This window comes from Methylobacterium sp. E-016, from assembly GCF_022829745.1.
Classification (GTDB): domain Bacteria; phylum Pseudomonadota; class Alphaproteobacteria; order Rhizobiales; family Beijerinckiaceae; genus Methylobacterium.
On sequence record NZ_JAKSYF010000079.1, the window covers coordinates 108,993 to 221,777 of the forward strand.

Below are 112,785 nucleotides of genomic sequence, written 5' to 3' on the forward strand. Positions count from 1 at the left end.
TCGGTGGTCACTGTCGAGTTCGACTGGGGCACCGACATCTACCGCAACCGCCAGCAGGTGGCCGAGCGCCTTGCGATGGCGCGGCCGCAGCTGCCGGCGGAGGTGAGCCCGACGATGGGGCCGATCTCCTCGATCATGGGGCAGATCGTCATGGTCGCGCTCACCGGCGACACGGTCGATCCGATGCGCCTGCGCGAGATCGCCGACTTCACGATCCGGCCGCGCCTGCTCTCGATTCCCGGCGTCGCGCAGGTGATCCCGATGGGCGGCGAGGTCCGCCAGTTCCGCGTCGCGCCGCAGCCCGCCGCGTTGCGGGCGCTCGGCGTCAAGCAGGCCCAGCTCGAGGCGGCCCTGGCGCAGTTCGGCACCAACACCGGCGGCGGCTTCACCGACCAGTACGCCCGCGAATACCTGATCCGGAACCTCGGCCGGACGATGGACCTCGACGACCTGCGCAACATGGTCGTCGCCACGGTCGACGGCCGGCCGGTCTTCCTGCGGCAGGTGGCGGAGGCGTCGTTCTCGGCGCGCGTGAAGCGGGGCGATGCCGGCTACATGGGCGCGCCGGCGGTGGTGATCTCGGTGGAGAAGCAGCCCGGCACCGACACCGTCGCGCTCACCGCGCGGATCGAGGCGGCGCTCGCCGAGATCACCGCCACCCTGCCGAAGGGCGTGCGCGCCGACCGGCTGATCTTCCGGCAGGCGAACTTCATCGAGACCTCGATCGGCAATGTCGAGCACGTGCTGGTGGAAGCGATCGCGGTGGTGGCGATCGTCCTGTTCGCGTTCCTGCTGAACCTGCGCACCACGGCGATCTCGCTCACCGCGATCCCGGTCTCGATCCTGGCGACGGCCATCGCCTTCCATCTCGCCGGCCTGTCGATCAACACGATGACCCTCGGGGGGCTCGCCATCGCCATCGGCGAGCTGGTCGACGACGCCGTGGTCGACGTCGAGAACATCTTCCGGCGCCTTCGCGAGAACCGCGCGGCGGGCGACCCGCGCTCGACCTTCGACGTGGTGGTCTCCGCCTCGCAGGAGGTGCGCTCGGGCATCGTCTACGCGACGATGGTGATCGTGCTGGTGTTCGTGCCGCTGTTCGCGCTCTCCGGCATCGAGGGCCGGCTGTTCGCGCCGCTGGGGCAGGCCTACATCGTCGCGATCCTGGCGAGCCTCGTGGTCTCGATCACCCTGACGCCGGTGATGGCCTACTACCTCCTGCCCGGCCTCAAGCGCCTCGACCAGCACGAGAGCGGGCTGATCCGCGGGCTCGAGCGTGCCCTGGCCGCGACCCTGCGCGTCGCCCTGCCCCGCGGGCGCCCGATCCTGCTCGCGGCCGGGCTCGCGGTCGCGGCCGCCGCCGTCGCGGCGACGTGGCTGCCGCGCGCCTTCCTGCCGCCGTTCAACGAGGGCTCGTTCACCGTCAACATGGCGTTCAACCCCGGCATCTCGCTGCCCGAGAGCAACCGGATGGGGCTGGTGGCCGAGCGCCTGCTCCTCGAGATCCCGGACGTGCGCTCGGTCGGCCGCCGCACCGGCCGGGCCGAGCTCGACGAGCATGCCGAGGGCGTCCACTCCTCCGACCTCGAGGTCGACCTGAAGCCCGGCGCCCGGCCCAAGGACGCCCTCGTCGCCGACATCCGCGCCCGCCTCGCCCTGCTGCCGGTCTCCGTCAACGTCGGCCAGCCGATCTCGCACCGGCTCGACCACATGCTCTCGGGGGTGCGCGCCGAGATCGCGCTGAAGATCTTCGGCGACGACCTCGATACGTTGCGGCGCCTCGCCGACGACCTGCGCCAGCGCCTGTCCGCGATCCCCGGCATCGCCGACCTGCAGGTCGAGAAGCAGGTGCTGATCCCGCAGCTCGAGGTCCGCGTCGACTATGCGCGGGCCGCCCTCTATGGGGTGCAGCCGGCGGCGCTCGTGGACCAGCTGAGCCGGCTCTCGAACGGCCAGGTGGTCTCGCGCGTGGTCGACGGCATCCGCCGCTTCGACGTGGTGATGCGGCTCTCCGACACCCAGCGCACCACCCAGGCGCTCGGCGACCTCCTGGTCGAGACGCCCTCCGGCTGGGTGCCGGCCCGCCAGATCGCCGACATCCGCGAGACCGACGGCCCGAACCAGATCCTTCGCGAGAACGCGCGCCGGCGCATCGTCGTCCAGGCCAACACCGCGCCCGGCGCCGACATGGGCCGGGTCGTCGCCGCCATCCGCCAGCAGGTGGATGCGACCCGGTGGCCGGCCGGGTACGCGACCAGCCTCGAAGGCGCGTTCCAGGCGCAGGGCGAGGCGGCGCGCACCATCGGCCTGCTCTCGCTCGTGTCGCTGGCGCTGGTCTTCACCCTGCTCTACGGCCGCTACCGCTCGGCCGTGCTGACGCTGATCATCCTCGGCAGCATCCCGCTGGCGCTGATCGGCTCGGTGGTCGCCCTGTGGCTCGCCGGGCAGCCGCTCTCGGTCGCCTCGATGATCGGCTTCATCACCCTGACCGGCATCGCGACGCGCAACGGCATCCTCAAGATCAGCCATTGGCTGAACCTCGCGATCCGCGAGGACCTGCCGTTCGGGCCGGACCTCGTGATTCGCGGCAGCCTGGAGCGGCTGACGCCGGTGCTGATGACCGCGCTCGCCGCCGGCATCGCGCTGGCGCCGCTGCTCGTCGGCGCCGACGCGCCCGGCAAGGAGATCCTGCACCCGGTCGCCGTGACGATCTTCGGCGGCCTGATCAGCGCGACGCTGCTCGACACGGTGCTGACGCCGATCCTGTTCCTCGGCTTCGGCCGCCGGCCGGTGGAGCGCCTGCGCGCCGCCCCCCGCGCGGAGGCACCGACCGGGGTTGCGACGGCCGATGCGTTTTGACGGTGCGTCACTTCCCTCCCCCCTCTGCGGGGGAGGGAAGACGCACCTAGTCCTGCTGAACCAATGTCGCCACCCCGTAAAACCCAGGAGCCGTCCATGCGCCCCGTCCTCGCCATCGCCCTCCTCCTCGCCCTCGCCGCCCCGGCCCGCGCCGCCGGCCCGAACGGCGGCGTCGTGGTGGTGGCGGACGGGCATCCGATCGAGCTCGTCGCGTCGGAGACCGCGCTGACGTTCTTCGTCACCGACGATGACGGCGGCCCGGCCGCGACCGCGGGGCTGACGGGCAAGGCCTTCGTCCAGACCGGGGCCGGGACCGAGACGGTGCCGCTCGCCGGCGCCGCGCCGAACCGCATGGTCGGCGCGCTCAAGGGGCCGCTGCCCGCCGGCGCCAAGGTGGTGTTCTCGGCGCGGATGCACGGGCACAGCCTGCAGGCCCGCTTCGCGCGATAGCCCGGCGCCCTTCCGGTCGCGGGCCCGATGCCGTAAGGCCCGCGGGACCATCCCGAGGGTCCCTGACCGCATGATACGCCTCGAAAAGATCGGCAAGCAGAACGGCCGGCAGATCGTCTTCATCGAGGCGTCCGCCGCCCTGCAGAAGGGCGAGAAGATCGGCCTCGTCGGCCCCAACGGCGCCGGCAAGACCACCCTGTTCCGGATGATCACCGGCGAGGAGGAGCCCGACGAGGGCCAGGTCGCCACCGATCGCGGCGTCACCATCGGCTACTTCAGCCAGGACGTCGGCGAGATGTCGGGCTGCAGCGTCGTCTCGGCGGTGATGGACGGCGCCGGCCCGGTCAGCGCCGTCGGCCTGGAGATGAAGGCGCTGGAGGCGGCGTTCTCCGATCCCGACCGGGCCGACGAGATGGACGCGCTGATCGCCCGCTACGGCGAGGTCCAGGCGCGCTTCGAGGAGCTCGACGGCTACGCGCTCGAAGGCCGGGCCTACGAGGTGCTGGCCGGCCTGAGCTTCTCCCAGGAGATGATGGACGGGGACGTCGGCAAGCTGTCCGGCGGCTGGAAGATGCGCGTGGCGCTTGCCCGCATCCTGCTGATGAACCCGGACGTGATGCTCCTCGACGAGCCCTCCAACCACCTCGACATCGAGAGCCTGATTTGGCTCGAATCCTTCCTCAAGGGGTTCGAGGGCGCGCTGCTGATGACCTCGCACGACCGCGAGTTCATGAACCGCATCGTCGGCAAGGTGATCGAGATCGACGGCGGCACGCTGACCACCTTCTCGGGCGACTACGCCTTCTACGAGCAGCAGCGCGCACTCAACGAGAGCCAGCAGCAGGCGCAGTTCGAGCGCCAGCAGGCGATGCTCGCCAAGGAGATCAAGTTCATCGAGCGCTTCAAGGCGCGGGCGAGCCACGCCGCCCAGGTGCAGAGCCGGGTGAAGAAGCTCGACAAGATCGAGCGCGTCGAGCCGCCGAAGCGGCGCCAATCGGTGGCGTTCGAGTTCCAGCCGGCGCCGCGCTCGGGCGACGACGTCGTGATGCTGAAGGGCGTGCACAAGCGCTACGGCAGCCGCACGATCTACCAAAACCTCGATTTCGGCATCCGCCGGCGCGAGCGCTGGTGCGTGATGGGGGTCAACGGCGCCGGCAAGTCGACGCTGCTGAAGCTCGTGACGGGCTCGGCCCAGCCCGACGACGGCACGGTGGCGGTCGGCGGCAGCGTCAAGCTCGGCTACTTCGCCCAGCACGCCATGGACCTGCTCGACGGCGACCTCACCGTGTTCCAGGACCTGGAGAGCACCTTCCCGCAGGCCGGCCAGGGCTCCCTGCGCGCGCTCGCCGGCTGCTTCGGGTTCTCGGGCGACGACGTCGAGAAGCGCTGCCGGGTGCTCTCGGGCGGCGAGAAGGCGCGGCTGGTGATGGCCAAGATGCTGTTCGACCCGCCGAACTTCCTGGTGCTCGACGAGCCGACCAACCACCTCGACATCGGCACCAAGGCGATGCTGATCGACGCGCTCTCCGCTTACGAGGGCACGATGCTGTTCGTGAGCCACGACCGCCACTTCCTGGCCGCGCTCTCGAACCGGGTGCTCGAGCTCACGCCCGACGGCATCCACCAGTACGGCGGCGGCTACACCGAGTACGTCGCCCGCACGGGCCAGGAGGCGCCCGGCCTGCGCAGCTGAGCACGGGACCGGAGCGCGGCACGAGCTGCGGCGCCTCGACCGCATCCGCGACGTCCCGCGCCGCCCTGGCGACGGCTGCAGGGTGGCGGCCATCGCCCCCGATCGCCGCATGCGCGAGTGCCGAACCGCGCCCCCGCCGGCCGGTCGAGCCGGCACGATTCCCGAGCGGGATCGCGCCCCTTCGGCATGCGAGGTCTGCGTGGGCGGCCGGGCCGAGCCCATCGGCCCGCCGGGTCGGCGAGCGGGACGGGCGCCCCCCGTGGCTGTGGCGCCGGTGCCACCGTCCCCCGAACCAACGCGACGACCGGCCATCACGCTTTGACGCGCGGCCGGGATCGGTTTACAGCGTTTCACTAGGGCTTAAGCAAGAACCGTGCCTATAGCGTAATAACGCGGGGCGCGGCCTGTTCACCGAAGAGGACCGAGGCCACGCGATGAGTTTGCTGCAACGGCTGGAAATGCGCCAGGGCCAGTCCCTGGTGATGACACCGCAGCTTCTGCAAGCGATCAAGCTTCTCCAACTCTCCCAGCTCGATCTCGCGGCCTACGTCGATGCCGAGCTGGAGCGCAACCCGCTCCTGGAGCGCGCCGAGGCCGAGCCGTCCGAGGGGCCGGCCGAGGGCGCGGAACCCGCCGCCGAGACCTTCGAGGGCGCCGCCGAGTGGACCGCCGCCGAGGTCGACCCGGGCCGCGGCGAGATCGACGGCGATTTCGACGCCCGCCTCGACAACGTCTACCCCGACGACGCGCCGAGCCCGATCCGCGAGGCGGCCACCGGCGACATGCTCTCGCTGACGCCCGCGCCCTACGGCAGCACCGGCGGCAGCTTCGATTCGGAGGCGCCGGACTTCGAGGCGACGCTCACCGTCGAGACCTCCCTGCGCGAGCATCTCGGCCGCCAGCTCGACCTCGCCACCCGCGACGCCACCGACCGGCTGATCGGCGGCTTCCTGATCGATGCGGTGGACGAGGCCGGATACCTGCGCGAATCGATCGACGCGGTGGCCGAGCGCCTCGGCGCCTCCCTCGACCGGGTGGCGGGCGTGCTCAAGCTCGTCCAGAGCTTCGATCCGGCCGGCATCGCCGCGCGCGACCTCGCCGAGTGCCTGGCTATCCAGCTGCGCGAGCAGAACCGGTTCGACCCGGCGATGCAGGCGCTGGTCTCCCGCCTCGACCTCGTGGCCAAGCGCGATTTCTCGGCGCTGCGGCGCCTGTGCGGTGTCGACGACGAGGACCTCGTCGAGATGCTGGCCGAGATCCGCCGGCTCGACCCCAAGCCCGGGCGGGCCTTCGGCTCCAGCGGCGTCGAGGTGCTGATCCCCGACGTGTTCGTGCGCGCGGCCCCCGACGGCTCCTGGCTGGTGGAGCTGAACGGCGAGGCGCTGCCGCGGGTGCTGGTCAACCAGAGCTACTACGCCCGCGTGGTCCGGGGTGCGAAGGCCGAGGGGGACAAGGCCTTCCTCTCCGAGGCCCTGCAGACCGCGAACTGGCTCACCCGGAGCCTGGAGCAGCGCGCGCGCACGATCCTCAAGGTCGCCACCGAGATCGTGCGCCAGCAGGACGGGTTCTTCGTCCACGGCGTCGCGCACCTGCGGCCGCTGAACCTGAAGACGGTCGCCGAGGCGATCGGGATGCACGAATCCACCGTCTCGCGCGTCACCTCCAACAAGGCGATCGGCACCAGCCGCGGCACCCTGGAGATGAAGTACTTCTTCACCGCCGCGATCCCGGGCGCGGCGGGCACCGCCGCGCATTCCTCGGAAGCCGTGCGCCACCGCATCAAGCAGCTCGTCGACGGCGAGACCTCGGACGACGTGCTCTCCGACGACGCCCTGGTGCAGAAGCTGCGCGGCGAGGGCGTCGACATCGCCCGCCGCACGGTGGCGAAGTACCGGGAATCGCTGCGGATCCCGTCCTCGATCGAGCGCCGGCGCGAGCGCTATGCGCAGGGCGGGATGCAGCCCGGGGCGATGATGGCGCGCTGAGAGCCCGCGAACCGGTCGCGTGCGCCGTCCGCGGCGGCCTATAGCCTGGATCCGAGGCTCGAACCGGGAACGGATCCGGACATGATTGGTTGTGCGCAAGCAAGTTCAGGAGACGTTGCATGCTCGCGAGCCCGGTTCACTACAATCCTGACGTCGAGACCGTGACCGTCGAGGAAGGGCGGACGATCGACAAGCTCAACGAGACCTTCGACACCATCCTCAAGACGGTGGCCGAGGATTCCGGGCACGCGGTGCGCTCCGTCCACGCCAAGGCGCACGGCATCCTCGAGGGCGTGCTCAGGATCGACGCGGACCTGCCGCCCGAGCTGGCGCAGGGTCTGTTCGCCACGCCCGGCGAGCACAAGGTCTACCTGCGGCTCTCGACGAACGCGGGCGACATCCTGCCCGACGCCGTCTCGCTGCCGCGCGGCCTCGCCCTGAAGGTGCTCGACGTCGCGGGCGAGCGGCTGCCCGACGCCGAGGGCACCACGCAGAACTTCATCTTCGTCAACGGCACGGTGTTCCAGGCGCCGAACGCCGACAAGTTCCTGGGCAGCCTGAAGCTGCTCGCCGGCACCACCGACCGGGCCGAGGGCCTGAAGGTCGCCGCCTCCACCGTGCTGCGCGGGGTCAACAAGGCGCTGCACGCGGTCGGCATCGACAGCCCGACCATCGGCGCGCTCGGCGGCGCACCGAACGTCGATCCGCTCGGCGAGACCTACTACAGCGTCACCCCGTTCCGGTACGGCGACCACATCGCGAAGTTCTCGGTCGCCCCCGTCGCCCCGGCGCTGACCGCGCTCACCGGCACCGAGATCGACGCCTCGGGGCGACCGAACGCGATCCGCGAGACGGTCCAGTCCGAGATGCGGGGCATCGAGGGCGTGTGGGAGTTCCGGGTCCAGCTCTGCCGCGACCTCGAACGCCAGCCGGTGGAGGATCCGACGGTGGAGTGGGACGAGGCGGAGGCGCCGTTCCAGCGGGTCGGCCTGATCACCGTCCGGCCGCAGGACAGCTGGGAGCCGGGCCGGGTGCAGGCGGTCGACGAGGGCATGCGCTTCAGCGTCTGGACCGGGCTCGCCGCGCACCGGCCGCTCGGCAACATCAACCGGGCGCGCAACGCGCCCTACAAGCACTCGGCCGCGTTCCGCGAGCGCTTCAACGGCTGCCCGATCCACGAGCCGGCCGGCGGCGACCGAGCGGGCGGGTGACGCGCCGGCAGTCGAGGCCGGTGCGCGCTCGGGCGCCGCGGCTTCGGGTTCGCCCCGGGGTCGCGGCCGTCGCCGGAGGGGCCGGTCCTCTCCGTTGACTTCCCCTGCGCCGGCTCCTTAACTCCGTCCCCCGCCGCGACGGCGGGTCGGCGTTCCGCCGAAGCCCGCGGGCCTCGATCCGCGGGCAAGAGACCAGGGTCAACCAAACCGGAGGATACATGGGGTCATTGCGCGTCACGGGCCACGGCCTGGACCTCGGCGAAGCCCTCAGGGGCCGGGTCGACGAGCGGATGGCGGCGACCCTGTCCAAGTATCTCGACGGGCACATGAACGACTCGAGCACCGGCCACGTCACGCTCCGGCGCGACGGCACCGCCTACCGCACCGACTGCGTGCTGCACCTCGTCTCCGGGCTCACCATCGAGGCGTCGTCCACCGCGCACGACGCCCGCGCCAGCTTCGAGCAGACCGCCGACCGGCTGGAGAAGCGCCTGCGCCGCTACAAGCACCGGCTCAAGGAGCATGCCCAAGGGCCGAACGGGGGCCCGAACGGCGCCGCGGTCGAGGCGGCCTATGCGGTCTTCGCCGCGCCGGAGGAGGACGAGGACGAGCCCGACGACGGCTCGAACCATCCGCCGATCGTGGCCGAGAGCACCAAGACACTCAAGCGCCACTCGGTGAGCGAGGCGGTCACCGCGCTGGATCTCACCGGCGCCCCGGTGATCGTCTTCGTCCATGCTGGCACCGGCCGCATCAACGTCGTATACCGGCGCAGCGACGGCGCGATCGGCTGGGTCGACCCGCCGAGCGCCGCGGCCTGAGCCGAGGGAGCCGGAACCGGCTCGTCGGCGCGGGGATTGATGTTTTCGGGGCTGGGCCGCGCGGACAACGCGGCGCGCCCCCTCTTCATGGGGGCGGGGCCCCCATGGCTTTCGATCGGACGGGCGGTCCTTCAATGCCGATGCTGGAATTCCTCGATCCGGATTCCGTGGTGCCCTCGCTCCGCGCCCGGGCCAAGAAGCAGGTGCTGCAGGACCTCGCCGCCCAGGCCGTCCGCCGCCTGCCGGCGCTCGACGCCCGCGACGTCTACGAGACCCTGCTCCAGCGCGAGCGCCTCGGCTCCACCGGCATCGGCGACGGCGTCGCGATCCCGCACGGCAAGCTGCCGGGGCTCGACCGGCTGTTCGGGCTCGTCGCCCGCCTCGACCGCCCGGTCGACTTCGAGTCCCTTGACGGCCGCCTGGTCGACTTCGCCTTCCTGCTGCTCGCCCCCGAGGGCGCGGGCGCCGACCACCTGAAGGCGCTCGCCCAGGTCGCGCGCATCCTGCGCGAGCCGGGAATCCTCGACCGGATCCGCGCGGCCCGCGACGGGCACGCCCTCTACGCGCTGCTCACCCACACCTCGGCCTCGCAGGCCGCATGAGCGGGCCTCGCATCCTGCGCCGGGCCGCGCTCGCGGCGTTCCTCGCCATGCCCGCGGCGGCCGCGGCGCAGCAGGGCGCGGCCGACGGCACCTGCGCCCGCGACGTGCTCGTCGCCCAATCGATGCAGCGGCAGGCGCTCGACCAGCTCGAGCAGGCCGACGGCGACGACGCCAAGGCCTGCCGGATCTGGCGCCGCCACGTGGACACCATGCGCCGCGTCGCCGGCGTCTACGGCCGCTGCCTCTCGGGCTCCGAGCGCGGCGCCCGGCTGACCCAGGTCCAGGACTCCGAGAAGGAATTCTCCGCCGCGATCAAGGCCCGCTGCCGCGGGTGATCGTGAAGGGGGGTGGAGGCCGGTTCCTATCGGCCCGGCCCCGTGCCGTCGTTTCGCTCCCGGCTCTCATCCCTGCAACCGAAGTCGCGACGCCTCTTCCCTCCCCCGTCCCCAAGTCGGGCCTGCCCGATTTGGGGACACAGGGTGCGGATCTCGGGCAAGCCCGAGATCCGTCGGGGGGAGGGAAGAGCGTGGCGTTTCGCGCGCGTCCTGGTCATCGCGCACGCTGCGGCAACCGCTGCGAAATATTTCCCAAGCAAGCCGTGCGTGATCGCAAAGCTCGTCGCCGTCGTTAGCCGCCGACACGATGTTCTCGCAAAATATAAAGTGGAACGCTTCGCGCCACGAAGGAATTGAAGGGGACCAACAGTAGAGGAAACCGCCTTGCAACGCTATCTGACCGCCATCGCGCTCGTCACCCTTCTCGGTACGGGCACCGTGTCCGCACAGACCACGACGACGGGCAACCCCGCTCCGGACGCCAAGTCCAGCGAGAAGTCCGGTGGCCAGGAAGCCGTCACGCGTCCGAACACCGACCGGCCCGACGCCGGCAAGCCCGCCACCGCCAACGCGGCCGCGCATGCCAAGCTGGAGGAAGGCGCCAACAGCTTCACGGAAGCCCAGACGCACAAGCGCCTCGAGGATGCCGGCTACAAGGACGTCCGCGGCCTGATGAAGGACGACAAGGGCATCTGGCGCGGCGACGCGATGCTGAACGGCAAGCCGGTCAAGGTCGGCGTCGACTTCAAGGGCAACGTCGCCGCGCAGTGATCGCCGTCCCCGGACGGCTGAGGCGCAGGCACGCAATTCCCACGACATCCAGGATTTGACCATGGCTCAGCAAACCATCACGGCGCTCTACGACGATTACGACGCGGCCAGCACCGCGGTGTCCCGCCTCGAGGCGGCCGGCATCTCGCACGGCGACATCAGCGTCGTCAGCAACAACGAGGGCGACCGGCATGCCGGCCGGCTCGGCACGGGCGACCATGCCGAGACCGCCCACAAGGCCGAGACGGGAGCCGGGACCGGCGCCTCGCTCGGCACGGTGGTCGGCGGCGCGACCGGCCTCCTCACCGGCCTCGGCCTGCTCGCCATCCCCGGCGTCGGGCCGGTCGTGGCGGCCGGCTGGCTGGTCGCGACCCTGACGGGCGCCGGCATCGGCGCGGCCGCGGGCGGCCTCGTCGGCGCGCTCACCGGCGCCGGGATCAGCGAGAACGACGCCCACACCTACAACGAGGGCATCCGCCGCGGCGGCACCCTGGTGACGGTGCGCACGGACGACGCCCACGCCACGACGGCGATGGACATCCTCGAGCAGCACGGCTCGGTCAACGTCGACGAGCGGTCGCAGAGCTGGCGGTCCGAGGGCTGGAGCGGCCCGGCGCTGACCGCGTCCGACCCGTCCGGCGCGACGGCGAGCCAGGGCGTTCCTTCGGGCGCGGCGGCCCGCCCCGGCGTGCGGACCTACCCCGCCAAGCCGCTCTGAGCGACGCTCAGCCTTCGATCGGCCCGTCGCCTCGGCGACGGTGCCCCCGATCAGCCCTGCGATGCCCCGGCACGCAGGGCTTTTTCATGAGGTGGGGCCGGCGAGCGGCGCGGCCGGCCTACTGCAGATCGCGCAGCAGCGGCTCGGCGACCATCCGCACCGGCGCCTTCACCGGCTTGCCGCGGCCGATCAGGATCGCGACGCGCGAGCTTTCCGGGTCGGTCTCGAAGCGGGTGCGGACCCAGGCGACCAGGAACTTCAGGTATTCGGACGCCAGCAGCTTGGTCGCCGAGGGGCTGTGCCACCAATCGGCGGCGTCGAAGCCTTCGGCGATCACCGGATGGGGCACGATCCGGTCGGCGCCCTGGAGCGCGTGGTCGAGCTCGATCAGGGTCCGCGGCATGTGGTAGTTCGAGGTCACCACCGCGACGGTGCTGAAGCGGTTGTGGCGCATCCAGCGCCGGGTCTCGATGGCGTTGCCGATGGTGTTGCGCGCGCGGTAGTCGAGGTCGACGCAGCAATCGATCCAGTGGCGCTGCGTCGGGTTGAGCCGGGCGATCTCGTCGCGGCTGGTGCGTTCGTTGACGCCGGTGATCAGCAGGCGCCGGCCGTAGCCGCCGGCCAGCAGGTCGATCGCGTCGCCGATGCGCTGGGCGCCGCCGGTCAGCGCGACGATCCCGTCGGCACGGCCCTGCGGCACCCGCTCGCTGCGGTCGAGCGCGGCGACGAAGGCGAGGAAGCCGGCGAGCAGCGCGACCGCGCCGAGGCCGGCGAGGCCGAGGATCGTCAGCGCCACCGGGCCGGCGGCCCGCGCGGCGGGCGCGGCCGCCGGCATCGCCCTCGGGCGGGCGTCCCAGGCCCAGCCCGTGAGCTCGGCGCCGGGGCCGGCCTGTCTCGGATCGAAGGCGCGCGCCATACGCGTGGTCATGCTCCGGGAGAATAGCGCCGATTGCGGCGGGGCGGAGGCGGCATTTGCGGACGCAAATCCTTTCCGCAGGGTTAACGCACGGCCAAGCACTTCCGATCACGGGGATTTTCGGAACCGTTCGTCTCCGATGCCCGGCGGGGCGCGGTGCCGGACCGGCCGGACGCGCGACTCAGGCCAGGAACCGCCGCACGGTCAGCCGGGAGATCACGGCGGTGACGAGCGAGGCGATGACGCCGATCGCCATCACGCTGGCATAGCCGCGCCAGCCGATGTGGAAGGCGCCGAACAAAGCCTCGACCTCGTCGCCCGCCGGCCCCGAGCGCCAGGTGCGGGCGAGCAGCCCGGCCAGCGCGAAGGCGGCGAGCGCCGCGGCCGAGCCGATGATCCCGCCGCGCAGCCCCAGCCCGAAGAAGCGGCGCTGGAAGGCGCGGGCGATGAAGTCGTCGTCGGCGCCGACGAAGTGGAGCACCTCCACCACCTCGCGGTTTCCGGCCATGGCGCCGCGGGTGGCGAACGCCACCGCGAGGCCCGTGGCGACCAGCACCAGCGCGACGATGCCGACGCCGATGCCGACGAAGGTGTTGGCCGCGGTCGAGAGCCGCTGCAGCCAGAGCGCGTGGTCGTCGAGGCTGGCGACCCCCGGCATCGCCTCGGCGAGGCCGGCGCGCAGGTGCTTGAGGTCGGGGGACTGGTCGCCGAGCTTCAGGGTGATCAGGCGCGGCACCGGCAGGTCGGAGAGGTCGAGGCCGCTGCCGAGCCAGGGCTCGAGCAGGCGCTCGGCCTCCGCCTTGGAGAACACCCGCGTCGCGGCGATGCCGGGCTCGGCCTTGGCGATGGCGTCGGCCCGGGCGATGTCGGCGTCGAGGTCGCGGCCGGGGGCCGGGCGTACCTGGATCGTCACCTCCTGCGCCACGGTGCCCTGCCACTGGCCGGCGCTCGACGCGACGATCTCGGCCGCGCCCGCGCACAGGCCCGCGAGGAAGGTGAGGATGGCGATGACGGCGGCGAGCGAGCGGCTCGCGGCCGAATCGGTCGGGACCAGGGGCGCGTTGCGCCGCAGGGTCGGGGGCAGCGCCGGATCGACCGCGGCCCTGTCCGGGGCCGTCCTGGCGGCCTGGCTGCGTTCGCGGGTCGTGTCCATCAGCCTTCGATCCGCAGGCGGCCGTCGCCGATCACCATCCGGCGGGCATCGACCGAGTCCATGATCCCGAAATCGTGGGTGGCGATGATCACCGAGGTGCCGAGCTTGTTCAGCTCGAGGAAGAGCCGCAGCAGGCGGCGCCCGAGGCTCGGGTCGACGTTGCCGGTCGGCTCGTCGGCGAGCAGCAGGTCGGGCCGGGCGATGAGCGCCCGGGCGATGGCCGCGCGCTGCTTCTCGCCGCCCGAGAGCAGCGGCGGCAGCACGTGCATGCGCTCGCCGAGGCCGACCCAGCGCAGCAGCTCAACGACCTCGGCCCGGTAGCTGGTCTCGGCCCGGCCCTGGACGCGCAGCGGCAGCGCCACGTTCTCGTAGGTCGTGAGGTGGTCGAGCAGGCGGAAATCCTGGAACACCACGCCCATGCGGCGGCGCAGGCCGGTGAGCGACGCGCTGGAGATGCCGCTGACCTCGTTGCCGAACACCGAGACCAGCCCGCGGGTCGGACGCACCGAGAGCAGGATCAGCCGCAGCAGCGTCGTCTTGCCGGCCCCCGACGGCCCGGTGAGGAACTGGAACGAGTGCGGCTGGATGCGGAAGCTCACGTCGGACAGCACCTCCGGCCCGAGGCCGTAGCGCATGCCGACGTTCTCGAACTGGACCACAGGCCCTTCCGCCCCGGAGAGCAGGCTTTTCGTCGTCGCCGTTTCGCGCAAGGGCCCGTTCGCTCCCGTTCCGTCCCGGTCCATGCCGTCCGCACCGGGATGACCGCCGCGCATGGCCATTTCAAGCCGGCTCCCGGCGGTTTCACCGGAGCTTAACCCTAACCGAAGACGATCGCCCAAGGGTTTTCGCCGCAGGTCCCGCCCGGCTGCCCCCGCCAACGAGCGTGCCGCGTATGCTGATCGTCTGCCCGACCTGCGCCAGCGAATATCGCATCGAGACCGCCCGCGTCGGCACCGAGGGGCGTTCGGTGCGCTGCGCCGCCTGCCGCGAGACCTGGTTCGTGTCGCCGGCCGAGGTGATCGCCGCCCACGAGGCCGAGCTGCAGGCCGCCAGCCCCGGCGCCGACGAGACGGTCTCCGAGGATGCCTGGGCCGAGGCCTCCGCCGCGGTGCGCAGCGCCGCGACGGCCGACACCATCGACAACGTCCCCGCACCGCCGCGAGGCACGCGGGCGAAGAAGGCCAAGCTCGGCTACAAGCCGCTCGGCCGGAACCAGGGCAAGGGCGGGATCGCCGGGCTGTCGCCGGCCCTGGCCGCCTGCCTCGTGGTTTTGGCCGCGATCCCGCTCGCCTGCCTCGCCCGCGTGCCGGTGGTGCAGGCGCTGCCGCAGGCGGCCGGGCTGTTCGCCCGCATCGGCCTGCCGGTGAACCTGCGCGGCCTCGAGATCCGGGACGTCGCCGCGGTCCGCACCCCGGCCTACGGCGAGAAGCCGGCCGAGCTCGCGGTCGAGGGCGACCTCGTCGGCATCGCCCGCGGCGGGGTGCTGGTGCCGCCGATCAGCGTCGTGATGCGCGACGCCGCCGCGGGCGTCGTGAGGACCTACACCATCGCCCCGCCGCGCAGCCGGCTGGCGCAGGGCGAGACCGCGCGATTCGCCGGCCGGTTTTCCGATCCGCCCGAGCAGGGCCGCGGCATCGAGGTCCGGTTCTCGGATGCGGGCAAGCCGGAGTCGGGCAGGCCGGAGACGGCTCGACCCGAGACGGCGAAAGCGGAGTAGGTCGCGGGCGACCGCGCCGCCGTCGATTTTCCGCCGGCGGGCCGTGGCCGGACGGCGCCGGAATAGGGTATGGAGGCGCATGACCACGCCCTCCCGACGCGTCCGCGTCCTCTTCGACGAAGCCACCATCGCCACGCGCAACGAGGCGTTGGCCCGCGAGATCAAGGCGGCCGCCCCGCAGAACCTGCTCGTGGTGGCGGTGCTGAAGGGCAGCTTCATGTTCGCCGCCGACCTGCTGCGGGCCCTGCACCGGGTCGGGCTGTCGCCGCAGGTCGAGTTCGTGCACCTGTCGAGCTACCGCACCGGCACGATCTCCTCCGGCCAGGTCGAGATCCTGCGCGACGTCCAGAGCGAGGTGCGCGGCCGCGACGTGCTGCTCGTCGACGACATCCTCGAATCCGGCCGCACGGTGGTCTTCGCCAAGGACCTGCTGATGGCCCGCGGCGCCTCGCGCGTCCTCACCGCGGTGCTGCTCGAGAAGCCGGGCAAGCGCGCGGTGCAGATCGACGCCGACTTCGTCGGCTTCACCTGCCCCGACGCCTTCGTCGTCGGCTACGGCATGGATGCGGCCCACGCCTTCCGCCAGCTCCCCTTCGTCGGCGTCGTCGACTACGACAGCCAAGATCCGGACCTGTTCGGCGGGGCCTGAACCGCGTTTCGGGACGCGGCATTTTCGCAACCCTCCGGCACTTCCAGGCTTTTCGTCCTCAAATGTCTTGACAGGACGGCCGATGTTTAGACGATCTCTAGACGTGTCCGGGCCGGACGGCCTTCCCTCGGTGGATCGAATACAGGCGACATGGCGCGCATCCTTCTGGTGGATGACGAAGAGACGGTCCGCGGCTTCCTCAAGCGAGGCCTCGAGATCGACGGCCATGCCGTGGTCACGGCGATCGACGGCAGCGACGGCCTCGACCGGCTGAACGAATCCGACGGCGCCTTCGACCTGATGCTCACCGACATCCGCATGCCGCTGATGGACGGCATCGCGCTGGCGCTCGCGGCCAAGCGCGACTTCCCCGACCTGACCATCCTGCTGATGACCGGCTTCGCCGACCAGCGCGAGCGCGCGCGCGGCCTCGACGCCATCGTCACCGACGTGCTGACGAAGCCGTTCTCGCTGGCGGACCTGCGCGCCACGGTGAGCCGGGCGCTCGCGGCCTGAGACGACGTTCGGTCGATCCACGAGCGATCGCACGCCTCTTCCCTCCCCCTTAAGCGGGGGAGGGGGCAGCCCCTCCTCACACCACCAGGTTCACGATCCGCCCGGGCACGACGATGACCTTGCGGGGCGTCCGGCCTTCGAGGGCGCGCCGGACCGCCTCGTCGGCGAGCACCAGGGCCTCGACGGCCGCCGCGTCGGCGTCGCGCGGGACGGTGACGTCGGCGCGCTTCTTGCCGTTGACCTGCACCGGGAGCGCGACCGTATCCTCGACCAGCAAAGCGGGGTCGAAGCCGGGCCACGGCGCCTGCGCGACCAGCCCGTCGCGGCCGAGCACCGCCCAGCAGCTCTCGGCCAGGTGCGGCATCATCGGCGCGATCAGCTGGACCAGGATGCCGGCGGCCTCGCGGCCGGCCGCCGCCGAGGCGCCGCCGCGGAACGCGTCCTCAAGGGCGTTGGCGAGGGTGTAGACGTGGGCGACGCAGCGGTTGAAGCGCAGGCGCTCGACATCCTCGCCGAAGGCGGCGAGCGCCTTGTGCGCGGCCTTGCGCAAGGCCGCGTCGCCGCCGCCCGATCCGGTGGCCGAGACGGCGGCGTTCACCAGCCGCCACACCCGCTGCACGAAGCGGGCGGCGCCCTGCACGCCCTCCTCCGTCCAGATCACGTCGCGCTCCGGCGGCGAATCCGAGAGCATGAACCAGCGCGCGGTGTCGGCGCCGAAGGAGGCGATGATGTCGTCGGGGTCGACGACGTTCTTCTTCGACTTCGACATCTTCTCGATCGGGCCGATCGCGATGGGCGCCGAGGTTTTCACGTGGAACCCGCGGCGCTCGCCGTCTTCGGTCGAGAACCGCACCTCCGCCGGCGGCACCCAGGCGCCGGCCGCGTCCTTGTAGGTCTCGTGGACGACCATGCCCTGGGTGAACAGGCCGGCGAACGGCTCCGAGACGCCGGACCAGCCGGTCGCCTGCATCGCCCGCATGAAGAAACGCGCGTAGAGCAGGTGCAGGATCGCGTGCTCGATGCCGCCGATATACTGGTCGACGGCGAGCCAGCGGTTCACCGCCGCCGGGTCGGTCGGCCGGTCGGCGAGCCACGGCGCGGTGAACCGGGCGTAGTACCAGGACGAGTCGACGAAGGTGTCCATCGTGTCGGTCTCGCGCCGCGCCGCAGCGCCGCAGGACGGGCACGGCACGGTGCGCCAGGCGTGGTCGCGCTCCAGCGGGTTGCCGGGCTGGTCGAACGAGACCTCCTCGGGCAGCCTCACCGGCAGGTCGGCGACCGGCACCGGCACGGGGCCGCAGGCCTCGCAGTGGATGATCGGGATCGGGCAGCCCCAGTAGCGCTGGCGCGACACGCCCCAGTCGCGCAGGCGGAACTGCACCTTGCGGGCCGCGACCGGGCGGCCGGAGAGGACCTCCGCCTCCAGGCGGTTCGCCACCGCCTCGAAGGCCTCGCCCGTCGTCATGCCGTCGAGGTAGCGCGAGTTGATCATCCGCCCGTCGCCGTCGAAGGCGGTGTCGGTGATGACGAAGCTGTCCTGATCCTGGTCCTCGGGGCAGACCACGGGGGTGTTGCCGAGGCCGTACTTGTTGGCGAAGTCGAGATCGCGCTGGTCGTGCGCCGGGCAGCCGAAGACGGCGCCGGTGCCGTACTCCATCAGCACGAAGTTCGCGACGTAGACCGGCAGCGTCCAGGACGGGTCGAGCGGATGGCGCACGGTGAGCCCGGTGTCGAAGCCGAGCTTCTCCGCCGTGTCGATCGCCGCCTGCGCCGTGCCCATGCGCCGGCATTCGTCGACGAAGGCCTGCAGCGCCGGGTTCGCGCCGGACAGGGCCGCCGCCACGGGATGGTCGGCGGCGATCGCCAGGAAGCGCGCGCCGAACAGGGTGTCGGGCCGGGTGGTGTAGACCTCGATCGCCTCGCCGACCCCCTCGACCGCCGTCGCGAGGGCGAACCGGACCTGCAACCCCTGCGAGCGCCCGATCCAGTTCCGCTGCATCAGCCGGACCTTCTCCGGCCAGCGCTCGAGACCGTCGAGCGCGTCGTAGAGATCCTGCGCGAAGTCGGTGATCTTGAAGAACCACTGCGTCAGCTCGCGCTGCTCGACCGGCGCACCCGAGCGCCAGCCGCGCCCGTCGATCACCTGCTCGTTGGCGAGCACGGTGTGGTCGACCGGGTCCCAGTTGACCTTGGCGGTGCGGCGCGTGACCAGCCCCTTGCCGAGGAAGTCGAGGAACATGCGCTGCTGGTGCTTGTAGTAGTCCGGATCGCAGGTCGCGATCTCGCGGCTCCAATCGAGCGACAGGCCCATGGATTGCAGCTGCCCGCGCATCGTCGCGATGTTGGCGTAGGTCCAGTCCCGCGGGTTGGTCTTCCGCTCGATCGCCGCGTTCTCGGCCGGCAGCCCGAAGGCGTCCCAGCCCATCGGGTGCAGCACCGCGAACCCCTTGGCCCGCTTGTAGCGCGCCACCACGTCGCCCATCGCGTAGTTGCGCACGTGGCCCATGTGGATGCGCCCCGACGGATAGGGGAACATCTCCAGCACGTAGTATTTCGGGCGGGCGTCGGCGTTGTCGGTCTCGAACAGCCGCGCCTGCGCCCAGGCCTCCTGCCAGCGCGGCTCGGAATCCTTGGCGTTGTAGCGCTCGAGGGTCTGGTGGCTGGGAGGATGGGTCATGGCGTCGTCGAAAACCGGGATCGGGCGGGGCGGACCGGGGAAGCGGCGGCGTTAGCACATTCGCGGCGGGCTCGGCCAACGGATCTGCCGGCGTGGCAATCGAGGCCGATCCATCGGCGCGTGATCCCTGTGGCGGATGCAAGCACAGATGGCTTTGCGCCGAGCGCGCGATCCCGGCATTGAGGTGCAGCATCGCCCTCACCCGCGCGGCGGCGTTGGACAGCGCCGCGGGCCCGCCCACCTTTCCCCGGCGATGGCCGGACGACCCGCCCAAAGGACTTCAATGACCGACACGCCGATCGATACGCCCCCGACCTCGGAGCCGCCGATCTCCGGCAAGCCGCCCGTCGGCGAGGCCGACGTCGCCGCAGGGCTCGCGGAGGTGCTGGCCGGGATCGCCCGGGCGAGCGAGGATTGCGCGCGGGATCCCGCCGGCATCCGCCTCATCGCCGTCTCGAAGACCGTGCCGGCCGAGGGCATCCTGCCGGCCCTCGAGGCCGGCCAGCGCCTGTTCGGCGAGAACTACGTGCAGGAATCGCGGGCCAAGTGGCCCGCGCTCAAGGACCGCTACCCGGACGTGGAGCTCCACCTCGTCGGGCCGCTGCAATCGAACAAGGCGCGCGAGGCGGTCGAGCTGTTCGACGTGATCCATTCGCTGGACCGGCTGTCCCTGGCCGCGGCGCTGGCCAAGGAGATCGCCCGCACGGGGCGCACGCCGAAGCTGCTGATCCAGGTCAACACCGGGGACGAGCCGCAGAAGGGCGGCGTCTCGCCCGACGCCCTCGACGTGCTGCTCGCCGAATGCGTCGGCACCCACGGGCTGGCGATCCAGGGGCTGATGTGCGTGCCGCCGGTGGAGGACCCGCCCTCGGCCCACTTCGCTTTGCTCGCCGCGCTCGCCCGGCGGCACAACCTGCCGATCCTCTCGATGGGCATGAGCGCCGATTACCCGGCCGCGATCCAGATGGGCGCGACCCATGTCCGGGTCGGCACGTCGATCTTCGGGGCGCGGACGCGGAAGGCCTGATCCGCGCCGGGCCGTGTCGTGGCCGGTAACGACGACGGAAGGTTGCCCGGGCGAGCCGGCGGACCCTGCGGTCGCAGGGCGAAATCCGCCGCCGTCACGGACCGCCCGGAGGCTCGCCCGGCGCGGCAAGGCCCGTGCGAAGCAGGGCGATGCCGGTGATGATCGCAAGGAAGGACGTGGTGGGGGAAGTAGGACTCGAACCTACGAAGCTTACGCAGCGGATTTACAGTCCGCCCCCTTTGCCGCTCGGGACATTCCCCCAAAGGACAGCCCATCGGGCCGCGCGGGGCCCTTATGGTGAGGGGGGGGCGGCGTGTCAACCGTGCCGCGCGGCCGGCGGCTCAGTGCCCGGCGGTGCTCGAGAAGCCGTTGATCACCACCACGCCGGCGACGATCAGGCCGAGGCCGATCAGGGCCGGGGCGTCGAGGCCCTGGCGGAACACCAGCCAACCGACGAGCGAGATCAGGACGATGCCGACGCCCGACCAGACCGCGTAGGCGACCCCCATTGGGATCGTCCGCAGGGTGAGCGCGAGGAAGAAGAACGCGACGCCGTAGCCCGCGACCGTGATCAGTAGCGGCACCGGCCGCGAGAACCCGGCGGAGGCCTTCAGCGCGCTGGTGCCGATCACCTCGGCGACGATGGCGATCGCCAGATAGATCCAGTTCACGGCCGCTGCACTCCCGGTTCGTCGGATCGGCGGCCCATTCAGCCGTCGTCGGCCCCGAGGACGAGGCGGAGCGACCGGGCGAGCTCGTCGCGGCGATAGGGCTTGTTGAGCACCGGCAGCTCGCCGCGGCCGATGACCTGGCCCTCGTCGAGGTCGGCGACGTAGCCCGAGGTGAGCAGGACCTTGAGGCCGGGGCGCAGGCGCTGCGCCTCGGCGGCGAGCTGCGAGCCGTTCATGCCGCCGGGCATCATCACGTCCGAGAACAGGATGTCGATGCGCTGGACGTCCTTGAGATGGGCCAGCGCCTCGGCCGCGTTGCGCGCGACGACGACCTTGTAGCGCAGCTCCTCCAGGCTCTCGACGGCCATGGTGAGGACCTGCTCGTCGTCCTCGACGAGCAGCACGGTCTCGCCCTCGCCGGCGCGGCGCAGCGGCAGCACGCCGCGCTCGCCCATGCCCGTCTCCTCGCCGGCGGGGTCGGCCGAGCGCGGGAAGCGCAGGCGGAAGGTGGTGCCGCGCCCGACCTCGGACTCGATCGCGACGAAGCCCTTGGCGCTGCGGGTGAAGCCGTAGACCTGGCTCAGGCCGAGGCCGGTGCCCTTGCCGACCTCCTTGGTGGTGAAGAACGGCTCGAACACCCGCGCCATCAGGTCCGGCGCGATGCCGCTGCCGGTGTCGGACACCGCGATCTCGACATAGGCGCCCGGCGGCACCCCCTTGTCGGCGACGGCCGCGGTGTCGAGCCGGACGTTGCGGCTGCGGACCTCGATCCGGGCGCTGCCGGTTCCCGCCTCCATCGCGTCGCGGGCGTTGACGACGAGGTTGAGGATCGCCGCCTCGAATTGGGCGGGGTCGACGCGGATCGGGTCGAGGGCGGGGTCGAGGTCGAAGGCGAGCTCGATCGCGGCGCCGGCGGCGCGCTCGGCCAGCGGCCGGAAGTCGATGAGCAGGCGGTTCGGGTTCAGCGTCTGCGGCCGCAGCATCTGCCGGCGCGAGAAGGCGAGGAGCTGCTGCGTCAGCTGCTCGCCGCGCCGGGCCGCCGTCATCGCGGCGTCGGCGAGGCGCTTGACCCGCTCGACGTTGTCGGGCTTGCGCAGGACCATGTCGAGGCCGCCGACGATGACCGTCAAGAGGTTGTTGAAGTCGTGTGCGACGCCGCCGGTGAGCTGGCCGATCGCCTCCATCTTCTGCGCCTGGCGCAGCGCCTCCTCGGTGTTGCGCTGGTCGGAGCGGTCGAGGACGATGCCGGCCATGCGGACCGGCGTGCCGTCGGCGCGGTATTCCGCCCGGCCCTTGGCCGCGATCCAGCGCACGGCCCCGTCGGGGCGCACGATCCGGTACTCGATGTCGAGCGTCCCCGCCCGCGCCGCCTGCGCGAAGGCCGCCGTCACCGCCTCCCGATCCTCCGGGTGGACGTGGGCGAGGAAGGTCTGCCGGCCCCAATGCGGGAGCGGCGCGTCGTAGCCGAAGATCGCGTCGTGGCGGGCCGACCGGCGGGCGGTGTCGGTGAGGAGGTCGAGGTCCCAGGTTCCCATGCCGGCGGAATCGAGGGCGAAGGCCAGGGTCTCGCGGGCGGCCTCGACCTCGCGGGTGCGCTCGGCGACCCGCCGCTCCAGGGTCTCGTTGGCGACGCGCAGGCGCTCCTGGTCCTGTTCCCGCTCGCGGATGTGCCCGCGCGCCTGGTACTGGCGCCGCCGCACCCGCAGCGCCGAGGCGACGGCGCTGATCAGGGTCTCGGCGTTGATCGGGCGCTCCAGCAGCACGACGTTGCCGAGGCGCTCCACCATGGCCGCGCCCCGCGCCGGGCGGCGCCCCGCCTGGCGCGTCGCCAGCATGATGAACGGGAAGTCCGACCAGGGCGGCTGGCGATCGATCCAGGCCGCGAGGGCGTCCGGGTCGACCTCGGCCAGCGCCTCCTCGGTGACGATCGCCGAGCCGGCCGAGGCCTCGAGGCCGGCGAGCCACGCGGCCCCGTCGGCGCTGACCGTGGCGGCGGTGCCGGACTTGGCCAGCAGCTGCTCCATCACCACCGCGTCGCGTCCGCGCGGCGCCAGGATGAGGACGCGGGTCTCGTCGGGGCCGGGCCGGCTCATTCCGCCGTGTCGCTGCGCAGCATCGCGACCTTGCCACCGTAGGCGGGCAGGCCCGAGAGCACGCCCTCGAAGTCGGTCAGCGTCTCCCCAACCTGGATCCCGTTGCGGGAGAGCCTCAGCTCGCGGATCGTGCGCTCGTGCGCGTTGACCCGGCTCTTGACCGCCGAGAGCGCGGTTCGGACCTCGCCCTTGGCCTCGAAGTAGCGGAACAGGAGGATGCCGTCGCTGAGATAGCTCAGGTCGATGTCGGAGCGGACCTCGCCGATGACGCCGTGCTGCCCGAGAACCAGCAGGGTCGTGACGCCCTTCTGGTTCAGGTAGGTCAGCAGCTCGTGCATCTGCAGGATCAGGAACTGCTCGCCCGGCATCGCGTGGATGTAGGCGTTGAGGCTGTCGACGACGACGCAGGACGCGCCGTCCCGCTCCACCGCCTCGCGGACGCGGCAGGCGAACTCGCCCGGCGCCAGCTCGGCCGGATCGATCTGCGCGATGCTGAGGTCGCCGTCGGCGATGTGCGGCTGCAGGTCCATCCCGAGGATGGCCGCGCGCGCCAGCAGGGTCGCCCGGCCCTCGTCGAACAGGAAGTAGGTGGCCTTCTCGCCCCGCTCCAGGGCCGCCAGCATGCAACGCACCGCGGTCGTGGTCTTGCCGGCCCCGGACGGCCCGAGCAGCAGCGTGTTGGTGCCGCGCACCAGCCCGCCGCCGAGCAGGAGGTCGAGGCCCGGCGCGCCGGTCGTGACGGTCACCGGCGCGAAGTCGGCGTGGTGCTCGGCGGCGATCAGGCTCGGGAACACCTCGATCCCGCCGGTCTCGAGGACGAAGTCGTGGTACCCGCCCCGCGCCTTCACGCCGCGCATCTTCAGGACGCGGAGGCGGCGCCGTCCCGCGCCGAACTCGCGCGGGGTGTGCTCCAGGAGCAGGACGCCGTGCGCGATGCTGTGGAGCTGCACGTCGGTGGTGCCGTCGTCGAGCAGGAACACCGTGCAGCCCCGCGCCGCGAAGAGCTGCTTCAGCGCCAGGATCTGGCGGCGGTAGCGCAGCGGGTTCTGGGCGAGCAGCCGCAATTCGGACAGGCTGTCGAACACCACGCGGTTCGGCTGCAGCGCGTCCACCCGCTCGATGACCTCGCGGACGGTCTCGCCGAGCTCCACCTCGGAGGGGTGCAGGATCGACTGCTCGCTCTCGGGGTCGAGGCCGAGCTCGTTGACGAGCTCGTAGAGCTCGACGCCGTCGAGCGACCAGCCATGCGACGCCGCCGAGGCCCGCAGCTCCTCGGCGCTCTCCGACAGGGTGACGTAGAGGCTCTTCTCGCCGTGCGCGACGCCGTCGAGCAGGAACTGCAGGGCGAGCGTGGTCTTGCCGGCGCCGGGCGTGCCCTCGAGCAGGTAGAGCCGCCCCTTGGTCAGGCCGCCGGACAGGACGTCGTCGAGCCCGGCGATCCCAGTCGACAGGGTGTCCCGGACGTAGGGTGCGACGCGCGGTGTCTGATCAGTCGTCATCGTCATCACGCAGGGTGGATCGGGCGCTCGGCCGGCGGCCCCTGAGGGAGTGCTTTGCCTCAGGAACGGCCCTGCCTCAACGCGGCAGCCGTCGATAGGTCCCGAGCCCCTCGGATGGCGGGCACCGCGGCGATCGTCCGGACCGGCGCCGGATCACGCCCGGCGTCGCGGCTGCACCTATGCCGCAGCACCATCGGGCGGCGCCGGACGTTGCCCGTGACCGGATCCCGACGATCTCCCGCAAGGCCCCCATGCTTCGACTGCTCATCGCGGACGGCAACACGCGCGACGACCGCGCCCAGCACGTCGCGGTCACCGGCCGCACCTCGGCCGAATCCTACGCCGACGTCGTCCACGCCTATCGCCCGGAGGCGCAATGCCGGCTGCTCAGCCCGGCCGACGCCGACGCCGCCCTGCCCGACGGCGCGGCGCTTACCGCCTACGACGGCGTGATCTTCACCGGCTCGCCCCTGAAGGTCGGCGAGCGCAGCCCGGCGGTGACGCGCCAGTGCGACCTGATGCGCGCGGCTCTGGAGGCCGGGCTGCCGGTGTTCGGCTCGTGCTGGGGGACGCAACTGGCCGCGGTCGTCGCCGGCGGCGACGTCGGCCCCAATCCGCGCGGGCCGGAATACGGCTTCGCCCGCCGCATCACGGCGACGGCGGAAGGCCGCGGCCACCCGCTGCTGTCGGGCCGGGGCGCGGCCTGGGACGCGCCGGCGATCCATTCGGACGCGGTGATCGCGCCGCCGCCGGGCGCGCGAGTGCTGGCCGGGAACGCGCTGCTCGAGGTGCAGGCGATCGAGATCCCGCACGGCGGCGGCCTGTTCTGGGGCACGCAGTACCACCCCGAGCTCGACTTCGACGAGCTCGCGGCGATGCTGCGGGTCAGCGCCGCGGACGTGGTCGAGGCCGGCCTCGCGCCCGATGCCGCCGCGGTCTCGGCCTATGCCGCGGAGATCGCCGCGCTCCACGCGGGCGGCGCGGCGGCCGGCCCGCTCGCCTGGCGGCACGGGCTCGGCGCCGACGTCCTGGAGCCGGACCAGAGACGCCGCGAGATCGGCAATTTCCTCGACCGGCTGGTCGAGACGGGTGCCGGCGCGCCTTAGGCCGCCTCGGCCATGGCGCCCGCGTCCGGCGACACCTCGTCGGTGTGCACGTCGAACTGCATCAGGTAGGCGGTGCCGAAGCTGGTGGTGAGCGCGCAGTCCGTCGCGTCGCGCCCGCGCGCCATGACGATGCGGGCGATGCGCGGCGTGTTGTGGCGGGCGTCGAACGTGTACCAGCGATCGCCGAGATAGACCTCGAACCAGGCCGAGAAATCCATCGGCGCCGGGTCCTTCGGCACGCCGATGTCGCCGAGATAGCCGGTGGCGTAGCGGGCCGGGATGTTCATGCAGCGGCACAGCGCGATCGCCAGGTGGGCGAAGTCGCGGCAGACGCCGACGCGCTGGACGTAGCCGTCATGGGCGGTGCGGGTGTTGTCGGCCAGCTGGTAGTCGAACCGCAGGTGGTTGTGGACGAAGTCGACGATCGCCTGCACGCGGGCCCAGCCCTCCGGCGTGGCGCCGAACAGCGACCAAGCGGTGGCAGAGAGCTTGTCGGTGTCGCAGTAGCGCGAGCCGAGGAGGAACGGCAGCACGTCGTCGGGCAGGTCCTGCACCTGGTGCTGGCGGGCCTGCGGCGCGAACGCGTCGGGCTCGCCGGAATCGCCGATGGTGAAGTCGGCCGACATGGTGATCCGGCCGCCCGGCGCGACGATGCGGGTGCAGACGTTGCCGAAGGCGTCGACGTGCTGCGTCGCCGGCACCGGCGGATCGAAGGCGATGACCTCGGGCGTGACGAGGTCGGCCCGGCGCTCCGGCCGCACGTTCAGCAGCAGGTTCATCGGGGTCGGGCCGAAGGTGTTGAAGGCGATGGTGAAACCGGTCTGGACGAGCATCGTAGATCCGTGGAAGCCGCGCGTGGTGTCGCAGGTAGGGTCGCAGGTAGCCGTTGAACACCGAGCCGATACGCGAGGTTCCGCAGATCAGGCGTGCTTCCGGCGCAGGTTCTGCCCAGATTAAAGGCAGTCTTCATCGCTCGAGCCGCCGACGTTGCTGCCGGTCGACAGACCTCGTCATCCGCAGACGAAGGTGTCGGCCCGGGCTCGAGCCTCGGCACGGGTCCGATCCGGCCGGCCCACGCGCCGAAGCTCCGGACGCCCGGGACGCGCGGTCGGCCCGATTTCCGTGCCGGCCCGCCGACTGGCTCTGATGATGCATCCGGGGCGGGGCATCGACCCATCGGCCCCTCGGGATGTCATGACCGTTCCTCCGCATTCCCCCAGGCCCGTCGGGGCGATCCTTCGCGGCGCCGGGGCCGACGCCCGCCCCGCGCCGGGCTGCGGGTCCAGCGCATGAGCGAGGCGATCGCCTGGGCGGAGCGCCGCCGCATCGCCGAGCAGGCGCGCGGCGAGCGGGCGTGGTCGCTGTGGGGGCCGTATCTCAGCGAGCGGCAATGGGGCACCGTGCGCGAGGATTACAGCCGCGACGGCAACGCGTGGCGCTCGCTCACCCACGAGGAGGCCCGCTCGCGCGCCTACCGCTGGGGCGAGGACGGGCTCGCGGGGATCTGCGACGAGCGCGGGCAGCTCTGCCTCGGGCTCGCCCTGTGGAACGGGCGCGACCGCATCCTGAAGGAACGCCTGTTCGGCCTGACCAACGAGGAGGGCAACCACGGCGAGGACGTCAAGGAGATCTACCACTACCTCGACGCGGTCCCGAGCCACGCCTACCTGAAGTTCCTCTACCGCTATCCGCAAGGGGCCTACCCCTACGAGGACCTCGTGCGCGAGGGGCTGCAGCGCAGCCGCGAGGTGCCGGAATACGAGATCGAGGAGACCGGCCTGTTCGAGGGGTCGCGCTTCTTCGACGTGACGGTGGAATACGCCAAGTCGGACGTCGACGACGTCCACGCCACGATCACCGCGACGAACCGCGGCGCGGACGCCGCCGACCTCCACCTCGTGCCGCAGCTCTGGTTCCGCAACACCTGGTCGTGGCGGAACGACGGTGCGTTGCCGCGGCCCCGGATCGCGCGCCATCCGGAGGGCGGCATCGCCTGCGAGCACCCGCGGCTCGGGCGCTACCGGCTGGCCTTCGAGGGCGAGCCCGAGGTGCTGTTCTGCGAGAACGACACCAACTTACGCCGGCACGCCGGCCAGCCGGAGGCCGAGGGCCCGTTCAAGGACGGGCTCCACGCCGCGATCGTCGAGGGCGACGCCGCGGCGGTCCGCCGCGACGCCGGGACCAAGCTCGGCCTGCACTACGCGCTTCGCCTCGCGCCCGGCGAGACCCGGCGGGTGCGCCTGCGGCTCTCCGCCGGGACGCGGACGCGCCCGATCGACGCCGACGACGCCGTGCGCGACCGCCGCATCGCCGAGGCGGACGCGTTCTACGACGACCTGCAGGACGGGATCGCGGATGCGGACGCGCGCGCGATCTTCCGGCAGGCCTCCGCCGGGTTGATCTGGTCGAAGCAGCTCTACGCCTACGACGTGCGGCGCTGGCTGCAGGGCGACCCGCTCCAGCCGGTGCCGCCGCGGGAGCGCGACGGCGGCCGCAACACGCAGTGGCGCCACTTCGCCGCCTCCGACGTGCTCTCGATGCCCGACAAGTGGGAATATCCGTGGTTCGCCGCCTGGGACCTCGCCTTCCACTGCCTGCCGCTGGCGCTGCTCGACCCGGACTTCGCCAAGAAGCAGCTCCTGCTGCTGACCCGCGAATGGTACATGCACCCCAACGGCCAGCTCCCGGCCTACGAGTGGGAGTTCTCCGACACCAACCCGCCGGTCCACGCCTGGGCGACCTACCGGGTGTTCGAGATCGACCGCGACCGGCGCGGCGGCCGCGGCGACCTCGCCTTCCTCGAAGGCGTCTTCCACAAGCTGCTGATCAACTTCACCTGGTGGGTGAACCGCAAGGATGCCGGCGGCCGCAACGTCTTCCAGGGCGGCTTCCTCGGGCTCGACAACGTCGGCGTGTTCGACCGCTCGCGCCCGCCGCCGGGCTTCGGCATGGTGCACCAGGCCGACGGCACCGCCTGGATGGCGATGTACGCGCTCAACATGATGCGCATCGCCCTCGAGCTCGCGCTCCACAACGACGTCTACGAGAGCACCGCCTCGAAGTTCTTCGAGCACTTCCTCCTCATCGCCGAGGCGATGACCGACATGGGCGGCGAGGGCTTCGGCCTCTGGGACGAGGAGGACGCGTTCTACTACGACGAGGTCGACATGCCCGGCGGCGGGATGCTGCCGCTGCGCGTGCGCTCGATGGTCGGGCTCGTGCCGCTGTTCGCGGTGGAGGTGATCGAGCCCTTCGTGCTCCAGCGCCTGCCGGACTTCGCCCGGCGCCTCAACTGGCTCCTGGAGAACCGCCCGCACCTCGCCTGCCTGGTCTCGCGCTGGGACGAGGGCGGCGTCGGCGACCGAAAGCTGCTTTCGCTGCTGCGCGGCCACCGGATGAAGGCGCTGCTGCGGCGCATGCTCGACGAGGCCGAGTTCCTCTCGCCCTTCGGCGTACGCTCGCTCTCCAAGGCGCACCGCGACCAGCCCTACGTGCTCAACGAGTTCGGCGCCTCCTTCACGGTGCGCTACGACCCGGCCGATTCGACCTCGAACATGTTCGGCGGCAACTCGAACTGGCGCGGGCCGGTGTGGATGCCGACGAACTACCTGATCATCGAGGCGCTGCGCCGCTTCCACTCCTATTACGGCACCGACTTCCTGGTGGAGTTCCCGACCGGCTCGGGCGCGATGTGCACGCTGGCCGCCATCGCCGACGCCCTGCAGGAGCGCCTGATCGGCCTGTTCGCCAAGGACGCGGAGGGCCGCCGCCCGGTCCACGGTGCGCGCGCGCCGATCCCGTCGGCCGAGGGCGCCGAGGAGGCGCTGCTGTTTCACGAGTTCTTCGACGGCGACACCGGCCGCGGTCTCGGCGCCTCGCACCAGACCGGCTGGACCGCGCTGATCGTCAACCTGCTGCACCACCGGGCGCAGCGCGGGGGTGCCTAGGGCATCGTCCAGCGGGGCGGGTCCCGGCGGGGCTTTCGCACGGTGCGCTCCGCCCGGGATCCCTGCGTGGACGCCCGCGATTGGCGGACGCGGCCGCGGGATGTCATCATGGGCGACGCGATCGGGACAGGTTCGCAGGCACGGGCTTCACGTTGACGGGATGACGGGTCAGGCTTCGAACCACCGCGCCGCGTGGCTTCCGCAGAACGGATTCGCCGCCCGCATCGCTTCCGCGCGCCAGCTTCAGAGCTTCAACGACCTGAGCAGCTTCGCGATCAACTTCGACGTGCTCCGCTCGGTCAAGCCCGACATCCAGATGATCGGCAGCAAGAGCAGCACCCTGTGCTTGTGGGAAACCCGTTCGTCCAGCGGCTTCATCAGCAAGCCCAGGGTCGATTCCGACATGATGACGGTCCGGTTCATCGCGAACGGGCACATCACCTACCGCAATCATGCGGGCAGGACGCGCGGCACGCCGAAACATGCGACCCTCGTCGGCTTCGAGGAGGTCGGCGAGATCCAGGCCTCGCAGGCCTTCAACGCGATCAACGGCACGATCACGTTCGAAGCGCTCGCGGCCGCCAACGCCGCGCTGACGGGCGGACAGCACGGCGTGCCGTCCTTCGAGCCGATCGCCGATGTCTCGACGCCGGGCATGATCGCCCTGTTCCACATGATGCAGCAGGTGCAGCGCCGCGGGCAGGCGTCGGATCGCGGCGGCGACATCGCGTTTCCGCTGATCCAGGAGATCCTCAGCTATCAGCTGCTGTCCGTCTGGCCGAAGCGCACGCGCGTGGCACCGGCCCCGGCGACGGACGCCTCCGCGTCGCGCTTCGGCATCGCTCTCGAGTTCATCGAGGCGAACCTCTCGCGGCCCATGACCCTGTCGCTCATCGCGACGGCGGCCGGGCTCAGCGTCCGCTCCCTCCAGAGCCAGTTCCGTCAACGGATGGGGCAGACGGCGATCGCGTTCATCACCGAGCGGCGGCTCGCGCGCACCCACAAGGACCTGACCTCCGCCTTCGATCCCGAGATCACGATCGCGGAGATCGCCCGGCGGTGGGGCTTCGTGCACATGAGCGACTTCGGGCAACGCTACAGGCGTGCCTATGGGCGCACGCCCTCCGAGGCACGGCGCGATGCCGGCCCGCGGGGCTGACCCCGCGTCCGCCTCACGGCGCCCACTGCCAGAACACCGAGCTTTTGAACGAGAACACCGTCTCGCCGCGCTGGTTGACGCCGACGTTGTCGGCGAAGGCGAGGCCCCAGCCGGGGCGGGAGGCGGAGGCGCGCTTGTCGGTGAGCATCGTGGCGTAGCGCACGGTGTCGCCGGCATAGACGGGCTTCAGCCAGCGCATGTCGCGGAAACCCGGCGACGGGCCGGTGGTCGGCGCCTGCCCGCGGGCGGCGGTGTGGGCGTGGTCGCGGGCGCGGGTCGCGAGCAGCCGCTTCATGTAGGCCGCGGCCGTGTGCCAGCCCGAGGCGCACAGCCCGCCGAAATGCGTCGCCTTGGCGGCCTCGGGATCGGTGTGGAACACCTGCGGGTCGTAGGCGCGGCCGAAGGCCAGGATCGCCTCGGCCGGGAAGGCGTAGGCGCCGAGATCGCGGGTCGCGCCGATCGCCGCGTCCTTCAGGAACGGCAGGATCTCGGCGTCGTCCGGCTCGACCACCGCGGGCGGGACGCCGGTCTCGACGATCCGCGGCGGCGCCGGCTCGGCCCCGCGCCGGGCGAGCATCACGGTGAAGGCCTGGGTCATCACCGCCTCGCCGCGGCCGTTCTCCAGGGTGAGCAGGCAGGCGGCGAAGCCCCGGTCGGGCTTCGAGGCCGAGGCGCGGGTCTCGTCGACGCGCAGGGTGGCGGAGAGCGTATCGCCCGGCAGCACCGGCTTCAGCCAGCGCAGCTCGGCGATGCCGGGCGATCCGAGCGAGGAGTGCCCGCCCATCGGCCCGGCCTGCAGCAGCCGCATGCCGAGGGAGGCCGTGTGCCAGCCCGACGCGATCAGCCGCCCGGCGAAGGTCGTCTCCGCGAGCCGCTCGTCGAGATGGAACGGCTGCGCATCGAACGCGCGGGCGAAGGCGACAATGTCGTCGCGGCTCACCGTCAGCGGCGCGCCGGTGCGGACCTGGCCGGCGGCGAAATCCTCGAAGTGGAGGCCGGACGTGTCGGGGCCGGGCATGGGCGCGCCTCAGTTGGCGAAGCGGAAATGCAGCACGTCGCCGTCCTGCACGAGGTACTCCTTGCCCTCGAGGCGGAGCTTGCCGGCGTCCCGCGCGCCGGACTCGCCCTTCAGCGCGGTGTAGTCGGAGAACGCGATGGTCTCGGCGCGGATGAAGCCCTTCTCGAAGTCGGTGTGGATCACGCCGGCCGCCGCGGGCGCGCGGGTGCCCTTGGTGATCGTCCAGGCGCGGGCCTCCTTCGGGCCGACGGTGAAGTAGGTGATCAGCCCGAGCAGGTCGTAGCCGGCGCGGATCACCCGGTTCAGGCCGGGCTCGGCCAGCCCCACCGCCTCGAGGTAGTCGCCCTGGTCGGCGGCCGGCATCACCGCGATCTCGCTCTCGATCTTGGCCGAGACCACCACCGCCTGGGCGCCCTCCGCCGCCGCGCGCTCCTGCACCGCCTTCGAATAGGCGTTGCCCTTGTCGGCGTCGCCCTCGTCGACGTTGCAGACGTAGAGCACGGGCTTGGCCGTCATCAGGCCGAGCTGCTGGAACAGGCGCTCCTCCTCGGGCTTGCGCGCGACCATGCGGGCGGGCTTGCCCTCGCGCAGGTACGGCAGGGCGCGGTTGACGAGGTCCAGGAATTCCTTGGCCTCCTTGTCGGCGCCGCGGGCCCGCTTCTCCAGGGCGAAGACGCGCTTCTCCAGGCTGTCGAGGTCGGCCAGCATCAGCTCGGTCTCGATCGTCTCGATGTCGGCGCCCGGGTCGACCTTGCCCTCGACATGGGTGACGTCGCCGTCGTCGAAGCAGCGCACCACGTGGGCGATCGCGTCGCATTCGCGGATGTTGGCGAGGAACTGGTTGCCGAGCCCTTCGCCCTTCGAGGCGCCGCGCACGAGGCCGGCGATGTCGACGAAGGTCAGCCGCGTCGGGATGATCTCCTTCGAGGCGGCGATCTTCGCCAGGTCGTCGAGCCGCGGGTCGGGCACCGCCACGTCGCCGACGTTGGGCTCGATGGTGCAGAACGGATAGTTGGCGGCCTGCGCCGCCGCCGTCTGCGTCAGCGCGTTGAAGAGGGTCGACTTGCCGACGTTCGGCAGGCCGACGATGCCGCATTTGAAGCCCATGATATTCCTCAAGAGTCCATCAGGATCGTCTCGGGTGAAACCCGGAACGGATTGATGATTGTCGTTCCCTCGACCTCGCGGCCGTGTTGATAATCCTCGGAGAGCAGGAACCGGCAACCCGATCGGATCGCCGCCCCGAGGATCACGCAGTCCCACCATTGAAAACCGGTCCGCTCGCGCAACGACCATGCATCGGCGATCAGATCGAGATCCGTCGCACCGGAGGACCAGCCTTCCAGCGCGAGCGTCGTACGGCGCGCCTCCTCCGGCGCGATTCGAAGCTTTCCCCGCAGGAGGACGGCGTGAATCTCACCGAGAACCTGCGGACCGACGACGATCGAACCTCGTTTCGCCAACGCCGCGAGCCAGCGCAAGGCTTCGGCCTGCTTCTCCGGAAATCGGTCGTCCCGGGCATACAGGAACACGTTCGTGTCGACGAACACGCGCGGGTCGACGATCGCGGATCCGGCAGAGAAGGCCGGATCACTCGTCACGATAGCGCTCGTTCCTCGGCGGCGCCTTCCCGTTCTCGTCCAGAACGTGGAGCGGCGGCCCGGCGAGGAACCGCTCCAAAGCCTCCGTCTGGGTCGTCGGATGCCCGATCCGACGTTCGACGGTCTCGCTGATGAACTTCGACAGGCTCTTGCCCTCCGTCGCGGCGGCGATCCGCGCGCGACGGAGCACCGCCTCGTCCATCGTCACGGTCACGTTCTTCATCGGACGGCCTCCAACGGCCTTCGATATCGTGTCCTCGTGTTTTCGTGTCAATTCTTGGCGGCCTTCTCGCCGGGCCGCTTCACGTCGGCCCAGCCGCGGCCGACCATGGCGAGGTGGACCTTATTCTGGAAGCTCTCGTTCTCGTTGGCCGCCAGCAGGGCCACCTCGTCGGCGATCGCCCGGCACAGGTCCTCGACCCACGGCTCCTCGGACTTCGCGAAGTCGTTGAGCACGTAGGCGTGCACCAGGGCCTTGTCGCCGGGATGGCCGATGCCGAGGCGCACCCGGCGATAGTCGTTGCCGCACTGGGCGGTGATCGAGCGCAGGCCGTTGTGCCCGGCATTCCCGCCGCCGAGCTTCACCCGGATCTTGGCCGCGGCCAGATCGAGCTCGTCGTGCAGGACGATCACGTCCGACAGCGCGATCTTGTAGAAGCGCTGCGCCTCCGAGACCGAGCGGCCGGACTCGTTCATGAAGGTCTGCGGCTTCAGCAGGATCGCGCGCTCGGCCCCGAACGACACCTCGGCCGCCTCCCCCTGGAAGCGGCGCCGGAACGGGCTCGCCCGGTGGACCCGGGCGATCTCGTCCACCGCGAGGAACCCGATGTTGTGACGGTTGCGGGCGTAGGCTTTGCCCGGATTGCCCAGGCCCACGATGAGCCGCATGACGACTGTCTCCGACCTTCCCGAAACGACGATGCCCCGGCCTCGCGGCCGGGGCATCGTCTCGAAGCCGCGCCGCCGCGGGGCGGCGGCGCGGGAGGATCGCGCCCGCGAAGGGCTCAGTCCTCCTTCTTCTCCTCGGTGGCCTCGGCCTCTTCGGCCTCGGCTTCGACCTTCTCGGCCTCGGCTTCCGCCGACTGCGCCTCGGCGATCGCGGCCTCCTCGGCCTCGACCTCGGCGCCGAGCACGGTCGGCGGCACGACGTTGGCGATCGGGTCGGCGGCCTCGCCGGTGTAGGTGACGCCGGCCGGCAGGGTGACGTCGGAGACGTGGATCACGTCGCCGATCTGGCGGCCGGTGAGGTCGATCTCGATCCCGTCGGGGATCTGGTCGGGGGCGACCTCGACGGCCAGGGTGTGCAGCGAGATGTTGAGCGTGCCGCCCTGCTGCTTGATGCCGGGGGCCGCGTCCTCGTTGTGGAAGTGCACCGGCACCTCGACGGTGACGGTCTGGCCGGCGACGACGCGCAGGAAGTCGACGTGCATCGGCACGCCGCTGACCGGGTCGAGCTGGAAGTCGCGCGGGATCGCGCGGGTCTTCTTGCCGCCGGCGTTGATCTCGAACAGCGTGGTCTTGAAGCCGCCGGCGTAGATCAGGGTGCGGGTGCGGATGAGGTCGATGGCGATCGACTGCGGCGGCTGGCCGCCACCGTACACGACGGCGGGAACCTGGCCCTGGCGACGAACGGCCCGGGCGGCCCCCTTGCCGACCCGGTCGCGTGCCACGGCCTCAAGCGTCTTGACTGCGCTCATGGCGTGATCCTTCGATTGATGAATGGTCGGGGAAACGACGAAGGCCGCCCGAGACGGACGGCCGAACCGAAACCCCACGCGCCCGTGCCTCCAAGGGTGTCTGGCGGGCGTGGAGCGCCTATAGCGGGGTTGGGCCCCGATGGCAACGCGGAGGGCGGATCGTCCGGCGGCTCACGGCCCGATCCGGAGCCCGGCCAGCACCCGCGCCCGCACGCCGTCCGGATCGGCGAAGGCCAGGCGCACCGGCAGCACCCGCACCCGCGCGGCGAAGGCTTCGGGCAGGCGGACGTGGTCCTTCTCGGTGGTGGCCAATTCCGCGCCGAGGCGGCCGGCCTCCGCTGCGAGCCGCGCGAGGTCGGCGTCGCGGTAGGGATGGTGGTCGGGGAAGCTGCGGGTCGCGGCGATCTCGGCGCCGGCCTCGCGCAGCGACGCGAAGACCTTCTCGGGACGGCCGATGCCGGCGAAGGCCAGCACGCGGCGGCCGGCGACCGCGGCGCCCTCGGGGACCAGCCGGGCGCGAAGGACCGGCAGGCCGCGCGCCAGGGCCTGCGCCGCCACCGCCTCGCCGGCCGCGCCTTCGCCCGCCCTGCCCTCGCCGATCAGCACGAGGCCGCCGACATGCGGCCATTGCCGCGCCAGCGGCGCGCGCAGCGGCCCGGCGGGGAAGGCCAGCCCGTTGCCGGTGCCGACGCCGGCATCGACGACGGCGAGCGCGAGGTCCTTCGCCAGGGTCGGGTTCTGCAGGCCATCGTCCATGACGACGACGTCGGCGCCCGCCGCTACGCAGAGGCGCGCGCCGGCGACGCGGTCGCGGGCGACGACGACCGGCGCGTGGCGGGCGAGCAGCAGCGGCTCGTCGCCGACGTCGCGCCAGCCGTGGCGGGCGGGATCGACGAGGACCGGCCCGGGCAGGCGCCCGCCGTAGCCGCGGCTGAGGAAGGCGGGCGTCCGTCCGAGGTCGCGCAGCAGCGCGGCCAGGGCGATCGCGCTCGGGGTCTTGCCGGCGCCCCCGAGGGTGAAGTTGCCGAGGCACAGGACCGGGCACTCCGCCCGCGCGCCGGGCCGGTCCATGCGGGCGGCGGTGTGGCGGCCGTAGGCGCGCCCGAGCGGCGCCAGCAGACGTGCGGCCGGATGGTCCGGGCCGTCCTGCCAGAAGCGCGGCGGGCGCATCAGCCGTGGTGGAAGGCGGCGAGCTTCATCTGGGCGATGAAGGGGTCGAGCACCGCCAGCGTCCGCTCCACCGCGCCCTCGAACGGCACCAGGGCGCGCTGCCCGGCCCGGGTCATCGCGTCGATGCGGTCGGGGGCGGCCATCAGGTCGGCCAGCGTCGCGGCGAGCTCGGCGGCGTCGGCGACCGCGGCGGCGCCCCCTCCGGCATCGAGGGCGCGGTAGACCTCGGTGAAGTTCTCCGTGTGCGGACCGTGCAGCACGGCGCTGCTCAGGCGCACCGGCTCGATCGGGTTCTGGCCGCCATGCGGCACCAGCGAGCCGCCGAGGAACACCAGCGGGCTCAGGCGGTAGAACAGCCCGAGCTCGCCGATCGTGTCGGCGACGTAGAGGTCGATCGACGGGTGCGGGCGCCCGCCCGCCGAGCGGCGCGCGCTGCGCAGGCCCTGCGCCGTGGCGCAGGCCGCCACCTCGCCGCCGCGATGGGGGTGGCGCGGGGCGACGATGGTCAGGAGCCGCGGGAACCGGCTCTTGAGCGCGGCATGGGCCTCGGCCGCCGCCGCGTCCTCGCCCGGATGGGTGCTCGCCGCGACCCAGACCGGGCGGTCGCCGATCATGTCGCCGAGATAGGCCACCTGCTGCGGATCGGCCGGCTGAACGGCGGCGTCGTACTTGAGGTTCCCCGCCACGCTCACCCGCGGCGCGCCGAGGCGCACGAAGCGCTCGGCGTCGTCCCGCGTCTGCGTCAGGCAGATCGCGATCCGCGCGAGCAGCGCCCGCGCCGTGCGCGGCGCGCGCGCCCAGCCCGCGTACGAGCGTTCCGACATCCGCCCGTTGACGAGCAGCAGCGGGATGGCGCGGGCATGCAGCGCCACCACCGTGTTCGGCCAGATCTCGGATTCGGCCACCAGGGCGAGGTCGGGCTGCCAATGGTCGAGGAAGCGCTCGACCCAGCGCGGCGCGTCGAGCGGCATGTACTGGTGCACGGCGCCGGCCGGCAGGCGCGCGCCGATCAGCTCGGCGGCGCTGCGGGTGCCGGTGGTGACCAGCACCGAGAAGCCGCGGGCAATCATGCCCTCGACCAGGCCGACCAGCGAGAGCGATTCGCCGACTGAGGCCCCGTGCATCCAGACCAGCGACCCGACCGGCCGCGCCCGACCGGGCAGGCCGCGGCGCTCGGGCAGCCGCGTCGGGTCCTCCTTGCCCTGCCGCGCCCGCCACGCCAGCAGGCCGGCGACCGCCGGCTCGCCGAGCCACAGGCCGCCGCGATAGGCCTTGAGGGCCAAGGTGAGGGGCGGCGCCCTCATGCCCGGATCCTCATGCCGGGCTCCTCATGCCGCCTCGGCGCGCGGCGCGGCGGCCCCGAGCCAGTTGTCCCCGACCCGGTCGAGGCGGCCGACGAGGGTGTAGGCGCGGTCGTGGACCCGGTTCATCTCGGCCTCGAGGCGGGCGCGCAGGGCCTCGAACGTCTCCGGGTCGGGATCGCGCGGCACGAAGACCGCCTCGCCGAACACCACCGCGCCACGGCCGAACGGGAGCCCGAGGCAGGCGCGGTCCCAGCTGCCGAAGCGGATGTGGCGGCTCGTCACCACCGCCACCGGCACGATCGGCCGGCCGGAGAAGCGCGCCAGGGTGAGGATGCCGGCATCGGCCCGGCGCGAGACCTTCGGAACGTCGGCCGAGAAGGCGACGATCTCGCCGTTCTTCAGGGCCCGGATCATCGCGCGCAGGCCCTCGGCGCCGCCCTTGGCCTTGGCGTCCTTGACCACGCGGCCGCGGGCGCCGGAGGCGCGGATCACCCGCACGCCCATCCGCTCCAGGGCGATGGTGTTGATGTTGCCGTCGGGATTCTTCGAGATGATCGTCGCGACCCGGTCCACCGGCCGCCCGGCGAACGACACCATGATGTGCTGGCCGTGCCACATCCCGGCGATGAACGGCGACATCCCGTCGAGCCAGGGATCGGCGCCGGCGGGCTCGACGGTGAAGCGGTTGGTGCGGCGCACGAGCGTGAGGTAGCCGGCCGCAATCCGTCCCAGGGCGCCCTGCACGGCCGGATGGCGGATGACGCGCTTGCCCAGGCTCATCGTGCCGAAGCCCGGCGCACCCGGCCCCGTGCAGACGGGCCGCGATCGCCGGGCGAGGCCGCGCAATGCTGCGGCGCGCGAACGGCGGGAACGGTCGGCATGGGATTCATGTCTCGCTTTCCGAGGCTCGGCCGGGCTTGCGCGGGGGCGCGACGGCCGGAGGGCGGCAAGGCGCCGACCGCGCCTGGCGACGGGTCGGGCAGTTCGGACGCGACAGCGGGACGGCACCGTCCTGCGCCGCCCGGTGGCTGTCTAGACCCGTGGCCTCGGCCCGCGCAACCGAGACCGGGCGTCCCGGGGCGGCCGATCGCTGCGCGGCGTGCCCGAAAACACCTCGAAACCGCGCGAAACGGGTTGTTTGGATCAATTCCAATGTGTAGCTTGGAATCGATCTAAGTAGGATATCGATCATGGACGCGACCCTCGTCGTCGACCCCCATACCCCGCAACCCCACGACGACGCCCACCGCGCCTTCGTGCTCGCCTACGTCCAGCCGGGGCTCGCCGGGCTGATCGACGGATCGGTCTCGACGCTGGCCCCGATCTTCGCCGCCGCCTTCGCCACGCACAGCAACGGCGCGACCTTCCTCGTCGGGCTCGCGGCCTCGCTCGGGGCCGGGATCAGCATGGGCTTCACCGAGGCGCTCTCGGACGACGGCCGCGTCACCGGGCGCGGGAGCCCGTGGATGCGCGGCCTGGTCTGCGGCGCGATGACGGCGCTCGGCGGGCTCGGCCACACCCTACCCTACGCGATCCCGAGCCACTGGCCGAACGCCTTCGCGCTCGCGACCGGCCTCGCGGTGCTGGTGGTGGCGATCGAGCTGCTCGCCATCGCCGCGATCCGCACCCGCTACATGGCGACCCCGTTCGGCCGCGCGGTGCTGCAGATCGTGCTCGGCGGCGCGCTGGTGCTGGCGGTGGGGGTGCTGATCGGCAGCGCCTGAGCGCGTGGCCCGATCCGACGGGGCGCCGGCCGCCGCCATTTCGTCGCAGGCGATCCGAATCGGGAAACTGGGCGGTTCGGCCGCGCGATACCGGGTCATGTGGTATCTCTACGGACTGACCGTCCTCGCCGGCCTCGCGAACGCGATCCAGCCCGGGCAGAACGCGACCCTCTCGAAGACCTTCGGCCTGCCGGTCACGGCGGCCGTGGTGATCCTCTTCGTCAGCACGGCCTTCATGCTGCTGGGCGGCCTGGCATTCGGCAAGCTCGCCGTGCCGAGCTGGGAGCAGGTCGCGGCGGTGCCCTGGTGGGGCTGGCTCGGCGGCTGCCTCAGCGTCCTGCTGATCCTGGCCCAGCTCTACGCCGCGCCCGCGATCGGCGCCGCGTCGTTCCTCGGCCTCATCGTGACGGTCGGCGTCGTCGCCTCGATCGTGCTCGACAACTACGGCTGGGTCGGGTTCGAGGTCCATCCGGCCAGCCTGTGGCGCGTGCTCGGGGCGGCCCTGATGATCGTCGGCGTCGGGATGGTCGCCTTCACATGAACCCTGATCGTCGCGCGGCATGAACCTCGATCGTCGCGCGGCGTGAGGCTCGGTCGGCGTGCGGCACGCGCCGGCTCGCTTGACGCGGCCGGCCTCAACCGCGATGCGGTCCCCCGTGTCCTTCCGCCTCGCCCACCTCACCGACCCGCATGTCGGCCCCCTGCCGCGGCCGCGCCTGCGCCAGCTCTTCGGCAAGCGCGCGACGGGCTACGCCAACTGGCGCCGCGGGCGCTCGCGCAGCCACGACATGGAGGTGCTCGGCGCGCTCGTCGCCGATCTGAGGCTGCAGGCGCCCGACCACGTCGCCTGCACCGGCGACCTGTGCAACATCGGCCTGCCGAGCGAGTGGGACACCGCGCGCATCTTCCTGGAAGCGCTCGGCACGCCCGAGGCGGTCAGCTTCGTGCCGGGAAACCACGACGCCTACGTGCGCGGCTCCCTCGAGGGCCTGCTCGCGGCCTGCGGTGCCTGGACCGCCGACGACGCCGGCGGCAGCGGCACGTTTCCCTATCTGCGCCGGCGCGGGCCGCTGGCTCTGGTCGGCCTGTCGAGCGCGATCCCGACGGTGCCGTTCGTCGCCACCGGCCGGCTCGGGCCGCGCCAGATCGCGGCGGCCGAATCGCTCCTGCGCACGCTGGCGACCGACCCGTCGCGGCCGGCGCGCGTCGTGATGATCCACCACCCGCCCCATCCCGGCGGCGCGAGCCCGGGACGCGACCTGCGCGATGCCGCGGCCTTCAGCGCGATGCTCGGCCGCGTCGGCGCCGACCTCGTCCTGCACGGGCACAACCACGTGGCGAGCGTCGCCCACGTGGCGGGGCCGGGCGGGCGGGCGATCCCGGTGGTCGGCGGTGCATCCGCCTCGGCGCGGCCCGGCGCGCAGGCCGGCGGGCACGGGTCGGAGGCCGCCCGGCGGGCAGCCTACATCCTGTACGCGTTCTCGGAGAGCGGGGGGCGCCACGTCGTCTCGGCGGCGCAGCGCGGGATCGGAGCGGGCGGAACCGTGATGGATCTCGGCCCGCTCGCGCTGGGCTGACGTTCGGCTCAGGCGGTGGCGGCGAGAAGCCCGGAACGCCGGCGGTCGCCGATGCTGGCCTCGTAGCGTTCGGCCTGGAGGCGCGTGAGGCCGGAGATCAGGGCGGTGGACCCACGATAGACCGTATAGGTGCCGTCCTGGGTAGGCTTGACGCGAATCGTCTCGGACATGGGGACCATCCTGTGCTGCGTTGACCGAATCGTTAGCCGTCGCTCTTCTTCCGCGGTGATTCTCCGATCCTGTAATGATGCCCGACGTTACCGCTTCGGCTTCCGCGCGCAAGGGCGGCGCGGCGCGGATACGTAAGTAATTTTGCATTCGATCGGCATGGAGCACGGGACGACGCGCGGCCGGCGCGCTTCGCACCGTGGCGGCACGCGGGAGGCACGAACGAAAAGCCCGCCGGCTTTCGCCGACGGGCCGGTGGCAGGGGCCACGTTCCCGGGTTCGAGGGTGCTGTCCGGCGTGCGTCCCGCGGCGCTCGGGGCCGCGGGGTCGGGCGCCTAAAACCCTCCCGAAAACCTCTATCCCTGTCGATGGACGCTCGGCGGATCGTCCTGGTCACCGGCACCGGTGTCGGCGGAATGGACGTGGGTGGGGCTTGCATGCATGGCAGACCTCCTCTTCGTCTCGCTCCGGCGACGGAGCCTCGCATCGGGGGGCCGCGTCGCCATGAGGAGAGGCTAGACCCGCCCGGCCCATGCTGGCAAGGGGCGTTTTCGAGGATTCGCCAGCCGGCTCGCCGGGCCCGGCTCAGGCCCGGGCGGGGCTCAGGCCCGGGCGGGGCTCCGCGCGGACGGGAGCCCGAGGATCGCGGCGCCGACCAGGCCGGAGAGCAGGGAGCCGGCGAGCACCCCGAGCTTCACCTCCGTCTCGTGGGCGGCATCGGAGAAGGCGAGCGCGCCGATGAACAGGCTCATGGTGAAGCCGATGCCGCACAGCACGGCGACGCCGTAGACCTGGACCCAGCTCGCCCCGCCGGGCCGGCGCGCGAGGCCGAGCGCCACCGCGAGGCGCAGGGCGGCGAACACGCCGGCCTGCTTGCCGAGGAACAGCCCGAACGCGACGCCCAGCGTCACCGGGTCGAGGAAGGCGGTGGGCGACAGGCCGCGCAGCGGCACCCCGGCATTGGCGAAGCCGAACAGCGGCACGATCCCGAAGGCGACGAAAGGCGTGATCGCGTGCTCCAGCCGGTGCAGCGGCGAGGTCGCGTCCTCCGGCCGGCCCGGGCTCACGCGGATCGGGATGGTCAGCGCCAGCAGCACGCCCGCCACCGTGGCGTGGACGCCCGAGCGCAGCACCAGCACCCAGAGCACGAGGCCGAGCAGCAGGTAGGGCGCGAGCGCGACGACGCCGGAGCGGTTCAGGCCGACGAGGAGCGCCAGCACCACGGCCGCCAGCCCGAGCATCGTCGGGTCGAGGCCGCCGGTATAGGCCAGCGCGATGATCAGCACGGCGCCGAGGTCGTCGACGATCGCCACCGCGCCGAGCAGGATCTTGAGCGAGACCGGCGCCCGCCGGCCGAGCAGCGCCAGCACGCCGAGCGCGAAGGCGATGTCGGTCGCCGCCGGGATCGCCCAGCCCCGCGCGGTCCCGGCGCCGGCATTGAAGGCGAGGTAGACCAGGGCCGGCACCACCATCCCGCCGAGCGCCGCGATGCCGGGCAGCGCCCGGTCGGGCCAGGTCCGCAACGCGCCGTCCAGCGCCTCGCGCTTGATCTCGAGGCCGACGAGCAGGAAGAACACCGCCATCAGGCCGTCGTTGATCCAGTGCTGGATGCTCAACGGGCCGAGCGGCGCGTGCAGCGCCTGGGCGTAGGTCCCGGCAAGCCCGGTATTGGCGACGACGAGGGCGCAGGCGGCGGCCGCCATCAGCACGAGGCCGCCGGCCGCCTCGCTCGCGAGCGCGGTGCGGATCGCGGAACGGGGGCGCGGCTTCGTCATGGCGCCGGGGGTGCCCGGGTTTGCGCCCACGGGCAAGCCCTGCCGGTGGCGGTCCGGGCTCGGGACGTCTATGCGGGCACCGATGACGCAAGGACGCGCGATGACCGCCACGACGACACCGGACCACCCGGCCCTGAACCGCAAGGCTGTCGGCGCCGTGGTCCTCGGCAACGCGCTCGAGTTCTACGACTTCACGCTCTACGCCTTCTTCGCCGTGCCGATCGGCGCGGCGTTCTTCCCGTCCGACAACGCCACCGACAGCCTGCTCGCCTCGCTCGCCCTGTTCGGCATCGGCTACGTGATGCGGCCGATCGGCGGCATCGTGATCGGCGCCTTCGCCGACCGGGCCGGCCGCAAGCCCGCCATGCTGATCACCATCGCGCTGATGGCGGTCGGCATGCTGATGCTGGCGCTGGCGCCGTCCTACGCGACGCTCGGCGGTTGGGCGCAGGTGATCGTCATCGTCGGGCGGCTGATCCAGGGGCTGGCGCTCGGCGGCGAGGTCGGCCCCTCCACCGCCTACCTGCTGGAGGCGGCGCCCCCGAGGCACCGCGGCTTCGTGGCGAGCTGGCAGATCGCGAGCCAGGGCTGCGCCGCCCTGTTCGCCGGCATCGTCGCGACGGGCCTCACCATCGTCCTCGGCGAGGCGGCGATGGCGGATTGGGGCTGGCGCGTCATGTTCCTGCTCGGCATCGGCGTCGTGCCGGTCGGCCTCGTGATCCGCAGCCACCTGCCCGAGACCGCGGGCGAGGGCGAGGATCCGGCGGCGGCCGCCTCCACCGGCGCGGTGGTGGTGCGGCTGCTGCGCGAGCACGGGCGCCTGCTGCTCCTGACCTTCGTCGTCATCGCCGCCTCGACCGTCTCGAACGCCATCGGCACCAACATGCCGGTCTACGCGCACGCCACCCTGGGGCTCACCGAGACGGTGTCGACGGCGGTGCCGATCGCCCTCGGCCTCGCCTCGGTGGTGTTCCCGCTGCTGGGCGGCTGGCTCGCCGACCGGTTCGGGCGGCGCCCGGTGCTGGTGTGGCCGCGGGCCGCGATCGTGGTGCTGGCGGTGCCGGCCTTCTGGTGGCTGGCGCAGGCGCCGACCGCGGCCTCGGTCTACGCGGTGACGTTCCTGATGTCGGCGCTGTCCTCGATCAACGCGGCGGCGATCATCGTCGCGATCCCTGAATCGCTGCCGCGGGCGGTGCGCAGCGCCGGGCTCTCGATCGTCTACGCCTTCTCGGTCTCGATCTTCGGCGGCAGCACGAACTACGTCGTCAACAAGCTGATCGCGATCACCGGCGACCGGCTGGCGCCGGCCTACTACCTCGTCGCGTTCAGCGTGCTCGGCACGATCGCCGCCTGGATGATGCACGAGACCCGCGGGCGCGACCTCGACGCCGACACCGAGGCGTGAGGCGCGCCGAACCGACGCCGCGCCGTCAGGGCCTGTCGTGAGATCGCATCGTCCACACGCGAGCCGGAATCCACCGCGCGCGACGAGGCTCTAATGCAGGTTCGAGCCGTCCTGCGCGGTGGCGGAGGCCCGGACGAGCTCGCGGCCGACCTCGTGCAGGGCGACCTCGACCGCGGCCAGCGCGCAGGTGCCGCCGCCCTGCATGATCAGCGCATGTGCGGTGATCAGGTGGTCGGCGACCAGCTCCAAGACCGAGCGCGGCTCGGAATCCGCAACCGGCGACGGCAGGGTGAAGCGGCCGAGCGACCCGGTCGCCGTGCTCTTGGGCGGCGGCGACGCGAGCCGGCTGATGGAGCCGAAGAAGCCGAGGAAGGTCCGCTCGGGCGGCCCGAAGGACGGCACCGCGCCGGCCACGACCCAGGTCGCCCGCCCGTCCGGCGACAGCAGGCGATAGCGCACGGTGAACTCGCTGCGGGCGACGCTCGCCTCGGCGACCACGGTCCGCACGACGGCGAGGTCGTCCGGATGGATGACCTTGCTCCATCCCTGTTGCGATACGTCTTCGATCTGCTGACCGGTCAGAACAGTCCATTCATCACTGAGATAGACCACCTTTCCGGCTGCATCCGTTACGAAGATCATGGCCCAACCTCGGCTATAGCCGAGCTATGGCGCAGGGTCCGGCCTCAGGCAATCGGGCATCGCGGCAAATCATCCGCCGGCCCCCGGCTTCGCGCCTTGCCTTAAAGTCCAATGGACAGCGCGCCCGCGATCCGAAGCGGGCTCAGGACGTGCGCCCGAGGGCCGCCCGGATCAGCGCGAGCCCGTCCGGGCTCGACCATTCGGCCGGCCCCTTCATCACGCCGATGGTGCAGCCGGCGGGGTCGACCAGCAGGGTCGTCGGCAGGCCGGGCGAGCCGGTGTCGCGCTGCACCGCCGGCAGCACGCGCCCGCCGGGATCGGCGTAGTAGGCCAGCCGCGCGATGCCGTTGTCCCGCATCCAGACCGGCGGCCTGTCGAGGTTGCGCGTGTCGAGGTTGATCGCGACCACCGCGAAATCCTTGCCGCCGAGCGCGGCCTCGAGCCGGTCGAGGGCCGGCATCTCGGCCTTGCACGGCGCGCACCACGTCGCCCACAGGTTCAGGAGGACGAGGCGGCCGCGGAAATCCGAGAGCCGCAGGTCGGCCTCCCCTCCCCCGTCCTTCCCTCCGTTGCCCGGCCCCTTGAACGCGATGTCGGGTGCCGGCCGGGCCTTCTCGGGCGCCTGCATCGCCGCGACGTCGCCGCGGGCGGCGGCGTCGACCCGGGCCACCGCGGCGGCCGAGCCGGCACAGGGCGCGGGGGCGTTGCCGGGCCCCGCACCGGTCCCGTATAGGGCGAGGCCGGCGGCCAAGGCGGTGACGAGGCCGGCGCCGATCGCGGCGCCCATCAATCGTCCAGGCATCATCGTTGCGTACCCCAGAGCATTTTCGAGCGCGGCGGATGCCGGCGCGCGTGAAGAGAATGCGACCACACGAGAGGCGGGCGCATTCCCCGTGATCGCGGGATCACGGGGAATGCTCGAGCGCGAGCGGAAGGATCGGGAAGACCATGAGCAACCGGATGTGGGGCGGACGCTTCGCGAGCGGCCCCGCCGAGATCATGGAGGAGATCAACGCCTCCATCGGATTCGACAAGCGCCTCGCCCCCCAGGACATCCGCGGCTCGCTGGCGCATGTCGCGATGCTGGGCGCCCAGGGCATCCTGCCGACCGACGATGTGGCAGCCATCGAGGGCGGCCTCAAGGCCGTGCAGGCGGAGATCGAGTCCGGCGGCTTCGTGTTCAAGCGCGAGCTCGAGGACATCCACATGTCGGTCGAGAGCCGGCTGACCGAGATCGTCGGCCCGGCCGCCGGGCGCCTGCACACCGCGCGCTCGCGCAACGACCAGGTCGCCACCGACATGAAGCTGTGGGTGCGCGACACCCTCGACAACCTCGACGCGCAGGCCGCCGGGCTGCAGCGGGCGCTGGCGGAGAAGGCGCTGGCCCATGCCGGCACGGTGATGCCGGGCTTCACCCACCTGCAATCGGCCCAGCCGGTCACCTTCGGGCACCATTGCCTCGCCTATGTCGAGATGCTGGCGCGCGACCGCGGCCGTTTCCGCGATGCGCGCGCCCGGCTCAACGAGTGCCCGCTGGGCGCGGCCGCGCTCGCCGGCACCTCGTTCCCGATCGACCGGCACGCCACGGCCGCGGCGCTGGGCTTCGACCGCCCGACGGCGAACTCGCTCGATTCCGTCGCCGACCGCGACTTCGCCCTCGAATCGCTCTCGGCCGCCTCGATCTGCGCGATCCACCTCTCGCGCTTCGCCGAGGAGCTGGTGGTGTGGACCTCGGCGCAGTTCGACTTCGTCAAGCTGTCGGACGGGTACACCACCGGCTCGTCGATCATGCCGCAGAAGCGCAACCCCGACGCGGCGGAGCTGGTGCGGGCCAAGAGCGGGCGCATCGTCGGCGCGCTGATGGGCCTGCTCACGGTGATGAAGGGCCTGCCGCTGGCCTATTCGAAGGACATGCAGGAGGACAAGGAGGGCACCTTCGACGCGCTGCAGGCGCTGTCGCTGTGCCTGGCCGCGATGACCGGCATGGTCCGCGACCTCGAGCCGAACGCGGAGGTCCTCGCGCGGGCCGCGGGCTCCGGCTACAGCACCGCGACCGACCTCGCCGACTGGCTGGTGCGCGAGCTCGGGCTGCCGTTCCGCCAGGCGCACCACGTCACCGGCCGCCTCGTCGGCATGGCCTCGGCCAAGGGCGTCGGGCTGGAGGCGCTGTCGCTGCCCGAGATGCAGGAGGCGGAGCCGCAGATCACGCAGGCGGTCTACGCGGTGCTGGGCGTCGCGAACTCGGTGGCGAGCCGGGTCAGCTTCGGCGGCACCGCCCCGGCCAACGTCCGCGCGCAGGCCGAGGGCTGGCTCACGCGGCTCGCGGAGCCGGCTGCCTGAAAATGGTGCACAGCAACCGAAAGCCGCCTGGCGCGTTCACGGTCTAGCTAGGTAAGCCCTGCTACAGCGGCGCAAGCGCATCGGAGACCGCGAGCATGCCCGTCGAGAGTTGGACGAAGCCGGAAGAGACCCCGGCACTCGCCGCCACCGCCACCGCGATGATCGACGCGGCCCTCGTCGGCTCCGGCCTCGCGCGCGACGCCTACTGGGCCGCCGTGCGCAAGGGCTACAACACGCCCTACAACGATCCCCAGCCCAAGCCGGCCCCCGCGCCGACCGCTCCGCAACCCCCGGTGCGGATCGACCTCGGCGAGGCGCCGGCTCTGCCGGTCGCGGCGATGGCGGCCCAGAACGCCGCCGCCGAGATCCACGCCGGCTGACGGCGCCGGGCGGCGCCGATCCGGGCGGCCCGAGACCCCATCTTGCCGAAGCGGCGCGCAGGCTTCATGACTCCCGCGTCCGGTGCCGGTGTCGCGCCGACCGAGCCCTCGGCGCGCCCGGCGCGCCGGCCAGCCGACCGGGAAGTGACGATGCGTTCAGCCCTCTGCCTGCTCCCGCTCGGCGCGCTCGCGCTGACGTGCCTGCTGCCCGCCGGCAGCGCACCGACGGTTGCGCGGCTGCTCGGGATCTCGGCGGCCTCGGCGCAGGAGGCGGAGGCGCCGGCCGCCGCCTCCCACCGCCGCCGCCGGGGCGGCCGCGAGCGGACGCCGAAGGAAGCGCCGACGCCGCCCGGCATGCAGCAGGCGACGCCGGTGGCGATCTTCGGCGACTGGAACGTGTTCGCCAGCGGCCAGGGCAAGACCCGCCTGTGCTACGCCATCGCCCAGCCGCAGACCCGCTCTCCGGCGACGCTCAAGCGCGACACCGCCTACCTGTTCGTCACCGTGCGCAAGGGCGAGAACGTCCAGAACGAGATCGCGGTGATGCTCGGCTTCCCGTCCAAGCCCGCGGCCGCCCAGGCCAAGCCCGGCGCCGCCGCCGCCCCGAGCGACCCGGCGATCACCCTGGGCAGCGCCCGCTACGGCCTCGTGGTGAAGGACGGCAACGCCTGGCTCCAGAACCCCTCGGAGGAGGCCCGCGTCGTCTCCGAGATGAGCGGCCGGGTGCCCAAGCTCCTGGTCAAGACCATCTCGATGCGCGGCCGGCCGACCAGCGACGAGTACGCGCTGGCCGGTTTCGGCGAGGCGATGAAGCGCACCCGCGAGGAGTGCAAGTAAGGGGGGAGGAAGGGTAGCCCCCCTCAGACCGCGGCCGGCCTGCCCCCGCCCGGTCGGGCGCCCGACACCCGGGTGCGGGCCCGGAACCGCTCGCGGGCGGCGCGGGCGGCCTGCTCGGTGCTGCGGAACACCGTGCCGTCGAGCTCGTCGAAGGCACGGGCCGAGGAGAAGAAGCGCACCCCGCCGGGCTCGGGCACGGCGATGCCGGCGGCGATCTCGCCCACCTCGATGATCCGGGTCGGCGGCGGCTCCGCGTGCAGGCGGTTGCGGGCGCGCTGGGTCAGGTGGTCGGCGAACAGGTCGTGCGTCGGGGCGGCCTGCGCGGCCGGATGAAGCTGTGGCATGACGGATGTCTCCCGGGGCCGGTCGCGATGCCGGCGGTGCTGGGCGGTCGGATCGTCTGTCGGCGCGCGAACGTCAGCCGCGACAGCAACCACGAGGCCGGCGCATACGCGCGCCGTGCACGGGGAGAGCGGGGGTCGAGGGGTATCGGATCACGGTAGGAGTCCTCCTGACGTTGAAGGACCGCAGGACGGCGTCGTCCGGCAGTGCTTTAGCGTTTGATGACGCGGCGCAAGCGATGCTCCTCAAATCACCGCGGTCGGCGATGCTTGGCATCGCCCGACCTCGCTAAGATGGAGATCTGCCGGCGCGGCGTCAAAGGAAGCCGTTTCCGTTTTTTTGCAGTTTTCGGGCACAAACCCGCGCCGCCGTCCCGGGCGGCAGCCCGATCCTGCCTCAGCCCTGCGCGCCGATCGCCGCCAGGCTCGCGGCGAGGTCGCGGTGGTCGCGATAGACCCGCGCGGCCCCGGCCGCGAGCAGGTCGGCCCCGTCGCGGTCGTGGCCCCAATGGCCGCCGCCGGTGAAGCCGAGCACCCGCATCCCGGCCGCCCGCGCGGCGGTGACGCCGGGCACGCTGTCCTCGATCACCAGGCAGGCGTCGGGCGAGACCCCCATCCGGGCGGCGGCGTGCAGGAACAGGTCGGGAAACGGCTTGCCGCGGGCGACCTCGACCGCCGAGTAGATCCGCCCGTCGAACAGCGGCAGCAGGCCGGTGAGGCCGAGCGAGTGGCGCAGCCGCACGGGATCGCTGCTCGAGGCGACGCAGGTCGGCAGCGAGAGGGCGGCCACCGCCTCGGCGATCCCGGCCATGGCGCGCAGCTCCGCGTCGAAGATCGCCAGGGTCTCGGCCTTCACCGCCGCGACGAACCCATCGGGCGCCGTGACGCCGTAGTCGCGCGCGACGTGGCCCATGATCGAGGCCATGGAGGTGCCGGCGAAGCGCGCCCGCACGGTCTCGACGTCGATCGCGACGCCGATGCGGTTGAGCCCGGCGGTGAGGCAGGCGAGGCTCAGGGGCTCGCTGTCCACCAGAACGCCGTCGCAATCGAAGATGACGAGGGCCGGCGGCACCGGGGCCTGTACGCGGATGGTCACGGGTGGTCGGTTCCTGTCGCCGGGGCCGCCCCTGTGGCACGGCGGGCGCGGGCGCGGCAACCGCTTGCGCGGCGGGGGCGGGGCTCGTACGCCCTCCGGACCGGCCGACGCGCGTGCTCCCGAGACCCGACGATGTTCCGTTTCCTCCTGCGCCTCCTCGGCTTCGTGCTGCTGGCCGGCGGCTTCGTGGCCCTGGTCTACGACGGCGCCCGCTCGGTCGCCAACAACGGCCTGCGGATCACGCCGCTGAGCGAATTGCTGTTCACGCTGTTCAAGGACAAGGCGAGCGCGCTCCAGGCCACGGTCGAGGGCGTGGCGCCGTGGCTGTGGAACCTCGCGGTGCTGCCGCTCACCCTGGCGCCGGCCTCGCTGCTCGGCCTCGGCCTCGGCGCGGTGCTGCTCTGGCTCGGGCAGCCGGCGCGCGAGCCGATCGGGTTCCTCACGCGCTCCTGAGGCGACCGGCCGCTTCATCAACCGGGCGGGCGACCCCATATACGGGTTTGACGCGAACCCGCCGCCCGAAGGATGCCCGATGCTGCAGATGTTCCGCAAGAAGGCCGAGATGCCGAGCCCGGCCGACGCGCTGCCCGGCCGCCCCGATCCGCTGCCGACCTCCGAGACCCACTTCGTCAACGGCAACCCGCTCAAGGGCCCGTACCCGCCGGGCACCGAGACGATCGGCCTCGGCTTAGGCTGCTTCTGGGGCGCCGAGCGCAAGTTCTGGCAGCTGCCCGCGGGCGTGTTCGTCACGGCGGTGGGCTACCAGGGCGGGTACACCCCGAACCCGACCTACGAGGAGGTCTGCTCCGGCCGCACCGGGCACAACGAGGTCGTGCTGGTCGCCTTCGATCCGGCGGTGCTGCCGCTCGAATCCGTGCTCAAGACCTTCTTCGAGAGCCACGACCCGACGCAAGGGTACCGCCAGGGCAACGACGTCGGCACGCAGTACCGGTCCGGCATCTACCTCACCGATCCCGCGCAGGAGGCGACGGCCAAGGCCGTGCGCTCGGCCTACGCCGCCGCGCTGAAGGCCCGCGGCTTCCCGGACGTCACCACCGAGATCGTCTCCGGCCAGACCTTCTACTTCGCCGAGGCCTACCACCAGCAGTACCTGGCCAAGAACCCGGCCGGCTATTGCGGCCTCGGCGGCACGGGCGTCGCCTGCCCGATCGGGACCGGCGTGGCGGCCTAGCCTCCCGCAAACGCTAGCGGCCGAACGCGGACCGCGCATCGCGTTCGGCTTCGGTCGCCGCCGACCCCGCCTCGCAGGGCCGCGGCCGCGAGGCGGGCGCTCCGCCAAGCCGACGTCCTCGGGCGACGAAGCCTTGCGTTGACGATGCCGCGCGGACCTTCGCCCGACGGCCGGGCTCCCCGATCGAGGACGACCGCTCCGGCGTTCGATCGGACCTATCGGGCTCGATGTGCGTCTCTGGTCGGATCCGGTTCGCCTTCCTGCCTGCCTCGACGATCCCGCCTCAGGTGTCTTGCGCCGATCCACGGCGAATCCTGCCGATCGTCGAGCCTCCGCGGGGCACCCGTCGCGTCGCCGGCCGGCCTTTAACCAAGCCCTTCGAAGCGGCTTGTCGAGACTCGGACCGCCTGCAATCGTCGCCGCGCCCTGCATCCGAGGGCGAACGTGATCGATGCCGTCATGCGCCGCCTCCACTGCATCGATTCGATCCGCGGCTTAGCCGCCTTGGCGGTGATCTACGCCCATACCGTCGAATTCGGTCTCAGGGCTCAGCTCGGGTCGTCTCCGCTGGAGCGAGACCTGCTCGGGCACCTGACCGCGTATCTCGACGTCGGCAAGATCGCGGTCACGCTGTTCTTCGCCGTCTCCGGCTTCGTCGTCCCGTTCTCGCTCTTCAAGCCGAGCCGCCGACCGGTCCTGGCCTTCGCCGTCTCGCGGTTCTTCCGCCTCTATCCCGCCTACTGGCTCTCGATCCCGTGCGGCCTGCTCGTCCTGTTCGTGTGGGCCGGCCGCGACGTGCCGAACCTGCTCGTGCCGGCCAACATGACCATGCTGCAGCAGTTCCTCGGCGTGGAGAACATCATCGGCCTGTATTGGACGCTCCAGATCGAGCTGATCTTCTACGCCATCTGCGTGGGGCTGTTCGTCATCGGTCGCCTCGACGACCGCACGGGTGCGGTGGTCTGCGCGCTCTCGCTCATCGCGGCCGCCGTCGTCCTGGCCGGCCTGCGCTTCCATCTGGAACGCAAGTTCCCCGTGGCGGTGCCGCTCTCGCTCGCCGTGATGTTCTGGGGCCTGTGCCTGCGCTACCATGTCTTCGAGCAGCGGGCGGGCTGGGGCTCCGCATCGGCCCTGGTGACGGCGGCGCTGATCCTCGCCGTGCCACTGGTGTCCGTGCTCGCCTACAATCGCGACATGGGTTTTCACGAGAGCTGGGTGAAGTACGTCATCACCTACTGGCTGGCGATGGCGCTCTTCGCGCTCCTCGCCGTGAAGGTCAGGATCGAAGGACGGGTCTTCGTCGGCCTCGGTGCGATCAGCTATTCGATCTACCTGTTCGGGCCCGTGGTCCAGGTCGTGCTCGAGCACGCGCTGGCGGGATACGAGCCGGTCGTCCCGGTCCACGTCTTCGCCGCGGCGACCGCGCTCGTGACCGTCGGCGTCGCGACGCTGATGTATCGATGGATCGAGAGGCCGGCGATCGCGCTGGGCCGCCACGTCGTGCACCGGTTCGGCGACCGACCCCGCCTCGGGGAATCGGCGGTCGCCGTTGCGGCCGCCCCGAACCGTCGGCTTGCCGGCTAGCACCCTTTTTGCGATCCTCGTATCACGGAACGAGCACCGGCTCATGGCGTGGTCGCATTGTCTTCACGCGAGGCGGTATCCGCCACGCTCGACCCTGCTTCAGGACGTCCGCTCCACCGCGATCGCCGTCGCCTCGCCGCCGCCGATGCAGAGCGCCGCGATGCCGCGGCGGCCTCCGGTGCGGGCGAGCGCGGCCAGCAGCGTCACCACGATGCGGGCGCCCGAGGCGCCGATCGGGTGGCCGAGGGCGCAGGCGCCGCCGTGGACGTTGACGCGGTCGGGCTGCAGGTCGAGGTCGCGCATCGCGGCCATCGCCACCACCGCGAAGGCCTCGTTGATCTCGTAGAGGTCGACGTCGCCGGCCCGCCAGCCGACCTTGTCGAGCAGCTTGCCGATCGCGCCGATCGGCGCGGTCGAGAACCAGGCCGGCGCCGCGGCGTGGCTCGCGTGCCCGCGGACGATGCCCAGCGGCGCGACGCCGCCGCGCTCGGCCTGCGACCGGCGCATCAGCACCAGGGCCGCTGCCCCGTCCGAGATCGACGAGGCGTTGGCCGCCGTCACCGTGCCGTCGGGCCGGAAGGCGGGCTTGAGGGTCGGGATCTTCTCGGGCCGGGCCCGGCGTGGGCCCTCGTCGGTCGCGGCCCCGCCGACGGGGACGATCTCGTCGGCGAAGGCGCCCTCCGCCGTCGCGCGGGTGGCGCGGGCCAGCGATTCGAGGGCGTAGGCGTCCTGCGCCTCCCGCGTGAACTGGTAGGCTTGCGCAGTGTCCTCGGCGAAGGTGCCCATCAGGCGGCCGCGATCGTAGGCGTCCTCCAGCCCGTCCAGGAACATGTGGTCGAGCATGCGCCCGTGGCCGAGGCGCTGGCCGCCCCGCGCCTTGTCGAGGAGGTAGGGCGCGTTCGACATCGATTCCATGCCGCCCGCCACCACGGTCCCGGCCGAGCCCGCCGCGATCATGTCGTGGCCGAGCATCAGCGCCTTCATGCCCGAGCCGCAGACCTTGTTCAGGGTCGCGCACGGGGTCGCCTCGGACAGGCCGGCCCCGAGCGCCGCCTGGCGCGCCGGCGCCTGGCCGAGGCCCGCCGGCAGGACGCAGCCCATCACCACCTCGGACACGCCGTCGGCGGGAAGCCCGGCCCGCGCCACCGCCGCGCGGATCGCCGCGGCGCCGAGCTCCGGGGCCGCCACGCGCGCCAGCTCCCCCTGGAACGCGCCCATCGGCGTGCGCGCCGCCCCCGCGATCACGATCGGATCGGACATCGTCGCCTCCCGTGCCGGCCTTCGCCTGAGCGGCCATTCCAGTCCGGCGGTGGTGGGATGTCCAGCCTGGGTGGTGCGGCGGGCTTGCGCTGCCCACCGCGCCGGCCGTCATGCGTCCGCGTCGCGGCCGGAAACAACGCAGGTCCCCTCTCCCGTGCGGGAGAGGGGGCCGGTCGGCGCCTCGAACGATCTGTCCGGGTCGCCGCAGCGAAGGACGGGAAAACGAAAAGGCCGGCTCCCTTCCGGGAACCGGCCTCGCGATTCGCGACGGGCGGAGCGAATCAGCGGGCGGGGCCGCCCGAGGTGGCGCCGGCGTTGGGGGCCATCTTGTTGGTCTGGTCGGCGTTGCCGCCCTTGGCGGAGTCGACGGCACCGGCGCCGGGGGTCGCGCCCATCTCGCCGGCCGGGCGGGTGGCGGTGCTGCCGGTGGTCATCGCGCCGCCGGCGCCGGGTGCCGTGTCGCGCGGGCCGCCGGTGGTCTGGCCGGCCTGGGGCACGGCGCGCGAGGGCTGGCCGACGTTGCCGGCATCCTGGGCGAGGGCGGGGCCGGAGATCAGGGCGCCGACGAGGGCGAGGGATGCGAGGCGCATGGAGATCCGTTTCGATGGCGTGCGATGGGACCGAGCAACGGGCGGCGGGCGCTTCCGTTCCGGTTCCACCGGCCGACGCCCCGCATCGCATCCGGATCATCCCCGCGGGATCCTGGATTCGGGCCCGGCTCGAGCCCCGCGCGGGCCTGCCGAAGACCGGTTTCGTGCCGATCCGCCGCGACGAGATCAGGCGTCGAGGCCGCCCCCCTCCAGGAAATGCTCGAGCCAGTGGATGTCGTAGGCGCCGTTCTGGACGTCGGGGTTGCGCACCAGGGTGCGGAACAGCGGCAGCGTGGTGTCGACGCCGTCGATGACGAACTCGTCGAGCGCCCGGCGCAGGCGCATCAGGCACTCGTTGCGGGTGCGGCCGTGGACGATGAGCTTGCCGATCAGCGAATCGTAGTGCGGCGGCACGCGGTAGCCCTGGAAGGCGGCCGAGTCGACGCGCACGCCGAGGCCGCCGGGCGGGTGGTAGTAGGTGATGAGGCCGGGCGAGGGCCGGAAGGTCGCCGGGTGCTCGGCGTTGATGCGGCACTCGATGGCGTGCCCCTCGACCTTGATGTCGCCCTGCGCCACCGACAGGGCGCCGCCGGCCGCGACCCGGATCTGCTCGATCACGAGGTCGATGCCGGTGATCATCTCGGTGACGGGATGCTCCACCTGGATCCGCGTGTTCATCTCGATGAAGTAGAACCGCCCGTCCTCGTACAGGAACTCGACGGTGCCGGCGCCGAGGTAGCCGAGCTTGCGCATCGCGTCGGCGCAGATCTCGCCGATCTCGGCCCGCATCGCCTCGTTGAGCGCGGGCGAGCCGCCCTCCTCCCAGACCTTCTGGTGCCGGCGCTGGAGCGAGCAGTCGCGCTCGGCCAGGTGCACCGCGCCGCCGCGGCCGTCGCCCAGCACCTGCACCTCGATGTGGCGCGGGTTGGTGAGGTACTTCTCCAGGTAGACCGCGTCGTCGCCGAACGCCGCCTTGGCCTCGGAGCGGGCCATGCCGAGCGCTTGGCTCAGCTCGGCTTCCGAGCGCGCCACCTTCATGCCGCGCCCGCCGCCGCCGGCCGCCGCCTTGACCAGCACCGGGTAGCCGATCTCGGCGGCGACGCGCTTGGCCTCCTCCGGGTCCTCGATGCCGCCGTCGGAGCCGGGCACGCACGGGATGCCGAGCTTGAGCGCGGTGCGCTTGGCCTCGATCTTGTCGCCCATGATCCGGATGTGCTCGGCCTTGGGGCCGATGAAGCCGATCTCGTGGTGGGCCAGCACCTCGGCGAAGCGCGCGTTCTCCGAGAGGAAGCCGTAGCCGGGATGGACCGCGTCGGCGCCGGTGATCTCGCAGGCCGCGATGATCGAGGGGATGTTGAGGTAGCTGTCGCGGGCGGCCGGCGGGCCGATGCAGACGCTCTCGTCGGCGAGCCGCACGTGCATCGCGTCGGCGTCGGCCGTCGAGTGCACCGCCACGGTCTTGATGCCGAGCTCCTTCGACGCCCGGAGGATGCGAAGCGCGATCTCGCCGCGGTTGGCGATCAGGATCTTGTCGAACATGGCAGGGGCGCTTTCGAGCGGAGGGTGCGCGGTTCGGGTGGGGACAGGCGCGCCCGACTACTCGATGACGATCAGGGCTTCGCCGTACTCGACCGGCTGCCCGTCCTCGACGAAGATCGCGGCCACCGTGCCGGCGCGGGGCGCGACGATCTCGTTGAAGGTCTTCATCGCCTCGATCAGCAGCAGCTTGTCGCCGACCTCGACCCGGGAGCCGACCTCGACGAAGGCCTTCGCCTCGGGCGAGGGGCGCAGGTAGGCGGTGCCGACCATCGGCGACGGCACGGCGCCGGGATGGGTCTTGCCGCGCTCGGGGGCGGCGCCGGGGCCGGGGCTCGGCACGGGCGCGAGCGCCGCCGGGGCCGCCATCGCGGCGGGCGCGGCCACCTGGACGCTCACGGGCTCGATCCGGCGGACGACGCGGATGCGCAGATCCCCCTTCTCGACCTCGATCTCGGACAGGCCGGTCTCGGTGACGAGGTTGGCGAGCTCGCGCACGAGATCGGCATCGATGGGGTCGTGCTTGGACATCGGGCCTGTCTTCTGGGGGCTTGACCTGGGATTGGGGTGACCGCCGCGGCGGCGCCGATCCGCCGGCGCGGCCGCGCGACCGGGGCCCGGATCCCGCGAAGGCGCCGGTCTTAGACGACCGGGCGCGTTCGCGACACCCTTTCTCGCCTCAGCAGGAGGCGTGGCCGCACTGGCGGACGTCGGCGATGGTCTTGCGGATCGGGTCGACGCCGACGGCGCCGGGGATGATCTCGTCGCCGATGATGAAGGCGGGCGTGCCGGACAGGCCGAGCTTGTCGCCGAGGCCGCGGTTCTCGGTGAGCGCCGCCTTCACCTCGGGGCCCTGGGCGTCCTTCTGCAGCCGGGCCACGTCGAGCCCCATCGCCTTGGCGACGTCGAGGGCCTTGGCGCCGTTCGCCCGGCCCTTGGATTCGAGCAGCTTCTGGTGGAACTCGAACAGCTTGTCGCCCTTGAGCTGCTGCTTGGCGGCGAGCGCGATCTGGCTGGCCTCGAGCGATTCCGGGCCGAGCACCGGGAAATCCTTGATCACCACGCGCAGCTTCGGATCGGCCTTGATCAGCGCCTGCACGTCGCCGAGCGCCTTGCGGCAATAGCCGCAATTGTAGTCGAAGAACTCGATCATCGTGACGTCGCCCGCCGGGTTGCCGGCGACGACGTCGTGCGGGCTGTCGAGCAGCGCCTTCTGCGATTCCTTGAGCGCGGCGGCCTGGGCCAGGCGCTGGGTCTCGGCCTGGCGCTTCTCGCCCTCGGCGATCGCCTCCTGCAGCACGTCGGGGTTCTTGATCAGGTAGTCCTTGACGATCGCCTCGATCCCGGCGCGCTGCGCATCGGTGAAGGGCGCGGCCGGCGCGGTCTGCGCCCGGGCCGGGAGGCCGAGGGGCATGGCCAAGGGAACGGCGAAGGGGACGGCGAGCAGCAGCGCGCGGCGGGAGGCCGAGAGGAAACGGAAGAGAGGCATACGTCCTCGCTGGGCGGGCGCGGCGGGCGGGCCGGACCGGGGTCTGGCCGGTCCGCTATCGGCCGGGTTAGGCGTTTTCACGGCGGCGGGTCAAATCCCGTCGTGCCCGATCGAAGTTTCTCCCGCGAGGCGTCACGCCGATGATCAATCCCATCCGGGCCTTCCGGCTCCGCCCGCGCCTGCTCGCGGCGTTCGGCATCATGGCCGCGGGCGCGCTGCTGATGCCGGGCGACGACCTCGTCACCCGCCTGCTCGCCGGCTGGTGCGCCGGGATCGTGGCCTACGCGGTGCTGATCGTCCACCAATCCACCGGGCAGTCGCGCGACGCCCTGCGCCTGCAGGCGTCGCGCCTCGACGACAGCGCGGCCCTGGTGACGGTGTTCACGCTGCTCGCGGCCGCGGCGAGCTTCGCCGCCGTCGGCGTGCTGGTGCTCGGCGGCAAGGCGAGCGGCGCCGGCAAGGTCTTCGACCTGACGCTCGCCGGGGCGACCGTGCTGTGCACCTGGGCCTTCGTGCAGCTCGTCTTCACGATCCACTACGCCCACGTCTACTACGGCGACGACGCGCCCGGCGAGAGCCGCGGCGGCCTCGACTTCCACGGCGACGACGCCCCCGACTTCTGGGACTTCCTGTACTTCACCGTCACCATCGGCGCGGCGGCGGCCACCTCGGACACCAACATCACCAGCAAGCGCATGCGCCGGATCGCCACCGTGCAGACGGTCTACGCCTACCTGTTCAACACCGGCGTGCTGGCGCTCGCCGTCAACATGGCGGCGGGGTTCGTCGGGCATTGAGGGGGGTTGCGCAGCATCGCCGACCCGTCCGAGGGCTGACCCGCGGCCGCCGCCCGGGTACAAGCATCCGATGATCCCCATCTCCCGCCGTGCCGCCGCCGTCGCGCCCTTCCTCGCCATGGACGTGATGGCCGCCGCCGCCGGGAAGGCGCGCGCCGGCGAGGACGTGGTGCGGATGGAGGTCGGGCAGCCCTCGGCGCCGGCGCCGCGGGCGGTGATCGCCGCCGCGCAGCGCGCGCTCGAGGGCGGCCGGGTGCCCTACACCGAGGCCCTGGGGATGCCGGAGCTGCGCGCGCGCATCGCGCGGGACTACCGCGAGCGTTACGGCGTCGCGGTGGCGCCGGAGCGGGTCGTGGTCACCACCGGCTCGTCGGCCGGCTTCATCCTGGCGTTCCTGAGCCTGTTCGACGCCGGCGCCCGCGTCGGCGTGCCCCAGCCGGGCTACCCGGCCTATCACAACATCCTCGCGGCCCTCGACCTGGTGCCGGTGCCGATGCGGCTCCGCGCGGCCGACCGCTACGCCCCCACCGCCGCGCTGCTGCGGGAGATTCATGCCGCGCACGCCCTCTCGGGCGTTCTGGTGATGAGCCCGGCCAACCCCTCGGGCACGGTGATCGGCGAGGCGGCGCTGGCGGAGCTGTGCGCGGCGGCGCGGGCGCTCGGCCTGCCCTTCGTTTCCGACGAGATCTACCACGGGCTCGGCTACGGCGTGCCGACGACGACCGCCCTGCGGTTCGACCCGGACGCGATCGTGATCAACTCGTTCTCGAAGTACCACTGCATGACCGGCTGGCGCGTCGGCTGGATGGTGGTGCCCGACGCCCTCGTGCGCCCGATCGAGCGGCTGGCGCAGCACCTCTACATCTCGGCGCCCACCCTCTCGCAGGTCGGCGCGCTCGCCGCCTTCGACGCCACCGAGGAACTCGACGCGGTGCGCGACGGCTACGCCCGCAACCGCGCGATCCTACTCGACGCGTTCCCGGGCCTCGGCCTCGGGCGGACGCATCCGGTCGACGGCGCGTTCTACCTCTACGCGGACGTGGCCCGCCTCACCAACGACGCCTCCGCCTTCTGCCGGCGGATGCTCGACGAGGCCGGCGTGGCGGCCACCCCCGGCCTCGACTTCGACCGGGAGGCCGGCCACCACCACGTCCGGTTCTCCTTCGCCGGCTCGGAGGCCGAGTGCCGGGAAGCGGTGCGGCGCCTGCGAATCTGGCTGGCGTGAGCGCGGCGCGGACGCCCCGGTCAGGCCGCCAGGACGGCGGCGTCCGCGACCGAGGCGGCGGCCAGCGCCGTCGCGGTCGCCGCCTCGAAGGCCTGGAAGGCGGCGGTCGCAGCGGTCCAGTCCTGCGCCTTCACCCCGGCGCAGAGGGCAGCCGCGCGGGCGGCGGCATCGGCGACGCCGGCGCGGACGCCGGCGGGCAGGATCGGATCGACGGTGATCGTCATCATGCCGGTATGCGGCACCGCGCCGATCAGCACCGAGGCGAGGCGGCGCTTCCAGGCGGCGCAGTCGGCCGGCAGGCGGGCGAGGGCGAGGGTGAGCGGGTCGCCGTCCATGCGGTCGAGCAGGGTGCGGCTCATCGCTTCGAGCGCCTCGAGCTGGCCGATCGCGTCCTGGATCTCGCCGCGGGACTTCTCGGTGCCGGCGGCGATCCGGCCGACATTGGTCGCGATCTCGCCGGTGGCGAGGATCTGCTGCTCCATCACCTCGGCCATCGCCCGCATCTCCGAGGCGGCCTCGGCGACCGCCGCGCTCTCCGCCTCGACGCGGGCGTTGGCGCGGTCCATCACCTCGGAGCCCGCCGCGACCGCGGCGCGGCTGTGGCCGACCGCGGCGTGCATCGCCGACAGCTCCGTCTGGAGCGCGGAGAGCCGCGCGCGGATCTCGTCGGTGGCGCGGGCGGTCTGGCCCGACAGCGCCTTCACCTCGCCGGCGACGACGGCGAAGCCCCGCCCCGCCTCGCCGGCGCGCGCCGCCTCGATGGTGGCGTTGAGCGCCAGCAGGTTGGTCTGGGCCGAGATCGAGGCGATCGCGGTCGCCATCTCCTCGATCCGCCGCGCGGCCGCCGCGAAGCCTTCGAGGCGCCCGCCGATCTCGGACGTGCCGACCTGGATCTCCTGCATCCGCTCGCCGGCCTGGCGCATGTCGGCCGCGCAGACCACGATGCCCTCGCGCGCACGCTCGGCCGTCTCGGCCGAGGTCTGCGAGCGGGCGGCGATCTCGCTGGTCGAGGCGGCCAGTTCCTCGCTCGCCGCCGCGATCAGCCGGGCCTGGTCGGCGACCTGGGCGGAATCGTGGGTGAGCCAGCCGATCGAGGTCCCGGCCGAGGAGGCCGCGGCCGACAGGCGCCCGGGCAGCCGCAACGTCTCGGGGTCGGCCGGCGGCGCGACCGGCGCGGGGGCCTCGTCGGCGACGCGGTCGAGGACGGCGGGGGCAACGCTGGCGGGAGCGACTACCGAAAGGGCCGGCCTTTCAGTCCTGGCTTTGCGGAAGTAGCTCAACATCGATTGTGTCCCCTGCCGTAAAGCTTCAACCTAAGATGGAATAGGTCAATAAGGGGTTTAGACCGGGCGCGTTTGCTCGAAGAGCGGCCGACATTCGGCTGTTCCCGGGACCTCGACCCGTTGCCGTGGGCCGTGGGGCTTGCCCGGCGCGACCGGCGGTGGCGGACGCAGGAACGGCGCTCCACCCGGCCGCCAGCGGCCGATACATGTCCATGCCCCTAAAAATTCGGCTCACGACACGGGGTGTCGTGAGCCGGATCCGGTTCAGCCCGTCTCGCGCAGGCTCATTCGCCGGTGAGCGCCGCCTTGGTGCGCGACCACCAGCCGGCCCGCTTCGGCCGGTCGGGATCGGACGGCTCGCTGAGCACCACCGCCACCGGCTCCGGAGCCCGTGCGGGGGCTGCGGGCGCGGGCTCCTCGGCGGCGGCCGGCTCGGCGGAAGGCTGCGCCGGGGCTTCGGCGGGCGCCGCCTCCACCGGGCTCGAGACCGGCAGCTCGACCGCGGTCTCGACGGGCGGCACGGCCGCGGCGATCGCCTCGGCGACGGCCTCGGCGCTCACCGGCTGCTCCGGCTGCAGCTCGGCGATCGGATCGCCGGCCTCGTCGGGCGACGCGTCGGCTTCGAACGCGGCACCTTCGGACAGGGGGGACTCGGACAGCGTGGCCTCGCCGCCGTCCCGGCCGCGGCCCTCGGCGCGGCCGCGGCCGCCCCGACGTCCCCGGCGCCGGCGGCGGCCGCCGGCATCCTCCTCGCCGTCGGCCGGCGCCGCGGACTCGCGGGCCTGCGCCTCGGCGGGCTCGGCGTCGCCGCCCTCCGTGGCCTCGCCTTCGTTGATATCGCCCGGGATGGCGTCGCCCTCGGCGTCCTCGTCGCCCGCCTCGGCGCCGGCCTGCGCGCCGCGCTCGGCCTCGCCGCCCTCGGGCCGGCCGCCGCGCTTGCGCCGGCGACGCCGGCGGCGGCGCTGGCCGTCGCCCTCGTCCGACTTCTCCGAGCGCTCGGCACCGGCCTCGCGCGCATCCTCGGCCTCGTCGTCCGCATCGGCCTCGCCGAGGGCGTCCTGCGCGAGCGCCTCCTCGGCGGTCTCGTCCTCGGCCTCCTCGAAGCCGTCGTCCTCCTCGATCTCGGAGATCGGCGAGATCGCCACGGCGCGGATCCCGGTGACCGGGCCCTCGGCGCGCTGGGCCGGCTCGCCGCGATCGAGCTGGTAGGCCGTGGTGGCGCCGAGCCGCTCGTCGGCGGCGATCGTCACGCTGACGCCGAAGCGCATCTCGAGCTCGTGCAGGTGCCCGCGCTTCTGGTTGAGGATGTAGAGCGCCACCTCGGTGCGGGTGCGCAGGATCAGGTTGTGGCTCGACGCCTTGAGCAGCGCCTCCTCGATCGCCCGCAGGATGTGCAGCGCGACCGACGCGGTGGCGCGCACGAAGCCCGATCCGCCGCAATGCACGCACGGGATCGACGAGGATTCGAGCACGCCGGTGCGGATGCGCTGGCGGCTCATCTCCATCAGGCCGAAGGGCGAGATCCGCCCGACCTGGATGCGGGCGCGGTCGTTCTTCAGGCAGTCGTTGAGCTTCTTCTCGACCGCGCGGTTGTTGCGCTTCTCCTCCATGTCGATGAAGTCGATCACCACCAGGCCGGCGAGGTCGCGCAGGCGCAGCTGGCGGGCGACCTCCTCGGCCGCCTCCATGTTGGTGCGCAGCGCGGTGTCCTCGATGTCGTGCTCGCGGGTCGAGCGCCCGGAATTCACGTCGATCGAGACCAGGGCCTCGGTCGGGTTGATCACGAGGTAGCCGCCGGACTTCAGCGTCACGTGGGTCGAGAACATCGCGTCGAGCTGCTGCTCGACGCCATGCTTGGCGAAGATCGGCGTCGGGTCGCGATAGGGCTTCACCACCTTCGCCTGCTGCGGCATCAGCATCCGCATGAAGTCGCGCGCTTCCGCGTAGGCCGCCTCGCCCGAGACCAGGACCTCGTCGAGGTCCTTGTTGTAGAGGTCGCGGATCGCCCGCTTGATCAGCGAGCCCTCCTCGTAGACCAGCGCCGGCGCGGTCGAGGACAGGGTCAGCTCGCGCACGCTCTCCCACAGCCGCATCAGGTATTCGAAGTCGCGCTTGATCTCCGGCATGGTGCGCGAGGCGCCCGCCGTGCGCAGGATCACGCCCATGCCGTCCGGCACCTCCAGCGCCTGGGCGGTCTCCTTGAGGCGCTTGCGGTCGGCGGCCGAGGTGATCTTGCGGGAGATCCCGCCGCCGCGGCCGGTGTTCGGCATCAGCACCGAGTAGCGGCCGGCGAGCGACAGGTAGGTGGTGAGCGCCGCGCCCTTGGTGCCGCGCTCTTCCTTGACGACCTGCACCAGGATGATCTGGCGGCGCTTGATCACCTCCTGGATCTTGTAGTGGCGGCGGTGGCTGCGCGGGCGCTCGGGCAGCTCGCCGAGCGCGTCGCCGTTGCCGCCGACCTGCGAGATCTTCGGCTCGGCGTCGGGATCCTCGTCGCCCTCGTCCTCGTCGGACTCCTCGTCGTCGCCGTCCTCGTCCTCGTCGTCCGAATCGTCGTCCTCGTCCTCGTCGTCGGACTCGTCCTCGTCGGGCTCATCCTCGGACGCCGCCGGCGCCTCGGCGACGGTGAGGCTCTCGGCCACGGCGACGATCGCCTCGGGGCGCGGCGCCGCGTCGGCGGCCTCGGCAGCGACCGCATCGCGGGGCGCGTCGGCCTCGGGCGCGTGGGCCTCCGCCGTGTCCTGCGTCTCCGCGGCGGGCTCGCCGATCGCCGTCTCGGGCAGGCTGGCGGACGCGTCGCTTCCCGGCGCGATGGCGCCCTCGGCCGGCGCCTCGCCCGACGCCGTCCCGCCGGCGTGATCCGCGCCGGACCCGGTCTCGTGCGCCGGCGCCTCGTGCACGTGCGTCTCGTGCGCCTGCGTCTCGTGCGCCTGGGCCTCGTCGTGACGGGGCTCGCCGGCCTGGGCGCCGTGCTCGTCCGCGTGCGAAGCCTCGTGCGACGTCTCGGTCGCGTGCGCGACATCCTCGGCGCTCACGGTCTCGTTGAGCTTGGCCGCGGCAGGCTCGGCCCGGCGCCCGCGGACGCGGCGGCCGTTGTTGCGCGGCGACTTGCGGCGGCGCTCCTCGCGCTCGCGGTGCTCCTCGGCGTCGCGGGCCTCGTCCTCGAGCAGCGCCTGCCGGTCGGCGAGCGGGATCTGGTAGTAGTCGGGGTGGATCTCCGAGAAGGCGAGGAAGCCGTGGCGGTTGCCGCCGTACTCGACGAAGGCGGCCTGGAGCGAGGGCTCCACGCGCGTCACCTTGGCAAGGTAGATGTTGCCGCGAAGCTGGCGCCGGTTGGCCGCCTCGAAGTCGAATTCCTCGACCCTAGAACCGTGAACCGTGACGACCCGGGTCTCTTCCGGATGCATCGCGTCGATGAGCATCTTGTTGTTGGCCATGACGAACTTTCGACATGGCGGCGGACGTCGCTCTCCTGGGCCCGTGTCCCGGTGGAGCCTCGCCCGGCCTGAAGGCCGTCAGGGAGAGGGCTCGCGCCGGCCTCGAAACCGAGGCCGCGGGGGCTGAACTGAAGGGATTGCCGTCAACCGCCGCTCGGCGCGCGCTTCCGCTGCGCCTGGGGTTGAACCTGATCGGGGGAACGGACGGATCGGCGCGACGCGCATCGCGCACGCTGACGGCACGGGCAACGGCAATCGATGCTGTGCCTCCGTCCATCTGTATTCCCGACCTCGCGAAAACCATCTCGACCGTCCCGTCATGCCGAGGCGGCCGCGAATTCCATGAAACTCATGCGCCGGGACGAGGCCCGTCGCGTGTGCAGATCCCCGGCCGTCCAGGGCCGCAGCGGCGGAGAAGCGTCGCCGCCGAGGGCGCGCCGTCGCCCGTTCGCGGGCGTCGGCGCACAAACGATCCCGTGAGGACCGGACAGGGCCTGCCATCATTACAGATCGTCGCAGGGCTTTGGCAAGGCCGAGCCGAAACGCCGCCGGAGCGGGCCCGGCGCGGCGCGGGTTTCAAAGCGGGCGGCGTGTTCGCGGCGGGCCCGGCGGCCCGCTCCGCCGGCCGCATGGTTCCGGGATCGAGCCCCTTAATCTCGCCGGCTTTGGAGCGCGTCCTGACGGCGTGGCCCCAGCGGCACCGCGGATGCGGCGCCCGGCCGGGGCCGCCGCGATGACGATTCTGCCGGACGACCCTCTCGGACGACCCCCTCGGATGGAGCGCGCGAGCCCTTGTTGAAAACCATTGCCCTGGTCGCCTCGGTCGCCGCCTTCCTCGCGGTCCGGGCCCTCGTGAAGTTCCTGCTGCTGCCGTTCCGCGCGCTTCGGCACCTGCGCAAGGACAGCCCGGTCTCGACCTGAGACTCGGCCCTGGCGGCGCGCATGCGCGTGCCGCGAGCAGCGCGACGGCATCGCTGAAATCAGCCGTTGCAAGGTTCGGCTGCGAGGCTCGGCTGCGAGGCCGCCGGCTGTCGCAACCGTGAACGGCGGGGTGCCGATCGCGCCTTCCCGCCGGCACCGGAATCATGACAGATCGCCGCGGGGGCCTCGAGAGCCCGGCCGTGGGAACACCGAATCGATGGCCATCCGAGAGCCGGTGCTGGCGCCCGTCCCGATCGCGGATCTGCGCCCGACGCAGATGACCGTGGGCTACCGGGAGGTCGCCGAGAAGCGCCGGCGCTGGCGCGACTACGACGAGGACAAGCGCGCCGCCTTCCTCGGGGCGCACATGGTGCCGACCCTGCTCGGGCCGAAGAAGCACCACTACGTCATCGACCACCACCACCTCTCCCGCGCCCTCATGGAGGAGGGCGTCGAGAGCGTTCTGGTCACCGTGGTCGCCGACCTGCACCACCTCGAGAAGGATGCGTTCTGGACGGTGTGCGACCACAAATCGTGGGTCCACCCCTACGATGCGGACGGCGTCCGCGTCGGGTTCAAGGAGATCCCGAAGACGATGGGGGATCTCGCCGACGACCCCTTCCGCAGCCTCGCCGGCGAGCTGCGCCGGGCCGGCGGCTTCGCCAAGGACACCACGCCGTTCAGCGAGTTCCTCTGGGCCGACTATCTCCGCCGCCACATCAAGCCCAAGCGGGTCGAGAACGACTTCTCGGCCGCGATCGAGGAGGCGATGGCCTTGGCCAAGGCGCCCGAGACCAACTACCTGCCGGGCTGGTGCGGGCCGACGACGTAGCCGGGCCGCGCCCGCGTCACAGGCCCCAGTACGGCGCCGCGTTGTAGTAGCGGTGGACCCGTTCCTCCCAGGCGCGGTCCTCGGCCGGATCGGTGCCCTCGGGCGAGCGCGGCGGCGCGTCGCGCAGCTGCGCCTCGGTGATGTCGACGACGTAGGCGTCGTGCTCGGGCGAGAAGCGCAGCACGCCCCAGGGCAGGGTGTGGAACCCCTCGCCGAGACCGAGGAACCCGCCGAAGCTCATCACCGCGTAGGCGACCTGGCCCGAGCGCTTGTCCAGCATCAAGCGCTCGATCCGCCCGACCTTGGTGCCGTCGGGGCGGCGCACGTCGGTGCCGACGACGCGGTCGTGGGCGATCAGGCTGCGGGGCTGCTCGTCGGGGTTCGCGGCCGGGATCTCGGGTGCGGGCGTCATGCGGCGGCCTCGGGCTCGGTGAGTGCGCCCGCGCTCGGCGGGCGCGGCACGGGTCTGCCCGAAAAACGCCCCGGCGGCGGGCGACGTTCCGATCCTCGACGCGCGACCGCCGGACCGGATACACAGACCCGCATGCACAAGCGCCGCCTTGCCCTCCCCGCCGCCCTCGCGCTCGCCTCGGCGCTCGCGGCCTCCGCCGCCCACGCCCAGGACAAGGGCAGCCTCAACCCCAAACCCCTGCCGCCGCTGGAGAATCCCGACGCGCCCTCGACCCCGGCCAAGGCGCTGTTCGGCCGGGTCACCGGCCCGACCTCCGGCCCGACCCACGCCTACGGCTCCTATGCCAAGGGCTGCTTCTCGGGCGGTGCCGCGCTGCCGATCGACGGGGCGACGTGGCAGGTGATGCGCCTGTCGCGCAACCGGAACTGGGGCACGCCCTACCTCGTCGACTTCCTGGAGCGGTTGGCCGGCAAGGCGCCGCGGGTCGGCTGGCCGGGCTTGCTCGTCGGCGACATGTCCCAGCCCCGCGGCGGCCCGATGCTCACCGGCCACGCCTCGCACCAGCTCGGGCTCGATGCCGACGTGTGGCTCACCCCGATGCCGGACCGGCGCATGACGCGGGCGGAACGCGAGGAGACCTCGGCCACCGACATGGTGCGGCCGGACCGCCTCGACATCGACCCCGACACCTGGACGCCGGAGCGGCTGAGCCTGATCCGCCTCACCGCCGAGCAACCGGAGGTGGCGCGCATCTTCGTCAACCCGGCGATCAAGAAGGCCCTGTGCCGCGAGGCGGACGGCAACCGCGGCTGGCTGCGCAAGGTGCGCCCGATGTACGGGCACAACTACCACTACCATATCCGCCTCGCCTGCCCGGACGGCCAGGATTCCTGCGGCGACCAGGCCGCCCCGCCCCCGGGCGACGGCTGCGGCGAGGAGCTCGCCTACTGGTTCAGCGACGCGATCCTCCACCCGAAGCCGGCGAAGACCAGGCCGAAGCCGCGGCCGCCGATGACCATGGCGGCCCTGCCGGCCGAGTGCCGGATGGTGCTGAAGGCGCGCTGAGGCCCGGTCTTCCGAGCTTGTCCGCCGGCGCGTCGGATCAGGCCAGCTCCTCGCCGGGCGTCGGCTCGGCGGCGGCGGCGCCCGGCTCCGGCGCGGGGGCCGGCGGGGCGGCGGGCGGCTGGTCGACCAGCGTGCCGATCAGGTCGAGCAGGGCCCGGTGCTCCGGCCCGCCCGCGCCGGCGCGCAGGAAGGCGCCGATCGCGGTCTCGGAGGTGCGGCCGCCGGACGACGCGTTCGGCTCGTGCAGGATCACGGCCTCGGCGCCGTCGGCGCGGCGGAGCCACCAGCGGTCGCCGTTCTCGCTCGCGTAGATCAGGCGTCGGTCGGTCTTCATGGCGTCGCTGTCCTGGTTGGCCCGCACGGGAAAGTCGGCGGGCGCGGTTTCGCTCCCGCGCCTCAGGCCCCCGCCTGCCGCCGGTCGAGGCTCTGGGTGAGCTGGTCGGCGAACTTCGCCGCGGCGACGGACAGCAGGCGCCCGCGCAGCTGCCCGAGGATCATCACCATCGGGTCGAGGTCGCGCCCGTCGATCGGGCGGCTGACGAGGCGGGGATCGTCGGGGATGCCGCTCGGCACCTGCAGGCTGACCGCCTCCTCGCGCAGCACGAGGTTGCGCAGGAACTCGAGCGAGCTCGATTCGACCACCGGCCCGAGCGGCACCCCCCGCCGCGCCAGGGCCTGCTCGAGGTGCAGGCGGATCGCCAGCGACCGGTCGGGCAGCGCCATCGCGTGGGCGAGGCAGTCGCGCAGGCGCACCGGCCCGGTCTCGCGGGCGAGGGGATGGCCGGCCCGCATCAGCGCGCAGAGCGGCTGGCGGCAGGAATACAAAACGTGCAGGTCGGCCGAGGGCGGCGGCTGCAGCACCAGGGCGAGGTCGGCCTCGAACGCGGTCAGCGCCGCCACCGCCTGGACGTGGTCGCGGACCTGCACCGTGAACCCGACCAGCGGAAACCGCGCGCGATAGGCCTGGACCTCCTCCGGCACCACCTGCGTGACGAAGGCCTGGCTGCAGGCGAGCGCCACGTGCCCGCGCCGGACCCCGGAGAGGTCGGCGATCTGCGAGCGCACCCGCTCGAGGTCGGCGAGCTGGTCGCGCGCGTGCCGGACCAGCAGCTCGCCGGCCGCGTTGAGCCGCATCCCCTGCGCCAGCCGCTCGAAGATCGGCGTGCCGAGCTCGTACTCGATGTCCTGGACCTGACGGGTCAGCGCCGAGGGCGCGATGTTCAGGCGCTCGGCCGCCCGGCGGATCGAGCCGCTTCGGGCGATCTCGGCGATGCAGGCCAGCGTCCGGGTGTGCTTCATCGCCAAGACCCGCTTCGGGCACGGGTCCTGCAACCCGCTCCGGCAAGCCTAGGCCACCCGTTGCCCGAACCGCAACGGCACGATCCCGAACGAGCACTCGTTTGCAACGGTCGGCGCAACTAGGCTCCAAATCGTCGCCGACCCCGGAGTGAAGCCATGATCGACCGCCGCACCCTCCTCGCCGGCCTCGGGGCCGGGCTGGTCTCGGCCCCGTTCGTCGCCCGGGCGGCGGAGCCGGTGACGATCCGCATGGGCTCGCTCAAGCTGATCCACTCGATCGCGCCGTACTTCTACGAGCGCTTCACGCCGGCGGGCACCCGGGTCGAGGTGATCCCGTTCGAGAGCCCGACCGAGTGCAAGAACGCGGTGGTCACCAAGTCGGTGGATTTCGGCACCTTCGGCATCGCCTCGGCGACGCTGGGCGCGGCCGCCGGCGAGCCGCTGACGGTGATCGCCTCGACCTGCAACGGCGGCATGGCGATCATCTCCAGGAAGGATTCCGACATCCGCGCGATCAAGGACCTCAAGGGCAAGCGCGTCGCCCTGTGGCCCGGCTCGACGCAGGAGGTGTTCGCCCTCGAGCGCATGCGGATGGAGGGGCTGTCGATCCGGGACATCGTGCCGGTGCGGATCTCGTTCTCGGAGATGCACATCGCCCTGGCGCGGGGCGACATCGACGCCTATGTCGGCGCCGAGCCCGCCCCCGGCGTCAGCCTGTCGAGCGGCGTCGGCCAGCTCGTCGAGTACCCCTACGGCACCGCGATGGGCTCGCTCAACATGGTGTTCGGCACCCACCGCGACACGATCGCGAGCAAGCCGGACCTCGTGCGCACCATGCTGGAGATCCACCGCAAGGGCACCGAGTTCGCGGCCAAGAACCGCGACGCGATGATCGACATGGCGGTGGCCAAGCTCGGCCAGAAGCGCGAGGCGCTGGCGATCTCGGCCCCCAACGTCGACCTGACGTGGCAGCTCGGCCCGGACGAGGTCAAGAAGGCCGAGGCCTACGCCCAGCACATGCTCGCCCTCAAGCAGATCAAGCGCCTGCCCGAGCCCGGCTTCATTGACACCACCTTCGTCGACGCGATGCGGGACGCGTGACATGAGCGCGATGGCAGCGACGGAGGCCGGATCGGCCGCCGCCGGCGACGCGGCGCTCCCCCTCTCCCGTTCGGGAGAGGGTTGGGGTGAGGGGTCCGGTCTGTCCGGAGAGGTCATGCCCCTCGCCCTGTCCCCCTCCCGAACGGGAGGGGGGACCCGCGCTACACGCCATCGCGACCGGGCCTCGTTCGCCGTGAGCATCCTCCGGCGCCTGACGGCGCCCGCCCTCGCGCTCGCCCTCCCCGTCGCGCTCGCGCTGGTCTGGCACCTCGCCACCGTCGGGAGACCCTACAGCCTGATCCCGCCGCCGGCCGAGGTCTGGACCGAGATGCGGGATCTGGCCGTCGGCGGGATCAACGACGACGCCTTCAGCGGCACGCTGTGGACGCATCTCGCCGCCTCGCTCGCCCGCGTCTTCGGCGGGTTCGCGCTGGCCGCGGCCGCCGCCCTGCCGCTCGGGCTGCTGATCGGACGCGTGCCGCTGATGCGGGCGCTGCTCGACCCGACCTTCCAGATCCTGCGGCCGGTGCCCGTCACCGCATGGCTGCCGCTGGCGATGATCCTGTTCGGGCTCGGGCCGCGCTCGGCCTACTTCCTGGTCTTCCTCGGGGCGTTCTACCCGATCCTCGTCAACACGATCTTCGGCGTGCGCTCGGTCGAGCCGCGATTGTTCGAGGCCGCGGCCATGCTGGGATGCACGGGGACGGCGCAGTTCGCCCGCGTCGTGCTGCCGGCCGCCCTGCCCTCGATCTTCACCGGCCTGCGCCTCGGCCTCGGCTTCGCCTGGGTCGTCATCGTGGTGGGCGAGATGACCGGGGTGCAGACGGGTCTCGGCGCGATCATCATGGAGACGCGCCAGCTCTCCCGCACCGAGATCGTCATCTGCGGCATGGTGGTGATCGGCGTCGCCGGGTTCGTCTCCGACCGGATCGTCATGGAGATCGGGCGCCGCCTGCTCGCGTGGAGCCCCGCGCATGGTTGAGAACCGGAGATCCTCGGATGGCTGACCCGACCCTGCCGATCGTCGAGGTGCGCGACGTCTCCAAGACCTACCGCTCGCAGGGGCGCAGCACCGAGGCCCTGCGCGGCGCCAACCTCACCGTGCGCCGCGGCGAGTTCGTCTGCCTGCTCGGGGCCTCGGGCTGCGGCAAGTCCACCCTGCTGCGGATCGTGGCCGGCTTCGAGGCGGCCACCGGCGGCGAGGCCCTGATGTGGGGCAAGCCGATCCCCGGCCCGGGCCCGAGCCGCGGGATAGTGTTCCAGGATTACGGCCTGTTCCCCTGGCTCAGCGTGCGCGACAACATCGGCTTCGGCCCGAAGGCGCGGGGCCGCCCGGCCGCGGAGGTGCGCGACACCGCCGCCCGCTACATCGACCTCGTCGGCCTCGCGGCCTTCGCCGACGCCTACCCGCACCAGCTCTCGGGGGGCATGAAGCAGCGCGTCGCCATCGCCCGCGTGCTCGCCAACGAGGCCGAGGTGGTGCTGATGGACGAGCCGTTCGGGGCGCTCGACGCGATGACCCGCGAACGGCTGCAGGACGAGCTGCTCGACCTGTGGAGCCGCACCGGCCTCACCGTGCTGTTCGTGACGCACGCGATCGAGGAGGCGATCTTCCTCGCCGACCGCATCGTGATGATGTCGCCCGGCCCCGGCCGGATCGAGGCGGTGCACGCGATCGACCTCCCCCGCCGCCGCGACGTGTCGAGCCCCGCCTTCAACGACGTGCGCCGCATGCTCTCGGCCCAGCTCCACAGCCACCATGCGCCGAAGGCGGCCTGAGGTGGCTGCGGCAGCGAGGATCGTATCCGTCTCGGAGCCGCGACGCGGCCCCCTCTCCCAGGGGGAGAGGGTGGGGGTGAGGGGCGTGACCTCTCCGGACGGTTCTCATCCCTCACCCCAGCCCTCTCCCGCCCGGGAGAGGGGGCCCGCGCCTGCTTCGGAGGGCTTGGCGCCTGATCGAACGGCTGCGGCATGAGCACGATCGCAAACCAGAGGCCGGCGACCATGCCCGAGACGACCGATTGGCAAGACCTCGACCGCGCGGCGCTGAGCCGGGCCTACGACAATTCCGGTGCGGTGGCCGACAGCGCCGCCATCGTCGCCGGCTGGCGCGCGCGCAGCGCCGCGTTCCGCGAGCGCCATGCGGAGGCGCTGGACCTCGCCTACGGGCCGGGCGAGCGCCAGCGCATCGACGTGTTCCGCTGCGGGCAGCCGAGCGCACCGATGCTGGCCTTCCTCCATGGCGGCTACTGGCAGCGCAACGACCGGCACGGGTTCTCCTGCATGGCCGAGGGGCCGCTGGCGCTCGGGCTCGACGTGGCGCTGGTCGGCTACACCCTGGCGCCGGAGGCGAGCCTGACCGCGATCGTCGCCGAGGCCCGCGCCGCCCTGGCGCTGCTGCGCGCCGATGGCGGCGGGCGCAGGCTCGTGGTCTCCGGCTGGTCGGCCGGCGGGCACCTCGCCGCGCAGGTCGCCGACGGGGCCGATGCCGGGCTCGCGATCAGCGGCCTCTTCGACCTCGCGCCGATCGCCGGCACGAATCTCAACGACGCCTTGAGCCTGAGCGCGGAAGAGATCGCGGCGCTCTCGCCGATCCGCCACCTGAGCCCGGGCGCGCCGCCCGTCGCGGTGCTGTACGGCGCCGACGAGCTGCCCGAGCTCCGGCGCCAGTCGGACGCCTACCACGCCGCCCGCCGCGCCCTGGGGCTGGACGGGCCGCTGATCCCGGTGACGGGCGCGAACCACTTCACCGTGCTCGACGCGCTGATCGACCCCGAGGGCGCGATCGCCCGGACGGCGGCGCGGCTAGCCGGATTGTAGCGCCGACGCTCCCACCCCCCTCGTCCTGAGGTGCCGCAGCCGAGCGGAGGCCTCGAAGGAGGCCGCCTTCGAGGCCCGCCGGGGCGGGCGCCTCGGGACGCGGGGCGGGATGGGATCGCTTTCGAGAAGCAACACCGCGAGACGCCATGCCCCCGTTCCCGACGATTCCCGCCCTGCACGCGGCCTACGCCGCCGGCGACGACCCGCGCACGATCCTGGCGGAAGTCTACCGCCGCATCGCGGCCGCCGGCGATCCCAGCATCTTCCTGAGCCTGGTGCCGGAGGCGGAGGCCGCGGCGGCGCTCGCCGCGCTCGGCCCGTTCGATCCGGTGGGCAGGCCGCTCTGGGGCATCCCGTTCGCGGTGAAGGACAACGTCGACGTCGCCGGGATGGCGACGACGGCGGCGTGCCCGGGCTTCGCCTACACCGCGACCGAGACCGCCCACGCGGTCGAAAAGCTCCTGGCGGCGGGCGCGATCCTCGTCGGCAAGACCAATCTCGACCAGTTCGCCACCGGGCTGGTCGGCGTGCGCACGCCCTACCCGGTGCCGCGCAACGCCCTCGACCCGGCCTACGTGCCGGGCGGCTCCAGCAGCGGCTCGGCGGTGGCGGTCGCCCGCGGCCTCGTCGCCTTCGCGCTCGGCACCGACACGGCGGGCTCGGGCCGCGTGCCGGCCGGGCTGAACAACGTCGTCGGCCTGAAGCCCTCGCTCGGCAGCGTCTCGGCCCGCGGCATGGTCCCGGCCTGCCGAACGCTCGACACGCTCTCGGTCTTCGCCGGCACCGTGGCCGACGCCGACGCCGCCTTCCGCGCCATGGCCGGCTACGATCCCGCCGACGCGTTCTCGCGGAGCCTGCCCGTGCCCGCCGCGTCCGCGGTCCCGCCCGGCCTGCGCCTCGGCGTGCCGGATGCGCAGGGGCTGGACTTCGCCGGCGACGCCCTGTCCGAGGCGGCCTTCGCCGCGAGCCTTGCCGACCTCGAAGCCCTCGTCGGCGCCGGCCGCCCGGTCGACTTCGCGCCGATGTTCGCGACCGCGCGCCTGCTCTACACCGGCCCGTGGGTGGCCGAGCGCTACCAGGCGATCCGCGCCGTGATCGAGACGCGGCCCGAGATCCTGCATCCGACGACGCGGGCCGTGATCGAGAACGCCAAGCATTTCTCGGCGGCCGACGCCTTCGGCGGGCTCTATCGCCTCGCCGAGCTGCGGCGGGCGGCCGACGCGGTCTGGGACGCGGTCGACGTGCTCGCGGTGCCGACCTATCCGCGGCCGCGCACGGTGGCGGACCTCGCCGCCGACCCGATCGGGCCGAACAGCGAGCTCGGCACCTACACCAACTTCGTCAACCTGCTCGACTGGTGCGCGCTCGCCGTGCCCGGGCGCTTCCGGGCCGACACGTTCCCCGCGGGGGTGACGCTGCTGGCCCCCCGCGGCCGCGACGGGCTGCTCGCGGCGCTCGGCGCCCGGCTGCACGCGGCGTCCGGCGTGCCGATCGGGGCGAGCGCCGTGCCGGTGCCGGCGGCGACCGAGCCGGCGGGGCGGGCGGCGGGCGAGGCGATCGAGCTGGCGGTGGTCGGCGCGCACCTCTCCGGCCTCGCCCTCAACGGCGAGCTCACGCGCCTCGGCGCCCGCTTCCTGCGCGCGGTCGCGACGGCACCGGACTACCGCTTCTACGCGCTCCCCGGCGGCCCGCCGCACCGGCCGGGCCTGCTGCGGGTGGCGGCCGGCACCGGCGTCGCGATCGAGACCGAGGTCTGGGAACTGTCGCCGGACGCCTTCGGCCGCTTCGTGTCCGCCATCCCGGAGCCCCTCGGCATCGGCACCCTGCACCTGTCCGACGGCACCCGGCCGAAGGGGTTCCTGGTCGAGGCCGAGGGCGTCGTCGGCGCCGAGGAGATCGGCCGCTACGGCGGCTGGCGCGGGTACTTGGCCCGCGCCCCGCGCTGAGGCGCCGAGACCGGCGCGCGAGCTACCTGATGCCCGCGATCGCCGCGGCGAGGCCGTCGAGGGAGGTCGCGATGGCGACGGGGGCGGCGCTCTCGCTCCGGCGATAGCGGACGCGGACGGCGGCGCGCCCGGCGATGGCCCGCCGCAGGGCCTCGTCGACGGGCAGGAAGCCGAGGCACAGGCTGGCGTTGCAGCTTTCCAGGCGGATTACGGTCTCCTCGGCGGTGCCGAACGTCAGCCCGACGGTGTGGGCCGACCACGCCCCGACCGGCGCGCGCACCACGAAGACCGGCGCGCCGGCGCTGGTGGCGGCGAGCGACCAGCTGAAGGCGAAGACCCCGTCGCCGTCGACGATCGATTGCGACGCGTTGCAGACCCGGCGGCGCCGGCGCAGGTTCTCGTCGCAGATCAGGGTCCAGCCGCCGAAGGCCTGGATCATCCGGCGGGTGTCGCCCGGCGCCTCGCCCGGCGGCGGCGCCCCCTCCGGCGGGTGGACGCGGTAGGCCGGCGCCGCGAACTGGGCGCGCGGCGGGTCGTCGGTGGAGACGGTGCCGCGCATCGCGATCGACCCGAGGAGGCCGTCTCCGCCCGACGGCTCGTGCCCCTGGCCGCACGCGGGCGCGGCGAGCAGCAGGGCCGCGAGGGCGGCCGCCGCGGTGGCGTGCGCGCGCATCGCCGGCCTCAGTTGAGGGTAAAGCTGGCGCCGGCGCCGATCCCGAAGTCGCGGCCGGCGGCGACGCCGGTGGCGTTGACCCGCGCGGACCCGTCGGGGAGCGTGTAGCCGATGCCCATCGAGGCCGCGCCCTCGCCGCGCCACACGCCGCCGCCGGCGGCCATGCTCAGCTTGCCCGGGCGGTCGTCGAAGCGGAGCGAGGCGGCGGCCAGGCCGATCGCCGCGCCGCGGCGCGCCTCCTGGCGGACCTGCCCGACCTCGTTCTGCAGGCCGGCGAGCTGGCTGCCGAAGGCGGTCATCTGCTTCTCCAGCGGCGCGACGCGGGCGTCGGTGTAGGCCGTGCTCGCGGCGTAGCTCGCCTGCACCCGCTGGTCGGTATAGGCGAAGCTCTGCGCCTTCGCGGTCGCGACCTGCCCCGTGACCTGGCCGAGATTGGCGGCGTCGGTCGGCAGCACGCCGGCGGCGACGTTGCGGATCAGCACCGGCTGGTTCGGGTCGCTGCCGGCCAGCGTCAGCGACTGCCCGCGCCCGCCGGTCGCCGGGTCGACGTCGTACTTGACGGCGAAGGTGTCGACCGCCGCGAGCGCGTCGCCGACGCCGGAATACGCCTTGCCGCCGATGGCATAGGTCGGCCCGGTGAAGCTGCCGTCGGCGGCAAAGCCCGCGCCGCCGCCCAGCGCGCCGGCGAGGTTGCCGCCGACCGCGCGGAGCTGGCGCAGGTTGACCGCATCCGTGTCCTGCGTGCCGCCGGCGACGTTGACGATCTGCCGCTCCGCGCCCTCGGCCCCGACCGAGACGGCGCCCGCGGTCGAGGCGACGGCGGCCCCCGAGAACGCCTCGGCGGCCCCCGAGAGCCCGGCGCGGCGGGCGACCGCGTTGGCGCCGAGCGCGACGCCGCCGGCCGCGCTCGCCACCGAGGCCGGGCCGATGGCGACGCTGTCGGCGCCGGTGGCCTGGGCCGCGGCACCGGTGCTGCGCACCGCCACGTAGCGGCTACCGACGGTGTTGAGGTTGGTCACCGCGGCGTCGAGGCTGCCGAGCGCCGAGCCGACGTCGCCGAAGCGCGAGCCCTGGATCGCGTAGCTCGGTGCGGTCACCGACCCGTCGGCGGCCACGCCCGCGCCGCCGCCGAGGCTCTTGGCCAGCGAGGCGGAGAGCCCGTAGACCTGCCCGCCGTCGACCGCCTCGGTCGAGCCCGCGGCGATCCGGCCGCCGGCGATTCCGGTGAGCGTGCGCGCCGTGCCGTTGCGGTCGGCGAAGCTCACCGTGGTGCCGTCGGTATTGGCGCCGACGGTCAGCCCGCGCGTCGCCTGATCCTGCTGGACCAGGCCGACGGTGCCGTTGGCGACCCCCGCCGACAGGCCCGCGACCGCCTGGTTCGTCGCGTAGAGCTGGCTGCCGTTGACCGCCTCGTTGGAGGCCGCCGACAGCGTCCCCGCCGCGACGCCGGCGACGGTGCGGCCGGTGCCGCCGGCATTGGCGAGGTTCAGCACCGTGCCGTCGGTCACGGCGCCGATGCTCAGCTCGCGGCTGGCCTGGTCCTGCCGCAGCAGGCCGACCGTGCCCTGCACGATGCCGCTCTGGAGGCTCGCGAGGTTGCCGTTCGTGGCGGCGAGCCCGCTGGCATTCGCCGCCACCGCCTGGTTGGTGTCGTAGAGCTGCCCCCCGGTCACCGCATCGGCCGAGCCGGTGGCGATGGTGCCGTCGCTGAGGCCGGTGAGCAGGCGGGTGCCGCCCGAGGCGTTGCGCAGGGTCAGGCGGGTGCCGTCCGTACCCGCGCCGACGGCGATGTCGCGGGTGGTCGGGTCCTGCTGCACCAGGCCGATCGTGCCGGCTCCGATCGCCGATTGCAGGGTGCTGGTCTGGGCGCCGTTGGCCGCCACCGCCTGGTTGGTGTCGTAGAGCTGGCTGCCGTTGACCGCCTCGTCCGAACCGGCGGCGACCGCGCCGGCGGAGACGCCGCGCAGGACGCGGCCGTTGCCGGCGCTGTTGCGGAAGTCGACGAGCGCCCCGTCCGTCGCCGCGGCGACCAGGATCGCGCGGCTCGTCGGGTCCTGCTGCACCAGGCCGATCGTGCCGTCGGTGATGCCCTGGCGCAGGGTGCCGATCGCGCCCGCGTTGGTGGCGATGTCGCTGGTGTTGGTCGCGACCCGGAGGTTCGTGGCGTAGAGCTGGTCGCCGTTGACCGCATCGGTCGAGCCCGCGGCGAGGCGGCCGGCCGAGACGCCGCGTAGCGCGACCGCGTTGCCGCCGTTGCCCCGGGCGAGGTCGACCACGCCCGTCGGGTTGTTCGCTCCGTCCGGCACGTACTGCACCGCGAGGCGGTTGGTCGCCGCGAGCGCCGAGCCGACGTCGCCGTAGGTCTGGCCGCCGACGGCGTAGGCCGGGGCGGTGAACGCGCCGGTCACCGGGTTGAACGCGGCGCCCGCCCCGAAGATCTGCATCACGGCGTTGCCGCCGAGGCGAAGCTGGCCGACCGTCGCCGCGTCGCCGTCGGCGCTGCCGGCGGCGAGCCCGGTCAGGCGGCGCGCGCCCGCGGTGCCGGTGAAGTCGACCACGCTGCCGTCGGTGGCCGAGCCGACCGTGATGGTGCGGCTCGCGGCATCCTGCTGGACGAGGCCGATCGTGCCGGCGTCGAGGCCGCTGCGCAGCGCGGTGAGGTTGCCGGCGTTCGTCGCCACGGCCTGGTTCGTCGTGAACAGCTGGCCGCCGTTGACCGCGTCGGTCGAGCCCGAGGCGAGGCTTCCCGGGGCGACGTTGTGCAGGGCGACCGGAGCGCCGCCGTTGGCGCCGACCAGCGTCGCGTCGTTCGAGGGCGTGGCCGGGTTCGCGGTCGTCGGGTCCACCGACGTGGAATATCGCAGCGGCATCTGCGACAGCGCCACGGCGCCGCTGTCGGTCGTCGCCGGCGCGAGCCCGGTGATGCCGACCGCCGAGCCGACGCTGCCGCCGCGGGTCAGGTCGATGCTGGCGAGCCGGTTGCCCGAACCGTCGGTGTCGTAGCGCAGGCCGAGCTGGTCGATGGCGCCGACGACGCCGGGCACGGTGGCGTAGGGCTTTCCGTTGTAGCTGTAGCTCGGCGCCGTGTAGGTGCCGTCGCTGCCTAAGCTGCCCCCGAGCGCGGTCGCGTTCCCGGCGACGCCGTTCCCGACCGAGCGGAGCTGGCGCAGGTTGACCGCGTCGGTGTCCTGCTGGCCGCCGGCGACGTTGGTGATCTGCCGCTCCGCGCCCGCCGCGCCGACCGAGAGCTCGGTGTTGGCCGAGGAGAGGGTGGTCGTGGTGTAGGCCTCGGTGCCGCTCAAGGTGCCGCGCAGCGCCATCGAGCCGGCGCCGAGCGCCACCGAGCGCGCCTTGGTCGCCGAGGCGCCGCTGCCGAGCGCCAGCGCCGAGCCGCCGACGGCGTTGGAATTGTCGCCGATCGCGATGTTGCTGGCGGTCGGGTTGCTGCCGGTCTCGCCGGCGACGGAGAGCCGGCCGAGCGCCAGCGCATCCTGCCCGTAGGCGCTGGCGATGAAGCCCTGGGCGAACGAGAAGTCGCCGACCGCGTAGGATTGCCGTCCCAGGGCGATGGCGACGTCGCCGAGTGCCTGGTTGTTGGTTCCGAGCGACAGGGTCGAGCGGCCGGTGGCGATGTTGGCGTAGCCGATCGCGACGCCGTAGGAGCCGGACGCGGCGTTGTTGGCGCCGATCGCGGTCGAGTTGAAGGTCCCGGTGCCGGCCGCGTTGTTGTAGCCGACGGCGACGCCGCCGGCGGCGCCGACGGTGGACTTCTTGCCGATCGCGGTGCCCGACGGCTGCGCGCCGGCATTGACCTCACCGGGACCCGGCGGCGTGGTGCTGCCGTTCGCGCCGTTCCGGATGTCGCCCCCGGTCCCGGCCGTCGGGTTGCCGACGCCGTTGGCGTCCCGGTAGTTGATGATGCCCTGGTTGGTCGTCGCCGATTGCGCGGCGGCGCCCGAGCCGATCGCCACGGATCCGGCACCGGACGAGCTCGCGTTGTAGCCGCCGGCGAAGGACTCGTCGCCGCCGGCCGCGGCGTTCGGGCCGACCGCGGTCGAATTCGCTCCGGCCGAGGTGGCGCCGGTGCCGGCATTGTAGGCCTGTGCCGAGGCCGAGCCCGTCGCGGCGAGGCCGAGCGCCAGGGCCAAGGCGGTCGTGGTCAGGAGGTCGCGGTGCAGGCGCGCAGCGGGGCGGTCGCAGGGTCGATGGCTGGGCATGACGGCCGGTATGTCCTCAAGGAACGCAACGCAGAGATCTGGACAGGCAAGGCGATGCCGCCGGCACGCGTGCGCAGGGCGCGCATGCCCGGGGTGGATTTCGATTGTTGGTCAAATCCTGCCGTGATCGTCGGATGACGCCCGACGTTTCAGGCAAGTGTGCTGGTGTCTTTGCTCGACGCGACTTCCCGATCGTGACGCTTGATTATTTTCTTATTTCCAGACCCATTCGGCGCTATTTGCGTCGCTCGGGTCTCTATTTCAGCCTACCTTGCTGTTCGGTCCGCGCTGTTCATGACTGGTTATCATTAAAACGATGCTACGCGCGGAGATGATAGCGCTGCCTCTCAAAGGGACAGGGCGGCGCCGCCCGCACGGTCGTCTCGGCGGGCGGGCTCGGGCGCGGCCCGCCGCCTCTTCGATCTCACGGCGACGTGAACGCGCCCGAGCGATACGCCGCTGCGGGGGAGGCCCGCCGATCGCGAACCGGCATGGCCGGCGCGTTCCGCGACCGCGTCGGGACGGCGCCGGGAGAGAGGATTATCGTCTCCCCCGGGCGCCCTCGGGCCGACGTGGCACGCTTTCGCCCCATTGATCGGCGACACGAAGCGTCTTTTGCGGCAGGGCGTCGCGGACGAGCGCCGCGTCGCCCACGCCCCTTTTCGCCCCACCCTGCCCCGCCGCCGAGCACCCAAGGAATTCGATGAGCCGTCGCCCGTCCGCGCGCAGCCGAACCGCCCGCGAAACGCGCCTGCGCAGCCCGATCCGTCCGGTGATCGTCGCCTGGCTGGCGGCGCTGCTGCTCGCGCCCGGCCTCGTGCAGGCGCAGGCGCCCGCCGCGCAGCCGACGGCCCCCGCCAAGGCCGAGAAGGCGCCCGACGGCAAACCGGCCGAGGCCAAGTCTGCGGACGGCAAGTCCTCGGATGGCAAGTCTGCGGACGGCAAGTCTTCGGATGGCAAGTCTTCGGATGGCAAGCCGGTCGAGGCGAAACCGGCGGACGCCAAGCCGGCCCCTCCGAAACCCGAGATGTCCGAGGCGCTCAAGGCGGTCCGGGCCAGGCTCGACGCGGCCAAGAACGACCTCGCCGCGCGCGAGAAGGAGCTGGCCCGCACCGATCTCGGCACGCCGGAGCTCTCCGCCATCCGCGACGGCGTCGGCCCGGTCACCGACGAGATCCGCACGATCATCGGCCGTCTCGACGCGCCGCTGGAATCGGCCCGGGAGCGCCTGACCCAGCTCGGGCCGAAGCCGAAGGACGCCGAGGAGAGCCCGGAGGTGGCCCAGGAGCGGGTCGAGCGCGACGCGGCGGTCTCGCGCATCGACGAGACCCAGCGGCTGGCGCGCTCGCTCCTCGTCCAGGGCGACCAGATCATCGACCGGGTCTCGAACCGGCGCCGGGAATCCTTCACCAAGGGGCTGTTCGAGCGCAGCCAGGCGCTGGTCAGCCCGCAGCTCTGGAGCCGGGTCGCGGCCGACGTCCCCCGCGACATCCGCTCGCTCCAGAGCGCGCTGTCCGACATCCTGCTGCTATTCTCGCGCAACGGAACGCTCGGCAACCTGCTGATGCTCGGCCTCGCCTTCGGCGTGTCCGTGGCGCTGTATTTCGGCCGGCGCAACATCGCCCCGCGGCTCGGCCGGCGCGACGCGGCGATGACCGACCCGAGCCGGCGCCAGACCCTGCTCGGCGCGTGGCGGGTGCTGCTGCTCGGCACCGTGCCGGCGGTGATCGGATCCTACACGGTGTACTACGCCCTCGACGCCACCGACCTGCTGCCCTCCCGGCTGCTTCCGGTGGCCGGCGCGATCCTGGCCGGCCTCGCCTTCATCGCCTTCGTCGAGGCCCTGTGCGACGGCCTGCTCTCGCCGGACAAGCCGCAGTGGCGGCCGGCGCCGGTGAGCGACGCGGCGGCGATCCGGGTGACGCGGCTCGCGGTCGGCATCGCCACGGTGATCACCGTGGTGAAGTCGATCGAGGCGCTGAACTCGGGCATCTCGGCGGCGCTGCCGATCTCGATCGCCACCCGCGGCATCGGCGCGGTCGCCACCGCGCTGATCCTCGCCATCGGCCTGCACCGCTTCGCCGACAAGGAGGAGGAAGAGGAGGCCTGCTTCGGCCCCTACGTGCCGACGAAGACCACCACCGGCATCGGCGGCCCGGCCCGGCTCGTCGGCTGGGCGGCGGTGGCCGTCATCGGCGTCGCCGCCCTCGTCGGCTACGTCGCCTTCGCGGCGTTCGTGATCGACCAGCTGGTCTGGACCGCGAGCCTGCTGGTGCTGCTCTACCTGCTGGTGCAGAGCGCCGACACCTTCGTCGGAGGCTCGCTCTCGGACGACACCCGGCTCGCCACCGCGCTCCAGGCCAATACCGGCCTGCGCAAGCGTTCGCTCAACCAGATCGCGGTGCTCTCCACCGGTGCCGCGCGGGTGCTGCTGTTCCTGATCGTGGCGCTCCTGGTGCTCGCGCCCTGGGGCCTCGATTCGACCGACATCGTCTCCTCGATCCGGCAGGCCTTCTTCGGCTTCAAGGTCGGCGACGTCACGATCTCGCTCTCGACGATCGCGCTCGGTCTCGGGATCCTGGTCCTCGGCATCGCCATCACCCGCGCGGTCCAACGCTGGCTCGATCAGGTCTACCTGCCCGCCACCGACCTCGACGCGGGCCTGCGCAACTCGATCTCGACGGTGTCGGGCTATTGCGGCTTCCTGCTCGCCCTGGCGCTGGCCTTCTCCTATCTCGGCCTCAGCCTCGAGAAGCTGACGATCGTGGCCGGCGCGCTCTCGGTCGGCATCGGTTTCGGCCTGCAATCGATCGTCAACAACTTCGTCTCGGGCCTGCTCCTGCTCTGGGAGCGGCCGATCCGCGTCGGCGACCAGGTGGTGATCGGCGACTCGGAGGGCATCGTGAAGCGCATCTCGGTGCGCTCCACCGAGATCCAGACCTTCGACCGCTCGGCGGTGATCGTCCCGAACTCGAACCTGATCTCCGGCATCGTCAAGAACCGCGTCCGCGGCGACCGGACGGGCCGGGTCTCGCTGGTGGTCAACGTGCTGCGCAACCAGGACCCGGCGCGCGCCGCCGAGATGCTGCTCGCCTGCGCCGCCCAGCACGCCGACGTGCTGAAGGAGCCGGCGCCGCGCGTGGTGTTCCGCAAGATCGGCGACCCGTTCCTCGAGTTCGAGCTCGTGGTGATGATCGTCGACGTCAGCCTCGGCCAGAAGGTGCAGAACGACCTGAACTTCTCGGTGTTCAGGACCCTGTCCGAGGCGGGCTTCATCCCGCCGCTCGGGCCGGGCTCCAGCATCGTCACGGTGCAGGGCCTCGACGGGATGCAGGACGCGTTCTCGGAGATCGCCGGCCGGTTCCGCCCGCCGGCCGCCGAGGAGGGCCGCGACGGACGGCGCGACCTGAGCGCGATCGGCGCGCGGTAGCGCGCCGGCGGCGCCGAAAGCACGCCTCGGTAGATATATCGCGCGATCATACTCGCTTGGGTTGCAGGGACGGGCGTCCTTGGCCAAACCTTCCGCATCGTTCGCGAGAGGGCGGGATGATTCGCGCAGGCGGCGGACGCGCGACGCCGCGGGCGACGCGACGGCCGCCGAGGGCCCGGACCCGCACGCCGCCCGCGGATCGGCCACGGATGTCGGGCCGTTCACGCGTTGAAGGCCCGGGTGCCGGCGGATATGCAGTCGCGAATCGCGGCGGCCTCTCGCTCATCGACCGACGGAATGTCACGTTCAGAGGGAGAGGCTTCGCAGATGAGCACCAAGACGGCACTGATCACCGGCATCACCGGGCAGGACGGGGCGTATCTCGCGCAGCTGCTGCTGTCGAAGGGCTACGCGGTGCACGGGGTGGTGCGGCGCTCGAGCCATGCCGGGGTGTTCGACCACCGGCTGAAGTGGCTCGGGATCGAGAACGACGTGGAGCTCCACGACGGCAACCTGCTCGACCTGTCGAGCCTGGCCCGCATCGTTCAAGCCGTGCAGCCGGACGAGGTCTACAATCTGGCCGCGCAGTCGTTCGTCACCGCCTCGTGGCAGCAGCCGCTGCTGACCGGGCAGATCACGGGCTTGGGCGCGGTCAACCTGCTCGAATGCGTGCGCACCCTCAAGCCCGACGCGCGCTACTACCAGGCCTCGTCGTCGGAGATGTTCGGCCTGATCCAGGAGCAGGTGCAGAGCGAGGCGACGCCGTTCTACCCGCGCTCGCCCTACGGCGTCGCCAAGCTCTACGCGCACTGGATGACGGTCAACTACCGCGAGAGCTTCGCCCTGCACGCCTCGAACGGGATCCTGTTCAACCACGAGAGCCCGCTGCGCGGGGTCGAGTTCGTTACCCGCAAGGTCACCGACGGGGTCGCGCGGATCAAGCTCGGGTTGGCGAAGGAGCTGCGGCTGGGCAATATCGACGCCAAGCGCGACTGGGGCCACGCCAAGGACTACACAAGGGCGATGTGGATGATGCTGCAGCAGGACAAGCCCGACGACTTCGTGATCGCCACCGGCCGCACCACCACGGTGCGCGACATGTGCGCGCTCGCCTTCGCGCATGTGAATCTCGTCATCGACGACCACCTCGTCATCGACGAGAAGCTGTACCGGCCGGCCGAGGTCGAGGTGCTGCTGGGCAACCCGGCCAAGGCCGAGGCCGCCTTCGGCTGGAAGGCCGAGATCTCGCTCGAGGCGATGATCCAGGAAATGGTCGAGGCCGACCTGAAGCGCCTGGGCGGGCGCACGTGACCGGCCTGCGCCGCAGCGCGACGGCCCCGGCCCGCGTGCGGAGCCGCGTGCGCCCGTGAAGCGCATCCTGGTCACGGGGGCGGCCGGCTTCGTCGGGCGACACGCGCTGGCGGCGCTGTCGGCCGGCACCGGGGCCGCGGACCGGATCCTCGGCATCGGCCGCGGCCGCCCGGCCGTCCTGCCGGAGCGGGCCGCCTACGAGACGGTCGACCTGCTGGACGAGGCGGCGCTGCACGCCAGCGTCGCCGCGTTCCGCCCGACCGACGTGCTGCACCTGGCCGCGATGGCCTCGGTGCAGCAATCGGCGGATGCGCCGGGGGAGACCTGGCGGGTCAACCTCGTCGGGCTCCTGAACCTCGCCGAGGCGGTGGCGCGATCCGCCCCCGGCGCGGGCTTCCTGTTCGTCAGCTCGGGCGAGGTCTACGGCCGGGCGTTCCTGGCCGGCCGTCCGCTGACCGAGGCGGCGGTGCCCGATCCGCAGGGGCCGTATGCCCGCTCGAAGTGGTTCGGCGAGACGATCCTGCGCGACCTGCTGGCCAAGGCGGAGGTGCGGCTGGTGATCCTGCGGCCGTTCAACCAGATCGGGGCCGGCCAGGACGAGCGCTTCGTGGTGCCGTCCTTCGCCGGCCAGATCGCGCGGATCGAGGCCGGGCTGGTGGCGCCGGTGCTGGCGGTGGGCAACCTCGCGGCCGAGCGCGACTTCCTGCCGGTCGGCGACGTGGTGCGGGCCTATGTCGATCTGATCGGGCGCGGCCTGGACATCGCGGACGGGTCGGTGTTCAACGTCGCCTCGGGGCGGCCGCGCAGCATCGCCAGCGTGGTGGACGACCTGCGCCGGCACGCGCGGGTGCCGTTCGAGGTCCGGGTCGCACCGGACCGGATGCGCCCGTCGGAGATCCCGGTGGCGGCCGGCGACGCGACGCGGCTCACGGAGGCCACCGGCTGGACGCCCAAGGCCGACTGGGACGCGGCGCTCGCCGACGTGCTCGAGCATGCCAGGGCGACGCTGGGCCGATCCGCGCGGTAAGAGAATTTCGTCGACGATCGGTGAGAGGCGTGGAGAGGCCGTCGTGAGCAGCCTGAAGTTCGGGACGAGCGGCCTGCGCGGCCTGGTGACGGACCTCGTCGGGTGGCCGAGCTACGCCTATGCCGAGGCGTTCTTCCGCTCCGTCGGCGCGGCGTGCTGCCCGGGCCGCACCGTGGTGATCGGGCGCGACCTGCGCGACAGCAGCGCCGGCATCGCCGCCACCGTCGCCACCGCCGCCGCCGCGGCGGGCTTCGCGGCGATCGATTGCGGCGCGCTTCCGACGCCGGCGCTGGCGCTCGAGGCGATGCGGCGCGGGGCCTGCGCCGTGATGGTCACCGGCAGCCACATCCCGCAGGACCGCAACGGCCTGAAGTTCTACCGGCCCGACGGCGAGATCACCAAGGCCGACGAGGTCGCGATCCTCGCCGCCCTCGGCGACGTCGCCGCGGCCGGGACCATGGCGGCCCCCGTCGCCGCGACGCCGGACCCGGACGTGATCGACCGCTACCGGCGCCGCTACGGCGACGTCTTCCCGCCCGACACCCTGAGCGGGATCCGCGTCGCCGCCTACCAGCAGAGCTCGGTCGCCCGCGACCTGCTCACCGACCTGCTGGCGGCGTTCGGCGCCGAGGTCACGCCGATCGGCCGCTCGGAGACCTTCGTCCCGATCGACACCGAGGCCCACCGCCCGGAGGACGTCGCCTTCATCGCCGAGGTCATGGCCTCGGGCGACTTCGACGCCCTGGTCACCACCGACGGCGACGCCGACCGGCCGCTGGTCGCGGACGCCGCCGGCGGGATCGTGCGCGGCGACGTGCTCGGCCTGATCACCGCGCGCCATCTCGGCGTCGACGCGGTGGTGGTGCCCGTCACCGCCGGCTCGGCGATCGAGCAGGCCGGCGGGTTCGGGCAGGTGATGCGCACCCGCGTCGGCTCGCCCTTCGTCATCGCCGGCATGGAGCAGGCGCGGCGGGCGGGGGCGAAGGCGGTCGCCGGCTTCGAGGCGAACGGCGGCTTCCTGCTCGGCTCCGACGTCGCGGTCGGCGACAAGGTCCTGCCCGCCCTGCCGACGCGCGACGCGATGCTGCCCATCCTGGCGACGCTGGCCGCATCCCGGCAGGCGGGGCTGGCGCTGGCCGACCTCGTGGCCTCGCTGAACGTCGGCGAGATGGCGAGCGACCGGCTGCCCGACACGCCGGCCGAGCGCAGCGGCGCCCTCCTGCAAAGCCTCGGCGACGCGTCGTTCCGCCGGACCTTCCTGCAGCCGGTCGGCACCCCGGAGGCGGTCGACGCGCAGGATGGGATCCGGATCGCGCTCGACGGCGGCCGCACGATCCACTTCCGCGCCTCGGGCAACGCCCCCGAGCTGCGGTGCTACACCGAGGCGCCGACCGCCGCGGAAGCCAAGGACCTCCTCGCCTGGGGGCTCGACGCGGCGGCGGCGGCGATGGCGGCGGGAGCCGGACGCGCGTAGCCGTCGCCCACCCCCCCGGGACTCGAGGGCGCGATGCCGGCCGGTCAGGCGAAGCGGATCGATGCGCCGTGCGTGCGGAAGGTGTTCCGCCCGGCGCGCTTGGCGGCGTAGAGCGCCGCGTCGGCGCGGGCGAAGGCATCCGCCGGCCCGCCGCCCGCGACGGCGGCGATGCCGACCGAGGCGCCGACCCGGATCGTGACGCCGCCGACCTGCATCGGGCGGCCCATCGCATGGACGATCCACCCCGCCAGGGCTTCGGCGCCGCGCGCGCTGCCGTGGCCGCCGAGCAGGATGGCGAATTCGTCGCCGCCGATCCGCGCCACGAGGTCGGCCCGGCGGCAGAGCCCGGCGATGCGGTCGGCCGCCTCCCGGAGGCAGGCATCGCCCGCCGCATGCCCGAAGCCGTCGTTGACCGCCTTGAAGCCGTCGAGGTCGACGAGAACGAGCAGGCCCGCGCCTTGCCGGCACAGGAACGCGAGCCGGTCCTCGAAGCACATCCGGTTGGCGAGGCCCGTCATCCCGTCGAGATCGGCCCGTCGGCGCGCCGCCTCGGCGGCCAGCCTCTCGTCGGTGATGTCCTGCTTGATCCCGAACAGCCGCACCGCGACGCCCGCGTGCGCCTCCACCGTGGCGGTCAGGCGGATCCAGCGGAGTTGCCCGGCGGCGGTGCGGATCTCGGTGTCGAGGCGGAAGCCGGTCCGCTCGGCGATCGCTCGCGAGCGGGCCGCCTCGAGGGCGCGGCGCGAGGCCTCCGGGTAGTGCTCGAGGGCGCGCCCGCGCGACAGGGCCGTCCCGCGCGGGATGCCGAACAAGTCGTAGACGCCGGAGGACCAGTCGATCGCCTCGTCGCGCAGGCGGCATTCCCACACCCCGATCCCGGCCGCGGCCGCGGCCCGGTCGAAGGTGCGCTGGCGCTCGGCCAGCCGCTCGGCGTCCCGGCGAATCAGGCGCAATTGCGCCTCGGCCGAGCGGATCGTCGCCGACGCCGCGGCGACGTCGGGGTGGATGGGCGGTCCGGTCATGCGGCGGGCGACGTCGCACCGACGAAGCCGCCCCGTAGGTTCGCCTCGATAATTCCCACGCGATTCCCGACCCGGACCGGAGCGCGCCGGGACGGCCCGGCATCGACGGCTCCATTCGGTACAGCTTAAGCGCGAGCCGGTGAAGGGTTCGTCAATCCTGATGCGCGTCGCCGCTGCACGGCGCCCCCGGGCACCCTATATGTCGCGGCGGTGGCCCGATCGACGCGGGCCGATGGCGAGCGGCGGATCGGACACGTGGGCAGCATCGGACGATACGGCGCGGGCGCCCTGCTGCTCGCCGGCGCGGCGCTGCTGGCCGGGTGCGCCACCGACACGCAGACCACCGCGGCGCTGCCGAGCCTCTACCTGCCCCTGTCGAACAACGCGGCCCACGTCGACACCGAAGCCGCGCGCGACATGATCTCGGCCTATCGCCGCGGTCGCGGCGAGGCGGCGCTCGCCCTCGACCCCGAGCTCCAGAAGCTCGCCGAGGCCGAGGCGGCGTCGATGGCGCTCGCCGACCGGCCGAGCAAGGCGCAGACCGTGAAGGGCGCCGTCGAGCGGCTCGGCTTCGCGTCGGCCAACGCCAACCTGTCGGCCGGCTACCACACCCTCGCCGAGGCCTTCTCCGGCTGGCGCGACAGCCCGCCCCACAACGCCGTGATGCTCGATCCGAAGGCCGCCCGCATGGGCATCGCCACCGCCTACGCGCCCGGATCGAAGTACAAGGTCTACTGGGCGCTGCTGACCGCGAAATGACGGCCGAGCGACGGCCCCGGCGCGGAGGCGGACACGTGCGATGCGGGTGAAGCCTGTTCTGGTCGCTCTCTGCCTGATGCTCGCCTCGTCCGCGCGGGCCGAGCCGCTTCGCCTCGTCCTCGGCACCGCCACCCCGGGCGGCGGCTTTCCGGCCTACGGCGCAGCGCTGGCGGCCTCGGTCCGCGCGGTCGACCCCGACCTGACCCTGGAGACCCGCGCCACCGGCGGCTCGGCCGAGAACGTCCGGCTGCTGCGCGAGGGCGCCCTCGACCTCGCGCTGGTGCAGGGCGAGTTCGCCTACGACGCGCTGGCGGCGGGTGACGGCCCGCGGCTCACCGCGGTCGCGCCGATGTACGCCACGCCCGGCCTGCTCGTGGTCGCGGCGGCGAGCCCGGTCCGTACCCTCGCCGACCTCGCCGGCAAGCCCGTCGCGCTCGGCACCCGGAATTCCGGGCTGACGGTGATGGGCCGCGCGGTGCTCGCCGCCTCCGGCCTCGACCCGGAGCGCGACATCGTCCCGATCCTCCTGGAGCATGCCGGCGACGGCCCGGCCATGGTCGCCGACGGGCGCGCAGCCGCGCTCTGGGGCGGCGGCATCGGCTGGCCGGGTTTCGCGGCGGTCGCGGCGATGCCCGGCGGCGCCCGCTTCGTCGGCCCGTCGCCGCAGGCGATCGACCGGGCGCTCGCCGCGCGGCCCTCGCTGCGCCGCATGACCGTGCCGGCCGGCAGCTTCCGCGGGCAGGATTCGGCGATCGAGACCGTGGGCTCGTGGAGCCTCGTCCTCGCCCGGCCGGGCCTCGACCCCGAGGCGGCCCACCGCCTGGTCGCGGCGATCGGACGGGCCGGCGCCGGGCTGGCCGGGCGCCTGCCGCAGGGACGCGACAGCGATCCCGCGAACCTCGCCGCCACGGTGCCGGCGGGGAGCCTCAACCCCGGGACGGCGCGGTACCTGCGCGAGATCGGCGCGGCGCGCTGAGCCGCCGGCCCGGGGCAGGTCCCCGTCGGCGCATCCTCGATCGGGCTCGATCCCCGTGATCCGCGATGCGGTCGGGCATCCGGCGCAGCGTCGGCGCGCGAGGTTCCGGCCGGCGCCGTCGGCGCCCGATCATGTGGCCCGGGGGCCTGTGGCGCGGCCGGCCCGAACGTCGCGGTCGCGAGATCCCCGTGCACGACGCGCGATGCGAGAAATTCGCGCGCCTGCGCGCATCGCGCGCTTGTGGAGCCCTCGGGGACGAGGTTAGGAAATCTTGCTGAACGAACCGTAAAGGCCTCCCCGCAGCGCGGCGGATCCGTCAGGCGCCGTTCAGCCAGCCCCTGGCATAAGTCCCGTCGCGCCAAGCGTTTGGGAGCCCGGTGCTCGGGACTCCCGAATTCACCGTTCCGGCGATCGGACGGAGCGCGACGGAAGAAGGAAGACCCGGACCGCAGCCGCGGACCGGGTTCGAGGGGGAAGAGCGCGCTGGGCCCGGACAACACGGGGCGCGCCTGAGGTCGGTGTTCGGAGCTGACATGTCGCTGTTTCGTCTGTACGCGCGCGTTCTGAGCCTTCTGGGCAACGACAAGCGGCTCGCCATCGGCCTCGGGTTCGCCAACGTCGCGCTGGCGGTGGCGGCCTTCGCCGAACCCCTGATCATGGGCCGCATCATCGACGGGCTGACCCACCTCAAGCGCGGCGGCAACGGCCTGCAGACCATGCTGCCGCTGATCGCGGCCTGGGTCGCGTTCGGCTTCTTCACCATCGCGGCAGGCGTCTCCATTGCGCTCCACGCCGACCGGCTAGCCCACCGCAATCGCCTCTCCACCATGGCGAACTACTTCGAGCACGTCCTCGACCTGCCGCTCGCCTTCCACTCGGCGAACCATTCCGGCCGCGTGCTGAAGGCGATGCTGGAGGGCACCAACGGCATGTCGGCCCTGTGGCTCGGCTTCTTCCGCGACCACTTCGCGGCCCTGGTCTCGCTCGGCGTGCTGCTGCCGATGACGCTGTTCGTGAACTGGCAGCTCGGCTCGATCCTGCTCGTGCTGGTGCTGGTCTTCACCGCGCTGACCACCTTCGTCATGCGCCGCACCGAGACGCTGCAGGGCGAGGTCGAGTTCTACAATTCGGGCCTGGCCGCGCACGCCTCCGACGCGCTCGGCAACGTCGCCGTGATCCAGTCCTTCACCCGCGCCAAGGCCGAGAAGGACGCGATGCGCGACATCATCGGCAACCTGCTCGCCGCGCAGATCCCGGTGCTGTCGTGGTGGGCGCTGGCCAACGTCGCGACCCGCGCGTCGGCCACCATCACCATGACCGCGGTGTTCGTCACCGGCATCATGCTCTACCAGGCCGGCCAGACCTCGGTCGGCGAGGTCGTCGCCTTCATGAGCCTCGCCACCGCCCTGGTGACGCGCCTCGACCACGTGGTCGGCTTCGTCAACGGCCTGTTCCAGCAGGCGCCGAAGATCGCCGAGTTCTTCACGATCTTCGACACGGTGCCGGCCGTCCGCGACCGCTCGCACGCCGTCCAGGTCGCCCGCTTCGCCGGCGAGGTCGAGTTCGAGGGCGTCGGGTTCTCCTACGACGGCCGCCGCAAGGCGCTCGACGGGGTGTCGTTCGCGGCCCGCGCCGGCGAGACCATCGCGCTCGTCGGCACCACCGGCTCGGGCAAGTCGACGACGCTGGGCCTGCTGCACCGCAGCTTCGACCCGGGCGCCGGCGCGATCCGCATCGACGGGATGGACATCCGCGACGTCGCGGTGTCGTCGCTGCGCCACAACATCGGCGTGGTGTTCCAGGAGCCGATGCTGTTCGCCCGCTCGATCCGCGAGAACCTCCAGGTCGGCCGCCCGGACGCCACCGATGCCGAGATGCTCGACGCCCTGGAGCGCGCCCAGGCCTCCGCCTTCATGGCGCGCCAGCCCGACGGCCTCGACACGGTGATCGGCGAGCGCGGCCGCTCGCTCTCGGGCGGCGAGCGCCAGCGCCTCTCGATCGCCCGGGCGATCCTGAAGAACCCGCCGATCCTGATCCTCGACGAGGCGACGAGCGCGCTCGACGCCGCCACCGAGCGCCGCCTGCAGGGCGCGCTGGAAGCCGTGATGGAAGGCCGCACCACCTTCGTCATCGCCCACCGCCTCGCGACGATCCGCAACGCCGACCGCATCCTGGTCTTCCACGAGGGCCGCATCGTCGAGAGCGGCACCTTCGACGGCCTGGTCGCGCAGAACGGCCGCTTCGCCGAGCTCGCCCGGGCGCAGTTCATGGCCGCCGAGGCGGACGAGGGCGAAGCGGTGCTGGCTCTGGCGGCCTGAGGTCGAGCCGAACCACCGGGACCGCGCTTCCGCGCGCGCGGTCCCGGACTTCGAGCGCCGATATAGCGATATGATATAGGTAGACCTTGAAGCGAATTGCCTACGGCAAGGCCGCCCTCAAGACCCTGAGCCGCATGCCGACCAACGTGTCGGCGATGATTCGTTCGAAGCTCACGCAGTACGCAGCCGACCCGGCAGCGCAGGCCCACAACGTGACGCGCCCGAAGAACATGGACAGCGCCTGCCGGCTCCGGGTGGGCGACTGGCGGGTCCTGTTCACCGAAGACGGCGAGATCGTCGCGATCATCAAGGTGACGCCCCGGGGAAGCGCCCACGATTGAGCGGTCGATCCCGACGATTCCCGCGCCATCGCGCCCGACCGAAGAGGACGTTGCCATGAACGCGCATCGCTTCACGACACCGGCCGGCGAGCGACTCGTGATCCTGAGCGAGGCCGACTACACCGCGCTGACCCAGGCCGCGGAGGACGCGGCCGACCAGGCCGCCGTCGCGCAGTTCCGCCTGAAGTTTGAGACCGGCGAGGAGGAGCTGATCCCCGCCGAGGTCGTGGACCGGCTGCTCGGCGGCGACAACCGCATCCGGGTCTGGCGCGAGCATCGCGGGCTCACAATGGCGGCGCAAGCCGGCATCGCCCAACCGTTCCTCTCGCAGATCGAGACCGGCAAGCGCGACGGCACCGTGGAGACCCTTCGGAGGATCGCGGACGCCCTCGCGGTCACGCTCGACGACCTCGTCGGCTGACGCCGGCGCGAGCGGCCAAAAGAAAACGGCCCGCCTCCCGTTTCGGGGAAGCTGGCCGGATGAGGTTTCGGATCACATGGAGTCCTGGGGCCAACAGCCCGAGGCGGACTCGGTTCCCGGCAAAGCGTCTCGTCCTAGGCAACCGGCGGACGCGCCTGGCGCGCGTGCATCCGCGCCCGCAGCCGGCTGCGCTTGGCCGCGATCACGGTGCCGTTGATCTCGCCGCCGAACAGGAACATCGCCGCGAGCCAGTACAGGAACACCAGGAACACCATCGCGGTGGCGAGGCCGCCGTAGGTCGAGGCGTAGGCGTTCGAGAAGCGGTCGAGGTAGAACCCGAAGCCGAGCCCGGCGAAGAACCACAGCAGCAGCGTCACGCCGATGCCCGGCAGCACCGCCAGGAACGAGCGCCGGCCGGCGGCGACGAACTTGTGGGCGATGATCAGCACCGCGGCGAGCAGCAGCGCGGTGATGCCGATCCGGGCGATCGCGACGGTGAGGCCCAGGGGCTCGAGCCCCGGCGCGACGAGAACGACGTTGCGCCAGATCAGCGGGCCGAGCACCACCAGCAGCGCGAAGGCCAGCATCGCGCAGGCGCCGCAGACGACGTAGCCGATCGATTCGAGCCGGGTCAGCCACCACGGCCGCATCTCGCGCAGGCCGTAGGCGCGGTTCAAGCCCACCCGCAGGCTCTCGACGCCGGAGGACGAGAAGTACAGCGCCAGCAGCGCGCCGACCGTCAGCACCCCGCCGCGCTGCTCGGTGAGCACCCGGTGGACCTCGCCGACGATCGGCTTGGCGACCTCCCGCGGCCACGCGTCGAAGATTAGCAGGCCGGCCTCGTCGGCCAGGGACTTGGTGCCGAGCAGCCCCGCGAGCGCCGCGAGCAGGATCAGGAACGGGAACAGCGAGGTCAGGATCGACAGCGCGATGTGGCTCGCGATCGCCCAGCCGTCATGGGAGACGAAGCGCTGCGCGGCGATGCCCGCGACCTCGAGGGCGGTGCGGAGGGGTTTCATGCCGCCCTCCCCGCTCCCCGCACGCGGGGAGAGGGCTTTGCCGACCACGTCGTCGGCAAAGCGAGGCGGCAGCCGATGGTGAGGGGGCGTCGACGGAGGAGGCTCTTTCGGGGCCGCCCCCTCACCGCCGCTCCGGCTTCGCCTGCGCTTCCCGCACGGACGACGAGGTCCGTGCGGGCCTCTCCCCGCGTGCGGGGCGAGGTGATGCGCGGTGATCGCCGAGATCCTTCCGTCAAAGCGTGTGTCACGTGCGGCGATGCTACCCGATGGAGGATGCGTTTTTTGGGATACGTGATCGCGTTCCCGTCCCCGTCAACGCGTCGAGGGCCGGGGGGCGGCGTTCGGTGCCGGGGTGAAGCCTTCGGGCAACGGCGGGGCGCCCCCTGTCCCGGGGCGGGGGCGCCCCGGCTTTTTCGGTTGTCAGCGCGGACGGCGCGTGCTGCCTGCGCGGCACCATGCCCGCCCTCCTCGCAAACGTCCTGATCCCGAGCCTGTTCGTCCTGATCTGGGCGACCGGCTTTATCGCGGCCCGGTTCGTGGCTCCCCATGCCCAGCCTCTGCCCTTCGTGGCGTTGCGGGTGATCGGCGTGGCCCTGGTGCTCGGCGCGATCGCCCTCGCGCTTCGCGCCCGCTGGCCGCGGACCCGCGCGGGATGGCGCGACGCGATGGTCGCGGGCGTGCTGATGCAGGGCTGCTACATCGTCGGCGTGTTCTGGGCGATCCATCGCGGCCTGCCCGCGGGAATCGCGGCCCTCGTCGGCAGCCTGCAGCCGCTGGCGACGGCGATGCTGGCCGGGCCGGTGCTCGGCGAGGCGGTGAGCCTGCGCCGCTGGTGCGGAATCGGGCTCGGCTTCCTCGGGGCCGGGCTCGTGCTCGCCCCGAAGATCGGCGCCGCCGACCCGGCCGGCATCCCGCCGGTCGCGCTCGCCGCCTGCGCCGGCGCGGTCGCCGCGATCACCCTGGGCACGCTCTGGCAGAAGCGCACCGGCGCCGACGCCGACCTGCTGGCCACCGCGACCCTGCAGTTCGTCGGCGCCTGCGGCGTCGCGGTGCCGCTGGCGCTGCTGTCGGGCGACGGCCTCGCCGTGCCGCCGCTGCTGCCGGTCTGGCTCGGGATGGCATGGTCGGTGCTGGTCAGCTCCGTCGCCGGGATCCTGCTGCTGCTCGTGCTGATCCGGCGCGGCGCGGTGGCCGGCGTCTCGGCGCTGCTGTTCCTGGTGCCGCCGGTCTCGGCGACCATGGCCTACCTGATGTTCGGCGAGGCGCTGACCGGGCTCCAGGTCGCCGGCATGGCGGTGGCCGCGATCGGCGTCGCGGTGGCGAACCGGGGCTAGGCGAGAGGGCGCGGCGACGGCACCCGCCACGGCGCGCCGGTTTCGCCAACCGGTTGCGGCGTTGAGGAAAATTGCACGCGACTGGATAGAAAATTCAAGACGAATTGCGGCTCCGAGCCTCAAGAATTTGCTACGTCCCGGTGGATCGGGCCTATATTGCTCGCAACCGGAAACGTTCAGACGAAAGTGCCAGCCATGTCCGCTTCGCCCGCCTTCCAGCCTGAGCCGCAGGATCTCGTCGCCCTCACGCAGGCCGCCGGCGAATCCGCGAAACGTCTCGTCGCCGAGGCGACCCGCCGGGTCCGCACCCGCGTGCTGGGCACGGACGGCAAGGTCGACGCCGCCAAGCTGGAGGCCGAGCAGCACGCCGCCCACGGCCTCGCCTGGATCGCCACCTACGGCGAGGCGGTGCGCGAGCTCGGCACCTACGCCGCCAACCTGCGCGCGGCCGGCCGCCTCGGCGAGACCGAGACGCTGCTCGTGAAGATCGGCGCGGGCGAGTACCTCGAGCAGATGGTCTCGGGCATCCCGATGAGCCAGGGCGAGATGGTGCGCCCGGTCGGCTCGCTCGGGCTCACCGCCCGCGAGGTGCAGCAGTTCCGCACCGACGCGGTCGAGGCGCTGATCGCCGACGGCAACACCCCGGAGAACCGCGCCGCCCTGGTCCAGAAGATCCGCGACGGCGTGGCGTCGGCCACCGTCGGCGATTCCGGCCTCGACGAGGACATGGAGGCGATCCGCTCCGAGATGCGCCGTTTCGGCAAGGCCGAGGTGGTGTCCCAGGCGCACGAGTGGCACCTCAAGAACGACTACATCCCGATGGAGATCGTCACCAAGATGGCCGAGCTCGGCGTCTTCGGCCTGACGATCCCGGAGGAATACGGCGGCATGGGCCTGCCGAAGATCTCGATGTGCGTCGTCTCCGAGGAGCTGTCGCGCGCCTATATCGGCGTCGGCTCCCTCGGCACCCGCTCGGAGATCGCCGCCGAGCTGATCCTGTGCGGCGGCACCGAGGAGCAGAAGCAGCGCTTCCTGCCCAAGATCGCCTCGGGCGACATCCTGCCGACGGCCGTGTTCACCGAGCCGAACACCGGCTCGGACCTCGCCTCGCTGCGCACCAAGGCGGTGAAGGACGGCGAGACCTGGAAGATCTCCGGCAACAAGACCTGGATCACCCATCCCGTCCGCGCCGACATCATGACGGTGCTGGTCCGCACCAAGCCCGAGGAGAAGGGCCACCGCGGCCTGTCGATGCTGATCGCCGAGAAGCCCCGCGGCACCGACGCGGAGCCGTTCCCGGTCCAGGGCCTCACCGGCGGCGAGATCCACGTGCTCGGCTACCGCGGCATGAAGGAGTACGAGCTCGCCTTCGAGAACTTCGAGGTGCCGGGCAACAACCTCCTCGGCGAGGTCGAGGGCAAGGGCTTCGCCCAACTGATGCAGACCTTCGAGTCGGCCCGCATCCAGACCGCGGCCCGCGCCATCGGCGTCGCCCAGTCGGCCCTCGACCTCGGCCTTCGCTACGCCGAGGAGCGGATGCAGTTCGGAAAAGCCCTGATCAGCTTCCCGCGGGTCGCCGACAAGCTTGCGATGATGGCGGTGGAGATCAACATCGCCCGCCAGCTCACCTACTTCTCGGCCCGCGAGAAGGACGAGGGCAAGCGCTGCGACCTCGAGGCCGGCATGGCGAAGCTCCTCGGCGCCCGCGTCGCCTGGGCGGCGGCCGACAACGCCCTGCAGATCCACGGCGGCAACGGCTTCGCGCTCGAGTACGCCGTCAGCCGCGTGCTCTGCGACGCCCGCATCCTCTCGATCTTCGAGGGCGCGGCCGAGATCCAGGCCCAGGTCATCGCCCGCCGCCTGCTCGAGGCGGCGTGAGACGACGCCCGGGCCGGGAGACGGCCCGGGCACCGCTCGGATCTTCCCGCCCCCCCAAAATCGGGCCCGCCCGAACCGGGGGCACGCGGAATCGGGCACGCAAGCGATGCGGATTCCGGGCAAGCCCGTGATCCGTCGAGGGGAGGGACGCGTGGACGCGTCCGCTCCGAAACGGCCCCGGCCGGACAGCGGCCACGCCCGCAATCCGGATCAGGGGTGCAGCCTCGGCTTACCGCGGCGCCGGCTCCGGCGGGCGCCGCGCATCCTCACCGGTGCCGGGGGCGGCCACGGCCTTCGTCTTCCGGTCCCCGCGGTTTCGCGGCTGACGGAACCGGTCGTCGCCCGGCGACGGACGGCGCGCGAGGCTCACGGCGCGGCGATCGCGGCGACCTGCGGCGCCTCCGTCAGGAGCAGCCCCCGCACCTCGGCCGCCGCCTCGCGGGCCGGGCGGTCCAGCGCCTGCCGCAGCGCCGCGATCCGGGCCGCGCAGCGCGCCGGCGGGCGCCGGGCGTGCCGGCGCGGGCGGGCGTCGTCGCCCGCGGCGGCTCCCTCGGTCGGCGCCGCATTCTGCCGTCGCGCCTGCACGATCAGCGCCGGCAGGCTCGGCACCGGGTGCGCGGCGTGCCGCAGGGCCTCGTCGATCGCGACCACGTCGCCGCCGGCGATGGCTTCGCACGCATCACCGTCGCCCGCCCCCACCGCCCGCGACGCTGCGAGCGCCGCATGCCCGAGCGCCCGGATGGTCGCGTCGTCGGCCCGGCGGAACAGGACCCTGAGGTGGTCGTTCGCCCGGGCGCGCAACCCGTCGAAGGCGTCCGCTTCCGAGCGCCCGTTCCGGTAGCCGTCGCGGTACCAGGCGGCGATGCGGTCGAGGGCGGCGGGGTCGGCCTGCGCGAGGATCGGCAGGTTGCGCAGCACCTGCGCGCGGGCCGCCTCCGGGCCGTCGTCGTCGTCGAGGGTCGAGTCGGGGAAGCGGTCGGGCTCCACCACCTCGGTGACGGCGCCGGCCCGGATCAGGCGCTCAGCATCCGGCATCCAGATGTCGTCGGAGGCGACCGCCAGCGCCTCCGCCGTGAAGTCCGCGGCGAGGCCGGCGTCGCGATAGGCCGCCCGCTCGGGGCTGGCGTCGACGGCGAAGGTCTGCCCGAACAGGCCGGCCTCGTAGGGGGCGTGGAAGCCGAGGCGCCCGGCCGTGCCGAGGTAGCGCGCGCGGCCGCGGACGAAGGCCAGGGTGCAGGCCGAGGCGCATTCGTCGGGGACGTAGGTGTCGAGCCCGTGCTCGGCGATCAGCGCCCCCAGCGCCAGGCCCTCCTCGACCAGGCCGCCGCCGCTGGTGAGGTGGATGCGGCGGGCCTGCGGGTTCGCCGCCAGAAGGGCCTCGACCCGCAGCGCGACGCCGTCCATCAGGTCGCCGGCCACCCGCACGTCCGCCCCGCCCGGCCCGAGGGCGACCCGCGCCGCCGCGTCCGCCGGGGCGAAACGCTGCGCCAGATCGGTCGAGGCGCCGACGAAGGCCATCCGCAGGGAGGTCCGCGTGTCGGCCGAGCCCGCGCCGACGAGGCAACCGAGGCCGAGGGCGGAGGCGGCGCAGGCGAACGCGAACCGGGATGGGATGCGGCGACGGGTGTGGATCGGCATGCCGAAACCTCTCGCCTGCGGCGTCGCGCAGGTCGTCCGATGGCTGGACTTCAGGGTGGGACTGGACTTCGGGGTGGGATCAGGGTCGGGCCGACCGCGTCGGCCGGGTCGCCCGCGAGGGCGCTTCGCCGCTCAGGGCGTCTCGCTCGCGAGGTAGGCGACCATCATCTCGGCCACGGCGCGGCCGGCATAGGCCGGCGGGCTCTCGCCCCGGCGCACCGGGAAGGCGTCGACGATCCTGCGGCCGGCCAGGATGCCGCGCACCTCGTCGGGCATCAGGCCGTCGTCGATGGCGGTGGCGAAGGCGGCCCGGCCGTAATGCCGGCGGTGCGCCCGCGCGGCCAGGGCGAAGGTGCGGGATCCGAATGTCCGTCCCGCGCCGGATGCGTCAAATGCCGTGTCGTGATGGCCCATCGCCGTCGTCCTTCCGTGCCGTGTTGCGATCCTTCCCCGTGCCGTCGGTGCGACGACACGACGGGATCGGACGGGCCTCGGGTCGGGACTTGCGCATGGCGACGATCATGCCGGCCTCCGGGCGGCGTGCTGCCACCTCTTGGGTTCGATGCTGATGATCCTAGCCAATGCGGCCGGGGATGTGCTTCCAAAGATCGCCGCCCCTGCAGGTCGGTCCTGATGCGGACGGATCGAACCGCAGAAGGATCGCGATCGCCGGCCGGTCGGGCCCGCGGCGTCGGCGCCGTGGATTTGCGCGGCCGCCCCACTGGCGTTCCGGACGCGCGCACGCCAGAATCGCCGCCATGCACGACGGCACCCGCGTGGAGATCACGCCCGAGATCCTTCTCAAGGCCTACGCCGCCGGCATCTTCCCGATGGCCGAGGACGCCGACGACCCGACGCTGTACTGGGTCGAGCCCCGCGCCCGCGGGGTGCTGCCGCTCGACGGGTTCCGCGTGTCGAAGCGGCTCGCGCGCACGGTGCGCTCGGACGTGTTCGAGGTCCGCAGCGACACCGACTTCGACGGCGTGATCGGCGGCTGCGCCGCCCCGCGCCGCGAGAGCGAGCGCACCTGGATCAACGGCCGCATCCGCGAGCTCTACGGCGCGCTGTTCGACCGCGGCCACGCCCACACGATCGAGGTCTACGCCGGCGAGCCGCGCCGGCTCGTCGGCGGCCTCTACGGGGTCTCGATGGGGGCGGCCTTCTTCGGCGAGAGCATGTTCCACGAGGTGCGCGACGCCTCGAAGGTCGCCCTCGTCCACCTGATGGGACGGCTCCGCGCCGGCGGATACCGCCTCGCCGACACCCAGTTCGTCACCGAGCACCTCGCCCAGTTCGGCGCCGAGGAGCTGCCGCGCCACGTCTACAAGCGCCGGCTCGCCGAGGCGCTGGGCCACGCCGCCGACTGGAACGCCTGGCCGACGGACGGCAGCGTCCGAGGGGCGCAGGCCCTGGCCGCCCTCGGGCCGGGCTCCGCGGAGGCGTGAGGCTCCCCTTCCCTCCCCCGCTTCAGGGGGGAGGGAAAGGGGGATGCGGTCAGCGGAAGATCGCGTCGAAGATCGATTGCGGCTGCGGGGGCTGCGGCGGGGCCGGGGCCGGGCCCTCGTTCGACGGGAAGAACTTGCGCGAGGGCTTCTGGCGCGGCTGGACCGGGACGCCGCGCGGCGCCTCGACGTCGACCTGGCCGGCGGAGTTGACCTGCTGCACGGTCTTGGCGGCGTCCTTCGTGCCGCGCTTGCGCTCGGGCTTGGCGGCCATCGCCGGCACGTCCTCCTGCTCGCGCGCCTCGGCGATGATGTCGCTGCCGCCCTTACAATCCACCAGCCACACGTCGTAGATCGGGTGCTCGATCGCGTGCAGGCCGGGGCTCGAGGCGAACATCCAGCCGGTGAAGATCCGGCGGTACTTGTTCTCCAGCGTCACCTCGTCGACCTCGAGGAAGGCCGTGGTCTTGGCGCTCTCGGTCGGCGGCCGGGTGTAGCAGACCCGCGGGGTGAGCTGCAGCGCGCCGAACTGCACGGTCTCGTCCACCGCCACCTCGAACGAGACGATGCGGCCGGTGATCTTGTCGAGGCCGGAGAACACCGCGGTCGGGTTCTTGATCTTGTCGGCGGAGGCCGGGCCTGCGCAGAGCGCGAGGGCGGCGAGGCCGAACGCGGCCCGTGCGGTGATGCGGCTCAAGGCACGCCCCTCTCGGCAAGTGAACGACGCGGCGCGCGGCCGGCGGATCGACGCGTTCAATACGGAAACGGTGGTGGAAAAAGGGCGCGGCCTCCGTGGTCGCGACGCGGGCGGACAGGGCCTGCAGGTCTCGTTTCCGGCCCCTCCCCGTCATCCCGGGGCGCCGGAGGCGAGCCCGGGATCCAGCGCCGCGGGTCTCGCTCCAGTCTGCGCCTCGCGGCGGCCCTGGATTCCGGGCTCTGCTGCGCAGCCCCGGAATGACGGAGACCGGGTCGTCAAAGCAGATCCGGCCTCGGAGGCCTATCCAACCGGAGGGGAGACGTGCCGGCCGGACTGGTGGGGGGCTATTCGCCCGGCGTCCACGGCACGTAGTCGCCGGTGGCGGCGGGGCGGGCGCCCCAGGAGAGCTGCGAGCCCTTCGGGCGGTAGGCGTCGGCCGTGCCGGTCATGTTCTCGACGTGGGGCTTCTGCCACTCGCGCGGGGTGTAGGCCTCCTCGCTCGGCGGCAGCTCGATGTTGTGGCAGAGCCAGCCGCGCCAGCCGGGCGGGACCTTCGAGGCGTCGGCGTAGCCGTTGTAGACCACCCAGCGCCGCTCCGAGCCGACCGAGCGGTCGATCAGCGCCCCTTGCGCGCGGTAGTACTTGTTGCCGTGGTCGTCGCTGCCGACGAAGTTGCCGCTGCGCGCGGTGTAGAGCGCGAGCGACATCGTCTGCCCGTTCCACCACGTGAAGATGCGCAGAAGCGTGTCCTTGAGCGCCATCGCCGTCTCCGAAGCCTGCTCGCACGCGCGGCCGGGGATCGCGATCCGGGCTGCGCATGCAGAGCGCGGTTATGAGCAGCGGGTGCCCGCAAGTCCAGAACCAAGTCCGAAACCCGAGTCCGGGCGCCGGTGACGCCGCCGGGCGGGCGTCGCCGCGGACCGGCCCCGTTGCCCGGCGGCCATGCCGGCGCGGCGGCGCGGCGCGGGCGTTTTCGGGCGCCCCGACGACGCTGTGGACGCAAAAATTTTCCGCGCGAAATCCAGGAGGCGGAAACAGCACTTACGGCCGGCGCCGACTTATCCACAATTTTACCGCCAAGACCACAACATCTAGCGTGGAACCGGGAGGCCGAACACCACTTGTTGACGTGAAGGCCGGCCCGGCGTTAATGTCCGGGTCATGGTTCGGGAGCGCCGATCCGTTCGATCCGTGCGCGTCCAGCCACCTTCTTACCAACGTCGGCCGATCCGGGCAGCGTCGCTTCAGGCGCCCGGATTCGGCTCTTCGGATCTCCGGATTCAACCCCGGGGCGCCTATGCGCCTCGTCGGGAGAGGTGCGTCTCATGCGGTTCGAGCGTCGTTACACCACGTCCGGTTCCTCGCCTTATGCGGCGATCCCGTTCCGCAAGGCACTGTCCGAGATCCGCAACCCGGACGGCTCGACCGTCTTCCGCCTCGACGGGATCTCGGTGCCCGAGAGCTGGAGCCAGGTCGCGAGCGACGTGCTGGCGCAGAAGTACTTCCGCAAGGCCGGCGTGCCGGCGCGCCTGAAAAGGGTCGAGGAGAACGACGTCCCGTCCTTCCTGTGGCGCTCGGTGCCGGACGAGGCGGCGCTCGGCGAGCTGCCCGAGGCCGAGCGCACCGGCTCCGAGACGTCGGCGACGCAGGTGTTCGACCGCCTGGCCGGCTGCTGGACCTACTGGGGCTGGAAGGGCGGCTACTTCACCTCTGAGGAGGACGCCTCCGCGTTCCTCGACGAGCTGCGCTTCATGCTCGCCAAGCAGATGGTCGCGCCGAACTCGCCGCAATGGTTCAACACCGGCCTGCATTGGGCCTACGGCATCGACGGCCCGGCCCAGGGCCATTACTACGTCGACTACCGCAGCGGCGAGCTGACCAAGTCCGCCTCGTCCTACGAGCACCCGCAGCCGCATGCCTGCTTCATCCAGGGCGTGCAGGACGACCTCGTCAACGAGGGCGGCATCATGGACCTGTGGGTCCGCGAGGCGCGCCTGTTCAAGTACGGCTCCGGCACCGGCTCGAATTTTTCGATGCTTCGTGGAGAAAACGAAAAACTCGGCGGCGGCGGCAAGTCGTCCGGCCTGATGTCCTTCCTCAAGATCGGCGACCGGGCGGCCGGCGCGATCAAGTCCGGCGGCACCACCCGGCGCGCGGCCAAGATGGTCATCGTCGACATCGACCACCCGGACATCGAGCAGTACATCGACTGGAAGGTGAAGGAGGAGCAGAAGGTCGCCGCGCTGGTGACCGGCTCCAAGATCGTCTCCAAGCACCTCGCCGCGGTGATGAAGGCCTGCACCCAGTGCGAGGCGGAAGGCGACGCCTGCTTCGACCCCGAGCGCAACCCGGCCCTGAAGAAGGCCGTGAAGGCCGCCCGCAAGGACGCCGTGCCGGATTCCTACACCAAGCGGGTGATCCAGTTCGCCCGCCAAGGCTTCACCAAGATCGACTTCCCGGTCTACGACACCGACTGGGACTCGGAGGCCTACCTCACGGTGGCCGGCCAGAACTCCAACAACTCGGTCTCGCTGACCGACGACTTCCTGCGCGCGGTCGAGACCGACGCGCCCTGGGAGCTGAAGGCCCGCACCACCGGCAAGACGACCAAGACCCTGCCGGCGCGCGAGCTGTGGGAGAAGATCGGCGAGGCGGCCTGGGCCTCGGCTGATCCGGGCCTGCACTTCAACACCACGATGAACGACTGGCACACCTGCCCGACCGGCGGGCGGATCCGGGCCTCGAACCCGTGCTCCGAGTACATGTTCCTCGACGACACCGCCTGCAACCTGGCCTCGGCCAACCTGCTGACGATGTACGACCGCCAGACCAAGCAGTTCGACGTCGAGGCGTTCGAGCACCTCAACCGCCTCTGGACGGTGGTGCTCGAGATCTCGGTGACGATGGCGCAGTTCCCGTCGAAGGAGATCGCCGAGCTCTCCTACAGGTACCGCACGCTCGGCCTCGGCTACGCCAACATCGGCGGCCTGCTGATGACGATGGGCCTGCCCTACGACTCGGATAAGGGCCGGGCGCTGGCCGGCGCGCTGACCGCGATCATGACCGGCGTGTCCTACGCCACCTCGGCCGAGATGGCCGCGGAGCTCGGGGCCTTTCCGGCCTACGAGGACAACGCGGACGCCATGCTCAAGGTGATCCGCAACCACCGCCGCGCGGCGCACGGCGAGGCGGAGGGCTACGAGTTCCTCTCGATCGCCCCGGTGCCGCTCGACCACGCCAACATCCCGCAGGGCAATCTCGGCGACCACGCCCGCGCCGCCTGGGACCGCGCCCTGCGGCTCGGCGAGGAGCACGGCTATCGCAACGCGCAGGCGACGGTGCTGGCGCCGACCGGCACGATCGGCCTCGTCATGGATTGCGACACCACCGGCATCGAGCCCGACTTCGCCCTGGTGAAGTTCAAGAAGCTCGCCGGCGGCGGCTACTTCAAGATCATCAACCAGGCCGCGCCGGATGCGCTGCGCGCGCTCGGCTACCGCGAATCCGAGATCGCCGAGATCGAGGCCTACGCGGTCGGCCACGGCTCGATGGGCCAGGCGCCGGCGATCAACCCGGGCTCCCTGCGGGCCAAGGGCTTCACCGACGACAAGATCGCCGCGATCGAGGCGGGCCTGAAGTCGGCCTTCGACATCAAGTTCGTGTTCAACCGCTGGACGTTGGGCGACGCCTTCCTCACCGACACCCTGAAGGTGCCGGCGGACAGGCTCTCCGACCCGACCTTCGAGCTGCTGCCGTTCCTCGGCTTCTCGCGGAAGGACGTCGAGGCCGCCAACACCCACATCTGCGGGGCGATGACGCTCGAGGGCGCGCCGGGGCTGAAGCAGGAGCACTACGCGGTGTTCGACTGCGCCAACCCGTGCGGGCGGATCGGCAAGCGCTACCTCTCGGTCGACAGCCACATCCGCATGATGGCGGCGGCGCAGCCCTTCATCTCGGGGGCGATCTCCAAGACCATCAACATGCCCAACGACGCCACGGTCGAGGATTGCAAGGCGGCCTACACCCTGTCCTGGCGCCTGGCGCTCAAGGCCAACGCGCTCTACCGCGACGGCTCCAAGCTGTCGCAGCCGCTGAACTCGGCCCTGATCCAGGACGAGGACGACGAGGAGGACATGGTCGAGGCGCTGGTGCAGGCGCCGGCCGCCGCCAAGGCGACGCAGCTCGCCGAACGAATCGTCGAGCGGGTGATCGAGCGGGTCGAGCGCATCCGCTCGCGCGAGAAGCTGCCGCACCGGCGCAAGGGCTACACCCAGAAGGCCGTCGTCGGCGGCCACAAGGTCTACCTGCGCACCGGCGAGTACGACGACGGCCGCATCGGCGAGATCTTCATCGACATGCACAAGGAGGGCGCCGCCTTCCGAAGCCTGATGAACAACTTCGCCATCGCGATCTCGCTCGGGCTCCAGTACGGCGTGCCGCTCGAGGAATACGTCGAGGCCTTCACCTTCACCCGCTTCGAGCCGGCGGGCTTCGTGCAGGGCAACGACGCGATCAAGAACGCGACCTCTATCCTCGACTACGTCTTCCGCGAGCTGGCGATCTCGTACCTCGCCCGCATGGACCTCGCCCATGTCGACCCCTCCGAGATCGGCTCGACCGTGCTCGGCGGCGGCGAGGGCGACACCACCCGCGAGGCGGGCAAGCCGCAGCAGACGGCCGCCAGCGTCGTCTCCCGCGGTCTGCTGCGCGGCTCGGCCGACCGGCTGACCCTGATCCAGGGCGGCCCGTCCGGCGCGACCGTCGGCGTCGGCGCCGGCAACGCGGGCCAGTCGGCCCCGGCCGGCGGCGTGGTCCACGCCATGCGCGGCGCCACCGCGCTGAAGGCGGAGCCGGACTTCGCCGGCCACGCGGAGACGTCGATCGAGGCCCTGCCCTTCGCCAAGCCGGAGCGCAGCGTCGCCGACCGGCGCGCCGAGGCCAAGATGAAGGGCTACGTCGGCGAGGCCTGCCCGGAATGCGCGAACTTCACGCTGGTCCGCAACGGAACCTGCCTGAAGTGCGACACCTGCGGCAGCACGACCGGCTGCTCGTAGGCGCGGCGGTCGGCGCAGGTGTGAATCGAAGCATTGAAACGCCCTACGGAACCATAGCGTAAGCTATTTCGAAGGATAGGTCTGAAAGTTCGAAGGGCGCGCGGCATAAGCCGCGCGCCCTACTTTCGTTCAAGCTGCTGATCCGACAATCAGAATCCCCACGGACGAGACTAGCTAATAACCGCTGAACAACCGAACAGATTTTTACTTCGCTTCCTAGATTTGACACCGAGACGCACTCGAACAAATTAGCTCCAACCCAATCACGGAGCTCACAATGAACCCGCCAAATATATTCAACGCATTGGCTCGCTTCTGCGCAAGAGGCAGCAACACTCAACGGATTTTACGCCGCTATAAATTCATCCCAGATCACAATAAGCCACTATTTGATAGACTGCCATTCCAGATGCAGATCCAACCTCGATAGCACAGAGACCTCACAGCGCGCATTTCTGATCGCGCCAAGTGAATCTTGACTGACATCTTTGGCTTTAGACGCAGCGTCTAAAGGGCCTGCGGCGGAGATCTGCAATGGATAATGCTAATAGGCAGGCTGCCATGAAACGCATTCGCGCGCTGATGGCAAAAACTGTGGCCAACGGATGTACTGAGAGCGAAGCCTTAGCTGCTGCAAAAAAGATTGGCGAACTTATGGATCGCTATGGATTGACGTATTCAGACCTTGAACTCAAACAGGAGCGCTGTCGGCAGCATACGGCTACGGAACGCTACCACGACGTCAACTTGGCTGCGAGTGCCATCGCCCGCTTCTGTGGCTGTCGCGTCTGGTTCGAGAGTGGTAGCGTTCAGTATTTCGGTTTGCCGCTCGACGTCGTCATTGCGAGCTACATGACAAGCCTGTGTCGATCGGCGATGGACGTTGGCTTCGATATCTATTGTCGATCGAGCGCACGTCCGCAGAAGTTCATGAGACGAGAGTTGCGCAAGCCATTCATGGTCGCGATGGGATACCGACTCGCCGAGCGCTTCGAGGGCATGGCGTCGGCGCGAGAAATCAAGGCCACCACGGCGAATGGAACGTCCCTGGTCCTCGTGAAGAATGCGGTGGTCGAGGCTCAGTATCATGCGCTGGGGTTGACGCTTACCCCCTGCAGAGCCTCTCGGTACCGCGACAACTCTGCAGCGCGGGCCGCGGGTCGGGCTGCGGGCGACCGGGTGAACCTGGTGACGGGCATTTCCGGCGCGCGACCTCCAAAATCTTTGTCATGATCAAGGCGGTGACCACCGAAGACAGTTCAAGGAGATGGCGCGCGGAGAGATCCGCGCGCCATTTTTCTTTGCCACAGAGCGTTACCGAACAGCGGCGAGGTGACGAACGCGCAAGCTCTCTGGTGCTACAGCGCAGTTCCATGAGACCTCCCGACCCGACCATCTCAAAAGGCGGCCCTTGCCGGACGCGTACGGGCGAGATCAGCACGCGCCCCTGAGCCAGGGATACGATCTGTCAGCCAATTTCGGTCATCGGTGACGACCTCCCATCGAACCCCCATGCGGAAGGGCCGACGCCATGATGCGAACGATCGTCTATGCCGACGGAGGTTGCGACCCGAACCCCGGACCCGGCGGCTGGGGCGTCGTCGTCGCGGCACAGGACGGCATGGTCGAACTCTGCGGAGGGGAGCCCGGCACCACGACCAACAACCGCATGGAGCTGACGGCTGCGATCAAGGGCCTCGAGCATTTCCCGGCCGGAGCGGCGATCGAGATGCGATGCGATAGCCAGTACGTCGTCAAATCGGTGACCGAATGGATGCGTGGCTGGAAGGCGAAGGGCTGGCGCACGACGACGGGCGAGGTGAAGAACATCGATCTGATGAAGCGCCTCGACGAGCTGAACGCTGCGCGAAACGTGACGTGGACCTGGGTTCGGGGGCATGCCGGTGACCGCCTCAACGAGCGCGCCGACGCGCTCGTTCACAAGGGCCGTCGCGAGGCGAAGCTCGGCAAGCTCGGCAAGCTCGAAACGCGGAACAGCGCCGCCCCGGCACCCGAGGCAGCTGCCACCCCGGTCGTCCCGAGCCAGGATGCGGCCTTGCGCATCGACCTTGCGCTCGGCCTTCAGATCACGCGGGCTGCAAAGGCGGCCGGTGTCACGCCTGACGCGTTGGTCGAGGACGCAATCCGCTTCTACCTCGAGATCGGGCCCGGCGAGGTCGCGCGTCTGCGATCGAGCCGAGCGCAAGGGACAGGGCCCGTGTGAGGCGACGACTGGTGCCGCCGAGACCAACCCGACGACAATTACCACCTTCGGCCGCGGGCGGTTCGTGCCCGATCAGGTCCGGCTGTTGGAGGCTCATCGGTGCGCCGCCTTCGCAGTCGCGATCGAGCGCCTGCGAGGCTGGCCCTTTCATGCCACTTATGTCGGGGACGAGGTCGTGCGGTGTCAGGCGGAGGGTACGCGTCCGGTGAGGGCCGGCTTGTGTGCCGGCCGGTCGGGGGTGAGGTCATAGAAGTAATTCTAGGACCTTGAGCATGACGCGGGCGAGCATCGAACCGTGGGGCGAGGCACGCCCACGCTCCAGTTGGGCGACACGGGCACTTCGCTCACCTATGCCATCGGCGGGTATCGCGCCGGTCAGACGTTGGATGCCGCTGACCTAAGGAGTAATGTATCGAGCCGTGTGGGGCCGCTCGTCCGAATGACAACGCCTTGTTCGCGCTCCCCGACCTTCCTAACGTTTCTTCGACGCCTCTCCCAGTTCGTTGAGTTGGCGGGTGTGACTCTTCACCACTTGCGAGAGGCCGATCAATTGCTGCTCGATTGAGGCGAGATCAGGCGTCGCCGGCGGAGGAAAAACGATTGGAACAAGAACCGCTATCAAACTGAATAACCAACTCAGGGCAAGGGTCGCCCCAACAAACTTGTAGCTCTGCTTTTCCGCTCGATCGAGAGCCTGCCCGACGACGTGCCGGACCCCTCCATTCGAATGATTGTCGTCACGCCTGTCATTTTTGTGCGAATGAAAGACAAAAATGGCATTATTCTGCATGTCGCTGCGGATCCATGGCCAGAAGAGCCAAAGTACCGATCCACAGAACCCTGTAATAGGTCCGGCAATCGAGCAATAGAGTACTGAGTCCCACTGTTGCACAAAGTACATCGGGATGAGGGCAATCAGCGGACCCGCGATTAGAAATAGAACGCCGATGGCCGTGCGTACGCTCGATTTTGAACTGTCTGCCAACAATAGTTCAACAATTTGGACGTCATCGGTGATTTCGGAGATTAGGTTCACGGTGATGGCGCGCCTTTTCGATTTATGTATAGAGAATTTTTATTCGAGATTTACGAGGTGGTTGCACCGAAGAATTTGACAATGAGGAATCCTACTAGGCTTCGACGATCCGCACCTTGTCCTCGAACGACCAGTGCCGCCGTCGTTCGGCCCCCTCAAGCACCTCGACCCGCATCGCCACGACCCGCTGACCCTAACGCCAGCATTAAGGTCAGGCTTCAGCCAAGTGCGCAATGCCGTCGACCGCGGCCATCACCGGACGCGTACGCTAATTCTGGCCGCGAACATTTTTTATCGGACGTGAGCGAGTATCGGTGCTCAGGTCTGCCCCTCCTATCTGACGAACCGCATCAATCACCTCGCTCCGGCGATCGATTTGTCACATGCTCGCAGCACCAATCTGCGCCATACGGTCGTCAAAAGGACGGGCTCGCGATTTTCGAGCCGAGACGTAGCACCCCGTCTGCGGCAACGCGGTCCAATCCCCAGAGGGGGCCTGTTCCTCGCCTGGCGACAGCCAGCCAAGACCGGGCCTGGATCGATCCCTCCAGAGATCGACGAGCCCATCGGCGATGGCAGCAAGCGTATCCTCGATCTCGGGGTCGAGAAGAAGACGATCGTCCGCGTCCTCGAAGTCGAAACACAGGCTTGCGATCGGCTCGGGTCGCGTCGACGGATCGACGTTGGCCCAGGCATCGGGATCCCCAAAGAGTGGGATCGCGTACACGTGCGTGACGTGCGGCGGACGAAGCGCATGGATGAGTTTGGTCGCCGGCGATCGACGCGCGGCGTCGTCGAGTTCGGTCGCCCGCATCAAGATTGGTTCGCGCCGGTCGAAGCACAACGCTTGCGAGGCGCTTCCACGGCGGAAGAGTAGAGCGTCGTCTGCATCTCCTTCGTAAAAAGCCGAATAGACCACTCGCGCGAAACGATCGTCGACCGGCTGAACGAGGTAGGCGCGCACGATGCCGGAGGCGCTGACAACGTTTCGAACGAGATCGCAAAGCGTCCGCAAACGCCCTTGCATCTCATCAGGGTCGCGTGGTCCGAGCTCGCGCTTGAAGTAGGCCTGAACGCGCGCGTGACCGGCGCGATACAATTCCACCCGCCTGTCGAGAATGTCGTGGAAATCCGTTGCTTTGACCGCCGTTTCGACGCGCATGGGATGAAGATCGTCGATCCGTCGACTTTCCAAATCACCCCGCCCCCACATCGCCGCGGCGATGATGCGTCGGAGAACGCCAGGCAAGCCAGGTTCGCCATCGCCCGGCCATGCCTTTGCATCGCCTACAGTCGCATCGACGACGCGAAACCCGAACGTCGGGAGGATCGTGGCTTCGTCCGCCCGCTCGACGTCGAGCGTCCAGGCAGGGAAATTCGAAAGTGGTCCGCCGTCGACGTAAGCGTCGCCTTCAATCAGACGGGGTTTGAAGACCAGCGGATAGGCAGCGGACGCCATCGCAGCTTCGGCGACGCTCGTATCGGGGTGGGACGCCGTCTTGAAGACGGTCATCTCTCCGCGGGACAGGTTGGTCGCGATACACGCCAAAGGCATGGGAAGGTCGGCGAACGTCACGATCGTTCCGTCGGGCAACCCCAGCCGTTCGGCAAGCCGCGCGTTCAGCCAAGCTGCGAACGCGTCCCCATCGAGGACGCCGGACCGTCGATAGACGCTCCGCAACAGCTTCCAGTGGCACGCGGCCAACGGTAGTCCCAGCGTGTACAACGGTGGGACCGCGACCGAGGCGAAAGCGAGACTTCCCGATGCGCGACGCTTGAGCGTGGAGATTTTGCGAGCGACGCCTTGCGACCAGGCACTCGAGGCGACGCGCCGTCGCATTCGTATGGCAACGCGTTCACGCCAATTCGCGCCACGCTCCCGCCATTTGCGGAGGCGTTCCAGTCGTTTGTGCTCGACGGGATCTAGAAATTGTTCGACGACGTCGATCGCGAACAGGCCAGTTTCCTCGCCGTAATCGTTGACCTCGTAGAGATCGGTGCTCGTGTATCCCGCGGCGACGAGTGCGGCGACGATCGCACCGATCGAGGTTCCGGACACGCCCACGAACGTGACACCCCGATCCTCGCAAGCCTTGAGCGCACCAAGATGGGCGTAGCCTCGGACGCCACCGCCTTCGAAAACCCCAAACGCCTTCACCGCATCGTGATCCAGACGCGCTTAAGCCGGCTCAAGGCGGTCAGCCGTCGACCACTCGGCGATCTTTTGCATCACCTGGTTGACCTGCAGTGTGATCGGCAGGTCGCCGTTGACCGTCAAGGCTGCATATTGCGGCAGAATGCGCGAGACCTGTGCCTCGGTAATGTCGTTGTCGTATCGCGCAACGAGGCGGCGCTCGACCCGATCACGTTCCATGACACGCTGCTCGCGAGTGGAGCCAGGCGTCATGATGTGCACGAGATGCAGCCGCTTCGGCCGGACCTGATCCTTGAGCTCCCTGAGCACTTCGATATGGCGTACGCCTTCGACGATCAAATGCCGACGACCGACGTTGGGCTGCTGATCCAGAACGCGTCGTACGAAACCCTCGCAGTCGGTCAGCACCAATGCCTGTCCGAGCTGCTGCAGCACCGACCGATCGTCCGGGCTTTCCCCGTTGATCCGGGCATACTCTCGCACTTCCCGGCCAAAGCTGGCGCGGACCCCATCGAGCTTGTCGGCGAGCTTCTCGGCCAGCGTGGATTTTCCTGCGCCGATGCCGCCAGAGATTGCGATTACGAAATCCGCCATAGCCGTGTCCCGCGATTCATGCCGAGCCACGGAAGTTTATACGGAACGGTGCCTTCGGTCGATCACGCGGCCGAGCCCTAGTCGAAATCCACCATCCGTCCCAAGGCCGTGAACTCCTCCGCCAACGCCTCGTCAACGCGGGAGCGCCACGCTGGCCAGGCCGGATCGCCGATTTCCATCCGAAACGCACTGGGTTCGATCGTGCCGACATGAGCCGCGAAGGTGTTCCCCGAAGTCCACAAGGCCGCGACATCCCGCGTACGATCGGTGCGGCTGATCGATGAAGCGACCGCGATCGCGGCCGCCCCCTCCCCCGTGGGCGGTCGGCGCACCCAGATCCGGATCGGACCATGCCTGACCTCGCGCCAATCCCGCCCAACGCCAGCCGTCGGCCGGGGTCTGGCACGCGCCCACGATCCCGGCCGACACGCATAGAGTCGGCCTGTTCGCCAGCGTGGGCTGACGTTGGCGATGCCCATCGACGCCAAGCAGCGGAGTTCGAAAAACGGGGTGGCGTACCGAACTTGCCCGATGGGCGCGACAGAGATGAACCCAAATGCGTCCGGCACTGCGATCAAGGCCGACAACCTGCGCGCGCTCGATGGCAATGTCAGACGATCCGGCGTGCAGAGAAAGACATGACCGTCGCAAGCGACGGAGTGGACCGCGATATCGACGAGCGGAAGGGCCACGTCGTCATACCAGGGTGGATCAAGCGCAACCGTTGGGAACCCACCGTGCGGCAGATCTCGAAGCCCGATGAACCGGCACTCGGTCAGCACCACACGTAATGCGGTGTCGATCGGGTCGCCGTACCGCGAGGCGACGACGATGCGATGGATCAGCCCGCGATCGTATGCGGCGAGCGCGACCGTCGGCATCGCGATCAAAAGGATGTCGCCATCGGCAGGGCTGGCGGCGAGGAGCGTGTCGAGAATGTGCTCGGCCGTCGCCCGAGTGAACCGCCAATCCGCATCGAGCGGATGCGCAAGCGGCAACCGACGATCGGATCGAACCCGTCCCGCGGGTCGGCTGATACCATCGCGAAGCGCTGTCGCCGCGTTCCCTTCGAGGGTCCTGAGCGCCTGTAGCACGTCGCCCGGCCAAGCGCCGTCGCACAGCTCCGTCAAGGTCGCGAAGTCGCGAACGTGCGGTACCTCGCGCGCGACGATCTCGGAGAGTTCGGAACCGGTGCTCACCGCATCGACACGTGCGCCGGTGCCGCCCGTTCCCAATGCGCGAGAAGCTCCCACTGTCGGTCGAGGGCTCGCTCGTGGACGTCGTCGACGCGTCCCGCCATCGTGGA

General features: G+C 71.7%; 97 protein-coding genes, 1 tRNA gene and 1 pseudogene (2 of these 99 running past the window's edge). 52 read left to right on the forward strand and 47 right to left on the reverse strand.

Annotated features, from left to right (window positions below):
• The 10 genes from MKK68_RS09530 to MKK68_RS09575 all read left to right on the forward strand — a co-directional run.
• Positions 1 to 2,859: the 3' portion of an efflux RND transporter permease subunit gene (locus tag MKK68_RS09530; protein WP_244030004.1), read on the forward strand. It extends 270 nt beyond the left edge of the window; the window shows 2,859 of its 3,129 coding nt (coding positions 271-3,129); its start codon lies beyond the left edge, outside the window; the stop codon is at positions 2,857 to 2,859.
• A 96-nt stretch (positions 2,860 to 2,955) separates the two neighbouring features.
• Positions 2,956 to 3,309 carry a hypothetical protein gene (locus tag MKK68_RS09535; protein ID WP_187274913.1) on the forward strand — a complete coding sequence of 118 codons (354 nt, stop codon included), beginning with the start codon at positions 2,956 to 2,958 and terminating at the stop codon, positions 3,307 to 3,309.
• A 70-nt stretch (positions 3,310 to 3,379) separates the two neighbouring features.
• On the forward strand, positions 3,380 to 5,002 hold the full coding sequence (locus MKK68_RS09540) for an ABC-F family ATP-binding cassette domain-containing protein (protein WP_147843958.1): 1,623 nt from the start codon (positions 3,380 to 3,382) through the stop codon (positions 5,000 to 5,002).
• A 434-nt stretch (positions 5,003 to 5,436) separates the two neighbouring features.
• A complete protein-coding gene (gene rpoN, locus MKK68_RS09545; RefSeq protein ID WP_147859997.1) occupies positions 5,437 to 6,987 on the forward strand; it encodes an RNA polymerase factor sigma-54 in 1,551 nt (516 codons plus the stop codon).
• Positions 6,988 to 7,106: 119 nt separating this feature from the next.
• Positions 7,107 to 8,198, forward strand: a complete 1,092-nt coding sequence (locus MKK68_RS09550) for a catalase family protein (RefSeq protein WP_244030006.1) — start codon at positions 7,107 to 7,109, stop codon at positions 8,196 to 8,198.
• Positions 8,199 to 8,416: 218 nt separating this feature from the next.
• Positions 8,417 to 9,019: a ribosome hibernation-promoting factor, HPF/YfiA family gene (gene hpf, locus MKK68_RS09555; protein WP_147729861.1), complete on the forward strand. Its 603-nt coding sequence runs from the start codon at positions 8,417 to 8,419 to the stop codon at positions 9,017 to 9,019.
• Positions 9,020 to 9,153: 134 nt separating this feature from the next.
• The gene (locus tag MKK68_RS09560) at positions 9,154 to 9,621 is read left to right on the forward strand and encodes a PTS sugar transporter subunit IIA (protein WP_244030124.1); all 468 of its coding nucleotides are present in this window, start codon (positions 9,154 to 9,156) and stop codon (positions 9,619 to 9,621) included.
• Entirely contained in the window at positions 9,618 to 9,956 is a 339-nt protein-coding gene (locus MKK68_RS09565; RefSeq protein WP_409567207.1) for a hypothetical protein, read from the forward strand. The genes MKK68_RS09560 and MKK68_RS09565 overlap by 4 nt, the downstream gene beginning before the upstream one ends.
• 384 nt (positions 9,957 to 10,340) lie before the next feature.
• Positions 10,341 to 10,727: a hypothetical protein gene (locus MKK68_RS09570; protein WP_147729483.1), complete on the forward strand. Its 387-nt coding sequence runs from the start codon at positions 10,341 to 10,343 to the stop codon at positions 10,725 to 10,727.
• 61 nt (positions 10,728 to 10,788) lie between these two features.
• On the forward strand, positions 10,789 to 11,445 hold the full coding sequence (locus tag MKK68_RS09575; RefSeq protein WP_147729482.1) for a hypothetical protein: 657 nt from the start codon (positions 10,789 to 10,791) through the stop codon (positions 11,443 to 11,445).
• Between the two features lie 118 nt (positions 11,446 to 11,563).
• Here MKK68_RS09575 and MKK68_RS09580 read toward each other — a convergent pair whose 3' ends face one another.
• The 3 genes from MKK68_RS09580 to ftsE all read right to left on the reverse strand — a co-directional run bounded on the left by MKK68_RS09580 (position 11,564) and on the right by ftsE (position 14,257).
• Positions 11,564 to 12,361 (reverse strand): YdcF family protein, encoded by a 798-nt coding sequence (locus tag MKK68_RS09580; RefSeq protein WP_244030126.1) that lies wholly within the window; start codon positions 12,359 to 12,361, stop codon positions 11,564 to 11,566.
• Between the two features lie 181 nt (positions 12,362 to 12,542).
• Positions 12,543 to 13,514: a cell division protein FtsX gene (locus MKK68_RS09585; RefSeq protein ID WP_147842704.1), complete on the reverse strand. Its 972-nt coding sequence runs from the start codon at positions 13,512 to 13,514 to the stop codon at positions 12,543 to 12,545.
• Positions 13,514 to 14,257, reverse strand: coding sequence for a cell division ATP-binding protein FtsE (ftsE, locus tag MKK68_RS09590; RefSeq protein ID WP_147729645.1), 744 nt, complete (start codon positions 14,255 to 14,257; stop codon positions 13,514 to 13,516). The genes MKK68_RS09585 and ftsE overlap by 1 nt, the downstream gene beginning before the upstream one ends.
• A 149-nt stretch (positions 14,258 to 14,406) precedes the next feature.
• On the opposite strand from ftsE, the gene MKK68_RS09595 reads away from it, so the two are divergent.
• The 3 genes from MKK68_RS09595 to MKK68_RS09605 all read left to right on the forward strand — a co-directional run bounded on the left by MKK68_RS09595 (position 14,407) and on the right by MKK68_RS09605 (position 16,396).
• Positions 14,407 to 15,231: a zinc-ribbon domain-containing protein gene (locus tag MKK68_RS09595; protein ID WP_244030008.1), complete on the forward strand. Its 825-nt coding sequence runs from the start codon at positions 14,407 to 14,409 to the stop codon at positions 15,229 to 15,231.
• Positions 15,232 to 15,310: 79 nt separating this feature from the next.
• Complete coding sequence (gene hpt, locus MKK68_RS09600) at positions 15,311 to 15,880, forward strand: hypoxanthine phosphoribosyltransferase (RefSeq protein WP_147727220.1); 570 nt, start codon at positions 15,311 to 15,313, stop codon at positions 15,878 to 15,880.
• Positions 15,881 to 16,030: 150 nt separating this feature from the next.
• Positions 16,031 to 16,396, forward strand: coding sequence for a response regulator (locus MKK68_RS09605; RefSeq protein ID WP_147727221.1), 366 nt, complete (start codon positions 16,031 to 16,033; stop codon positions 16,394 to 16,396).
• Between the two features lie 76 nt (positions 16,397 to 16,472).
• On the opposite strand, the gene leuS is transcribed toward MKK68_RS09605, so the two are convergent.
• On the reverse strand, positions 16,473 to 19,073 hold the full coding sequence (gene leuS, locus MKK68_RS09610) for a leucine--tRNA ligase (protein ID WP_147842702.1): 2,601 nt from the start codon (positions 19,071 to 19,073) through the stop codon (positions 16,473 to 16,475).
• Positions 19,074 to 19,356: 283 nt separating this feature from the next.
• On the opposite strand from leuS, the gene MKK68_RS09615 reads away from it, so the two are divergent.
• Positions 19,357 to 20,100, forward strand: coding sequence for a YggS family pyridoxal phosphate-dependent enzyme (locus MKK68_RS09615; protein WP_243951642.1), 744 nt, complete (start codon positions 19,357 to 19,359; stop codon positions 20,098 to 20,100).
• A 177-nt stretch (positions 20,101 to 20,277) separates the two neighbouring features.
• On the opposite strand, the gene MKK68_RS09620 is transcribed toward MKK68_RS09615, so the two are convergent.
• The 4 genes from MKK68_RS09620 to MKK68_RS09635 form a co-directional block, all read right to left on the reverse strand.
• A tRNA-Tyr gene (locus tag MKK68_RS09620) sits at positions 20,278 to 20,361 on the reverse strand.
• Positions 20,362 to 20,441: 80 nt separating this feature from the next.
• Positions 20,442 to 20,771, reverse strand: a complete 330-nt coding sequence (locus MKK68_RS09625) for a DMT family transporter (RefSeq protein WP_147842700.1) — start codon at positions 20,769 to 20,771, stop codon at positions 20,442 to 20,444.
• A 38-nt stretch (positions 20,772 to 20,809) separates the two neighbouring features.
• Positions 20,810 to 22,864, reverse strand: coding sequence for an ATP-binding protein (locus MKK68_RS09630; RefSeq protein WP_244030010.1), 2,055 nt, complete (start codon positions 22,862 to 22,864; stop codon positions 20,810 to 20,812).
• Entirely contained in the window at positions 22,861 to 24,363 is a 1,503-nt protein-coding gene (locus MKK68_RS09635) for an ATPase domain-containing protein (protein WP_147727226.1), read from the reverse strand. Before MKK68_RS09635 ends, MKK68_RS09630 begins: the two co-directional genes overlap by 4 nt.
• Positions 24,364 to 24,614: 251 nt before the next feature.
• Between MKK68_RS09635 and MKK68_RS09640 the strand changes: the two genes are divergently transcribed.
• A complete protein-coding gene (locus tag MKK68_RS09640) occupies positions 24,615 to 25,469 on the forward strand; it encodes a type 1 glutamine amidotransferase (protein ID WP_147859817.1) in 855 nt (284 codons plus the stop codon).
• Here MKK68_RS09640 and MKK68_RS09645 read toward each other — a convergent pair.
• Positions 25,466 to 26,302 (reverse strand): transglutaminase-like domain-containing protein, encoded by an 837-nt coding sequence (locus MKK68_RS09645; RefSeq protein WP_244030012.1) that lies wholly within the window; start codon positions 26,300 to 26,302, stop codon positions 25,466 to 25,468. The two genes, MKK68_RS09640 and MKK68_RS09645, sit on opposite strands and share 4 nt — an antisense overlap.
• 456 nt (positions 26,303 to 26,758) lie before the next feature.
• Here MKK68_RS09645 and MKK68_RS09650 point away from each other — a divergent pair, with 456 nt between their 5' ends.
• Positions 26,759 to 29,416: an MGH1-like glycoside hydrolase domain-containing protein gene (locus MKK68_RS09650; protein ID WP_147727240.1), complete on the forward strand. Its 2,658-nt coding sequence runs from the start codon at positions 26,759 to 26,761 to the stop codon at positions 29,414 to 29,416.
• 160 nt (positions 29,417 to 29,576) lie between these two features.
• Positions 29,577 to 30,575 (forward strand): AraC family transcriptional regulator, encoded by a 999-nt coding sequence (locus tag MKK68_RS09655; RefSeq protein WP_187276126.1) that lies wholly within the window; start codon positions 29,577 to 29,579, stop codon positions 30,573 to 30,575.
• 13 nt (positions 30,576 to 30,588) lie between these two features.
• On the opposite strand, the gene MKK68_RS09660 is transcribed toward MKK68_RS09655, so the two are convergent.
• From MKK68_RS09660 to MKK68_RS09700, 9 genes are all read right to left on the reverse strand, one after another.
• Positions 30,589 to 31,593 (reverse strand): MaoC family dehydratase, encoded by a 1,005-nt coding sequence (locus MKK68_RS09660; protein WP_147727242.1) that lies wholly within the window; start codon positions 31,591 to 31,593, stop codon positions 30,589 to 30,591.
• Positions 31,594 to 31,602: 9 nt separating this feature from the next.
• Positions 31,603 to 32,700 (reverse strand): redox-regulated ATPase YchF, encoded by a 1,098-nt coding sequence (ychF, locus tag MKK68_RS09665; RefSeq protein WP_147727243.1) that lies wholly within the window; start codon positions 32,698 to 32,700, stop codon positions 31,603 to 31,605.
• 8 nt (positions 32,701 to 32,708) lie between these two features.
• Entirely contained in the window at positions 32,709 to 33,194 is a 486-nt protein-coding gene (locus tag MKK68_RS09670; protein ID WP_243938344.1) for a PIN domain-containing protein, read from the reverse strand.
• Complete coding sequence (locus MKK68_RS09675; protein ID WP_147727245.1) at positions 33,184 to 33,417, reverse strand: hypothetical protein; 234 nt, start codon at positions 33,415 to 33,417, stop codon at positions 33,184 to 33,186. The genes MKK68_RS09670 and MKK68_RS09675 overlap by 11 nt, the downstream gene beginning before the upstream one ends.
• Positions 33,418 to 33,464: 47 nt before the next feature.
• Positions 33,465 to 34,082 carry an aminoacyl-tRNA hydrolase gene (pth, locus tag MKK68_RS09680; protein ID WP_147843436.1) on the reverse strand — a complete coding sequence of 206 codons (618 nt, stop codon included), beginning with the start codon at positions 34,080 to 34,082 and terminating at the stop codon, positions 33,465 to 33,467.
• Between the two features lie 116 nt (positions 34,083 to 34,198).
• Positions 34,199 to 34,891, reverse strand: a complete 693-nt coding sequence (locus MKK68_RS09685) for a 50S ribosomal protein L25/general stress protein Ctc (RefSeq protein WP_147727247.1) — start codon at positions 34,889 to 34,891, stop codon at positions 34,199 to 34,201.
• Between the two features lie 171 nt (positions 34,892 to 35,062).
• On the reverse strand, positions 35,063 to 36,061 hold the full coding sequence (gene lpxK / locus MKK68_RS09690) for a tetraacyldisaccharide 4'-kinase (protein WP_244030014.1): 999 nt from the start codon (positions 36,059 to 36,061) through the stop codon (positions 35,063 to 35,065).
• The gene (locus MKK68_RS09695) at positions 36,061 to 37,365 is read right to left on the reverse strand and encodes a 3-deoxy-D-manno-octulosonic acid transferase (protein WP_244030016.1); all 1,305 of its coding nucleotides are present in this window, start codon (positions 37,363 to 37,365) and stop codon (positions 36,061 to 36,063) included. Before MKK68_RS09695 ends, lpxK begins: the two co-directional genes overlap by 1 nt.
• Before the next feature lie 24 nt (positions 37,366 to 37,389).
• A complete protein-coding gene (locus MKK68_RS09700) occupies positions 37,390 to 38,145 on the reverse strand; it encodes a lysophospholipid acyltransferase family protein (RefSeq protein WP_244030017.1) in 756 nt (251 codons plus the stop codon).
• Positions 38,146 to 38,609: 464 nt separating this feature from the next.
• Between MKK68_RS09700 and MKK68_RS09705 the strand changes: the two are divergent.
• From MKK68_RS09705 to MKK68_RS09715, 3 genes and pseudogenes are all read left to right on the forward strand, one after another.
• Positions 38,610 to 39,089: pseudogene (locus MKK68_RS09705) on the forward strand (VIT family protein); the annotation flags it as partial.
• Between the two features lie 97 nt (positions 39,090 to 39,186).
• Positions 39,187 to 39,630 carry a DMT family transporter gene (locus MKK68_RS09710; protein ID WP_147729846.1) on the forward strand — a complete coding sequence of 148 codons (444 nt, stop codon included), beginning with the start codon at positions 39,187 to 39,189 and terminating at the stop codon, positions 39,628 to 39,630.
• A 103-nt stretch (positions 39,631 to 39,733) separates the two neighbouring features.
• Entirely contained in the window at positions 39,734 to 40,666 is a 933-nt protein-coding gene (locus MKK68_RS09715) for a metallophosphoesterase family protein (RefSeq protein ID WP_243938337.1), read from the forward strand.
• Positions 40,667 to 40,674: 8 nt separating this feature from the next.
• Here MKK68_RS09715 and MKK68_RS09720 read toward each other — a convergent pair whose 3' ends face one another.
• Positions 40,675 to 40,836, reverse strand: coding sequence for a hypothetical protein (locus MKK68_RS09720; protein WP_187274899.1), 162 nt, complete (start codon positions 40,834 to 40,836; stop codon positions 40,675 to 40,677).
• A gap of 600 nt (positions 40,837 to 41,436) precedes the next feature.
• Entirely contained in the window at positions 41,437 to 42,609 is a 1,173-nt protein-coding gene (gene nhaA / locus MKK68_RS09725; protein WP_244030019.1) for a Na+/H+ antiporter NhaA, read from the reverse strand.
• Positions 42,610 to 42,709: 100 nt separating this feature from the next.
• Here nhaA and MKK68_RS09730 point away from each other — a divergent pair, with 100 nt between their 5' ends.
• A complete protein-coding gene (locus MKK68_RS09730; RefSeq protein ID WP_147728681.1) occupies positions 42,710 to 44,014 on the forward strand; it encodes an MFS transporter in 1,305 nt (434 codons plus the stop codon).
• Between the two features lie 90 nt (positions 44,015 to 44,104).
• On the opposite strand, the gene MKK68_RS09735 is transcribed toward MKK68_RS09730, so the two are convergent.
• A complete protein-coding gene (locus MKK68_RS09735; RefSeq protein WP_147844284.1) occupies positions 44,105 to 44,656 on the reverse strand; it encodes a PAS domain-containing protein in 552 nt (183 codons plus the stop codon).
• Positions 44,657 to 44,798: 142 nt separating this feature from the next.
• A complete protein-coding gene (locus tag MKK68_RS09740) occupies positions 44,799 to 45,458 on the reverse strand; it encodes a TlpA disulfide reductase family protein (RefSeq protein ID WP_244030128.1) in 660 nt (219 codons plus the stop codon).
• A 146-nt stretch (positions 45,459 to 45,604) separates the two neighbouring features.
• Between MKK68_RS09740 and argH the strand changes: the two genes are divergently transcribed.
• The 3 genes from argH (at position 45,605) to MKK68_RS09755 (ending at position 48,213) form a co-directional block, all read left to right on the forward strand.
• Complete coding sequence (gene argH / locus MKK68_RS09745) at positions 45,605 to 46,996, forward strand: argininosuccinate lyase (RefSeq protein WP_244030021.1); 1,392 nt, start codon at positions 45,605 to 45,607, stop codon at positions 46,994 to 46,996.
• A 95-nt stretch (positions 46,997 to 47,091) separates the two neighbouring features.
• A complete protein-coding gene (locus MKK68_RS09750; RefSeq protein ID WP_147729634.1) occupies positions 47,092 to 47,376 on the forward strand; it encodes a hypothetical protein in 285 nt (94 codons plus the stop codon).
• A 150-nt stretch (positions 47,377 to 47,526) separates the two neighbouring features.
• Entirely contained in the window at positions 47,527 to 48,213 is a 687-nt protein-coding gene (locus tag MKK68_RS09755; RefSeq protein ID WP_244030023.1) for an invasion associated locus b family protein, read from the forward strand.
• 23 nt (positions 48,214 to 48,236) lie between these two features.
• On the opposite strand, the gene MKK68_RS09760 is transcribed toward MKK68_RS09755, so the two are convergent.
• Positions 48,237 to 48,557, reverse strand: a complete 321-nt coding sequence (locus MKK68_RS09760; protein ID WP_243937044.1) for a hypothetical protein — start codon at positions 48,555 to 48,557, stop codon at positions 48,237 to 48,239.
• Positions 48,558 to 48,951: 394 nt separating this feature from the next.
• Positions 48,952 to 49,650, reverse strand: coding sequence for an HAD family hydrolase (locus MKK68_RS09765; RefSeq protein WP_243951650.1), 699 nt, complete (start codon positions 49,648 to 49,650; stop codon positions 48,952 to 48,954).
• Between the two features lie 132 nt (positions 49,651 to 49,782).
• Here MKK68_RS09765 and MKK68_RS09770 point away from each other — a divergent pair, with 132 nt between their 5' ends.
• The 3 genes from MKK68_RS09770 to MKK68_RS09780 all read left to right on the forward strand — a co-directional run bounded on the left by MKK68_RS09770 (position 49,783) and on the right by MKK68_RS09780 (position 52,426).
• Positions 49,783 to 50,103 (forward strand): PetM family of cytochrome b6f complex subunit 7, encoded by a 321-nt coding sequence (locus MKK68_RS09770; protein ID WP_147728517.1) that lies wholly within the window; start codon positions 49,783 to 49,785, stop codon positions 50,101 to 50,103.
• A gap of 82 nt (positions 50,104 to 50,185) precedes the next feature.
• Positions 50,186 to 50,842, forward strand: coding sequence for a peptide-methionine (S)-S-oxide reductase MsrA (gene msrA / locus MKK68_RS09775; RefSeq protein ID WP_244030131.1), 657 nt, complete (start codon positions 50,186 to 50,188; stop codon positions 50,840 to 50,842).
• A 444-nt stretch (positions 50,843 to 51,286) separates the two neighbouring features.
• On the forward strand, positions 51,287 to 52,426 hold the full coding sequence (locus MKK68_RS09780; protein WP_244030025.1) for an acyltransferase family protein: 1,140 nt from the start codon (positions 51,287 to 51,289) through the stop codon (positions 52,424 to 52,426).
• A gap of 99 nt (positions 52,427 to 52,525) precedes the next feature.
• On the opposite strand, the gene MKK68_RS09785 is transcribed toward MKK68_RS09780, so the two are convergent.
• The 5 genes from MKK68_RS09785 to MKK68_RS09805 all read right to left on the reverse strand — a co-directional run bounded on the left by MKK68_RS09785 (position 52,526) and on the right by MKK68_RS09805 (position 57,301).
• Positions 52,526 to 53,686: an acetyl-CoA C-acyltransferase gene (locus MKK68_RS09785; protein WP_243938322.1), complete on the reverse strand. Its 1,161-nt coding sequence runs from the start codon at positions 53,684 to 53,686 to the stop codon at positions 52,526 to 52,528.
• Between the two features lie 281 nt (positions 53,687 to 53,967).
• Entirely contained in the window at positions 53,968 to 54,276 is a 309-nt protein-coding gene (locus MKK68_RS09790; RefSeq protein ID WP_147729489.1) for a hypothetical protein, read from the reverse strand.
• A gap of 186 nt (positions 54,277 to 54,462) precedes the next feature.
• Positions 54,463 to 55,815, reverse strand: a complete 1,353-nt coding sequence (accC, locus tag MKK68_RS09795) for an acetyl-CoA carboxylase biotin carboxylase subunit (protein WP_147729490.1) — start codon at positions 55,813 to 55,815, stop codon at positions 54,463 to 54,465.
• A gap of 57 nt (positions 55,816 to 55,872) precedes the next feature.
• A complete protein-coding gene (gene accB, locus MKK68_RS09800) occupies positions 55,873 to 56,343 on the reverse strand; it encodes an acetyl-CoA carboxylase biotin carboxyl carrier protein (protein WP_243937055.1) in 471 nt (156 codons plus the stop codon).
• A 148-nt stretch (positions 56,344 to 56,491) separates the two neighbouring features.
• Complete coding sequence (locus MKK68_RS09805; protein WP_409567209.1) at positions 56,492 to 57,301, reverse strand: DsbA family protein; 810 nt, start codon at positions 57,299 to 57,301, stop codon at positions 56,492 to 56,494.
• A 140-nt stretch (positions 57,302 to 57,441) separates the two neighbouring features.
• On the opposite strand from MKK68_RS09805, the gene MKK68_RS09810 reads away from it, so the two are divergent.
• Positions 57,442 to 58,098, forward strand: coding sequence for a DUF1345 domain-containing protein (locus MKK68_RS09810; protein ID WP_147729709.1), 657 nt, complete (start codon positions 57,442 to 57,444; stop codon positions 58,096 to 58,098).
• 70 nt (positions 58,099 to 58,168) lie between these two features.
• Positions 58,169 to 59,323 (forward strand): pyridoxal phosphate-dependent aminotransferase, encoded by a 1,155-nt coding sequence (locus MKK68_RS09815; protein ID WP_244030027.1) that lies wholly within the window; start codon positions 58,169 to 58,171, stop codon positions 59,321 to 59,323.
• Positions 59,324 to 59,343: 20 nt separating this feature from the next.
• On the opposite strand, the gene MKK68_RS09820 is transcribed toward MKK68_RS09815, so the two are convergent.
• Together MKK68_RS09820 and MKK68_RS09825 are read right to left on the reverse strand one after the other, a co-directional pair.
• On the reverse strand, positions 59,344 to 60,606 hold the full coding sequence (locus MKK68_RS09820; RefSeq protein WP_244030029.1) for a methyl-accepting chemotaxis protein: 1,263 nt from the start codon (positions 60,604 to 60,606) through the stop codon (positions 59,344 to 59,346).
• A 284-nt stretch (positions 60,607 to 60,890) separates the two neighbouring features.
• Positions 60,891 to 64,043: a ribonuclease E/G gene (locus MKK68_RS09825; RefSeq protein ID WP_244030031.1), complete on the reverse strand. Its 3,153-nt coding sequence runs from the start codon at positions 64,041 to 64,043 to the stop codon at positions 60,891 to 60,893.
• A 795-nt stretch (positions 64,044 to 64,838) separates the two neighbouring features.
• Between MKK68_RS09825 and MKK68_RS29445 the strand changes: the two genes are divergently transcribed.
• Together MKK68_RS29445 and MKK68_RS09830 are read left to right on the forward strand one after the other, a co-directional pair.
• Entirely contained in the window at positions 64,839 to 64,964 is a 126-nt protein-coding gene (locus tag MKK68_RS29445) for a hypothetical protein (protein ID WP_279593292.1), read from the forward strand.
• Between the two features lie 217 nt (positions 64,965 to 65,181).
• Entirely contained in the window at positions 65,182 to 65,796 is a 615-nt protein-coding gene (locus MKK68_RS09830; RefSeq protein WP_147729431.1) for a ParB-like protein, read from the forward strand.
• Positions 65,797 to 65,812: 16 nt separating this feature from the next.
• On the opposite strand, the gene MKK68_RS09835 is transcribed toward MKK68_RS09830, so the two are convergent.
• Entirely contained in the window at positions 65,813 to 66,208 is a 396-nt protein-coding gene (locus MKK68_RS09835) for a PRC-barrel domain-containing protein (RefSeq protein WP_147729430.1), read from the reverse strand.
• A 132-nt stretch (positions 66,209 to 66,340) separates the two neighbouring features.
• On the opposite strand from MKK68_RS09835, the gene mepA reads away from it, so the two are divergent.
• A complete protein-coding gene (gene mepA, locus MKK68_RS09840; protein ID WP_244030032.1) occupies positions 66,341 to 67,273 on the forward strand; it encodes a penicillin-insensitive murein endopeptidase in 933 nt (310 codons plus the stop codon).
• Between the two features lie 37 nt (positions 67,274 to 67,310).
• Here the strand turns inward: mepA and MKK68_RS09845 are convergent, their stop codons facing one another.
• A complete protein-coding gene (locus tag MKK68_RS09845) occupies positions 67,311 to 67,607 on the reverse strand; it encodes a hypothetical protein (protein WP_187274936.1) in 297 nt (98 codons plus the stop codon).
• 62 nt (positions 67,608 to 67,669) lie between these two features.
• Complete coding sequence (locus MKK68_RS09850) at positions 67,670 to 68,572, reverse strand: LysR family transcriptional regulator (RefSeq protein WP_243937080.1); 903 nt, start codon at positions 68,570 to 68,572, stop codon at positions 67,670 to 67,672.
• A gap of 156 nt (positions 68,573 to 68,728) precedes the next feature.
• Between MKK68_RS09850 and MKK68_RS09855 the strand changes: the two genes are divergently transcribed.
• From MKK68_RS09855 to atzF, 5 genes are all read left to right on the forward strand, one after another.
• Complete coding sequence (locus MKK68_RS09855) at positions 68,729 to 69,673, forward strand: ABC transporter substrate-binding protein (RefSeq protein WP_147728326.1); 945 nt, start codon at positions 68,729 to 68,731, stop codon at positions 69,671 to 69,673.
• A gap of 115 nt (positions 69,674 to 69,788) precedes the next feature.
• Complete coding sequence (locus tag MKK68_RS09860) at positions 69,789 to 70,655, forward strand: ABC transporter permease (RefSeq protein ID WP_279605279.1); 867 nt, start codon at positions 69,789 to 69,791, stop codon at positions 70,653 to 70,655.
• Between the two features lie 17 nt (positions 70,656 to 70,672).
• Positions 70,673 to 71,452, forward strand: coding sequence for an ABC transporter ATP-binding protein (locus tag MKK68_RS09865; RefSeq protein ID WP_244030036.1), 780 nt, complete (start codon positions 70,673 to 70,675; stop codon positions 71,450 to 71,452).
• A 225-nt stretch (positions 71,453 to 71,677) separates the two neighbouring features.
• Positions 71,678 to 72,493 carry an alpha/beta hydrolase gene (locus MKK68_RS09870; protein WP_244030037.1) on the forward strand — a complete coding sequence of 272 codons (816 nt, stop codon included), beginning with the start codon at positions 71,678 to 71,680 and terminating at the stop codon, positions 72,491 to 72,493.
• A gap of 146 nt (positions 72,494 to 72,639) precedes the next feature.
• Positions 72,640 to 74,439: an allophanate hydrolase gene (atzF, locus tag MKK68_RS09875; protein WP_244030039.1), complete on the forward strand. Its 1,800-nt coding sequence runs from the start codon at positions 72,640 to 72,642 to the stop codon at positions 74,437 to 74,439.
• 22 nt (positions 74,440 to 74,461) lie between these two features.
• On the opposite strand, the gene MKK68_RS09880 is transcribed toward atzF, so the two are convergent.
• Together MKK68_RS09880 and MKK68_RS09885 are read right to left on the reverse strand one after the other, a co-directional pair.
• Positions 74,462 to 75,112 carry an invasion associated locus B family protein gene (locus MKK68_RS09880; RefSeq protein ID WP_244030041.1) on the reverse strand — a complete coding sequence of 217 codons (651 nt, stop codon included), beginning with the start codon at positions 75,110 to 75,112 and terminating at the stop codon, positions 74,462 to 74,464.
• Positions 75,113 to 75,120: 8 nt separating this feature from the next.
• Complete coding sequence (locus MKK68_RS09885; RefSeq protein ID WP_244030043.1) at positions 75,121 to 79,329, reverse strand: YadA-like family protein; 4,209 nt, start codon at positions 79,327 to 79,329, stop codon at positions 75,121 to 75,123.
• Positions 79,330 to 80,032: 703 nt separating this feature from the next.
• Here MKK68_RS09885 and MKK68_RS09890 point away from each other — a divergent pair.
• From MKK68_RS09890 to MKK68_RS09905, 4 genes are all read left to right on the forward strand, one after another.
• Positions 80,033 to 82,759, forward strand: coding sequence for a DUF3772 domain-containing protein (locus tag MKK68_RS09890; protein ID WP_244030045.1), 2,727 nt, complete (start codon positions 80,033 to 80,035; stop codon positions 82,757 to 82,759).
• A gap of 327 nt (positions 82,760 to 83,086) precedes the next feature.
• On the forward strand, positions 83,087 to 84,070 hold the full coding sequence (gmd, locus tag MKK68_RS09895) for a GDP-mannose 4,6-dehydratase (protein ID WP_244030047.1): 984 nt from the start codon (positions 83,087 to 83,089) through the stop codon (positions 84,068 to 84,070).
• Between the two features lie 55 nt (positions 84,071 to 84,125).
• Positions 84,126 to 85,097 carry a GDP-mannose 4,6-dehydratase gene (locus MKK68_RS09900; protein WP_244030049.1) on the forward strand — a complete coding sequence of 324 codons (972 nt, stop codon included), beginning with the start codon at positions 84,126 to 84,128 and terminating at the stop codon, positions 85,095 to 85,097.
• 43 nt (positions 85,098 to 85,140) lie between these two features.
• Positions 85,141 to 86,571 (forward strand): phosphomannomutase, encoded by a 1,431-nt coding sequence (locus tag MKK68_RS09905; protein WP_244030051.1) that lies wholly within the window; start codon positions 85,141 to 85,143, stop codon positions 86,569 to 86,571.
• A gap of 44 nt (positions 86,572 to 86,615) precedes the next feature.
• Here the strand turns inward: MKK68_RS09905 and MKK68_RS09910 are convergent, their stop codons facing one another.
• On the reverse strand, positions 86,616 to 87,593 hold the full coding sequence (locus MKK68_RS09910) for a GGDEF domain-containing protein (protein WP_244030053.1): 978 nt from the start codon (positions 87,591 to 87,593) through the stop codon (positions 86,616 to 86,618).
• Between the two features lie 255 nt (positions 87,594 to 87,848).
• On the opposite strand from MKK68_RS09910, the gene MKK68_RS09915 reads away from it, so the two are divergent.
• From MKK68_RS09915 to MKK68_RS09935, 5 genes are all read left to right on the forward strand, one after another.
• Complete coding sequence (locus MKK68_RS09915; protein ID WP_147729617.1) at positions 87,849 to 88,352, forward strand: CAP domain-containing protein; 504 nt, start codon at positions 87,849 to 87,851, stop codon at positions 88,350 to 88,352.
• Between the two features lie 40 nt (positions 88,353 to 88,392).
• A complete protein-coding gene (locus tag MKK68_RS09920; protein WP_147862928.1) occupies positions 88,393 to 89,328 on the forward strand; it encodes a TAXI family TRAP transporter solute-binding subunit in 936 nt (311 codons plus the stop codon).
• 533 nt (positions 89,329 to 89,861) lie between these two features.
• Positions 89,862 to 91,646, forward strand: coding sequence for a glucan ABC transporter ATP-binding protein/ permease (locus MKK68_RS09925; protein WP_244030054.1), 1,785 nt, complete (start codon positions 89,862 to 89,864; stop codon positions 91,644 to 91,646).
• A gap of 134 nt (positions 91,647 to 91,780) precedes the next feature.
• Positions 91,781 to 91,987, forward strand: coding sequence for a type II toxin-antitoxin system RelE family toxin (locus MKK68_RS09930; protein WP_244030056.1), 207 nt, complete (start codon positions 91,781 to 91,783; stop codon positions 91,985 to 91,987).
• A 55-nt stretch (positions 91,988 to 92,042) separates the two neighbouring features.
• Positions 92,043 to 92,408, forward strand: coding sequence for a helix-turn-helix domain-containing protein (locus tag MKK68_RS09935; protein ID WP_147728372.1), 366 nt, complete (start codon positions 92,043 to 92,045; stop codon positions 92,406 to 92,408).
• A 134-nt stretch (positions 92,409 to 92,542) separates the two neighbouring features.
• On the opposite strand, the gene MKK68_RS09940 is transcribed toward MKK68_RS09935, so the two are convergent.
• On the reverse strand, positions 92,543 to 93,427 hold the full coding sequence (locus tag MKK68_RS09940; RefSeq protein WP_147844290.1) for a YihY/virulence factor BrkB family protein: 885 nt from the start codon (positions 93,425 to 93,427) through the stop codon (positions 92,543 to 92,545).
• A 455-nt stretch (positions 93,428 to 93,882) separates the two neighbouring features.
• On the opposite strand from MKK68_RS09940, the gene MKK68_RS09945 reads away from it, so the two are divergent.
• Positions 93,883 to 94,761 carry a DMT family transporter gene (locus MKK68_RS09945; RefSeq protein ID WP_147860325.1) on the forward strand — a complete coding sequence of 293 codons (879 nt, stop codon included), beginning with the start codon at positions 93,883 to 93,885 and terminating at the stop codon, positions 94,759 to 94,761.
• A gap of 195 nt (positions 94,762 to 94,956) precedes the next feature.
• Complete coding sequence (locus MKK68_RS09950) at positions 94,957 to 96,639, forward strand: acyl-CoA dehydrogenase family protein (RefSeq protein WP_147729428.1); 1,683 nt, start codon at positions 94,957 to 94,959, stop codon at positions 96,637 to 96,639.
• A 366-nt stretch (positions 96,640 to 97,005) separates the two neighbouring features.
• Here the strand turns inward: MKK68_RS09950 and MKK68_RS09955 are convergent, their stop codons facing one another.
• Together MKK68_RS09955 and MKK68_RS09960 are read right to left on the reverse strand one after the other, a co-directional pair.
• Positions 97,006 to 98,277: a hypothetical protein gene (locus tag MKK68_RS09955; RefSeq protein WP_244030058.1), complete on the reverse strand. Its 1,272-nt coding sequence runs from the start codon at positions 98,275 to 98,277 to the stop codon at positions 97,006 to 97,008.
• Positions 98,278 to 98,409: 132 nt separating this feature from the next.
• Positions 98,410 to 98,691, reverse strand: a complete 282-nt coding sequence (locus MKK68_RS09960; RefSeq protein WP_147729864.1) for a hypothetical protein — start codon at positions 98,689 to 98,691, stop codon at positions 98,410 to 98,412.
• Between the two features lie 344 nt (positions 98,692 to 99,035).
• Here MKK68_RS09960 and aat point away from each other — a divergent pair, with 344 nt between their 5' ends.
• Entirely contained in the window at positions 99,036 to 99,722 is a 687-nt protein-coding gene (gene aat, locus MKK68_RS09965) for a leucyl/phenylalanyl-tRNA--protein transferase (protein WP_147729863.1), read from the forward strand.
• Between the two features lie 49 nt (positions 99,723 to 99,771).
• On the opposite strand, the gene MKK68_RS09970 is transcribed toward aat, so the two are convergent.
• Together MKK68_RS09970 and MKK68_RS09975 are read right to left on the reverse strand one after the other, a co-directional pair.
• Positions 99,772 to 100,416, reverse strand: a complete 645-nt coding sequence (locus MKK68_RS09970) for a DUF2155 domain-containing protein (protein WP_147729817.1) — start codon at positions 100,414 to 100,416, stop codon at positions 99,772 to 99,774.
• A 344-nt stretch (positions 100,417 to 100,760) separates the two neighbouring features.
• Positions 100,761 to 101,177, reverse strand: coding sequence for an NADH:ubiquinone oxidoreductase subunit NDUFA12 (locus tag MKK68_RS09975; RefSeq protein ID WP_147729816.1), 417 nt, complete (start codon positions 101,175 to 101,177; stop codon positions 100,761 to 100,763).
• 564 nt (positions 101,178 to 101,741) lie between these two features.
• On the opposite strand from MKK68_RS09975, the gene MKK68_RS09980 reads away from it, so the two are divergent.
• The 3 genes from MKK68_RS09980 (at position 101,742) to rnhA (ending at position 107,694) form a co-directional block, all read left to right on the forward strand.
• Positions 101,742 to 105,470, forward strand: coding sequence for a vitamin B12-dependent ribonucleotide reductase (locus MKK68_RS09980; RefSeq protein WP_147858943.1), 3,729 nt, complete (start codon positions 101,742 to 101,744; stop codon positions 105,468 to 105,470).
• A gap of 561 nt (positions 105,471 to 106,031) precedes the next feature.
• Positions 106,032 to 106,703, forward strand: a complete 672-nt coding sequence (locus tag MKK68_RS09985) for a DUF2786 domain-containing protein (protein WP_244030060.1) — start codon at positions 106,032 to 106,034, stop codon at positions 106,701 to 106,703.
• 301 nt (positions 106,704 to 107,004) lie between these two features.
• Positions 107,005 to 107,694 carry a ribonuclease HI gene (gene rnhA, locus MKK68_RS09990; RefSeq protein WP_244030133.1) on the forward strand — a complete coding sequence of 230 codons (690 nt, stop codon included), beginning with the start codon at positions 107,005 to 107,007 and terminating at the stop codon, positions 107,692 to 107,694.
• Positions 107,695 to 108,166: 472 nt separating this feature from the next.
• Here the strand turns inward: rnhA and MKK68_RS09995 are convergent, their stop codons facing one another.
• From MKK68_RS09995 to MKK68_RS10015, 5 genes are all read right to left on the reverse strand, one after another.
• The gene (locus MKK68_RS09995) at positions 108,167 to 108,730 is read right to left on the reverse strand and encodes a hypothetical protein (protein ID WP_244030062.1); all 564 of its coding nucleotides are present in this window, start codon (positions 108,728 to 108,730) and stop codon (positions 108,167 to 108,169) included.
• A 379-nt stretch (positions 108,731 to 109,109) separates the two neighbouring features.
• Positions 109,110 to 110,888 (reverse strand): patatin-like phospholipase family protein, encoded by a 1,779-nt coding sequence (locus MKK68_RS10000; RefSeq protein ID WP_244030064.1) that lies wholly within the window; start codon positions 110,886 to 110,888, stop codon positions 109,110 to 109,112.
• A gap of 21 nt (positions 110,889 to 110,909) precedes the next feature.
• Positions 110,910 to 111,479, reverse strand: a complete 570-nt coding sequence (locus tag MKK68_RS10005; RefSeq protein WP_244030066.1) for an AAA family ATPase — start codon at positions 111,477 to 111,479, stop codon at positions 110,910 to 110,912.
• A 77-nt stretch (positions 111,480 to 111,556) separates the two neighbouring features.
• The gene (locus MKK68_RS10010) at positions 111,557 to 112,678 is read right to left on the reverse strand and encodes a hypothetical protein (RefSeq protein WP_244030067.1); all 1,122 of its coding nucleotides are present in this window, start codon (positions 112,676 to 112,678) and stop codon (positions 111,557 to 111,559) included.
• Positions 112,675 to 112,785 carry the end of a radical SAM protein gene (locus MKK68_RS10015; RefSeq protein ID WP_244030069.1) on the reverse strand. It continues 885 nt past the right edge of the window, so 111 of the gene's 996 nt are visible here — the last part of the coding sequence; the start codon falls outside the window, past its right edge; the stop codon is at positions 112,675 to 112,677. Before MKK68_RS10015 ends, MKK68_RS10010 begins: the two co-directional genes overlap by 4 nt.

Excerpts from the sequence above, each read along its gene's own strand:
- MKK68_RS09550 (WP_244030006.1), top strand. The coding sequence starts at position 7,107 with ATGCTCGCGAGCCCGGTTCACTACAATCCTGACGTCGAGACCGTGACC.
- MKK68_RS09890 (WP_244030045.1), top strand. The coding sequence starts at position 80,033 with ATGAGCCGTCGCCCGTCCGCGCGCAGCCGAACCGCCCGCGAAACGCGC.
- MKK68_RS09630 (WP_244030010.1), bottom strand. The coding sequence starts at position 22,864 with ATGAGCCGGCCCGGCCCCGACGAGACCCGCGTCCTCATCCTGGCGCCG.
- leuS (WP_147842702.1), bottom strand. The coding sequence starts at position 19,073 with ATGACCCATCCTCCCAGCCACCAGACCCTCGAGCGCTACAACGCCAAG.
- MKK68_RS09980 (WP_147858943.1), top strand. The coding sequence starts at position 101,742 with ATGCGGTTCGAGCGTCGTTACACCACGTCCGGTTCCTCGCCTTATGCG.
- MKK68_RS09920 (WP_147862928.1), top strand. The coding sequence starts at position 88,393 with ATGCGGGTGAAGCCTGTTCTGGTCGCTCTCTGCCTGATGCTCGCCTCG.
- aat (WP_147729863.1), top strand. The coding sequence starts at position 99,036 with ATGCACGACGGCACCCGCGTGGAGATCACGCCCGAGATCCTTCTCAAG.
- MKK68_RS10005 (WP_244030066.1), bottom strand. The coding sequence starts at position 111,479 with ATGGCGGATTTCGTAATCGCAATCTCTGGCGGCATCGGCGCAGGAAAA.
- MKK68_RS09755 (WP_244030023.1), top strand. The coding sequence starts at position 47,527 with ATGCGTTCAGCCCTCTGCCTGCTCCCGCTCGGCGCGCTCGCGCTGACG.
- MKK68_RS09835 (WP_147729430.1), bottom strand. The coding sequence starts at position 66,208 with ATGACGCCCGCACCCGAGATCCCGGCCGCGAACCCCGACGAGCAGCCC.
- MKK68_RS09565 (WP_409567207.1), top strand. The coding sequence starts at position 9,618 with ATGAGCGGGCCTCGCATCCTGCGCCGGGCCGCGCTCGCGGCGTTCCTC.
- MKK68_RS09560 (WP_244030124.1), top strand. The coding sequence starts at position 9,154 with ATGCCGATGCTGGAATTCCTCGATCCGGATTCCGTGGTGCCCTCGCTC.
- gmd (WP_244030047.1), top strand. The coding sequence starts at position 83,087 with ATGAGCACCAAGACGGCACTGATCACCGGCATCACCGGGCAGGACGGG.
- MKK68_RS09865 (WP_244030036.1), top strand. The coding sequence starts at position 70,673 with ATGGCTGACCCGACCCTGCCGATCGTCGAGGTGCGCGACGTCTCCAAG.
- MKK68_RS09695 (WP_244030016.1), bottom strand. The coding sequence starts at position 37,365 with ATGAGGGCGCCGCCCCTCACCTTGGCCCTCAAGGCCTATCGCGGCGGC.
- MKK68_RS09585 (WP_147842704.1), bottom strand. The coding sequence starts at position 13,514 with ATGGACACGACCCGCGAACGCAGCCAGGCCGCCAGGACGGCCCCGGAC.
- MKK68_RS09940 (WP_147844290.1), bottom strand. The coding sequence starts at position 93,427 with ATGAAACCCCTCCGCACCGCCCTCGAGGTCGCGGGCATCGCCGCGCAG.
- MKK68_RS09960 (WP_147729864.1), bottom strand. The coding sequence starts at position 98,691 with ATGGGCCATCACGACACGGCATTTGACGCATCCGGCGCGGGACGGACA.
- MKK68_RS09640 (WP_147859817.1), top strand. The coding sequence starts at position 24,615 with ATGCTTCGACTGCTCATCGCGGACGGCAACACGCGCGACGACCGCGCC.
- atzF (WP_244030039.1), top strand. The coding sequence starts at position 72,640 with ATGCCCCCGTTCCCGACGATTCCCGCCCTGCACGCGGCCTACGCCGCC.
- MKK68_RS09685 (WP_147727247.1), bottom strand. The coding sequence starts at position 34,891 with ATGAGCGCAGTCAAGACGCTTGAGGCCGTGGCACGCGACCGGGTCGGC.
- MKK68_RS09925 (WP_244030054.1), top strand. The coding sequence starts at position 89,862 with ATGTCGCTGTTTCGTCTGTACGCGCGCGTTCTGAGCCTTCTGGGCAAC.
- MKK68_RS09985 (WP_244030060.1), top strand. The coding sequence starts at position 106,032 with ATGAAACGCATTCGCGCGCTGATGGCAAAAACTGTGGCCAACGGATGT.
- MKK68_RS09535 (WP_187274913.1), top strand. The coding sequence starts at position 2,956 with ATGCGCCCCGTCCTCGCCATCGCCCTCCTCCTCGCCCTCGCCGCCCCG.
- mepA (WP_244030032.1), top strand. The coding sequence starts at position 66,341 with ATGCACAAGCGCCGCCTTGCCCTCCCCGCCGCCCTCGCGCTCGCCTCG.
- MKK68_RS09605 (WP_147727221.1), top strand. The coding sequence starts at position 16,031 with ATGGCGCGCATCCTTCTGGTGGATGACGAAGAGACGGTCCGCGGCTTC.
- MKK68_RS09635 (WP_147727226.1), bottom strand. The coding sequence starts at position 24,363 with ATGACGACTGATCAGACACCGCGCGTCGCACCCTACGTCCGGGACACC.
- MKK68_RS09945 (WP_147860325.1), top strand. The coding sequence starts at position 93,883 with ATGCCCGCCCTCCTCGCAAACGTCCTGATCCCGAGCCTGTTCGTCCTG.
- nhaA (WP_244030019.1), bottom strand. The coding sequence starts at position 42,609 with ATGACGAAGCCGCGCCCCCGTTCCGCGATCCGCACCGCGCTCGCGAGC.
- rnhA (WP_244030133.1), top strand. The coding sequence starts at position 107,005 with ATGCGAACGATCGTCTATGCCGACGGAGGTTGCGACCCGAACCCCGGA.
- MKK68_RS09770 (WP_147728517.1), top strand. The coding sequence starts at position 49,783 with ATGTTCCGTTTCCTCCTGCGCCTCCTCGGCTTCGTGCTGCTGGCCGGC.
- MKK68_RS09850 (WP_243937080.1), bottom strand. The coding sequence starts at position 68,572 with ATGAAGCACACCCGGACGCTGGCCTGCATCGCCGAGATCGCCCGAAGC.
- hpt (WP_147727220.1), top strand. The coding sequence starts at position 15,311 with ATGACCACGCCCTCCCGACGCGTCCGCGTCCTCTTCGACGAAGCCACC.
- MKK68_RS09660 (WP_147727242.1), bottom strand. The coding sequence starts at position 31,593 with ATGCCCGGCCCCGACACGTCCGGCCTCCACTTCGAGGATTTCGCCGCC.
- MKK68_RS09950 (WP_147729428.1), top strand. The coding sequence starts at position 94,957 with ATGTCCGCTTCGCCCGCCTTCCAGCCTGAGCCGCAGGATCTCGTCGCC.
- MKK68_RS09935 (WP_147728372.1), top strand. The coding sequence starts at position 92,043 with ATGAACGCGCATCGCTTCACGACACCGGCCGGCGAGCGACTCGTGATC.
- MKK68_RS09595 (WP_244030008.1), top strand. The coding sequence starts at position 14,407 with ATGCTGATCGTCTGCCCGACCTGCGCCAGCGAATATCGCATCGAGACC.
- argH (WP_244030021.1), top strand. The coding sequence starts at position 45,605 with ATGAGCAACCGGATGTGGGGCGGACGCTTCGCGAGCGGCCCCGCCGAG.
- pth (WP_147843436.1), bottom strand. The coding sequence starts at position 34,082 with ATGCGGCTCATCGTGGGCCTGGGCAATCCGGGCAAAGCCTACGCCCGC.
- MKK68_RS09880 (WP_244030041.1), bottom strand. The coding sequence starts at position 75,112 with ATGCGCGCGCACGCCACCGCGGCGGCCGCCCTCGCGGCCCTGCTGCTC.
- MKK68_RS09720 (WP_187274899.1), bottom strand. The coding sequence starts at position 40,836 with ATGTCCGAGACGATTCGCGTCAAGCCTACCCAGGACGGCACCTATACG.
- MKK68_RS09710 (WP_147729846.1), top strand. The coding sequence starts at position 39,187 with ATGTGGTATCTCTACGGACTGACCGTCCTCGCCGGCCTCGCGAACGCG.
- MKK68_RS09615 (WP_243951642.1), top strand. The coding sequence starts at position 19,357 with ATGACCGACACGCCGATCGATACGCCCCCGACCTCGGAGCCGCCGATC.
- MKK68_RS09815 (WP_244030027.1), top strand. The coding sequence starts at position 58,169 with ATGATCCCCATCTCCCGCCGTGCCGCCGCCGTCGCGCCCTTCCTCGCC.
- MKK68_RS09785 (WP_243938322.1), bottom strand. The coding sequence starts at position 53,686 with ATGTCCGATCCGATCGTGATCGCGGGGGCGGCGCGCACGCCGATGGGC.
- accC (WP_147729490.1), bottom strand. The coding sequence starts at position 55,815 with ATGTTCGACAAGATCCTGATCGCCAACCGCGGCGAGATCGCGCTTCGC.
- MKK68_RS09575 (WP_147729482.1), top strand. The coding sequence starts at position 10,789 with ATGGCTCAGCAAACCATCACGGCGCTCTACGACGATTACGACGCGGCC.
- MKK68_RS09870 (WP_244030037.1), top strand. The coding sequence starts at position 71,678 with ATGCCCGAGACGACCGATTGGCAAGACCTCGACCGCGCGGCGCTGAGC.
- ftsE (WP_147729645.1), bottom strand. The coding sequence starts at position 14,257 with ATGGACCGGGACGGAACGGGAGCGAACGGGCCCTTGCGCGAAACGGCG.
- MKK68_RS09580 (WP_244030126.1), bottom strand. The coding sequence starts at position 12,361 with ATGGCGCGCGCCTTCGATCCGAGACAGGCCGGCCCCGGCGCCGAGCTC.
- MKK68_RS09820 (WP_244030029.1), bottom strand. The coding sequence starts at position 60,606 with ATGTTGAGCTACTTCCGCAAAGCCAGGACTGAAAGGCCGGCCCTTTCG.
- ychF (WP_147727243.1), bottom strand. The coding sequence starts at position 32,700 with ATGGGCTTCAAATGCGGCATCGTCGGCCTGCCGAACGTCGGCAAGTCG.
- MKK68_RS09860 (WP_279605279.1), top strand. The coding sequence starts at position 69,789 with ATGCCCCTCGCCCTGTCCCCCTCCCGAACGGGAGGGGGGACCCGCGCT.
- MKK68_RS09675 (WP_147727245.1), bottom strand. The coding sequence starts at position 33,417 with ATGAAGAACGTGACCGTGACGATGGACGAGGCGGTGCTCCGTCGCGCG.
- MKK68_RS09825 (WP_244030031.1), bottom strand. The coding sequence starts at position 64,043 with ATGGCCAACAACAAGATGCTCATCGACGCGATGCATCCGGAAGAGACC.
- MKK68_RS09715 (WP_243938337.1), top strand. The coding sequence starts at position 39,734 with ATGCGGTCCCCCGTGTCCTTCCGCCTCGCCCACCTCACCGACCCGCAT.
- lpxK (WP_244030014.1), bottom strand. The coding sequence starts at position 36,061 with ATGCGCCCGCCGCGCTTCTGGCAGGACGGCCCGGACCATCCGGCCGCA.
- MKK68_RS09790 (WP_147729489.1), bottom strand. The coding sequence starts at position 54,276 with ATGCGCCTCGCATCCCTCGCCCTCGTCGGCGCCCTGATCTCCGGCCCC.
- MKK68_RS09975 (WP_147729816.1), bottom strand. The coding sequence starts at position 101,177 with ATGGCGCTCAAGGACACGCTTCTGCGCATCTTCACGTGGTGGAACGGG.
- MKK68_RS09730 (WP_147728681.1), top strand. The coding sequence starts at position 42,710 with ATGACCGCCACGACGACACCGGACCACCCGGCCCTGAACCGCAAGGCT.
- MKK68_RS09830 (WP_147729431.1), top strand. The coding sequence starts at position 65,182 with ATGGCCATCCGAGAGCCGGTGCTGGCGCCCGTCCCGATCGCGGATCTG.
- MKK68_RS09805 (WP_409567209.1), bottom strand. The coding sequence starts at position 57,301 with ATGCCTCTCTTCCGTTTCCTCTCGGCCTCCCGCCGCGCGCTGCTGCTC.
- MKK68_RS09700 (WP_244030017.1), bottom strand. The coding sequence starts at position 38,145 with ATGAGCCTGGGCAAGCGCGTCATCCGCCATCCGGCCGTGCAGGGCGCC.
- MKK68_RS09760 (WP_243937044.1), bottom strand. The coding sequence starts at position 48,557 with ATGCCACAGCTTCATCCGGCCGCGCAGGCCGCCCCGACGCACGACCTG.
- MKK68_RS09855 (WP_147728326.1), top strand. The coding sequence starts at position 68,729 with ATGATCGACCGCCGCACCCTCCTCGCCGGCCTCGGGGCCGGGCTGGTC.
- MKK68_RS09735 (WP_147844284.1), bottom strand. The coding sequence starts at position 44,656 with ATGATCTTCGTAACGGATGCAGCCGGAAAGGTGGTCTATCTCAGTGAT.
- MKK68_RS09540 (WP_147843958.1), top strand. The coding sequence starts at position 3,380 with ATGATACGCCTCGAAAAGATCGGCAAGCAGAACGGCCGGCAGATCGTC.
- MKK68_RS09910 (WP_244030053.1), bottom strand. The coding sequence starts at position 87,593 with ATGACCGGACCGCCCATCCACCCCGACGTCGCCGCGGCGTCGGCGACG.
- MKK68_RS09740 (WP_244030128.1), bottom strand. The coding sequence starts at position 45,458 with ATGCCTGGACGATTGATGGGCGCCGCGATCGGCGCCGGCCTCGTCACC.
- MKK68_RS09810 (WP_147729709.1), top strand. The coding sequence starts at position 57,442 with ATGATCAATCCCATCCGGGCCTTCCGGCTCCGCCCGCGCCTGCTCGCG.
- MKK68_RS09885 (WP_244030043.1), bottom strand. The coding sequence starts at position 79,329 with ATGCCCAGCCATCGACCCTGCGACCGCCCCGCTGCGCGCCTGCACCGC.
- MKK68_RS09955 (WP_244030058.1), bottom strand. The coding sequence starts at position 98,277 with ATGCCGATCCACACCCGTCGCCGCATCCCATCCCGGTTCGCGTTCGCC.
- MKK68_RS09655 (WP_187276126.1), top strand. The coding sequence starts at position 29,577 with ATGACGGGTCAGGCTTCGAACCACCGCGCCGCGTGGCTTCCGCAGAAC.
- MKK68_RS09650 (WP_147727240.1), top strand. The coding sequence starts at position 26,759 with ATGAGCGAGGCGATCGCCTGGGCGGAGCGCCGCCGCATCGCCGAGCAG.
- MKK68_RS09845 (WP_187274936.1), bottom strand. The coding sequence starts at position 67,607 with ATGAAGACCGACCGACGCCTGATCTACGCGAGCGAGAACGGCGACCGC.
- rpoN (WP_147859997.1), top strand. The coding sequence starts at position 5,437 with ATGAGTTTGCTGCAACGGCTGGAAATGCGCCAGGGCCAGTCCCTGGTG.
- MKK68_RS09750 (WP_147729634.1), top strand. The coding sequence starts at position 47,092 with ATGCCCGTCGAGAGTTGGACGAAGCCGGAAGAGACCCCGGCACTCGCC.
- MKK68_RS09930 (WP_244030056.1), top strand. The coding sequence starts at position 91,781 with ATGCCGACCAACGTGTCGGCGATGATTCGTTCGAAGCTCACGCAGTAC.
- MKK68_RS09645 (WP_244030012.1), bottom strand. The coding sequence starts at position 26,302 with ATGCTCGTCCAGACCGGTTTCACCATCGCCTTCAACACCTTCGGCCCG.
- hpf (WP_147729861.1), top strand. The coding sequence starts at position 8,417 with ATGGGGTCATTGCGCGTCACGGGCCACGGCCTGGACCTCGGCGAAGCC.
- accB (WP_243937055.1), bottom strand. The coding sequence starts at position 56,343 with ATGTCCAAGCACGACCCCATCGATGCCGATCTCGTGCGCGAGCTCGCC.